This window comes from Vibrio sp. 2CM40D (assembly GCF_023161825.1).
Taxonomy (GTDB): domain Bacteria; phylum Pseudomonadota; class Gammaproteobacteria; order Enterobacterales; family Vibrionaceae; genus Vibrio; species Vibrio alginolyticus.
Window position 1 is genome coordinate 266,788 of sequence record NZ_JALNTL010000002.1, and the last position, 115,343, is coordinate 382,130.

106 protein-coding genes and 1 pseudogene (1 of these 107 running past the window's edge) are annotated in these 115,343 nt (G+C 44.6%); 45 read left to right on the forward strand and 62 right to left on the reverse strand.

Annotation, left to right across the window (positions count from 1 at the left end):
• Positions 1–390 (forward strand): annotated as a pseudogene (locus MTF70_RS04595) (hypothetical protein); the annotation flags it as partial.
• Positions 391–394: 4 nt separating this feature from the next.
• Positions 395–2,041, forward strand: a complete 1,647-nt coding sequence (locus MTF70_RS04600) for a BatD family protein (RefSeq protein ID WP_025768551.1) — start codon at positions 395–397, stop codon at positions 2,039–2,041.
• A gap of 129 nt (positions 2,042–2,170) precedes the next feature.
• Here the strand turns inward: MTF70_RS04600 and MTF70_RS04605 are convergent, their stop codons facing one another.
• The 5 genes from MTF70_RS04605 to MTF70_RS04625 all read right to left on the reverse strand — a co-directional run bounded on the left by MTF70_RS04605 (position 2,171) and on the right by MTF70_RS04625 (position 8,173).
• Positions 2,171–4,294, reverse strand: coding sequence for a GGDEF domain-containing protein (locus MTF70_RS04605; RefSeq protein ID WP_025768552.1), 2,124 nt, complete (start codon positions 4,292–4,294; stop codon positions 2,171–2,173).
• 328 nt (positions 4,295–4,622) lie between these two features.
• Positions 4,623–5,372, reverse strand: coding sequence for a phosphate ABC transporter ATP-binding protein PstB (gene pstB, locus MTF70_RS04610; RefSeq protein WP_005375156.1), 750 nt, complete (start codon positions 5,370–5,372; stop codon positions 4,623–4,625).
• Positions 5,373–5,432: 60 nt separating this feature from the next.
• Positions 5,433–6,296 carry a phosphate ABC transporter permease PstA gene (pstA, locus tag MTF70_RS04615; protein ID WP_205461265.1) on the reverse strand — a complete coding sequence of 288 codons (864 nt, stop codon included), beginning with the start codon at positions 6,294–6,296 and terminating at the stop codon, positions 5,433–5,435.
• A gap of 22 nt (positions 6,297–6,318) precedes the next feature.
• Complete coding sequence (gene pstC / locus MTF70_RS04620) at positions 6,319–7,251, reverse strand: phosphate ABC transporter permease subunit PstC (RefSeq protein ID WP_005375154.1); 933 nt, start codon at positions 7,249–7,251, stop codon at positions 6,319–6,321.
• Positions 7,252–7,351: 100 nt separating this feature from the next.
• Positions 7,352–8,173 carry a phosphate ABC transporter substrate-binding protein gene (locus tag MTF70_RS04625; protein ID WP_005375153.1) on the reverse strand — a complete coding sequence of 274 codons (822 nt, stop codon included), beginning with the start codon at positions 8,171–8,173 and terminating at the stop codon, positions 7,352–7,354.
• A gap of 330 nt (positions 8,174–8,503) precedes the next feature.
• Between MTF70_RS04625 and MTF70_RS04630 the strand changes: the two genes are divergently transcribed.
• Entirely contained in the window at positions 8,504–10,147 is a 1,644-nt protein-coding gene (locus MTF70_RS04630) for a methyl-accepting chemotaxis protein (protein WP_017635422.1), read from the forward strand.
• 101 nt (positions 10,148–10,248) lie between these two features.
• Here the strand turns inward: MTF70_RS04630 and MTF70_RS04635 are convergent, their stop codons facing one another.
• From MTF70_RS04635 to MTF70_RS04660, 6 genes are all read right to left on the reverse strand, one after another.
• Positions 10,249–10,821: a DUF1566 domain-containing protein gene (locus MTF70_RS04635; RefSeq protein WP_017820503.1), complete on the reverse strand. Its 573-nt coding sequence runs from the start codon at positions 10,819–10,821 to the stop codon at positions 10,249–10,251.
• A gap of 1 nt (position 10,822) precedes the next feature.
• Positions 10,823–12,256, reverse strand: coding sequence for a DUF1566 domain-containing protein (locus MTF70_RS04640; protein ID WP_205461263.1), 1,434 nt, complete (start codon positions 12,254–12,256; stop codon positions 10,823–10,825).
• 25 nt (positions 12,257–12,281) lie between these two features.
• A complete protein-coding gene (locus MTF70_RS04645) occupies positions 12,282–14,534 on the reverse strand; it encodes a proprotein convertase P-domain-containing protein (RefSeq protein ID WP_025768556.1) in 2,253 nt (750 codons plus the stop codon).
• 9 nt (positions 14,535–14,543) lie between these two features.
• Positions 14,544–16,685 carry a TonB-dependent hemoglobin/transferrin/lactoferrin family receptor gene (locus MTF70_RS04650; RefSeq protein WP_053307913.1) on the reverse strand — a complete coding sequence of 714 codons (2,142 nt, stop codon included), beginning with the start codon at positions 16,683–16,685 and terminating at the stop codon, positions 14,544–14,546.
• Positions 16,686–18,683, reverse strand: coding sequence for a prolyl oligopeptidase family serine peptidase (locus tag MTF70_RS04655; protein WP_053307914.1), 1,998 nt, complete (start codon positions 18,681–18,683; stop codon positions 16,686–16,688).
• Between the two features lie 324 nt (positions 18,684–19,007).
• Positions 19,008–20,351, reverse strand: a complete 1,344-nt coding sequence (locus MTF70_RS04660; RefSeq protein WP_031778885.1) for a DEAD/DEAH box helicase — start codon at positions 20,349–20,351, stop codon at positions 19,008–19,010.
• Positions 20,352–20,901: 550 nt separating this feature from the next.
• Between MTF70_RS04660 and MTF70_RS04665 the strand changes: the two genes are divergently transcribed.
• A complete protein-coding gene (locus MTF70_RS04665; RefSeq protein WP_005375145.1) occupies positions 20,902–21,156 on the forward strand; it encodes an Lpp/OprI family alanine-zipper lipoprotein in 255 nt (84 codons plus the stop codon).
• A gap of 26 nt (positions 21,157–21,182) precedes the next feature.
• Here the strand turns inward: MTF70_RS04665 and MTF70_RS04670 are convergent, their stop codons facing one another.
• Genes MTF70_RS04670 through MTF70_RS04685 form a run of 4 tightly spaced genes read right to left on the reverse strand, consistent with a single transcriptional unit; the run spans position 21,183 to position 25,294 of the window.
• Complete coding sequence (locus MTF70_RS04670) at positions 21,183–22,109, reverse strand: L,D-transpeptidase family protein (protein ID WP_025768560.1); 927 nt, start codon at positions 22,107–22,109, stop codon at positions 21,183–21,185.
• A 6-nt stretch (positions 22,110–22,115) separates the two neighbouring features.
• A complete protein-coding gene (gene phrB, locus MTF70_RS04675; protein WP_053307915.1) occupies positions 22,116–23,531 on the reverse strand; it encodes a deoxyribodipyrimidine photo-lyase in 1,416 nt (471 codons plus the stop codon).
• A gap of 22 nt (positions 23,532–23,553) precedes the next feature.
• Positions 23,554–24,354: a MerR family transcriptional regulator gene (locus MTF70_RS04680; protein WP_205461261.1), complete on the reverse strand. Its 801-nt coding sequence runs from the start codon at positions 24,352–24,354 to the stop codon at positions 23,554–23,556.
• The gene (locus tag MTF70_RS04685) at positions 24,344–25,294 is read right to left on the reverse strand and encodes a DUF1722 domain-containing protein (protein WP_005375141.1); all 951 of its coding nucleotides are present in this window, start codon (positions 25,292–25,294) and stop codon (positions 24,344–24,346) included. Before MTF70_RS04685 ends, MTF70_RS04680 begins: the two co-directional genes overlap by 11 nt.
• A gap of 398 nt (positions 25,295–25,692) precedes the next feature.
• Between MTF70_RS04685 and deoD the strand changes: the two genes are divergently transcribed.
• From deoD to MTF70_RS04730, 9 genes are all read left to right on the forward strand, one after another.
• Positions 25,693–26,403 (forward strand): purine-nucleoside phosphorylase, encoded by a 711-nt coding sequence (gene deoD, locus MTF70_RS04690; RefSeq protein WP_005375140.1) that lies wholly within the window; start codon positions 25,693–25,695, stop codon positions 26,401–26,403.
• 70 nt (positions 26,404–26,473) lie between these two features.
• On the forward strand, positions 26,474–27,943 hold the full coding sequence (locus MTF70_RS04695; RefSeq protein WP_005383936.1) for a hypothetical protein: 1,470 nt from the start codon (positions 26,474–26,476) through the stop codon (positions 27,941–27,943).
• A 166-nt stretch (positions 27,944–28,109) separates the two neighbouring features.
• Positions 28,110–29,594 (forward strand): hypothetical protein, encoded by a 1,485-nt coding sequence (locus MTF70_RS04700; protein ID WP_149191630.1) that lies wholly within the window; start codon positions 28,110–28,112, stop codon positions 29,592–29,594.
• Positions 29,578–31,161 carry a GGDEF domain-containing protein gene (locus MTF70_RS04705; RefSeq protein WP_005375136.1) on the forward strand — a complete coding sequence of 528 codons (1,584 nt, stop codon included), beginning with the start codon at positions 29,578–29,580 and terminating at the stop codon, positions 31,159–31,161. The genes MTF70_RS04700 and MTF70_RS04705 overlap by 17 nt, the downstream gene beginning before the upstream one ends.
• A 244-nt stretch (positions 31,162–31,405) precedes the next feature.
• Positions 31,406–31,786 carry a DUF3302 domain-containing protein gene (locus MTF70_RS04710; protein WP_042521635.1) on the forward strand — a complete coding sequence of 127 codons (381 nt, stop codon included), beginning with the start codon at positions 31,406–31,408 and terminating at the stop codon, positions 31,784–31,786.
• Positions 31,786–32,916, forward strand: coding sequence for an HlyD family secretion protein (locus MTF70_RS04715; RefSeq protein WP_005375134.1), 1,131 nt, complete (start codon positions 31,786–31,788; stop codon positions 32,914–32,916). Before MTF70_RS04710 ends, MTF70_RS04715 begins: the two co-directional genes overlap by 1 nt.
• 335 nt (positions 32,917–33,251) lie before the next feature.
• Complete coding sequence (locus MTF70_RS04720; RefSeq protein ID WP_005375133.1) at positions 33,252–33,800, forward strand: ECF-type riboflavin transporter substrate-binding protein; 549 nt, start codon at positions 33,252–33,254, stop codon at positions 33,798–33,800.
• A gap of 6 nt (positions 33,801–33,806) precedes the next feature.
• Complete coding sequence (locus MTF70_RS04725; RefSeq protein ID WP_042521637.1) at positions 33,807–35,546, forward strand: DUF3744 domain-containing protein; 1,740 nt, start codon at positions 33,807–33,809, stop codon at positions 35,544–35,546.
• A complete protein-coding gene (locus MTF70_RS04730) occupies positions 35,543–36,382 on the forward strand; it encodes an energy-coupling factor transporter transmembrane component T (RefSeq protein WP_042521639.1) in 840 nt (279 codons plus the stop codon). Before MTF70_RS04725 ends, MTF70_RS04730 begins: the two co-directional genes overlap by 4 nt.
• Before the next feature lie 122 nt (positions 36,383–36,504).
• Here MTF70_RS04730 and MTF70_RS04735 read toward each other — a convergent pair whose 3' ends face one another.
• The 4 genes from MTF70_RS04735 to napG all read right to left on the reverse strand — a co-directional run bounded on the left by MTF70_RS04735 (position 36,505) and on the right by napG (position 39,998).
• Positions 36,505–36,786 carry a YrhK family protein gene (locus tag MTF70_RS04735; protein WP_025768568.1) on the reverse strand — a complete coding sequence of 94 codons (282 nt, stop codon included), beginning with the start codon at positions 36,784–36,786 and terminating at the stop codon, positions 36,505–36,507.
• A gap of 206 nt (positions 36,787–36,992) precedes the next feature.
• The gene (locus MTF70_RS04740) at positions 36,993–38,174 is read right to left on the reverse strand and encodes an MFS transporter (protein ID WP_005375129.1); all 1,182 of its coding nucleotides are present in this window, start codon (positions 38,172–38,174) and stop codon (positions 36,993–36,995) included.
• A 199-nt stretch (positions 38,175–38,373) separates the two neighbouring features.
• Positions 38,374–39,228, reverse strand: coding sequence for a quinol dehydrogenase ferredoxin subunit NapH (gene napH / locus MTF70_RS04745; RefSeq protein ID WP_047104522.1), 855 nt, complete (start codon positions 39,226–39,228; stop codon positions 38,374–38,376).
• The gene (napG, locus tag MTF70_RS04750) at positions 39,228–39,998 is read right to left on the reverse strand and encodes a ferredoxin-type protein NapG (protein WP_042521643.1); all 771 of its coding nucleotides are present in this window, start codon (positions 39,996–39,998) and stop codon (positions 39,228–39,230) included. The genes napH and napG overlap by 1 nt, the downstream gene beginning before the upstream one ends.
• Before the next feature lie 395 nt (positions 39,999–40,393).
• Here napG and MTF70_RS04755 point away from each other — a divergent pair, with 395 nt between their 5' ends.
• Positions 40,394–40,894 (forward strand): GNAT family N-acetyltransferase, encoded by a 501-nt coding sequence (locus MTF70_RS04755; RefSeq protein WP_017820512.1) that lies wholly within the window; start codon positions 40,394–40,396, stop codon positions 40,892–40,894.
• Positions 40,895–40,940: 46 nt separating this feature from the next.
• On the opposite strand, the gene MTF70_RS04760 is transcribed toward MTF70_RS04755, so the two are convergent.
• Together MTF70_RS04760 and MTF70_RS04765 are read right to left on the reverse strand one after the other, a co-directional pair.
• On the reverse strand, positions 40,941–41,918 hold the full coding sequence (locus tag MTF70_RS04760; protein ID WP_155396143.1) for a phosphotransferase: 978 nt from the start codon (positions 41,916–41,918) through the stop codon (positions 40,941–40,943).
• Positions 41,915–42,190, reverse strand: coding sequence for a GNAT family N-acetyltransferase (locus MTF70_RS04765; protein ID WP_017635482.1), 276 nt, complete (start codon positions 42,188–42,190; stop codon positions 41,915–41,917). The genes MTF70_RS04760 and MTF70_RS04765 overlap by 4 nt, the downstream gene beginning before the upstream one ends.
• A gap of 136 nt (positions 42,191–42,326) precedes the next feature.
• Between MTF70_RS04765 and MTF70_RS04770 the strand changes: the two genes are divergently transcribed.
• Complete coding sequence (locus MTF70_RS04770) at positions 42,327–43,064, forward strand: flagellar brake protein (protein ID WP_005375123.1); 738 nt, start codon at positions 42,327–42,329, stop codon at positions 43,062–43,064.
• 124 nt (positions 43,065–43,188) lie between these two features.
• Here MTF70_RS04770 and MTF70_RS04775 read toward each other — a convergent pair whose 3' ends face one another.
• The 3 genes from MTF70_RS04775 to MTF70_RS04785 all read right to left on the reverse strand — a co-directional run bounded on the left by MTF70_RS04775 (position 43,189) and on the right by MTF70_RS04785 (position 48,848).
• Positions 43,189–44,169, reverse strand: a complete 981-nt coding sequence (locus tag MTF70_RS04775) for a porin (RefSeq protein WP_042521647.1) — start codon at positions 44,167–44,169, stop codon at positions 43,189–43,191.
• Between the two features lie 396 nt (positions 44,170–44,565).
• A complete protein-coding gene (locus MTF70_RS04780; protein WP_042521649.1) occupies positions 44,566–46,194 on the reverse strand; it encodes a methyl-accepting chemotaxis protein in 1,629 nt (542 codons plus the stop codon).
• Positions 46,195–46,487: 293 nt separating this feature from the next.
• Positions 46,488–48,848, reverse strand: coding sequence for an ATP-binding protein (locus tag MTF70_RS04785; RefSeq protein ID WP_005375118.1), 2,361 nt, complete (start codon positions 48,846–48,848; stop codon positions 46,488–46,490).
• Between the two features lie 186 nt (positions 48,849–49,034).
• Here MTF70_RS04785 and MTF70_RS04790 point away from each other — a divergent pair, with 186 nt between their 5' ends.
• Entirely contained in the window at positions 49,035–49,532 is a 498-nt protein-coding gene (locus tag MTF70_RS04790) for a hypothetical protein (RefSeq protein ID WP_017635485.1), read from the forward strand.
• An 85-nt stretch (positions 49,533–49,617) separates the two neighbouring features.
• Positions 49,618–51,249, forward strand: coding sequence for an ABC transporter ATP-binding protein (locus MTF70_RS04795; protein WP_205461260.1), 1,632 nt, complete (start codon positions 49,618–49,620; stop codon positions 51,247–51,249).
• Positions 51,250–51,491: 242 nt separating this feature from the next.
• Here MTF70_RS04795 and MTF70_RS04800 read toward each other — a convergent pair whose 3' ends face one another.
• Both MTF70_RS04800 and MTF70_RS04805 read right to left on the reverse strand, forming a co-directional pair.
• Positions 51,492–53,525 (reverse strand): prolyl oligopeptidase family serine peptidase, encoded by a 2,034-nt coding sequence (locus MTF70_RS04800; protein ID WP_115386801.1) that lies wholly within the window; start codon positions 53,523–53,525, stop codon positions 51,492–51,494.
• A 120-nt stretch (positions 53,526–53,645) separates the two neighbouring features.
• Positions 53,646–54,545, reverse strand: a complete 900-nt coding sequence (locus MTF70_RS04805) for a LysR family transcriptional regulator (protein WP_005375112.1) — start codon at positions 54,543–54,545, stop codon at positions 53,646–53,648.
• A 162-nt stretch (positions 54,546–54,707) separates the two neighbouring features.
• Here MTF70_RS04805 and MTF70_RS04810 point away from each other — a divergent pair, with 162 nt between their 5' ends.
• Positions 54,708–56,399, forward strand: a complete 1,692-nt coding sequence (locus MTF70_RS04810; protein WP_005375111.1) for an L-lactate permease — start codon at positions 54,708–54,710, stop codon at positions 56,397–56,399.
• A 315-nt stretch (positions 56,400–56,714) separates the two neighbouring features.
• The gene (gene lldD / locus MTF70_RS04815) at positions 56,715–57,854 is read left to right on the forward strand and encodes an FMN-dependent L-lactate dehydrogenase LldD (protein WP_158155471.1); all 1,140 of its coding nucleotides are present in this window, start codon (positions 56,715–56,717) and stop codon (positions 57,852–57,854) included.
• Positions 57,855–57,944: 90 nt separating this feature from the next.
• Here the strand turns inward: lldD and MTF70_RS04820 are convergent, their stop codons facing one another.
• On the reverse strand, positions 57,945–58,292 hold the full coding sequence (locus MTF70_RS04820) for a helix-turn-helix transcriptional regulator (RefSeq protein ID WP_005375109.1): 348 nt from the start codon (positions 58,290–58,292) through the stop codon (positions 57,945–57,947).
• Between the two features lie 301 nt (positions 58,293–58,593).
• On the opposite strand from MTF70_RS04820, the gene MTF70_RS04825 reads away from it, so the two are divergent.
• Positions 58,594–59,697 (forward strand): mechanosensitive ion channel family protein, encoded by a 1,104-nt coding sequence (locus MTF70_RS04825; RefSeq protein ID WP_025768576.1) that lies wholly within the window; start codon positions 58,594–58,596, stop codon positions 59,695–59,697.
• A 72-nt stretch (positions 59,698–59,769) separates the two neighbouring features.
• Here the strand turns inward: MTF70_RS04825 and MTF70_RS04830 are convergent, their stop codons facing one another.
• From MTF70_RS04830 to MTF70_RS04880, 11 genes are all read right to left on the reverse strand, one after another.
• Positions 59,770–60,489: a carbonic anhydrase gene (locus tag MTF70_RS04830; RefSeq protein ID WP_042521660.1), complete on the reverse strand. Its 720-nt coding sequence runs from the start codon at positions 60,487–60,489 to the stop codon at positions 59,770–59,772.
• Between the two features lie 141 nt (positions 60,490–60,630).
• Positions 60,631–61,599, reverse strand: a complete 969-nt coding sequence (locus MTF70_RS04835; RefSeq protein WP_158173227.1) for a spore coat protein U domain-containing protein — start codon at positions 61,597–61,599, stop codon at positions 60,631–60,633.
• Complete coding sequence (locus tag MTF70_RS04840; RefSeq protein ID WP_205461374.1) at positions 61,596–64,004, reverse strand: fimbria/pilus outer membrane usher protein; 2,409 nt, start codon at positions 64,002–64,004, stop codon at positions 61,596–61,598. Before MTF70_RS04840 ends, MTF70_RS04835 begins: the two co-directional genes overlap by 4 nt.
• A 17-nt stretch (positions 64,005–64,021) precedes the next feature.
• Positions 64,022–64,777, reverse strand: a complete 756-nt coding sequence (locus MTF70_RS04845) for a molecular chaperone (protein WP_025768578.1) — start codon at positions 64,775–64,777, stop codon at positions 64,022–64,024.
• A gap of 20 nt (positions 64,778–64,797) precedes the next feature.
• Positions 64,798–65,295: a spore coat U domain-containing protein gene (locus MTF70_RS04850; RefSeq protein ID WP_033906710.1), complete on the reverse strand. Its 498-nt coding sequence runs from the start codon at positions 65,293–65,295 to the stop codon at positions 64,798–64,800.
• A gap of 39 nt (positions 65,296–65,334) precedes the next feature.
• Complete coding sequence (locus tag MTF70_RS04855) at positions 65,335–65,880, reverse strand: spore coat U domain-containing protein (protein WP_005375099.1); 546 nt, start codon at positions 65,878–65,880, stop codon at positions 65,335–65,337.
• 388 nt (positions 65,881–66,268) lie between these two features.
• Positions 66,269–67,300 carry an L-threonine 3-dehydrogenase gene (gene tdh / locus MTF70_RS04860; RefSeq protein ID WP_005383983.1) on the reverse strand — a complete coding sequence of 344 codons (1,032 nt, stop codon included), beginning with the start codon at positions 67,298–67,300 and terminating at the stop codon, positions 66,269–66,271.
• A 44-nt stretch (positions 67,301–67,344) separates the two neighbouring features.
• Positions 67,345–68,538 (reverse strand): glycine C-acetyltransferase, encoded by a 1,194-nt coding sequence (locus MTF70_RS04865; RefSeq protein ID WP_005375095.1) that lies wholly within the window; start codon positions 68,536–68,538, stop codon positions 67,345–67,347.
• A 212-nt stretch (positions 68,539–68,750) separates the two neighbouring features.
• Positions 68,751–71,081: an EAL domain-containing protein gene (locus MTF70_RS04870; protein WP_064354925.1), complete on the reverse strand. Its 2,331-nt coding sequence runs from the start codon at positions 71,079–71,081 to the stop codon at positions 68,751–68,753.
• Positions 71,078–72,010, reverse strand: coding sequence for a transporter substrate-binding domain-containing protein (locus MTF70_RS04875; RefSeq protein WP_005375093.1), 933 nt, complete (start codon positions 72,008–72,010; stop codon positions 71,078–71,080). The genes MTF70_RS04870 and MTF70_RS04875 overlap by 4 nt, the downstream gene beginning before the upstream one ends.
• Positions 72,011–72,072: 62 nt before the next feature.
• Positions 72,073–73,482, reverse strand: coding sequence for an aminotransferase class V-fold PLP-dependent enzyme (locus MTF70_RS04880; RefSeq protein WP_054865815.1), 1,410 nt, complete (start codon positions 73,480–73,482; stop codon positions 72,073–72,075).
• A 619-nt stretch (positions 73,483–74,101) separates the two neighbouring features.
• On the opposite strand from MTF70_RS04880, the gene MTF70_RS04885 reads away from it, so the two are divergent.
• Positions 74,102–74,539, forward strand: a complete 438-nt coding sequence (locus MTF70_RS04885) for a superoxide dismutase family protein (protein ID WP_226975304.1) — start codon at positions 74,102–74,104, stop codon at positions 74,537–74,539.
• Positions 74,540–74,566: 27 nt separating this feature from the next.
• Here the strand turns inward: MTF70_RS04885 and MTF70_RS04890 are convergent, their stop codons facing one another.
• The 4 genes from MTF70_RS04890 to MTF70_RS04905 form a co-directional block, all read right to left on the reverse strand.
• Entirely contained in the window at positions 74,567–75,940 is a 1,374-nt protein-coding gene (locus MTF70_RS04890) for a HAMP domain-containing sensor histidine kinase (protein WP_025768583.1), read from the reverse strand.
• A gap of 116 nt (positions 75,941–76,056) precedes the next feature.
• Complete coding sequence (locus tag MTF70_RS04895) at positions 76,057–76,788, reverse strand: response regulator transcription factor (RefSeq protein ID WP_025768584.1); 732 nt, start codon at positions 76,786–76,788, stop codon at positions 76,057–76,059.
• A 146-nt stretch (positions 76,789–76,934) separates the two neighbouring features.
• Positions 76,935–77,630 (reverse strand): spondin domain-containing protein, encoded by a 696-nt coding sequence (locus MTF70_RS04900; RefSeq protein WP_205461258.1) that lies wholly within the window; start codon positions 77,628–77,630, stop codon positions 76,935–76,937.
• 9 nt (positions 77,631–77,639) lie between these two features.
• Positions 77,640–78,323, reverse strand: coding sequence for a spondin domain-containing protein (locus tag MTF70_RS04905; protein ID WP_005384002.1), 684 nt, complete (start codon positions 78,321–78,323; stop codon positions 77,640–77,642).
• A 288-nt stretch (positions 78,324–78,611) separates the two neighbouring features.
• Between MTF70_RS04905 and MTF70_RS04910 the strand changes: the two genes are divergently transcribed.
• The 3 genes from MTF70_RS04910 to MTF70_RS04920 all read left to right on the forward strand — a co-directional run bounded on the left by MTF70_RS04910 (position 78,612) and on the right by MTF70_RS04920 (position 80,506).
• Positions 78,612–79,085, forward strand: a complete 474-nt coding sequence (locus tag MTF70_RS04910) for a hypothetical protein (RefSeq protein ID WP_205461256.1) — start codon at positions 78,612–78,614, stop codon at positions 79,083–79,085.
• 77 nt (positions 79,086–79,162) lie between these two features.
• Positions 79,163–80,092: a LysR family transcriptional regulator gene (locus MTF70_RS04915; RefSeq protein WP_025768587.1), complete on the forward strand. Its 930-nt coding sequence runs from the start codon at positions 79,163–79,165 to the stop codon at positions 80,090–80,092.
• Between the two features lie 30 nt (positions 80,093–80,122).
• Positions 80,123–80,506, forward strand: a complete 384-nt coding sequence (locus MTF70_RS04920) for a VOC family protein (RefSeq protein ID WP_025768588.1) — start codon at positions 80,123–80,125, stop codon at positions 80,504–80,506.
• 51 nt (positions 80,507–80,557) lie between these two features.
• Here MTF70_RS04920 and MTF70_RS04925 read toward each other — a convergent pair whose 3' ends face one another.
• The 6 genes from MTF70_RS04925 to MTF70_RS04950 form a co-directional block, all read right to left on the reverse strand.
• The gene (locus MTF70_RS04925) at positions 80,558–81,997 is read right to left on the reverse strand and encodes a PepSY domain-containing protein (protein WP_025768589.1); all 1,440 of its coding nucleotides are present in this window, start codon (positions 81,995–81,997) and stop codon (positions 80,558–80,560) included.
• Positions 81,998–82,412: 415 nt separating this feature from the next.
• Positions 82,413–82,772 carry a hypothetical protein gene (locus tag MTF70_RS04930; protein WP_080276971.1) on the reverse strand — a complete coding sequence of 120 codons (360 nt, stop codon included), beginning with the start codon at positions 82,770–82,772 and terminating at the stop codon, positions 82,413–82,415.
• A gap of 218 nt (positions 82,773–82,990) precedes the next feature.
• Positions 82,991–83,380 (reverse strand): cytochrome b562, encoded by a 390-nt coding sequence (locus tag MTF70_RS04935; RefSeq protein ID WP_021035869.1) that lies wholly within the window; start codon positions 83,378–83,380, stop codon positions 82,991–82,993.
• Between the two features lie 156 nt (positions 83,381–83,536).
• Entirely contained in the window at positions 83,537–84,289 is a 753-nt protein-coding gene (locus tag MTF70_RS04940; RefSeq protein WP_042521750.1) for a phosphatase, read from the reverse strand.
• A gap of 83 nt (positions 84,290–84,372) precedes the next feature.
• A complete protein-coding gene (locus MTF70_RS04945; RefSeq protein ID WP_025768591.1) occupies positions 84,373–84,819 on the reverse strand; it encodes an SRPBCC domain-containing protein in 447 nt (148 codons plus the stop codon).
• Positions 84,820–84,918: 99 nt separating this feature from the next.
• Complete coding sequence (locus MTF70_RS04950) at positions 84,919–85,842, reverse strand: DMT family transporter (RefSeq protein WP_248393860.1); 924 nt, start codon at positions 85,840–85,842, stop codon at positions 84,919–84,921.
• Between the two features lie 128 nt (positions 85,843–85,970).
• Here MTF70_RS04950 and MTF70_RS04955 point away from each other — a divergent pair, with 128 nt between their 5' ends.
• Together MTF70_RS04955 and MTF70_RS04960 are read left to right on the forward strand one after the other, a co-directional pair.
• Positions 85,971–86,864, forward strand: coding sequence for a LysR substrate-binding domain-containing protein (locus MTF70_RS04955; protein WP_005384012.1), 894 nt, complete (start codon positions 85,971–85,973; stop codon positions 86,862–86,864).
• 73 nt (positions 86,865–86,937) lie between these two features.
• On the forward strand, positions 86,938–87,996 hold the full coding sequence (locus MTF70_RS04960; RefSeq protein ID WP_025768593.1) for a serine protease: 1,059 nt from the start codon (positions 86,938–86,940) through the stop codon (positions 87,994–87,996).
• 16 nt (positions 87,997–88,012) lie between these two features.
• Here the strand turns inward: MTF70_RS04960 and fliJ are convergent, their stop codons facing one another.
• From fliJ to MTF70_RS05000, 8 genes are read right to left on the reverse strand one after another with little or no spacing between them, the layout of a single operon-like run.
• Complete coding sequence (gene fliJ / locus MTF70_RS04965; protein WP_017820533.1) at positions 88,013–88,453, reverse strand: flagellar export protein FliJ; 441 nt, start codon at positions 88,451–88,453, stop codon at positions 88,013–88,015.
• 24 nt (positions 88,454–88,477) lie between these two features.
• Positions 88,478–89,824, reverse strand: coding sequence for a flagellar protein export ATPase FliI (gene fliI / locus MTF70_RS04970; RefSeq protein ID WP_005375057.1), 1,347 nt, complete (start codon positions 89,822–89,824; stop codon positions 88,478–88,480).
• On the reverse strand, positions 89,817–90,572 hold the full coding sequence (gene fliH, locus MTF70_RS04975; protein ID WP_005375050.1) for a flagellar assembly protein FliH: 756 nt from the start codon (positions 90,570–90,572) through the stop codon (positions 89,817–89,819). The genes fliI and fliH overlap by 8 nt, the downstream gene beginning before the upstream one ends.
• A gap of 4 nt (positions 90,573–90,576) precedes the next feature.
• On the reverse strand, positions 90,577–91,590 hold the full coding sequence (locus MTF70_RS04980) for a flagellar motor switch protein FliG (RefSeq protein WP_005375048.1): 1,014 nt from the start codon (positions 91,588–91,590) through the stop codon (positions 90,577–90,579).
• Complete coding sequence (gene fliF / locus MTF70_RS04985) at positions 91,559–93,310, reverse strand: flagellar basal-body MS-ring/collar protein FliF (RefSeq protein ID WP_005384024.1); 1,752 nt, start codon at positions 93,308–93,310, stop codon at positions 91,559–91,561. Before fliF ends, MTF70_RS04980 begins: the two co-directional genes overlap by 32 nt.
• A gap of 3 nt (positions 93,311–93,313) precedes the next feature.
• Positions 93,314–93,670 (reverse strand): flagellar hook-basal body complex protein FliE, encoded by a 357-nt coding sequence (gene fliE, locus MTF70_RS04990; protein ID WP_005375045.1) that lies wholly within the window; start codon positions 93,668–93,670, stop codon positions 93,314–93,316.
• A gap of 15 nt (positions 93,671–93,685) precedes the next feature.
• Positions 93,686–95,017, reverse strand: a complete 1,332-nt coding sequence (locus tag MTF70_RS04995) for a sigma-54 dependent transcriptional regulator (RefSeq protein WP_017820535.1) — start codon at positions 95,015–95,017, stop codon at positions 93,686–93,688.
• Positions 95,017–96,036, reverse strand: coding sequence for an OmpA family protein (locus tag MTF70_RS05000; protein WP_205461254.1), 1,020 nt, complete (start codon positions 96,034–96,036; stop codon positions 95,017–95,019). The genes MTF70_RS04995 and MTF70_RS05000 overlap by 1 nt, the downstream gene beginning before the upstream one ends.
• Positions 96,037–96,415: 379 nt before the next feature.
• On the opposite strand from MTF70_RS05000, the gene MTF70_RS05005 reads away from it, so the two are divergent.
• From MTF70_RS05005 to lafA, 9 genes are all read left to right on the forward strand, one after another.
• Positions 96,416–97,234, forward strand: a complete 819-nt coding sequence (locus tag MTF70_RS05005) for a flagellar motor switch protein FliM (protein WP_005375039.1) — start codon at positions 96,416–96,418, stop codon at positions 97,232–97,234.
• Positions 97,231–97,602, forward strand: coding sequence for a flagellar motor switch protein FliN (gene fliN, locus MTF70_RS05010; protein WP_005375038.1), 372 nt, complete (start codon positions 97,231–97,233; stop codon positions 97,600–97,602). Before MTF70_RS05005 ends, fliN begins: the two co-directional genes overlap by 4 nt.
• 18 nt (positions 97,603–97,620) lie before the next feature.
• Positions 97,621–98,379: a flagellar type III secretion system pore protein FliP gene (gene fliP / locus MTF70_RS05015; RefSeq protein WP_005375037.1), complete on the forward strand. Its 759-nt coding sequence runs from the start codon at positions 97,621–97,623 to the stop codon at positions 98,377–98,379.
• 12 nt (positions 98,380–98,391) lie between these two features.
• Positions 98,392–98,661, forward strand: coding sequence for a flagellar biosynthesis protein FliQ (gene fliQ, locus MTF70_RS05020; RefSeq protein ID WP_005375036.1), 270 nt, complete (start codon positions 98,392–98,394; stop codon positions 98,659–98,661).
• Positions 98,661–99,437, forward strand: coding sequence for a flagellar biosynthetic protein FliR (gene fliR / locus MTF70_RS05025; RefSeq protein WP_005375027.1), 777 nt, complete (start codon positions 98,661–98,663; stop codon positions 99,435–99,437). Before fliQ ends, fliR begins: the two co-directional genes overlap by 1 nt.
• Positions 99,434–100,561: a flagellar biosynthesis protein FlhB gene (flhB, locus tag MTF70_RS05030; protein ID WP_005375025.1), complete on the forward strand. Its 1,128-nt coding sequence runs from the start codon at positions 99,434–99,436 to the stop codon at positions 100,559–100,561. Before fliR ends, flhB begins: the two co-directional genes overlap by 4 nt.
• A gap of 31 nt (positions 100,562–100,592) precedes the next feature.
• Positions 100,593–102,683 (forward strand): flagellar biosynthesis protein FlhA, encoded by a 2,091-nt coding sequence (gene flhA / locus MTF70_RS05035; protein WP_005386867.1) that lies wholly within the window; start codon positions 100,593–100,595, stop codon positions 102,681–102,683.
• Between the two features lie 19 nt (positions 102,684–102,702).
• Positions 102,703–103,473 (forward strand): EAL domain-containing protein, encoded by a 771-nt coding sequence (locus MTF70_RS05040; RefSeq protein ID WP_017633491.1) that lies wholly within the window; start codon positions 102,703–102,705, stop codon positions 103,471–103,473.
• A 301-nt stretch (positions 103,474–103,774) separates the two neighbouring features.
• Positions 103,775–104,626, forward strand: coding sequence for a lateral flagellin LafA (lafA, locus tag MTF70_RS05045; protein WP_005375019.1), 852 nt, complete (start codon positions 103,775–103,777; stop codon positions 104,624–104,626).
• 70 nt (positions 104,627–104,696) lie between these two features.
• Here the strand turns inward: lafA and MTF70_RS05050 are convergent, their stop codons facing one another.
• Positions 104,697–104,984, reverse strand: coding sequence for a hypothetical protein (locus tag MTF70_RS05050; protein ID WP_025768597.1), 288 nt, complete (start codon positions 104,982–104,984; stop codon positions 104,697–104,699).
• A gap of 416 nt (positions 104,985–105,400) precedes the next feature.
• Between MTF70_RS05050 and fliD the strand changes: the two genes are divergently transcribed.
• The 9 genes from fliD to MTF70_RS05095 all read left to right on the forward strand — a co-directional run bounded on the left by fliD (position 105,401) and on the right by MTF70_RS05095 (position 112,032).
• A complete protein-coding gene (fliD, locus tag MTF70_RS05055) occupies positions 105,401–106,747 on the forward strand; it encodes a flagellar filament capping protein FliD (RefSeq protein WP_005375015.1) in 1,347 nt (448 codons plus the stop codon).
• Between the two features lie 32 nt (positions 106,748–106,779).
• Positions 106,780–107,166 (forward strand): flagellar export chaperone FliS, encoded by a 387-nt coding sequence (fliS, locus tag MTF70_RS05060; protein WP_005375014.1) that lies wholly within the window; start codon positions 106,780–106,782, stop codon positions 107,164–107,166.
• Positions 107,150–107,470, forward strand: a complete 321-nt coding sequence (locus MTF70_RS05065; RefSeq protein ID WP_005375013.1) for a hypothetical protein — start codon at positions 107,150–107,152, stop codon at positions 107,468–107,470. Before fliS ends, MTF70_RS05065 begins: the two co-directional genes overlap by 17 nt.
• Positions 107,467–108,540, forward strand: a complete 1,074-nt coding sequence (locus MTF70_RS05070; protein ID WP_025768599.1) for a flagellar hook-length control protein FliK — start codon at positions 107,467–107,469, stop codon at positions 108,538–108,540. The genes MTF70_RS05065 and MTF70_RS05070 overlap by 4 nt, the downstream gene beginning before the upstream one ends.
• Before the next feature lie 22 nt (positions 108,541–108,562).
• On the forward strand, positions 108,563–109,063 hold the full coding sequence (locus MTF70_RS05075) for a flagellar basal body-associated FliL family protein (protein ID WP_005375011.1): 501 nt from the start codon (positions 108,563–108,565) through the stop codon (positions 109,061–109,063).
• A 12-nt stretch (positions 109,064–109,075) separates the two neighbouring features.
• A complete protein-coding gene (locus MTF70_RS05080) occupies positions 109,076–109,804 on the forward strand; it encodes a FliA/WhiG family RNA polymerase sigma factor (protein WP_005375008.1) in 729 nt (242 codons plus the stop codon).
• A 10-nt stretch (positions 109,805–109,814) separates the two neighbouring features.
• Positions 109,815–110,672, forward strand: coding sequence for a flagellar motor stator protein MotA (gene motA, locus MTF70_RS05085; RefSeq protein WP_005375006.1), 858 nt, complete (start codon positions 109,815–109,817; stop codon positions 110,670–110,672).
• On the forward strand, positions 110,672–111,667 hold the full coding sequence (locus tag MTF70_RS05090) for a flagellar motor protein MotB (protein ID WP_005375003.1): 996 nt from the start codon (positions 110,672–110,674) through the stop codon (positions 111,665–111,667). The genes motA and MTF70_RS05090 overlap by 1 nt, the downstream gene beginning before the upstream one ends.
• Before the next feature lie 77 nt (positions 111,668–111,744).
• Positions 111,745–112,032 carry a hypothetical protein gene (locus MTF70_RS05095; protein WP_005375002.1) on the forward strand — a complete coding sequence of 96 codons (288 nt, stop codon included), beginning with the start codon at positions 111,745–111,747 and terminating at the stop codon, positions 112,030–112,032.
• Here the strand turns inward: MTF70_RS05095 and MTF70_RS05100 are convergent.
• From MTF70_RS05100 to MTF70_RS05115, 4 genes are all read right to left on the reverse strand, one after another.
• Positions 112,029–112,247 (reverse strand): DUF6500 family protein, encoded by a 219-nt coding sequence (locus MTF70_RS05100; RefSeq protein WP_017634431.1) that lies wholly within the window; start codon positions 112,245–112,247, stop codon positions 112,029–112,031. The genes MTF70_RS05095 and MTF70_RS05100 overlap by 4 nt on opposite strands.
• A 10-nt stretch (positions 112,248–112,257) precedes the next feature.
• Positions 112,258–112,635: a PH domain-containing protein gene (locus tag MTF70_RS05105; RefSeq protein ID WP_005386881.1), complete on the reverse strand. Its 378-nt coding sequence runs from the start codon at positions 112,633–112,635 to the stop codon at positions 112,258–112,260.
• Between the two features lie 112 nt (positions 112,636–112,747).
• Entirely contained in the window at positions 112,748–112,963 is a 216-nt protein-coding gene (locus tag MTF70_RS05110; RefSeq protein WP_005374999.1) for a TIGR02450 family Trp-rich protein, read from the reverse strand.
• A gap of 138 nt (positions 112,964–113,101) precedes the next feature.
• Positions 113,102–113,575, reverse strand: coding sequence for an HPP family protein (locus MTF70_RS05115; protein WP_005374998.1), 474 nt, complete (start codon positions 113,573–113,575; stop codon positions 113,102–113,104).
• A gap of 98 nt (positions 113,576–113,673) precedes the next feature.
• Between MTF70_RS05115 and MTF70_RS05120 the strand changes: the two genes are divergently transcribed.
• The gene (locus tag MTF70_RS05120) at positions 113,674–114,219 is read left to right on the forward strand and encodes a TetR/AcrR family transcriptional regulator (protein WP_025768600.1); all 546 of its coding nucleotides are present in this window, start codon (positions 113,674–113,676) and stop codon (positions 114,217–114,219) included.
• 84 nt (positions 114,220–114,303) lie between these two features.
• Here MTF70_RS05120 and MTF70_RS05125 read toward each other — a convergent pair whose 3' ends face one another.
• Positions 114,304–115,343, reverse strand: the 3' end of a protein-coding gene (locus MTF70_RS05125) for a formate C-acetyltransferase/glycerol dehydratase family glycyl radical enzyme (protein WP_205461252.1). The gene runs 1,399 nt beyond the window's last position; the window shows 1,040 of its 2,439 coding nt (coding positions 1,400–2,439); its start codon lies beyond the right edge, outside the window; it ends in the stop codon at positions 114,304–114,306.

Consider the following 115,343-nt stretch of genomic DNA (forward strand, 5'->3'; position numbering starts at 1 on the left):
CAACAGCAACAGCAACAGCAACAGCAACAGCAACAGCAACAGCAACAGCAACAGCAACAGCAACAGCAACAGCAACAGCAACAAAAGTCTCAAAACGAAGGGAAAGAAGCGCAAGGACAACAGTCACAAAATCAGCAAGATTCTGAAAATAAAAAAGAAAAACAAAAAACGGAACAACATCAACCGCAACGAGATGACAAGCAAGTGAAGGATCAAGGTGAACCAATACAGGCTAAAGCGCATCCCGAAAAAATGCATCAGGATGATCCTGAGTTCCGTCGACTAGAAGCAGTAGAAAGTGCTCGCGACCCAAGCTTTTTGATCCGTGCGCAAATGCAACTTCAAGCGCAACAAAAACAACCTCCACAACAATCTCAAAAGGAGTGGTAAGCCTGTGATGAACAAAGGCGTAAAACTGGTCTTTATTTTTGTGGCCAGCCTAATATCCAGTTTCTCGGTGATGGCACAGACACTTCAAGCTAGTGTGAATAAAACACAAGTAGCCAAGAATGAAGTGATTAACCTCAGAATCATTTCAGATACTGAGCTCAGCTCAGACTCAATCGACTTCAGTGTTCTAGAGAAAGACTTCTTCTTGGGTCAACCTCGTTATGGCCGCTCTAGCAATAACATTAACGGAAGAAAATCAGTGCGTACCGAATGGAGTATCTCAATTGCACCAATGAAAGAAGGTGTTCTGACTATTCCAAGTTTTTCCGCTGATGGCATGAAAACGGAGCCGATCAAACTACGTGTCAACGCGAGCCAAACAGACCCCAATCTTGATGATCTATTTAGCTTCAATATTACGGTCGACAACAGTACGCTCTACCCTCAGCAATCTGCAACATTACGTATACAACTTCTAATTAAAGCGGACACTCGACGCCTAGATAACCCGCAAATAGTACCTCCACAGATTGAAGGCATGAAGCTTGAGGCACTGGGTGGCTTACAACAAAGACAGAAGATCTTAAATGGGTTAGAAGTAGCGGTCATAGAGCAGTCGTTTCGCTTAACGGCCAATCAACCAGGCACTTATACCTTGATAGGTCCTAAACTGACCGGTTCTTATATTTATGGCGACAGCTTGACGGGCTCAACCAAAATAATGCCTATCAACACCAAAGCGGAACGCATGCCAATCACGGTCAAACCGATTCCGAGCGAATTTAAAGGTGAATGGCTTCCTGCTTCAGCGTTAGAAATGACACAGAGCTGGCAAGACGATCAAGGTAATCTATTGTCGACTAACGCGATCAACACAGTAAAACAAGGCTCTTCACTCACTCGAACCATTCAAGTTAAGGCTCGCGGTACACAAGCCGAATATCTGCCACGAGTCAATATTAGTTACCCGAGTTCACTGCGCGTGTATCCCGAACAACCTAAGTTCGATAGCGCGAGAGATGGCACCGTTACCATGACGGTGAAGCAAGTCATTATTCCTACAGAGGCCGGGAAATATACCTTACCAGGATACGACTTGAACTGGTGGGACAGTCAAAATGATGAAGCGAAGAAAACAACGTTACCAGAGCTAACATTAGACGTAGAGAAAAATGACACTGGGCTAATCACGTTGCCGGAATCGCCTCTTTCAGCGCCTTTAGTGTCAGCCCCTAGTCCTGAATCAAGCGGCGATGTAAACAGTCTCTGGCGAACATTAACCTTTGTTTTCCTAGGGCTTTGGATAATGACATTGGGAATCGCTACTTGGGCATGGAAAAAGCGGTCAATAACAGCGAGTGGAACGGTTTCAAATACTGAACAACCACTTTGCATCGACGCGCTAAAAAAAGTCATCGAAGAGGGCGATGCTGCGAAAATTGAACGCTCTGTAAATGAGTATTTAACCACTCATCAAGACAGGTTAAACCCTGGTGACGTACAAGCAATTAAGCAAGAGCTTAATGCCATGAATCAAGCGTATTTTAGTGCTAACCAACAACCTTGGAGCCCTGATTCGCTGCTAGCGAAAATTCAAAACCTTGGCAAAGCAAACGTAACGAAAACCGACCACCAACTCGAAAAGCTATAAATAACTAGATAACAATGGCAGCTCTCATGAGCTGCCCATTCTCTTATGCGGTCAAATTTGCTTTAGCGGTTTTATCTAGAGCACCAACCGCCGCCCCCTTCCCTATCAAGTTGCTCTTATGAACATCACTCACTCAACAAACACTTGGGGCTCGTATTCGTATCGCCTTACACAATTTCGCCCATGATTCTTCGCTTGATAGAGTGCCTTATCCGACAACTGATATAAATGGTCGAAATTAAAGTCTTTACCTTTCGCTTTATAACAGGAGTAACCGACTGAAACGGTAAGTAACTCCCCTTCTGGGTTATGTCGATGCTTTATCCCCTCGCCCTCGATGCACTGACGAATGCACTCTGCTCTCAGTCGAACCTCCTCTTGCTCAGAACCAATCATGAGCAATGCAAACTCTTCACCTCCGATACGGCAAAAAACTTCATCTTCACCTTTGGTATGATGATCCAAGATATAGCCAATTCGCATCAATGCGATATCGCCTTCGAGATGACCATAGTGATTATTGAATAAGCCAAAATGGTCAATATCAATCAGGATCAGGCCAAACGACATGTCGTCTTCACACTCTAGGGCACAATATTTTTGCATCACATGTTCTAACATGCGGCGATTACCAAGACGCGTCAAAGGATCGAGCTTAGAAAGTACCTCAAGCTGTCGATTGGCTTCCTCCAACTCTTTTGTTCGGTTCTGAACCTCCAGCTCTAAGTTTTCGTTTAATTCGCGAATCGCCTCTTGAGCTTGAGTACGTTGCAATACTTCAGCTAAGCTGGACGCGAACATACGAATCACTTCACGTAACTGAGAAGTTAACGGCGCACGTGTCAGCAAATTATCAACAGCGATAAAGGCGATAGGACCACTGCTATTTGAAGTCAATACCGTCATCGCAGCCCAACCAAAGCCAACAATATTACAGTCATGATAAATAGGCACTGATTCTTCAAATGCGACTTCGTTTGGCATTGAGCGAGCCAGATTTATAAGAGAGAAATCTTGGGTTTCGCCAAAGAAGTAAGATTCATCCACCACGTTACCTTGAATATCGGTACCCCACGTTCCTTGCATGTAAGAGCAATTTTCATCAGTTAAAAACACCGCCATTCGATCAATACCAAGATTTTTAATGGCGAAAGTGACGGCCGATTTGCATACTCCACTGACAGTAGTGCAACGTGATAACTCAACCATGCTTGAATGCAACATGCGTACGTTTTGTTCTTGGCGCTTACGAATGTAAATTTGAGAGAAGAGTGAACCAAACGAGTCCAACATCTGTTTTTGATATGCCGTTATCGGCTTACGATGAATAAAGTTATCTAGCGCGAACCACCCAAACGGTTCATTGCCATCGCGTAAAATCAACATCGCATTCCAGCCCTGCCCGATGACCTTGCCTGCTGTGTATATTGGCGCGTCTTCTACAATCACTAAGTTGCTCTCAAGGCTAGATAACGCGGTGATATACTCCTCGCTAAGTTGATGTAAATCGTATTGTGTGTGAAATTCATCAATCGTAATTCCTGACTCATCCGTGCCGTATGTACCACTGAAGCTGCGCTTTTTCATATCGAGAAGCATCAGTGTAGAGCGATCAAACCCAAGTCGTTCACGTAACGCTTCGACGGCTTTGTAGTACAAGTCCTTTAAAGAATCAGGATTAGAGATTTCGAGTGCAACTTGCTGAACTAACTTCATATTTTCGATAAAGCGCTCGCGTTGGCTAATCTCATCAACATATTGCGCTTCACGAATATCTCTGTGCCTGATCTCTTTCGAGGCATTTTTTTCGGCACGAATACATTGCCAACGCGCCGCTGCGAGCTGCATTGCGTCGTAACTTTCTTCATAGATATTATGTGCTGTGCGAGCATGTACAGATTGAATCAGTAAGTAGGTACGTTTGATAGGCGTGTTGTCGAGCATCATGATGTAACTATCACCGCCTAAATCTCGGGTGTGATTCCAGTTACAAGTGTTGATCGCCAGAGGTATGATGCTTTCAGAGGTATCAAACTGACTTGCCCACTCCCAGAATGTCTCAGGATAGTTTTGGGTTGGGTAAAGCTCTCCGCGAGAGAAGCTCATCGAATGACGAGGGTTAATTGAAGGATCTTCAAAAATAGCGAGGGCTTGAGGGGAGAACAGACTCTCTAAATGATCAAAGATTGCCTCCGCTAGCAACCGATGGTCCCTCGTTGAAGACACTTTTCTTGTAAAACTTCTTAAACTCACCCTACCAACCTAATCTACTTTTTTATCCTCGATAAAAAACTACTTAGGCCATGATATGCAATCAATACGTTCAAATTTGAGCTGTTAAGTCATTCGCAAAATTATCAGATTTAGTGTTACATTCGAGAGCTCTTCAGCACTTTTAAAGCCATGTTTCACATAAGTTACATACTTTATAAACTGGGGAGGAAAGTTATGCTTATTTACAAGATTTTTTGTGTTGGTAGGCGTTATAAGCCCACGACTTAAAAAGAAAAAGGCCCCTCATCAAGAGGGGCAAAGTTACCATCGCTTATAGTTATTTAGTGATGCTTGTAAATACGGTGGATTAACCGAAATCACCATTTACGTAGCCTTGAGTACGGTCGTCTTGAGGGTTGCTAAAGATCACTTGCGTATCGTTGTGCTCAACCAGTTCACCCATTAGAAAAAACGCAGTGCGGTCAGAGATACGACGCGCCTGTTGCATTGAGTGAGTCACGATAACGATGGTGTAGTTCTTCTTTAGCTCTTCCATCAACTCTTCGATTTTGTGTGTCGCAATTGGGTCAAGTGCCGACGTTGGCTCATCCATCAGAATCACATCAGGCTCCATCGCGATTGTACGTGCAATACATAAACGTTGCTGCTGACCACCAGAAAGACCGAATGCGTGTGATTTAAGGCGATCTTTCACCTCATCCCAAAGTGCAGCACCGCGCAGCGAACGCTCTACCACTTCATCAATTGTCTTTTTGTCTTTGATACCTTGAGCACGTAAGCCGTAAGCCACGTTCTCGTAAATGCTCATCGGGAATGGGTTTGGCTTTTGGAATACCATGCCGACTTTGATGCGAAGGTCAGCAACATCAATGTTGCCGTAAATATCTTCGCCGTCCATCGCCAATTTACCTGTAATTTTCACGCCTTCGATTAGGTCATTCATTCGGTTCAAACAGCGTAGAAGCGTTGATTTTCCGCAACCTGACGGGCCGATAAGTGCCGTCACTTGGCGAACTGGAATTGGTAAGTTGATCGATTTCAGTGCTTGGTTGTCACCGTAGAATAGGTCTAGGTTTTCAATATCAAATTTGTTCATTGTCTTAATCTCTTAATTCTTGAATTCGTGTCTTTTAACGTGCGTTCTTAATTAGTGTTGTTAGTAAGTTGCGGTGTTAAAACGTCTAGCAATCAGTTTCGTTACCATGTTGATCAAGAGAACAACTACGATAAGCACTGTTGCCGTACCGTAAGCCTGATTCCATTCTTCAACGGTAAACAGTTCGGTAGTCAGTTTGTATAGGTGAACGGTTAGCGTACGACCTGAATCCAATAAAGAATCCGGAATACGTGCAACCATACCTGCTGTCAGGAATACTGGAGCAGACTCACCAATGACACGACCAATACTTAGAATGACCGAGGTTAAGATACCTGGCATTGCGCTCGGAAGAATCAAACGCCAGATAGTGTAAATCTTAGAAGCACCGAGGCCATAAGAGCCTTCACGGTACGTTTGTGGTACTGCCATCAGCGCTTCTTCCGTTGTACGGATGATAACTGGCAGGATTAGGATACTTAGCGTCAATGCACCCGACAGAATCGAGAAGCCAAGGCCAAGAATCGCCACGAAGAAAGTCATACCAAACAGGCCGAAAATGATCGACGGGATACCCGCCAATGACTCGGTACAGAATCGGATGATTTTCACCAAACGACTGCCCACTTTCGCGTATTCGGTCAAGTAGATTGCCGTCATGATACCGAGTGGCGCTGCCACTGCGATAGAAGCGATAACCATGTAAATGGTCGCCACAATCATTGGGAAGATACCGTGCTCTTCACCTGTGCGCGTATAGTTATCAGTAATGAAGTTCCAATCTACGTGTTGTAGACCGTTTGATAGGATGTACCAGATAATCCAGAACAAGAAACCTACCGTTAGTGCTGCCGAGAACCAGACAAATGCGTTAAAGACATTATCTTTGAACTGGCGTGCTTTTTTTAGTTTTGCGCGATCCATAATAGTCACCTTTAACGAGCGATTACTTCGCTTTTTCTCGGTTTAGGTACAGTAGTACAGCGTTCAACGACATGATGAAGACCAGAAGTACTACACCTGTAGCGTAAAGTGCGTTCGCGTGAACACCACTTGCGTAAGACATTTCAATAGCGATGTTTGCAGTTAGTGTACGAGCCGAATCCAAGATGCCTTCTGGCATTGCCGGCGCGTTACCCATAACCATAATGATCGCCATGGTCTCACCTAATGCACGACCGATACCCAGAATCACACCTGTCATGATGCCTGAGCGAGCCGCTGGAACGAGCAATTTAAAGATGGTGTAGATTTTCGATGCGCCCAGTGCCAAAGAACCTTCTTTATAAGTACGAGGGACAGCGCGGATAGACGTTTCAGATACCGTAATTACTGTTGGTAGAATCATCACACCAAGAACAATAATACCGGCCAAGATAGTGTTACCTGCAGGTACATCAAATACCTTCTGAATCAATGGAACGATAATAACCAGACCGAAGAAACCGTAGACCACTGAAGGAATACCGGCTAGCAGCTCAACCGCTGGACGGATAATGTCTGCTAATCGCTTTGGTGCGATTTCAGCGATAAAAATGGCGGTCAGAACACCAATTGGAACCCCAACAATGACAGCACCAGCCGTCGATACGATAGATGCCACAATCATGGTGGCGACACCGTAAAGCGCAGGTGGTAACCAGTTTTGTCCTAAGACAATGCCCGATACGCCTGCTTCTTGGAATGCCGGAATACTCTCTCGAACGATGAAGTATGCAATAACGGCCAATGAAACAATGCCGATTACGGCACTCGTTAGGAACAAGCCGTGGAAGATGCGCTCTTTCCAGTCTACACGACGCTTCTCGCGTAGGCCTGACTTGCTGATAGCTCTAGCGTCAGTATTCATAAGCTTTTCACTATTTGTTGCGATGGTCATTTAAAAATCTCACGGTTCTGGGCAATGCCGTTGAACACAATGGATAGAAAAGGCTCAGCCCGAAACGTTGGGCTGAGCAAACTTTAGAGTCCCGATGGGATTAGTTAACTGAGATGTAACCTTTTTGGTCAACTAGCGCTTGCGCTTCGTCAGTTAGCATCCAGTCTAGGAATTTTTGCGTTTCTGTTGATGGCTTGCCTTCTTTGTAAAGAACAAGGAATGGACGCGCTACTTTGTAAGAACCGTTTTTAACGTTAGCTACCGTTGCATCAACGCCGTCGATTGCTAGCGCATTAACAGTGTTGTCTACAGTACCAAGAGAAATGTAGCCGATTGCGTATGGGTTAGATGCAACCATTGTTTTCAGTGCGCCGTTACCGTTTGCAACTTGAGCACGTTGAGAGATAGCTGATACCTTCTTACCAGAAATCTTCATTTTTAGAGACATGATGTCTTCAAATGCGCCACGAGTACCAGAAGCTGTGTCACGAGTAATGGCTACGATTGGCTTGTCTGCACCACCGACTTCTTTCCAGTTTGATACTTCGCCTTTGTAGATTGCAGTCACTTGCTCAGCTGTTAGACCTGGCAGTTTGTTTTGTGGGTTAACAACCACTGCGATACCATCACGAGCAACCACTTCTTCGATTAGTGTTGATTCTTTTTCAGAGTCTTTTAGATTACGAGAAGACATACCAAGGTCTGCTGAACCATTTTTCGCTGCTTTTACACCAGCTGAAGAACCAGGACCTTGAACTTCGATAAATACGTTAGGGTTCTTCTTCATGTACGTTTCAGAGAAAACTTCCATCAGTGGAGTTACGCTGCTAGAACCCACTGCAGAGATAGTTTCTTTAGCAGAAACAGGAGTCACTGCCATTGCGCCTAGAAGTGCGATTGCACCGATTACTGTCTTTTTCATCACAATTTCCTTAAGTGGCTTTATTGCCGTTGTGTTTCACTTGAACGGTGCTCACTTTAGAATTTGAATATGACAGTTGTGTTTCACTTAGTTGAACCCTCTATGACACGTTGTCATTTCTAACTATTAATTCCGCGACTTATCCCTCTCTCAATTTGAACGTAACGTTTTTATAAGTTGCCTCATGTTCAAGATGATAACCCCATCGATTTTGGTACATTTCATAACAATTAGATATGAGTAACTCATTGATTTAGCGAATGTAACAATTAAAATCGAAATGCTTATTTATAAAAAAGATAATAATCAAACCTATAGAGGGTCAATCTCATGCGTCAATTTCTTAGTACGCTTTCTATTAAACTTCAGGTTTTTCTGCCTGTTCTATTCACAGTTATATTACTCATCATTGGACTAAGTGTCGGAATCGGTAAACTCGATCAAGCATTCAATAAGGTTTCGGCTTCCACCCATAAGCTAATCATTCACAAAGAGGAACTTAGCGGCATCGTAGACAACACTTACGCCATGCGCATCAAAGCCATTTATAGTCTATTTAGAGCCGAAGATGTTCAGTCTCTCAACCAAGAGCTTTCTGAGCGACAAAACAAAAATCGCGATTTTCTTAACTCCATCGACAATCTCCCTGGCGTTCAAAATGAAGTCAATGCTATGCGTAAGGCCATGAATCACTATGTTGATTTCACTCGCGTTACCATGACACCTCTGCTCACCACTAAACACTCTTCTGATTACACCACCTCTGATTTCAATCAAAAGTACGAATCTACAATGGCTGAGTATCGATTAGCTGGCGAAGCGATGATCAACGCCATCGACAAACTATCTAAACAATTGAATCAAATCGTCACCGATGAAGTCGAAACGAATGGCGAACAACATTCAACCACGCTAACTTACAGCGCCGTCTCGCTTGCGGTGATCTTGAGTGCCGCTTCACTTATTAGTTGGGTACTCGCCAGCTACATCGTTGCGCCGATTCGTAACCTTCAAGTAACGATGCAGGAAGTCGCGAAGGGAAACCTACTAGTTAAGGCCGAAGCCATCGGGAAAAACGAAGTGTCTCAGCTGGCTCGAGATGTAAACCAGACCATAGAAAAACTGCGTGAAACTGTAAGCGCATTGGTTCGCATTAGTGAAGATGTGGCATCAGCATCAACCGAGTTAGCAACTGTTATGACTCAAAGCAGCGTCAACTCGGATCAAGAAAAGCAAGAAGTTGAGCAAGTAGCCTCGGCGATCAATCAGCTAGAGTCGACCGCAGCTGAAGTATCGACCAATGCACAAGAAGCCGATAGTGCATCAAATCAAGCACGTACGTTAACCTCACAAAGTATAAGCATGTTTGGGGAAAGCACTCGCGCAAGTGAAAAGATGGCGGAACAACTTAACGAAGCCGCTGCCGTCGTAACTTCGCTAAAAGATCAATCAGAACACATTGGTCGCGTGATCGAAGTGATTGAAGGTATTTCTGAGCAAACGAATCTACTTGCACTGAATGCAGCGATTGAAGCTGCACGAGCGGGCGAAAGTGGCAGAGGCTTTGCGGTAGTGGCCGATGAAGTACGTATGCTGGCAGCGCGAACTCAGGAGTCCACCAAAGAGATCCAAACCATTATAGAAGAGCTACAGCAACAATCTGGTCACGCAAATGAAAGTATGCATTTCAGCTTAGCCATGTTGTCAGACAACCAAGCTCTGACACAAGAAGTTAGCCAATCACTTGCTAATATCAGTAATGCTATCGCCGATCTGAACTCAATCAACACTCAAGTTGCGACCGCATCAGAAGAGCAGAAGCAGGTCACGGCTGATATCAACAACAACTTAACGAACATCTATGAACTAGTGAGCCAGAACGTCACTGGCATTACGCAATCCGCTGCTGCCGCTCAAGAGCTTTCTGGCTTAGCAGAAAACCAAAAACATCAGCTTAAGCAGTTCCAAGTTTAAATTCTCTGCTCAACACGATAAGTTCCAAAGGTTAGAAAAGAAAAAGCTCCGCACTGGCGGAGCTTAATAACATCTGGATTCGTGAAAATCCAACGGGGTGATTACTCCTCGTCAGTAACCAGCAGAACAGAGGAAATGTTCGTTGACTCTAGTGGGTTCCAGTTGTAAACCTCACCATTAAATGAATCAAACACCATAACGTTTGAGCCATCACCGTTTGGTGTGTTACTCCAGATGTAACCAGCATAGTCACCCACCTCTAGCGTGTAGCCACTTGCGAATGCAGTGCCGTTCATCGCAGGGCTATGGCAAGCACGTTCTGTCAACGCGACTAACTCCTTAATGTTTGGTATGCGCCAATTCTTTTTGCCAGCGAAGTCATATAAAGCATGATTACCTGATTCATTGCGGATTTGCTCAGCGGTTGATAGCGCTAACTGCCATGACATCTTAGTCGCAGCGCCATCACAAGCTTCGTTTGCCGTATTCCACGTTGAACCAACAGGACAACGCATCCATGTTAGACCTGTTTTCAGGTCAGTTACGGTACCGCTCTCAGAATATGTATAACGCGTGTTAGGTGCCGTTTTAGCAAAGTCAGTAGAACACTCTTGTGCAGCCATTACAGTTTGAGAAGCCAAAGCAAGAGATAGTACAGTTATTAATTTCTTCATCTTATTGGCCCTTTACTGCTACTAGACGGATTGGGAATTGGAATGACGTGCCTGTGTCACGCTCTACTTTGTCAGAATAAATTTCAACAAAGCTTACGTGGCCACGGTCAGCGCCCTTCGCTGCAATCACTGCAAATTGAAGTGCACCTTCGTAGTTAGCAGGAGAGTAATTATTAAATGTGAAATCACTTAGCCAAATAGCACCTGAATTAACGTCTGGGCTGCCTTTACCCTGTTGAGGGAAGTAAGCTGTCGTCATACCATAGACATTGCCGTCGGCGTCTTTCTCTGTCTCACCTAAGTCTAGAACATCGTAGAACTCTTGGTATGTTGGTAGGCGCCAGTCACTAATGCCACATAGTGATTGCTTGTTTATATGTTCAACATATTGGCTTGTTGAACAGATGCCATCAGCAGCATCCACACAACCAACGACTTCAAGATCTTCGTAATACGGCTTAAATGTTTCAGACTCAAACGCAAATAGGCGATCTTTAAATTGAACCGAGCTCGCATCCGCACTCTTGTTTTCCCAAACAAGACCAGTACGTTCGTCCATAGTACAAGCCCACTCAGTCGCATCTGCAGCTAAAGCTGCACCTTGTGAATCTAGCTTAACGAACTTAAAGCCAGCGCCTGTCGACGTTTGCTTGTCCTCTTTGTCGAAGCCGTATTCCGCATCTTGACCAGGGTAAGACGCTTGAACCTCTGCTACGTCTGCTGCTCCTTCAGCAAAATAAAGAACGGCGCCCGTATCGTTACTACCAACCGTTTGTTCAGCAACCGCTACAATTTCTTCAGCAAATGCACTTACTTCCGCTTCAGACAGAAGATCAGAGGCCAATGATTTACCCTGGAAGCTAAGGCTTTGAGCAAGCAGCGCTACGCCTTGGGTCATTTGTTGTGGCTGCATCGCAGCTAATAGCACAACCGTGTTTTGCTCTAGCTTGTCTAGCTCGCTAGCTTCTGCGTTAGACATCACCGTACCAGAAAGAGAAACGCCGGCATCGGCGAGTTGCGCTTTCACAATCTCTTCAGCTTGAGCAACGGTTTTACCGTCAATTACAAGACCCGCGAGCAACGTTGTTACACCATTGACCGTGTTACCCGTTGCTAAATTTTGACCCGGAGCCGCAAGACGCAACGTTTGGTTTGAACCTTGATCAACTTGAGCAAGAATGGTGCTGGTTAGTACGTTTTTGTCGCTTGAAGTCAGGCTAAATTTACCGGCATTATCCGTTTTAGCACTCGGTTCAGTGGAATCACAAACGTAGTTTTGGTTTAAATCGATACATACTGGCGTATCAAGAAGTGTACCTGCAGAAACGATGGTGCCAGCTACATCATAGGTCGGTGCCGACGTGTCACCACCAGAACCTCCGCCACAGCCAGCAAGGGCTAGTGACATAGCAACGAAAGAATATTGAAACTTCATAGATTTTATCTTCTTTTGATTTTAATTAACGAGAGCGAATCACTCTCACCATTGAAAGCAGGAAAAGTCCTAACAAGGTCCAAGGCGAACCACTGCCACCTGAACCACCGCCACTGCTTTCTTTAGTGGTATCAGCACTACACTGATACTGAGCAAAGTGACTCACACCCCACTCTTTCAACACCCCAGAGTTCCCTGACACGCGGTCAGACACTTCGAGACGCCAAGTACCCCAACTCGGTTGACCGACAAGTGCTTGTAACTCCTCGTCATACTGAGCGGTGAAGTAACCTTTAAATCCTTTGGTATTGCTTGATTGATGGCTAAGTAGCACGACCGATTTGCCTTGTGGAGACACTAGCGTCACTTGCAGATCTTGCAGTGAGTCATGTTCGATGTTCAGGTAAACCGCAAACGAATCATCAATCGTGCGTGACTTGTCCGATAGCGTCTGAGAGAACAGTCTGTCGCCCTGTTCCGGCAAAGCGGAGTTCACTGGTTGAGGCTGGATATCGAGCTCTGGCGTACCATTAACCAGCACCACCTTTTCACTCCACTGGTGAGTCTTTAGGCCTTCAGCAAATTGATAATCCAATGAAATAGAGGAATCGAATTGCGTGCCACATGTTAGACCGCTTGGTAACGCCACCTTCATTGAGGTCAAGTCAGAAAGCGTTTCATCAAAGTCGAAAACAGATGCGTTGTTTAGCTTCCATTGCCCTTTGATGCTCGCTTCACGGCCAGTTTGGCTCAGGCTCAAACCAACGTCTTGACCTTGTGCGATGTATCGAGCGTCATAGCGAACACGAAGAGGCGCTTTAAGTAAGTTGTGTCTGTTGAAGCTGTCCGTCAGGAATTGGGCGTAGTCTTTATTTGGGAACAAGGTGTTTGCGGCAAACACGGTCGACTCCGCCAGATCATGCATTTTCACGCCACGACCAATGCCGTACATGCCTTCAAGAACAATGGCGTCAAACTCGCGGAACACCCTATCGGTATCATCACCGTATCGTTCAACCGATGCTTTAAGCGCTTGAAACAGCGGCGTTGACCATAGCTCGTCACCTAGTTCACCGCCCACACTGACGTGCGCTGGGTACTCTGAGCTCTCGAAGTAACGTGCTCTTTGGTTCCATAAGCTACGAGTTGTTTTGCGTGTTCCGAACACACCGTCCCAGTTGAACACCGTATCTAACTCGAATTCTTGACCACGACGCGAAGCATCCAAATATTGAATGCGGTAGCTCGCGCTGCCCGCCCAGTAATCAGCAAAACCCTCTGCGATAGCACCAGTGTGACCGTACGCCCAATCCGGTACGATTTGGTAATGAATGCCATGCCCAAGCTCGTGTATCACGACATCAGCATCGACTGCATCCGGAGAAACACCACCGACACCTAGCATGAGTGCTTTCGGACCGTAATAGTAAGTAGAGTTATCTTTTGATAAACCGCGAGCGTCAAAACGAAGCGGTTCGTCAAACAAGTCGTAAGGCAGGCTTGTCAGATATTGGATCGAGCTATCAAGATGATAAAAAGCCATCAACTGTGGGAACGCATTGTCACCAAACTCGGTGCTTTGCATCTCATCAACACTGTCAAATGCTTGAACCCCTTCTGCGCTGAGAAAGTCCAACGTATCGAGTACAGGCGCTTCACCAGGTGTTGGGGCTGCAAATAAGCCCGTCGCATCCACTTGCTTCAATCTTGGGTTAGACAAATAGAACTTACCGCCGGACTGTAAAACCTCAATCGACTTGGTGACGTACTCGATCGGCTGAGGGTAATCAGACAGTGCTGACCACGTCGATTCTGGTGCCGCTTGCTGTTGCATGGTGCGAAGATCTGGGTTGAATAAAGAAACCTCAACATTAACCAGACTTCCAGAGCTCAAAGCAGGTGGCTCTTGTGCTTGCAGTTGGCGAGGCGATTCCAATTCCATTGCAACCGTTGGTTTACCGTTGCGAATGATCGTATCTTCAAGGCTCTTAAACACTCGCACAACGTGATGATTTTTATCGGTTGTTACTACTAGGGTGCGCTGTGCTTGATATTCACCGTTTACCCAAACATCAAAATTGTAATGCTCACCAAGCTGAGACTGGGTTTTGTAACGGAACTTAAACTCGCCCGCTTCTGAGTAGTGGCTATCTAGATAAGTTTTCGCTTGCGCTTCATTGGTCACCACAGAATCCGTTGAGGGATAATCCCACTCTGCAGCCTGTGCCGCAGGGGTACAAGCAATAAGCAGTGAAAACGCCAATGGTTTTAGCTTCATGATTTCGTCCTAGAATTCGTATTTTGCATTTAGCGTGAAGTAGCGCCCAGGCTCAGTTGAGTAACGCTTACTTTCCTCAGCGATACCCGCTACGTCTTGGTATCGGATGTACTCTTTGTCGAACAAGTTGACGATGTTTGCGCTAACACGAAGGTCTTTGGAAACGTAGTAAGTTGCGCCAATATCAAACGTATTCCACGCACTTGTCTGCGCGCAATCTGTCGCTAGACCAAGCGTGGTCTGGCATTTAGGAACGCGATCCATGGCCGCGGCCCAGTTCCAAGCCACGTAAGCATTGAAGTCTTGGTTGACGTATTTCAGTTGAGCGTTACCTTCGAATGGCGTAATGCTTCGAACGTATTCACCTTCCGCGTCTTTGCCATCTACGTAGCCAAACTTGGTGCTGATGTTCCATCGCTTAGTGATCGCGTAACCTGCAGAAAGCTCTGCACCATACGTCTCGACACCATCGAGGTTTTGGTATTGTTTAATGTAATTACCATTGCTTGAGTCAAAGCCCGTGGTCACAACGTCGATGAAGTTTTCAAACTTGTTGTAGAACAAAGACGCATAGATATACGCACGACCGTTATCGAACTTGTTACCGATTTCAAATGAGTCGGAAGTTTCAGCTTCTAGATCCATGTTTGGTGCAATGACAAACGGCGTGAGCGGCACAAAGTCGTGGCTTACGAAGCCATACGCTTTATCGTATTCCGGAGCACGGTAACCATGGTTATAAGATACATAAGCAATGTTGTTGGCAAATACCTCACGAGAAACCGACAAACTTGGAGATACCTCTGAGCTATCCATGTCTTTTAATGGGAAGCCGCCCACTTCAGCCGCACCGTCTGGCGTGAGACGGTGCGCATCAAATCGTAGGCCACCTGTGATGGTCCATTTATCCAGTTCCACCATGTCTCGAACATACAAGCCAATGTTATAAGCACGAGCAGGAGCGAAAGGTTGTTTGGTCGAAGGTGTTACTCCGTTCCAATCAATCTTGGAGTCGCTATCTGTGCGTTCGTAATAGTCTGTAGAAAGCTCAACACCGTAAGCCAATTGGTGCTCAGCATTTGCTGCATAAATCGTATTAGTGAAATCGCCACGGAAGCCAATTGTTTCGTCAATGAAGGTTTTGTGTTCCAGCTCGCGACGCTTGGTGATCAAACCATTGTGATCCACTTGGCGCATTAAACGGTTGGTGTCCTCCACCACTTCGGTGTGACGCCAGTAAACTTTGGTATCCAACTCTTCGAACCAAGTTGGATTAATCGGAGTCACCTCTGCACCAATATAAGCGCTGTACTCTTCTGTGGTTTCATCCTCAGCAAAGTCTTCAATATGCCAAATTCCATCAGGTTGAATGGACGGTGAACCCTCCAAACGCTCTTGGTTCTGGGTGTAGAGTTCAGCTTTCGCTTTCAACATCACCTCTTCATTGAAAAAGTGGTTGATCGTATAAGCACCGCTGTAACCATCGAGGTCGCGGTTATACAACTCTTCATCAAAGTTACGTGTTTCTTGTCCTTGCCAGTATGAAACGTTAAACAAACTCTCTGTATCACCGGAACGAAAAGCTAGATTACTCGTGCCTTTGTACTTGTTGCTGATATCGGTGTAAGTACCGGAAACATCGGTGTAGAAGTCTTTGTCTTTTAAGAAATCACCCGGCTGACTGGATTCTAAAATCACCACACCGCCGATCGCGCCAGAGCCATGCACCGAAGAACTTGCCCCTTTAATGATTTGCAGCGATTCAAAATTGGATAAATCAAAAGTATCTCGCCCAACGGCATCATTAATGTCATTCGCACCGAAGCCATCCGCAGAACGAATGCCATCACGAACGATCATAATGCGGTTACCCGTCATACCACGGATGGTAATGTTTTGCGGACGTCCTGCACCGCCCGTCACGCTTACACCAGGTTCGTTACGCAGCACGTCATATAGCTCGGTCTCGCCTCTTTCTTCGATTTGCTCGTTTGTGATAACCGCGACACTACCTGCCACTTTTGACAATGGCTGATCGATTTTATTGGCGGTTACCACCACCTCTTCCATTGAGAAAACCTTAGATTCGGCGTGCACTTGACTGGCAGCAAGTACCGAAAGTACTGCCGCTGACACTGGGGTAAGCTTCATTTACTGCTCCGCTTTAGATGTTTTAATGAGTGATAGTAGAAATGCGTATTCTTTTGCTTGTTGTTCTTGCGCTTGTCGTGGGTCCATTTGGTGGCCCGAATTAAAATCAGTTTGCAACAAGTACGGCCCGTTGCGCTCACTTAACGCTGAAACTTTAGCGAGATACTTAGCGCCTTCCCAATATGGCACGCGCTGATCGATTAAACCGACTTGAACAAACATGGGTGGGTAAGCGTCTTTATGGATATTGAGAATCGGATCGTACGCCTTCATTAACGCCAATTGTTCAGGTTTGGTTGGGTTACCCCATTCGCCATACTGCTGTGTGGTAAGCGGAAGTGAGGTATCCGACATACTTGCAACCACATCAACAAAAGGCACTTTAAGTACGACACCTGAAAACAATTTAGGATCTTGATTAACCGCTCCGGCCACCAACGTGCCACCAGCACTAGAACCGATGGCGAAAACCTCTCTATTGCCACGTTCGAATGTTTGCAGCGCCTTCGCGGCCGCGACAAAATCACCAATAGAATTGGCTTTTCGCACACCACGGCCTTGCTCGTGCCATTCATCGCCAAAGTACCCACCGCCACGGACATGGGCGATAGCGTAAATCACACCTTGGTCGAGTAAACTGATAACCTGAGGCATAAAGTACGGTTTCATCGTAAAACCATACGCGCCGTAACCGTAAATCATCACAGGAGATTGTGGGTGCAATTTGTCTTTGCGATACGCCAAAGAGACAGGGACAGAAACGCCGTCGTGCTTAATAAAAATACGTTGGGATACATAACGCTGACTATCAAAGTCTTGGTAAGCATCTTGAGAGTACAAGGATTTATTCAGCGTTTTTACATCGAACTCTTCCCACTGAGGAGGCGTAGTCATCGACATGCTTCGGATACGAATTTTGTTTGATTCAAAATCGCCCAATGTGCTTAGCCAAGCGACATTACCATCGTGTTCCAATGGCAGTATCACTTTTTCCTGACCTTGGTAAGAATACACCGTCAAAGTCGACACATTGTTTGGCTTGCTAAGTGCCACAACTCCTGCATCATAAAGGTAGAACTGTTCAAGCGGCTCATGAGGATTGGTAAAGCGTTGCCATGTTGCGCCAAGCGGTGCGAGTTCGGCTTGGTAAAGGGCGAACTTTCCTTCCAGGTTGCTTTTAAGATAAATGTAACCTTTCGCCACATCCGCGTAATATTCCACACCCACTTCAGGCTTTCGCAATGAATCTGAGACAGTGCCCGTTTCTAGATCGACAAGCTTCTGCTCTGTTGTTGACTCGTTGTTGCTTTGTAGCACAGCATAACGGCTATCTGCCGCACGATAGAAAGAAAGTAACCAATCTGACTTGGGTTCATTCCATAGGACTGTTTTTGCCAAAGATTCAGTGGAGATACGTAAGATCTGATGAGGTCGCTGAGTGCGCTTTTCTTTTGCAACGAGGAATGCCACTTTCCCGTTAGGTGACAACAATACGCCACTATCGACGTGCGTCGCCAGTTCCGTAGATTGGCCGGAGAGTAAATCAACAACCACAGCACGATATTGTTCGCTGCCGTCGATATCTTCCGTGAAAAGTAATGTGTCACCATTCACTTGCCATTGACCAAGTTGGTAGTACTGATGCGCAGATTGTCGTTCATCGAAATCGAACACCACGTTTTCTGGTGCATGTTGACTCGCACGGGATAATAGTAAGTAACGACCATCGCGACGCGTTAGCGTCCACTCTCTTCCACTCATGATCGACCATGGCTTATCACCTTTGTCTGCCACCATGGTATCCCACTGCGTGAGTAGGTTTTTTGTCAACGTCTGATAACTTTTTTGGTGCTGTTCAGTTTTGTGGTTTTGTTCTGTTAGGTAGGTAAGAACTCGCTCATCTTTACGAGCATCATCTCGAAGCCAGTTGAAATCATCAGCAGCAAAGCCAGAACTAGAGGTAATTATGAGCCCTAAAAAAACATGAGTAAATTTCATATAGAGAGCGAATTCATTTATAGGATTAATACAATGGCGCGTATTCTGCCCTTAAATAAAAATGAGATCAATTATCATTTTCATAATCATGTGAGATTTTTATCTAGTGTGTGAGGAAAAACGTTTGCTTTGACCGAGGTAATAAAACTTAATAACTTTCTAAATTAGCGTTCTATGCTGTTTATATACAACCAGACAAATATAAAAGCTGACAAACGAGTGAGTATGGAAAAACGCTATTTCACCTAGCGACAGACATAAAAAATCCGAGTGCGAACACTCGGATTTTTAAGAACTAAAATCCGTGGGAAACTACAGCAGCTTTTACTCTTCAGAGCTCGGTGCCGCTGGTTTTTTCTTAGGGATGAAGACATCATCACCCACAGATACGTTTTTGTAGAAGCTCTTGTCACGCTTAGCTGGTTTTTTCGCCGATTTTTTCGCTTGAGGGCGAGCTTTCTTTGCGGTCGCTTTCTTATTGCGGAAATCTGGTTTAGGTGGCTTAAGGCCTTTAAACTTACCTTTCAAATCTTCAAACACTGAAAACTCAAGATCTTGTTGTAGGTATGCTTCTACACGTTTAAAGCTATCCCAGTCTTTTGGACCAACAAGAGAGATTGCATCCCCTTTGTTTCCAGCACGACCAGTACGACCAACTCGGTGTACGTATTCTTCGGTATGCTTTGGCATATCGAAGTTGATGACGTGTGTCACAGTTGCAATATCCAAACCGCGGGAAGCAACATCAGTCGTTACAAGGATCTTAAATACTGCGCGCTCAAACTGACTCATAATGGTGTTACGTTGAGTCTGGTTCAAGTTACCACTTAGTGCTACAGCCTTCAGTTTCTTTTCGTTCAGCTTTTCTGTTAGTCGCTCAGTATCATCACGCGTTGCCGTAAAGATAATAACTTGACGGTATTCAGCCTCAGAAAGAACACGATCTAAAATTGCCTCTTTATGATCTAGGTGATCACACAAGTAAAATTTTTGCGTGATATCTTTATGTTCTTCGTTAGAAACGCCGATAGCAATTCGCTTTGGCGCATTGAGCATTTCAGCCGCGATTTCATTGACGTCTGCATGATCTAATGTCGCAGAGAACATCAACGTTTGACGACGACGATGCTTGGCTGCTTTATGAATGCGACGAAGCTCTGGTGCAAAGCCCAAATCCAACATACGGTCTGCTTCGTCCAGAATTAGCGTTTCCAAACCATCCAGATAAAGCGAACGGTGCTCTAAGTGATCAGCCAAACGTCCTGGTGTCGCCACGATAAATTTCGGGTAACGACGCAGAGCTTTTACCTGATCGTTAAAGTTCTCACCACCCAAAATCAGTGCTGCTTCATAAGATAGGCCAGCTAGCATAGAACGAAGCTCACCATATACTTGTTTCGCTAGCTCACGAGTAGGAGCAAGGATTACCGCGCGAGGGTCTTTCGCAGAAAACGATTTTGTCTTTAAAGACTTATGAAGCATTGGCAATACAAACGCCAAAGTCTTGCCCGAACCTGTTTTCGAAGATGCCAATAGATCCTTGCCTGCAATCGCAACAGGAATCGCCTGCTGCTGAATGTCAGTCGCTTTTTTAAAATCGTAGTGTTTTAGGTTCTTCAACAATCGGTTGTCTAGGCCTAGATCTTTAAATTGCAAAGTATTCTCCAATAAATCAGTCAGCGTCTGAGCGCTCTGTAGTGTCGTTTCCGCTCTAACGCAGCAAAAAAATAAAGCTCGGTATAATACCGCAAATCATAGGAGTATAGATAGAGATCACACAAACTAATTCCCTGTGGTAACGGTAAAACATCATTTGTGGCTCAGTTCAGAGTAAAGACTAGCCTTTTTGATGAGCAGCTGGACAGGAAGTTTAGAGAAAAGCCGTTCAAATATGCCTTCTATCCATCAACAAAACGACTTAAATAGCAGTTATTTGGGCCAATAAACTTTCATTTGTGTCAATATCGTCTAAATTATTGATATCAGGAACGTGGCAAATACACCTGCTATGAAAACTGTTGTGAGAACGAAATAAAGGATAGGTAGTTAAACTTTGTTAAGTTCAGGTAAAAGTTGACGTCAGGTACTCCATGAAATTCTTGGGTTTTTTTGACTTTTGCTACATCATGTACTGATAAAATGTAACCACATTTAACCTCGCTACTGTATAAAATAATAGTTAGTGGCGAGACTTTCACTATAAGCAAGGAGTTCTTATATGAACAAAACGTTGATCGCAGCTGCAGCAACTTCAGTACTTCTACTAGCCGGTTGTGCTTCTTCTGATGACGCAGCTACAGCAAATGCAGCAAAATTAGACGAACTAAGCAACCAAGTTAGCCAACTAAGCCAAGACGTACAAGCTCTTCAATCTGACGTTCAAAAATCAGGCGCAGCAGCAATGGCTGCTCAAGAAGAAGCTGAGCGTGCTAACGAGCGTATCGATAACATCGCTCAGTCTTACACTAAGTAAGATTTAATACCGCGTCTTAACGCCCGTTAAGGCGCGGTTATTTCGATAGGAACCCCATTCTGTGCAGCGATTGCTGCTTTAGCCTTCACGTTTTTCATACCGAATTCATCCAACCACCACTTTAACTCTTTCGGCACTTTCAGTTCATCTTTCTCGCCATTACTACGAGTCAAAGGCTCATGTGCTTCTAAGAACACACTTCTGTCAGGCTCAAGTGTCATTTTGATAGGCTGGTTAATGATGTTAACGTCTTCGCCGTTACGAACCTTGTCAAATAACCACTCAATGTCACTTGGGTCCATACGAATACAACCCGCGCTGACTCGCATACCAATCCCAAAGTCCTTGTTGGTACCATGAATTAGGTATTCGCCATTCCCGTAAGCTAAACGCAATGCAAACATACCAAGTGGATTATCAGGCCCCGCAGGAACAACGGCTGGTAGGTCAATGCCCTTTGCTTTGTACTCGGCACGAATAGAGGCTGGAGGAGTCCATGTAGGGTTCGGTCGTTTTTGGCTGATACGCGTTGTCATTACTGGGGTATCGCGCCCTATTCGGCCAATTCCGACAGGAAATACATGGACAATATCCTCTCCTTTCGGAAAGTAATATAAGCGCAGCTCGGCTAGATTAATAACGATACCTTTATAAGGTACGTCTGGGAGGATTAGCTGTGTCGGAATAGTAAGAACATGCCCCTCTTCTGGTAAGAAGGGATCCACGCCTTTGTTTGCGGCCATTAAACCTAGCATACCCACATCGTAGAGCTTAGCGATATTTGCCATGGTTTCGCCTTCTTGAACGACGTGGTTTTCAAGGCGACCAATTAAACGGCTTCCATCCTCTGGTAATTCGTACATCTTAGCGAATGATAGACCACTCACTAAAGATAACGACACAGATAGCAGGGTACGTTTTGCGAAACTCATTGATCGCTTTTTGCTAAGCATTTCACTCTATTCCTTGGCACTTTTAAAGAGCTGTAAGGTTATCTCTCTTTCTGTCTTGTGATCAACCATCGGCTTGTGATATTCCAGTAAAGAAAAGCCCTCCCAAGTCCAAGGTTTATGGATGTATTTGTTCGGTACACTTTTGATTTCTGGTACCCAGTGGCGCACAAATTCACCATTAACATCGAACTTTTCGCCTTGGCTTATCGGGTTGAAAATACGAAAGTATGGCTGCCCGTCACAGCCCGTAGAGGCAGACCATTGCCAGCCACCATTGTTCGCTGCAAAATCGCCGTCCACCAGCTTACTCATGAAGTACGCTTCTCCCCATCGCCAATCAATATGTAAGTCCTTGGTAAGAAAGCTCGCGACAATCATACGTAATCGGTTGTGCATCCAGCCTGTTTGATTGAGCTGACGCATTGCTGCATCAACGATTGGGTATCCTGTTGTTCCTGTCTTCCATCGCTCAAAGGCTTTCTCATCATAGGACCACTGGATTTTATCCTCCCAATCGATAAATCCTTTGCCTTTGACGAGTTTTGGTTCGAAAACCAATAGGTGCTGATAAAACTCACGCCAAATGATCTCACTTAACCAAGTTGCTTTCCCTTCTGTAAGGTCATTTTGTTGATTTTCAGCATACAAACGAGCAATACACTGCCTTGGTGATAGCGCGCCAATCGCAAGGTATGGAGACAGTTGGCTAGTGCCATCAAAAGCTGGAAAGTCTCGCTCGCTTTGATACGCGTCACTGCGCTCCCGTGCAAATTCCCTAAGCTGCTTCAAAATATCATTAGTCGAAGCCAGCCAGTCTTCACTGGATTCTCGAGGATAACTAAATGTGAAGCTTGAATTAAATCGAGCCGACTCTAATTGTTCGAGTACCTTTTTATTGAGTGGCGCTTGCTCGTGAGGTTTTACTACCGTCGGCATATGGAACTGCGTTAACCAAGCACGCTTGAATGGCGTAAATACCTTAAAATATTCGCCTTGCTTATTAAGAACCGTCGTTGGCGCGTGCACACATTTGTCATGAAACAGTTCAAATTCGATATCGTGAGAAGCTAACGCTTCACTTACTTGTGTATCGAGCTCTCGTTCGTTCACCTCATAGTGAATGTTTGCCATGACAGACGTGGCTTCAAGTGTTTCCGCCCACCCACTAATCACATCTGTACAATCGGAAAACGACGGCACCTCTTTGTACAAAAAAGGAATATTAAGGCTTTCAAGCTCCTCGTTAAGACAGGCTAAGCGACGAGCAATGAGGTCTGCCTGCATCGGCGCCATGTGATGCTCCCGCCACTGCTCTGGCGTCGCGATAAAGCAAGCGACGACAGGCTGACCTGAATCCAATGCCGCTTTGAGTGCCGTGTGGTCTAACGTACGCAAGTCACGTCGAAACCATACTAAAATCATGGTAGCTCCTATCTTTTGTCTACTAAGTTAGGTGTAATTTCTCTATCACTTCAGAGCACCCCATCCGATCACCTAACTGTGCGTGAAGCATTTTGATGGACGCTACTTGTTTAGCAGCTAGTGCTTTATTGGAGAAAAGGTAGATAAACGAACCATTTTCAATGACCTCATGATCTAGTAGACCAGAAACATCATCAACCTTATCGATCAAAGTCGTGTGATACCCTTGTTCACAAAGCTTCGCTGCTTGAATCCAACTCTCAGATTCTCTGTTTTGTTCAAAACTAATGAGCAGACACTTTCCTTTGGAAGCGGCTTTGTTTTCAGAATCGATTACAAGGGCAAGTCGAGTGATCAAACAAGTCTGAAATAACCCCACCGGCAAGGATCGCAACGATCCTTTTACCATATCTAGCGCATCAAATACTGGGCTAATAAACTGATCAATAACGAGTTTTAGTGGGTACTCTTTAAGAACAGAGGCAAGTAAACTCTCTGCTTTTCCTCGATTCAGGGTAGACAGCGCAAGCAGCATGTTTTCAACTTCTTCGAGTGTGTGAACCTCGTTTTTGACTTCGACATCGGCGCTTTTTCCTAGCAGCCCCTTCACTTTACCAATCGAAATCCCCTTCGCGAGCCAGCTCTGGACTTCGCGAATCGTATCGAGATCTTGCTGGCGATAAAGTCTGTGTCCTTTTTCAGTTCGCTGAGGTTGGATCAAGTTGTATCTTCGTTGCCAAGCTCTCAGCGTAACTGGTTTTACACCCGTGATTTCTGCGACATCTCGGATCGCGTATAGTTTTTCTTCTGAACTACAAACCATAGCGTAATCTCATCTCCTGCGGATACGGTTCTAAAAACTTCTGTTTTGCTAAATACTCGTCTGGGTAAGTATTTAAGTAATGCTTAATCAATGTAAGTGGTGCTAGCAGAGGCAGCATTCCGATACGGTAGTCGTGAATCACTGTCGCTAACTCTTCTTTTTCTTCTTTAGTTAGTGAGCGTTTGAAGTACCCTTGTAAATGCATCAACACATTTGTGTTGTTTTTGCGGCTAGCCCGATTCGTTAACGCCTTCATAAGTCCTAAACGATACTCTTGGTAAAAGTCTTCAATTTCATAATTAGCGACATCGGCAACTAAGCGGCCAAGGGAGCGGTATGACTCTGGGTGGTGTGCCATTAACGTCAGTTTGTAGCGCGAATGAAAGTCGATGATTTTGCCACGAGTAGGCTCACCATCCATCGAGTCGTAAAAGTCATTTAGACAAAATACTCGAGTAATAAAGTTTTCTTTCAATACAGGGTCGTTAAGTCTGCCATCCTCTTCAACAGGCAACCAAGGCATTTTTTGCATCAATGTTTGTGTATACAAGCCAACACCTTCTTTCGCAGCACTGTTCTTGCTGTAAACCTTGACTCGCTCCATGCCACAAGTTGGTGACTTGGCACAAACGATGTAACCACAAAGCTGCTCGCTTTGAAGTTCATCTACTTTATTGGCCGAGTAAGTGAGCATATTGTCGGTATGATCATTTTCTGGATTTTTGGTTTCAACCAATGCAACACGCTCTTCATTAGAAACAAGACGAATTGTTGGACGGGGTACTGGCATACCTACGCCGACTTCAGGGCATACCGAAACAAAGTCAAAATACGGGCTGAGCTCTTTAGTCACAAAGTTGCTCACCTTATGACCAGAGTCAAAACGCACTCGTTCACCCAAAACACACGAACTGATACCTACTTTGATTGAAGATTCCATGATGACGCATCCCTATACAAAAAGTTTTGTTGTATAACTTATAACAAGCCTTTCCAGATTGTACAAGAAAATAAGTTGTACAATTTAATCGTTTTACTTCACTCGAAAGTATTTCGATCAACCAGCTTTCAGAAAAAAGTTTGGCCCAAAAACAAAGAATTTGTGCGCGCAATCGACAAACTGCTCAAAAGCAAATCGATTGCTCTTTTGGTTTCAACAGATTTAGTTATCAATAGGAGTTGCAGTTTCTAAATGCGTGGTTTTTGTGACTAAGCTCTCAAGGGGCTACTGTACGTCCCGATATTATTGCCTCAACGAAAACGAACAAGTTCAACAGAATTGGTAATAGCGTTCTATAATAGAGGCGTTTTATCAAAACAAAACTTTGGAGAGCACTTATGGCAACCCCACACATTAACGCACAACCAGGTGATTTCGCTGAAACAGTTCTAATGCCAGGCGACCCGTTGCGCGCTAAATACATCGCTGAAACGTTCCTAGAAGATGTGAAACAAGTTTGTGACGTTCGCAACATGTTCGGCTTTACTGGCACTTACAAAGGCAAAAAAGTTTCTGTAATGGGCCACGGCATGGGTATCCCGTCTTGCTGTATCTACGTACACGAGCTAATCGCTGAATACGGCGTGAAAAACGTTATCCGTGTAGGTAGCTGTGGTGCAGTACGTGACGACGTGAAACTAATGGACGTTGTTATCGGTATGGGTGCTTCTACAGACTCTAAAGTTAACCGTATCCGTTTCAACAACCACGATTTCGCAGCAATCGCTGATTACGGTCTTCTAGAAGAAGCAGTTAACCAAGCGCGCGCTCAGGAAGTGCCTGTAAAAGTAGGTAACGTATTCTCTGCAGACCTGTTCTACACACCAGAAGCAGACATCTTCGAGAAGATGGAAAAACTAGGCATCCTAGGTGTAGACATGGAAGCGGCTGGTATCTACGGCGTAGCAGCTGACCTAGGCGCGAAAGCACTGACTATCCTGACAGTTTCTGACCACATCATCCGTGGTGAAAAACTAAGCTCAGAAGAGCGTCAGAAGTCGTTCAACGACATGATGAAAGTTGCACTAGAAACTGCAATCAACATCTAAGAACAAATAGTAAGTAATAATTTGCAGCCAGAGTTATGCTGGCTGCCCGAATTATCCCGAGGGGGCGATTGTGTCTAACGGCGAACTGCCAAAAGACGCAGATGGGTTACAACTCAACTTTTGTAAAACATTGGCGTGTGACAACTTTGGATTGAGTGATGCAAAGCGTTACGTTCTGCAACATGCGAACCCTAAGCGTCCGGCGATGGTATGCCGTGAATGTGGAGCTTTCCCCCCCTTACTTAATAATCGCGATGTCGTGAACGAACTTCATCGCCTGCGGCACGTCCACAGTGACGGGTTGCCTGCTTGCCGTAATGATGATTGCGACAACTTTGGACTTTCTGTCCACACTCACAAACACCTCTATCACGCTTTCGGTTACAGTGGCGATCGCCAACGTTACCGCTGTAAAGTGTGTCAAAGTACCTTTGTCGACAAGTGGTCTGGTGCCAACAAGAAGCTTCAATTTCAAGAGAACTTGATGGGCTTGTTGTTTACGGGATATTCCGTACGAGAAATCTGCCGTAAGCTTAGTATTAACCCAAAAACCTTTTACGACCATGTTGACCATATAGCTAGCCGCTGCCGCCGTAAGCTGGCAACCATTGATGCGCGCTGGGTAAACCACGCAACGCATTATGAATTGGCCTCAAACTATATTGCATTGCAACCGAACAGCAATAATGGTGTGTATTGGATTGTTTCTGGCGAAGCGCATTCTGGCTATATTCTTTGCCAGCACGTCAATTATTCCGCTGATGAAGAGCCAATCGCAACGCTCGATCATAATCCTTACGATGAGGTGTCTCGTTTTGTTTCCCAGGAGTACGTAGCGGAAGCAAGTGAGCCGCTTGCGGAACCTTCTCATCACCTCAGAGAGCGAATTGACCAAAAATACCAAACAATTTTGGCTCGCGGTAACGTAGAAGACCCTCTTGGTAATCTATCTGTATTTCATTACCCTTCAAAAGGGGCATTAGTCCGTCCACCATACACCTCATATGCACACTATTTGCACGTACTTGATATGTGCTGCCCAAACAAACGTGTATCTCTATACATGCCTCAAGATCCCCTACTACGTTCGGCTGCACTGAGCGTTTGTTTACCTCGCATTAAAGAGAAAAGTGTCGACTTGATGTACGTAGAAGAGGACGCTAGTTGGGACATGAGTACTCCCTTTGGCAAAGTCGATATCGCCTATATGAGTTGGTGGCGCGATCGTTGGGCAATCTCTAGTCAAAACGAAAACCACAAAGGCATTTGCTACCTCGCTGGCGATCAAAATGAGCCTGAAAAATGGTTTAACGTTGCGACAACTCGTCATGTGAAGTTTTATCAAAACCGCTTTCAGATCCTTTTCGAAAGCTTCATTAACGAGCCACGTCGCAAATTACGACCTGCTGGTATTTTACCTCTTTTAGATATATTCAGAGCTTGGCATAATTTGTGCTATCAGGATAAACAAGGTCTTACCGCTGCACAAAGGTTAGAAGTCTCTGATGCACCTTTGACAATCAAACAGCTCCTATCGTAGCTATTCTATTGGTAATTTAGATGTAGTAATTAGGGGTTGTAACGGTATACATTACGGCCCCTGATCGTTTACCAAAACGTTATCCGCATCGCTTTGGTAAAGAAACATGCATCTAACCACTTAATATTAGGTGTGATTTCCAGTTCGATAGTCATGGATGTGAACGTTGGATAAAAACCAAATTCAGCTAGAAGATGATCTCACTAAGCTTAAAGGCCAAATAAAATCGGCCCCTAAACATACCTTTAATATTGCGCAGCAATATCGTATCCGCGCGGAACAAATTTTATTTGTGGACGGAGAGATCAAAGCCTTACTCATCATGGCGCAATGCTGTTGGTGCCTAATGGATTACCGACAAGGCTTAAAACTCGTCAAAGACGCTTACAGCAAACAAACACAGCTTGAAACCGACGATAATCTCCCGGAAATTCTCCATCTTTTTGCACTCCAATATTGGGGCCAAGCAAAGTATTATTCCGCGCAACAATATTGGATTAATGCGCTCGAACAATCTGCTCTTGTTGATGATGTTGAAATTCAAATCGAATCTCTAATTGGGCTTGGTAATGTATGGCGCATCACTAATGAACACCAACTTGCCGCTTCAACTCATGAGTTAGCCGTTAAAGTGGCAAACAATGTTCGTATTGCTTGGTTAGAAGGCAAAGCGCGCATCCTATTAGCTTGGGACTATTACTTACTAAATAAGTTTGTCGAGATGCTTACGGTACTGGATGGAGCAACCGAAGTATTAAAAGATCATGATGACAGTACGTGGCAAGCCGAGATCTGGGACTTTAAAGGGTTAGCACTGCTTGGACTAGAACGCCTTGATGCGGCCGAAGAAGCCACCCAAAAAGCCCACCAGCTCGCCATTGAGCATGACCTCGTTTGGATGAAAGCACACTCTTTTATTAGCCGAGCAAGACTTGAGCTTTTGCGCCAAAATACAGACAGCGCTGCCAAGTTGCTACTTGCAGCAGAAGAGTCTGCACTCAGTTTCGACCACGGTGAGCTACTCAGCCAAATTTGCTTCCAACAATCACGAGTCGCTGAAGAACAAGGAGACTTTGAGTCTGCGTTTAACGCGTTCAAGAAATACCGTAAGCACGCACTCAAAATGCTCAAAGAACAAACTCACCGAATCAGCATGGATAAAGCAAGAGGCTCTAAACGCCAACTAGAGCAGCGAGCACGTAAGCTGATCAATCATATTCGCTCTCAACACGAATACGACCCTGAAAAACAGTTCTCTAATGTCGTTTCTGAGACCTACTGGTGGGAACAGTTAGTTTTGTTTAAAACGGAGCTCAAACGCTCTAACCACGCCATCATTATGATTCAGCATTCAAACCCCGAAGTTCTCGATGTTTGTACCGAGCTCGTTCATGCATTGACAACCTCCAGCGACCTCATCTCGAGAATTTCCAGTAACAGGCTAGCAATGTTAATTGCAGAAAAAGGTCAAGCAGCAGAAGAGGTCTACCGCACTGTCCAAGCGATGTTAGACATCTATCCATGGAAGCGACGCGGAATCAAAGGCCCTAAACCGATACTGTATTTGCAAGATATCCTGACCTTCCCATTCACGTTAGAACAGCTCGAAGAAAGTTATATTGAGGTAATGAAGAATGGAACAACTGCTTAGCAAGGTGACTGACGCAGGTATCGATCCTTCTTCCGTTTCAGGTGAAGAAGCGATTACGCTATGGGAACACATAGGGTTACATATTGCGTCAACAAACCGAGAGAAAGCGCATTGCTATATCATTAGCGCCGAGTATCGAAGAGAGATCAAACAGCTCAACGACAGCATTAGTGAATTGAAACAAGCGCTTGAGTTGCTTGTTTTACCAGAGGATGTAGAAGATATTCTTTCTGTGAAAGCAAGCTTGAGTGAGCGTTTAGTTGAAGTAGGTGACTACAATGCGGCATTAACCGAGTATGTTGCTTCAACCAATATCGCCGTCGAGTACGGCTATATTGATGAGTACGTATTGGCCATTATTGGAATGGGTAATTTGTGCGATGCCTATGGGGATCACCAACGTGCATTACGTTATTATCAAAAAATAGATGCTATCGATCACGCTATTGGCAGTCGATCCCTACGCCTTCGTTACAAGCTGTACATGCTTGCCTGTTATATCAGCTTGAACCGTACCGCAGACGCCAAAGAGCTATTGAGTGAATGTGAAGAACTGAGCATTCTCGTCAGTGATAAAAACCTCGCCGCACAAATTCACCTCTACCGAGCCAAATTACATCGTCTGCAAGAAGACTACCCCAGTGCGTTGCTGGCTATTTCGAATGTTCAGTATACAACGGGTAGTGCCACGACATACTGGTTATCTACGATGGTCAAAATTGAGACTGCGTATTGTCTAAACGGTGTAGGGCACACCTCTTTAGCTAATTTAACGTTGGACTCCATCAGTAAAAGGATTCAAAAGCAGCTATCTCCTATCGTTACTCAGCATTTTTATAACGCGATGAGTCAAGTTTACGCCTCTCAAGGGTTGTATCAAGAAGCATTAAATTGTGAAAAAAAAGCGCATAGAATCGAATCTGATCTTGTAAAACATATTCCGATCGGTGAGTTAGGGTCTGCTCAACTACGCCGACTTTCACGCTTTGAGTTACAACTCAAACTCATTTTGTCAGAGCTAGAAAACAAAGAACTAAAAGAAACCACCAAGCAGCATAAAAATACTGTTGCTCAGCTACAGCAGGACGTCTTTACCGATCCACTTACGTCTTTACACAACAGACGCTGGTTAGAAGTTAAACTAAAAGATCTACTTCTGCACGATACTGCATTTGCATTGATGGTCATCGATATCGATCACTTCAAATCCATCAATGACGAACTAAGCCACTTGGTGGGCGACAAAGCGATCAAAAGTGTGTCACAGGAACTGGCGTCCTACTTCAGATTTAAAGGCGCATCGTGCGTACGATTTGGTGGTGAAGAGTTCCTCGTGATCCTTGAGAATACCCAACTGGAACGCGCAGAAATGCATGCCGAGAATTATCGTGAACGGATTTATCAATATGGTTGGGACGATATTCTTGGTGAGCGGGGGCTGACCGTATCCATAGGGATTACCTTGCATCGAGAAGGCGAGAATACTCAGCGAACTTTTTATCGTGCAGACAAAGCTCTTTATCGCGCCAAAGCCAATGGCAGAAACCAAGTCTGTACCGAACTTTAAACCATGCCCCGGTTGACACCTGGGGCTTTAGTATACTTTTTACTTATCCTTCCTATATCACTTCACTGCTTGTTTAAATAAGTACTCAGCAACACCTTAACTGCCAATAAACATCAGTGGATACTTACATCGCATAAACATAATTCCTACATAAAAACCGCTTGATTCATCTGTAGTTAAGACAAATACTTAAATTGTTAATTTACGTAGATTTTCCATTTCGCAATACGCACAGGTAGGTAAGATGTTTCTAGACTATTTTGCACTTGGGTTACTCATCTTCGTTGCTTTAGTGATCTTTTACGGAATCATTGTCATCCATGATATTCCATATGAAATCGCCAAAGAGAGAGAGCACCCGCACCAAGACGCAATTCACTACGCTGGCTGGGTCAGCCTTTTCACTTTGCATGCGCTGTGGCCATTTTTATGGATCTGGGCAACATTATGGCGCAAGGAACGCGGCTGGGGTTTTAAACAACTAGAACAAGAAACACACGACATTCATCACCGCCTTGAAGAACTCATCGATGAAGTCAACGAACTCAAAAACGAAGTATCGATGTTGAAACAACAAAATATTCAGCAAAAGCCTTTGCCTGAACAAAGTAAAGAGGACGAATAATGGACTTATTGCTGATTCTGACTTACGCCGCTCTTTGTATTGCCATTTTTAAAATTTTCAATATTCCTCTAAACAAATGGACCGTTCCAACCGCCGTACTTGGCGGCGTAGTGTTAGTGGGCACACTCGTGCTGCTTATGAACTACAACCACCCATTTACTCAATTGGGTAACCAAGTGTTCCCGACTACGCCTATCGTCTCTGGCGTGCGTGGCCGCGTGGTGGAAGTGCCAGTCCAGGCCAACCAACCGCTCAAAACGGGCGATATTCTTTTCAAAATCGATCCTGTGCCTTTTGAAGCAGAAGTTGCTCGCCTGGAAGCGAAAGTCAAAGAAGCAAGCCAAGGTGCGTTGGGCTTAGAGTCTGATCTAAGAGAGGCAGAAGCTGCTGTATTGAAAGCGCAAGCGGACAGAGATAAAGCACAAAGGGAATTTAGCCGATATCAAAGGGGCTTTGATCGTGGCGCGTTTACTGAACAAGATTTGGATACTCGACGCCAAGCGTATAAAGCGGCAGAAGCCATGTTAGACGTTGCGATTTTGCAACAAGAACAAGCGCAAATCGCTCTGGACTCTGAAATCGGAGGCGAAAATACCCAAGTCGCGCAACTTCTTGCCGAGCTGCGTAAAGCAGAGTTTAACCTAGAGCAAACCGTCGTTCGTGCGCCAACCGATGGTTACGTTACGCAATTGGCTTTACGTCCTGGAGTGATGGCTGTGCCGTTGCCACTTGCCCCGGCAATGACCTTCGTACATACCGAAGACATTACGTACACCGCGGCATTCAGACAGAACTCATTACAACGCTTGAAGCCAGGCTTTGAAGCAGAATTTATGTTCCGCGCAATTCCGGGCAAAGTGTTCCGTGGCGAAGTCATTGACGTGATTCCAGCCATTGGTGAAAGCCAAATTCAAGCGCGAGGCGCTCTGCTTGGGACTGATGCCTTGCGCACGAGCGGACGTGTTTTTGCGAAGCTGAAAATTACCGACGACTTGAGTGGATACCACCTACCAATGGGTACTGCGGTTGAAGTTGCAGTTTATTCAGACAGCTTTACTCACGTATCAGTGATGCGCAAAGTGCTTATTCGTATGAAGAGCTGGCAGAACTATTTATACCTCGACCATTAATGAACATATAGCGCATTCATTTATTGGTAAAAATAACATCAAACCGTGTAATCAGGGGCTGACGATCAGCCCCTGATTCATTCTAGCCATCCAGATAGATAGCATTCCCACTTTTATTAATATTCTGTATAATGCGCGCCTTATTTTTAATGCTTGCTAAAACCAAAGCCAGTCAAAGGGATGCGTGAATCAAATCACACATTTCCTGAAGAAAAATAGAGCAAACAATAAGCAGCTTGGTTGTTTTGAATATATGTTACACAATCAAATAACTAACGCTTTCCAACAATATAAATGAACGTTCTTTAAAATCGACTATTGAACTGAGGTTATCTATGAATCTTTCCGCTAAAACTGTTGTGGTTATTGCAATCGGTGCTGCTCTTTACGGTATCGGCGGCTTACCTATGTTTGGCATCCCTGTGTTTGCAAACACAACGCTAAAACCAGCAATGGCAGTATTAGCATTGTTCTCAGTACTATTTGGACCACTTGTTGGCTTCTTGGTTGGTTTTATTGGTCACTGGGTTACTGACCTATTTGCAGGTTGGGGCGTATGGCTCACTTGGGTACTTGGTTCAGGTATTGTTGGTTTGATTATCGGTCTATTCCCTTCTCTAACGCGCTACCGTTTGGAGAAAGGTGATTTCAATATGAAAGACTTCGCGTTATTCGTAGTACTTGCGCTATTAGGCAACGTATTTGGTTACGGTTGCTCTGCATTCCTCGACACGATTTTATACGCAGAACCGTTCACTAAAGTGTTTACCCAGCTTTCTATTATCGCGATCGGTAACACCATTCTTATTGCTATTGTTGGCTTCTTCATTCTTAAGTCTGTCGCTAAACGTAACAAGCAAAGCCGTAACTTAACAGAGGCTTAATGTCGAATGACAATCGAATTTTCTAACTTCTCTTTTAGATATGAGTCGCTGGACAAACCGACGCTAAAAAATATCAATCTAAGGATAGAGAAAGGAGAGAAAATCGTCATTATCGGTCCAAGTGGTAGTGGTAAATCTACCCTTGGGCAATGTCTTAACGGACTGATCCCACACGCAATCAAAGGGGAAACCAGTGGAACATTGACCATCAATGGTCAAGACACCGCCCCTTTCGACATGCACCAATACACTGAGCAAGTTGGCACCGTACTGCAAGATACGGACAGCCAATTTGTCGGTTTGAGCATTGGCGAAGACATTGCATTTGCGCTGGAGAACCAGCTAACTTCAAATATCGACATGTACCCATTGGTCAAAGCCACGGCCAAAATGGTCGACTTGGAACAGATGCTAAAACGCTCACCCCACGATTTATCTGGCGGGCAGAAACAGCGTGTTTCTTTGGCGGGCATTCTCGTCGATGATGTCGATATCCTTTTGTTTGATGAACCACTAGCTGCGCTTGACCCTAAAACGGGTAAAAAAACCATCGAGATCATCGATGATCTACACCGCGAAACGGGCAAAACCATCGTAATCATTGAACATCGTCTTGAAGACGTTCTGCATTGCTCAGTTGACCGTATTATCTTGATGGAAAGTGGCAAAATCATTGCCGATACAACGCCAGATGAAATTTTAGCGTCGCCTTTGCTAGAAGATTACGGCATCCGCGAACCGCTTTATATTTCAGCACTGAAAGAAGCAGGCTGCGCGATTGAGGGCGATGCAAAACCTTCTAGCTTAACTACCTTACCGTTGGAGCAATATAAATCGGCAGTACAAGCATGGTTTGATGGTTCAACAGCACAACCGCCCAAAACGCCAGCCGAGACTTTGCTTGAAGTCCGTGGCCTCACCTATTCTTACGACGGTGAGAAAAACGCGTTAGAAGACGTGAGTTTTGACATCAAGCGTGGCGAGTTTGTCTCTGTACTTGGCAAAAATGGCTCGGGTAAATCGACCATCACCAAACTGATTATGGGCGTTATTGAAGCGGATAGCGGCTCAATGAGTATGAATGGTCAAGATCTTAACGAACTGACCATCTTCGAGCGCAGCCAGAAAGTGGGCGTGGTGATGCAAAACCCGAATCACATGATTTCCCATCACATGATTTTCGACGAAGTGGCCTTCGGCCTCCGTAATCGTGGCGTTGAAGAGAAACAAATCGAAGCTAAAGTACTTGAAGTCCTTGAGCTGTGCGGTTTGAGCAAATACCGCCACTGGCCAATCGAAGCATTGAGCTACGGCCAGAAAAAGCGCGTAACCATTGCGTCAATTTTGGTATTGGAACCAGAGCTTCTGATCCTTGATGAACCGACGGCAGGTCAGGACTATCGAAACTACACGTCTATGCTGAGTTTCATCGAAAAGCTCAATCGCGAGTTGGGCGTAACCGTGATGATCATCTCTCATGACATGCATTTAGTGCTGGAATACACCACGCGCTCTATCGTGATTGCAGACAGTAAATTAGTCGCGGATGCGCCAATGACGCAGGTATTCAGCAGTCCAGAGCTACTAGACCAAGCAAACCTCACCACAACAAGTCTGTTTGAGTTGGCTACGAAAGTTGGCATCGAAGACACCAATGGCTTTATGCAGCACTTTATCAATGTAGAAAAAGCGCACCGCCAACAAAAAAGCGACGACGTAAACCAACTAGAGAAAGCGGTGGCATGAAAGACAATAAGATGAAGTTTGGTATCAACTACATCGATACCCAATCACCACTTCATAAGTTGAATGGCATTACTAAGTTCTTGCTTTTCATTGCTTGGGTAACGGTGGTGTTGACCACATTTGACTTGCGAATCATCGCACTGTTGATCGTGCTTGGTTTAGGCTTACTGAAAATGACCAAAGTGCCCTTTCATGTCTACAAACCGCTGTCATTCGGTACAGGCACGGTATTACTGATCAATGCCCTGTTTATGTTCGCGTTAGCACCGCAACAAGGTACTGAATTCATGGGCTCATCAACGGTTTTACTCTCGTTACCCGGTAATTACTCGCTCACTCAAGAGACGTTGTTTTACCTAGTAACAGTGACGTTGAAATACTTCAGCATGTTTCCAATCGCGTTGGTGTTTGTATTTACCACTCACCCGACGGAGTTTTCAGCCAGCTTGAACCGCTTGGGTGTACCTTACAAAATCGCCTATGCCGTAAGCTTAACGCTGCGCTACTTGCCGGAAGTGAAAAAGGACTTTGTTAACATCATGCACGCGCAACAAGCACGCGGAGTAGAACTGAGCAAGAAGGCTCCGTTGTTCAATCGTATGAAGAACGTCGCGAAGATTCTTGGACCTCTGATTTTCTCTAGTTTAGACAGAGCCGATCAAATCTCAAACGCGATGACGCTACGTGGTTTTGGCCGCCACTCCTCTCGCACTTGGTACAGCTTAAAACCACTGACCAAAGCCGATATGATCTGCATGGCTGGGATTGCGGTGATAGTGATTGCTGCGATCAGCAAGCGTGTGATGGACACACAACTGTTCTGGTATCCGTTTTAAATTCTGAAGCTTCAAACTGAACATAACGTGGTTAGTGTTGTGACCACGTTATCTTCCGTCTTTCCCCTCGATAACTCGCCTGTTGGCTTCTTGCTTGCAAGTATTCAAAAGAAGCGGTAATTTCAGCGGCTCGCTGATGTGCCAGAAAGTTGCTTATTCAAACGACCAACATGAACTAAACTCATCAGTTTTATCAGGGGCTTAATAATCAACTGCGCACTGCCTACAATGAAAAGCCAAGTACCACTTTCAATCAACGAATCATTCAAAAAGAAAAAGCTACCAATTAAAAACCAAATAGCAATGAGTAGGTCGTTTGCAGCACCTAACGCCTCATAGCGGCGCTGAATAACGATGTGACGGCTTCCTAGATCTAAATCCAACTCTCTGCCATGTATCTGCACTGTATAGCTCCCCTCTTATTGTTTCGCGTCAGTTATGCCCAAGTTATTTCGAAATACTTAGTTCTAAACCCTAACGGACGTGGCATGCATTGACAACCATTGGAGGGATTATCTATTTGCAATAAAAAGAAAAGGGCGCATAAGCACCCTTTTTAGCGAGTCTAATTACAGGTATTCGCTTTAATGATTAGATAGTGAGTACCAACTTAACTCCACTTCAACAAGCGAGTTTCGTTGCCTTCTTCCGGCTTCGCTGGAATATTGAGTGACAACAGCAAGCTCACTGCTGCCATACCAGCGCCGATGTAAAATACGCTAGCAGGTGAAACCAGCCAAATCACACCAAACGTAACAGGTATTACAACCGCCGCAATATGGTTAATCGTAAACGCAACGCCCGCGGTCGACGCCATATCTGCTGGGTCGGCAATTTTCTGGAAGTAGGTTTTAATCGCAAGCGCTAACGCGAAAAATAGATGATCGACAACATACAATGCTGCCGCCCACTCAGCCGTTTGCACCAAACCGTACCCGACAAACACGAAGATCAAACCGACGTATTCAAACATCAACGCTTTGCGCTCACCTACAACGCCGATAAAACGGCCTATTCGCTTCGCAAACAAGAAGTTAAAGACATAGTTAATCAGGAACAGCAACGTAATATCTGCGGCGGAGTAACCAAACTTTTCTACCATCAAGAAACCAGCGAACACCGTAAAAATTTGACGGCGTGCTCCACTCATAAACGTAAGCGCATAGTATAACCAGTAACGTTTACGCAGGATGAGCTTCTTGTTCTGAGGCACTTTTGTCTTAAATTGTGGGAAGGCAAATGCCATCACCAAAATGAGCACAAAACCTAAACCACCAGCCATTAAATAGACCGTTTTAAAATCAAGTTTGAGCTGTTCGAGCGAAACCCAAATGGCGCCGTAGGTAAACAGAGAAGCCAAAGCTCCAACAGAAATAAACTTACCCAGCATTTCTGGCGCTTCTTCTTTAGATAGCCATTGTAAAGACAAAGACTGCTTGAGTGTTTCAAAGTAATGGAAGCCGGTGGACATTAACAAGGTTGTAAAAAGTAGACCGTACAAAGTGGGAAAATAACCTGTTAATGCCGTACCAAGCGTAAGCATCGCCAAAGATACGAGCATAAAGCGTTGCTCTCGGATAAACAGCAATACAAACACGGCGGTAAAGGCCAAAAAACCCGGAATTTCGCGCACACTTTGCAATAGGCCTATGTCGGCACCATCAAAGTTTGCTTTCTCTATAACAAAGTTGTTCAACAACGCCATCCAGGTAGAAAAAGCAATGGGCACGATAATGGAAATTAACAGGAGGAAATTTTGCGGCGTTCTCCAGCCGTGCGATGAGGTAGTCATGATGTTTCCTTTAAATATGAAGGCATCATCATAGCTTTAAATGTAACAAATTCGCAATATCATTATTATTTTCAACCCAGAGCAAGCTGATATGGCTGAGGAATATTGTTATGAAGATAAACATCGCACTCAATTCCTTGGCTAAGCGCGATGTTCAAGTATCAAAAGAACTAAAGCATGAGTAAATGTGCTCAGTGGCTTAATCAATGACTTTTACTGATAGGCGATTTTTAAATTCAAACACATGTTCTGGACACACATCCAAACAACGGCCACAGCTAATGCAGTTTTGATCCATAACTCGACGATCTCCCTCTTTCAAAGGCTGCCGAAGCACTTCTGGTTCTGGGCAAACGTAAAAGCAATCCATGCATTTGGTGCAATCTTCGCGCCGAACAGCAGTAACGCGCAACAGGCTTTTTCGGCCTATCACGCCATAGGTAGCCCCCAGTGGACATAAGTGCCCACACCACCCATGCTCAACCAAGAGTAAATCCAACACAAACACTAGGGCGATTAGCACCCAACCTGCGCCCATACCAAACACCAACCCGCGATGCAGTGCCGCAACTGGATCTAACCATGTCCAAAGAATCGCGCCAGATAGCGCACTGCCCAACATCAAAACAGGGATCAGCCAATAACGAATCATGGGAGACCAACGATAGCTCGCTTTAATGTTGAACTTTCGACGCAACCACGCCGCCAAGTCTGTCACGATGTTCAACGGGCACACCCAAGCACAAAATGCGCGCGGCGCCAAAATCGCGTAAAACACCACGACAATCACTACGCCTAACAACGCATTAAACTCCGGAACATGCCCTGTCGCCAAAGCTTGAAGCACGATTAACGGGTCACTTAACGGCACGGTATCGAGCAACATACTTGATGACAGATTACCAGTTAGAATTCCCAGCGTCGGCCCAGCCATAAATAGCGCAATGATGGTGAACTGACATAGCCGACGTAAAATCAAAAACCGATGCGCGCGCCACCAACCAAGCTTTTCAAGCGCTTCTTTGCCAGCATTTTGAGCTAAATTCTTTGCCATTACTTACCTCCTTTTAGCGATTCAAGCGCACCTTCCGGCACAGGCGTCTCACTAGGGAGGATATTTTCGAGTGGTTTGTCGAGCTCTTTCCAACCAAAATTGTAGTGGCTGCCCACTTTGCCTTTCGCCAAATCCGTCGGGACGACTTTAATAGCAGCGACATCCAACACGCACGCTTGTTCACACTTACCACATCCGGTACACACTTCGGAATTCACTGTAGGGATAAGTTTGGCGTGATAGCCAGTTCGATCGTTGTGAACCATCTCTAACGTGATGGCTTCATCAATCAGCGGACAAACGCGATAACAAACGTCGCATCGTAACCCTTGCCAGTTAAGGCAAGTTTCATGGTCAATAAGAACCGCTGTACCCATTCGAGCATCATCAATATCGGTTAGTTTCGGATCCAGCGCCCCACTCGGACAAGCGACAACACAAGGAGTGTCTTCGCACATTTCGCAGGGAATATCGCGTGCAGTAAAGTAAGGTGAGCCAGTCGCGACGGGTGAAAGTAATGTCGCAAGTTTCAAGGTATCGTAAGGACATGCCTGAACACACAAGCCACATCGAATACAAGCTGATTCGAAATCGCCTTCCGGCAGTGCACCAGGCGGACGAATAGGCACACCTTTGGTTTCTCGAGCTTGGCTTTGTAGCGATTGTAAGCCCAATACACACGCAGCTGCGCCAACACCAGCCGCAGTTCGAGCTGTATCACGCAAAAATCGGCGCCGACTTTGCGATATTTTAGACTGAGAGGATTTCATGCTATTTCCTCAACAAAACTCCCTTATCAAGTTAAGCATAAATAGCCCTAAACGTGTCGTTTCCCTATACCTCATAGGAGGTAACCCCATCCTCTATTGATTCAAGTCAACTGACGCACAGTGCCGTCGTCACAGTTTGACTAAATGCGTTTATTTACTGCGACATGAAATTCACCACGATACTCTGCAGTACGCGCCATTCTCAGTACAATAATTCAACACCTTTGCAATCTACTCGCTCAATTCGATGATAAATCACTACTAAAAATTCAAAAAATGACATCATAACAAGCTAATTTAAAAGGCATTTATCCATTAAACATAAAAAAACACTATCCAAATAAGAAAACTGTGGTTAGATTAAAAATTAAAACTAAAAAGCGAAGGAGAGAGGCATGGAAATTATCGTACGTCCAACGACCGTCGAAGACGCAGCGGCACTCGTAGAAATCTATTCACAACCAAAAGCACAACGTGAAACCCTGCAACTCCCAAAGCCTTCGCTCGCGATGTGGGTGGAAAGATTGTCAAACATACCTGATGGTGTTTATAGCTATGTCGCTGAAATTGATGGTAAAGTCGTCGGAAATATTGGCTTTCACCACTCTCTACGTCCAAGAACGATGCACACGGCATCGTTTGGCATCGGAGTACATGATAGTTTCCATGGACTCGGTATTGGTAGCAAATTGATAGAAACAGTCACTGAACTAGCAGATAACTGGTTAAATGTGAGAAGAATTCAGATAGAGGTCAATGCCGATAACGACGCCGCCATTGGGCTTTATAAAAAGCATGGATTTCAAATTGAAGGTGAAGCGATTGACGGTTCCTTCCGTGATGGTGAATTCATCAATACCTATTACATGGCGCGCATCAGACCAGGCCAAAGATAAAACAAAGCCTCCTACTAATTGGAGGCTTTTCTTTTTAAACTTCGACTCACTTTCGTAAGTAAGCCAACGCTCTGCGAGTCAATGCTTCTGTGTAGGGATTGATCTTCCAGTGGTCGGAACTCCAACCTTTCACAAATCGCTGAAAGTCTGCCCAAGCCACAGCAAACAAAGGACGCCATTCACGCTCGACTTCATTAGGGTCAAGATTCGGTTGATAGACCATTAGCGAGTATTGCAACTGAGCAAAATACGTATCCAAAACCCAAACTTCCATCTCTGCACAACGTTCTGGCTTAACGGCGCTACTCATAAACAGTGCCACATCTTTCATTGCACACCCACATCCAACGTATTGAAAGTCAACCGCAGCAACGCTTGATTCTTCTTCATCAAAACAGAAGTTCGCCAATTTGGCATCACCATGTACTAGTGTTTTAAACTTAGCTTGCGAGAGCGTTTGATCAATCAATTGAGCCGCATTTTGTAGCTCAGTGTCTTGCAATGCTTCAAGCTCGTCGGGTCTGGTTGCTAAGTGCCAGTATGTTCCGGTATGCCACAACTTATCCGAACGAACATCGATGTATCGCGCATGAAAGTTCGCCAACCAAGTGAGGCAGGCTTGTAGATGCTCTAGCTGTGCATCTGTGATGACTTTTGGAAAGCCCACCTCGGCGAGATCTTCCATCACAATGAGCCATTCATTCTCCGATTGGAACGTTTTTAGACCTTGTGGTACTCGGCAGCGAGTATCCACCCCTCCGGAAAAATACTCATACCAATTCACTTCCACCTGATAAGAATGCAACTTTCTTTGATGAGAACGGTCCGTATTCCAGCCTCTAGGATGCTCTGAAGGCTTAGGGAGTTTTACATGCTTAATGATCACCGAACCAGTAGAATAAGTAACTCGGACTAACTCCCCATAGCCTCCCCATAGCGATTGTATGACTTCTACAGAGCGGTAATTACCGAGATTGAGTTCCTGGCCAATAGTTTGGTAGCGTTGGTGGTTGTTACTCATCATGCGAGCAGATGTGACCACGTTTGGTTCTTCTCCATATAGTGAATAACATATGGGCAAACTGGTTTGATTTGATAACCGAGTGACTCAATTTCTGGCAACACCGCTTCCATCATCACTTTTCCGTACCCCTTACCTCGCAGTGCTTCAGGAACAACCGTTGATGTAATGTGCATGACATTACCCTTAAGCTGATAAATCACCTTGGCTTTATAACCCTGCTCTAAATCAACCCAGAATGTACTATTCGTGGTCTCATGAGTTACTTTATGCATATCTTGCTCTCTAATTTTTGTTACAGATTGATTGAATCAAACTATATCACTGAATAAAATCGATACCATGCGAGAGTGCTGCTTCGCCTCACGCGATTACCTTCTTACATCAGGTACGACAATTATAATGAGAAATATGAGCCCAATTGCCAGAGACGGCAAGCTACCTCTGCAAAGCAAGAAGGCACCAGAACGTCAGGCAAGTACATTAAATAGCACCGATGCAATGGCAATGGTCGAACATGGCAGTGAAGTGAGCTTAAACGTCACCACCCCCGTTGGTACAAAGTTTATTACAACCAGCACATTTGTTGGCTGTCACTCAAATAATACTGCATTGATAGAGGTTCCGAACATCTCCGATGAAGACTTGAAGTTCTATTTTCAAGAAGGCTTTTGGATCAATGTAAAAGCCTACTCTCATCGAGGTGAAGGGGCCGTTATCCCATTTCGGGCCCAATTACAGCATCGACTAGGCGATCCGTACCCAATTTTGGTGCTAGACCTACCCAACACTATGCAGGTCTTTCAGCTTCGCAAAGAAGTGCGTTACGAAGTAAATTTGAGAGCGCGCGTTTGTTTAGAAGCCTATCGAACTGAATGCGAAATAAGAGATTTATCTCGTAGTGGCTGTCGTTTTGTAACATCACCAATGAGCCGGCCACTTCAGGTTGGTGACCACGTTTCATTGGATCTAACGATGCCCGGAGAGAGTCGTATGCTAGCGCCATTGCGAGGTCGTATTTGTAATTTACAAAAATCAACGCACTATGCTCGCTACGGAATGGAGTTTGATGAGGTTGGTAAAAACAACGCTAAAAACCTCCTCAGTCACCTCAAATTTGATGGTACTAAGCTCACACTAAAAAGATAGATTTGATAACCCCTATCGCTTATCAAGAAGCTTTGAAGTGCTAGAAAACAAGAAACCCCTTACTTTTCAGTAAGGGGTTTTTATTTACTAAGAATAAGGCAGTATCTTAGATAAGAGTCATGACTTAGAAGTCGTAACGTAGACCTAGCGCTAGCTCATCTTTTTCATCAGCGCCTTCGTTATCCATTAGATCGAAGTTGTATGATGCGTAGCCACGGAAGTTAGGCTTGAAGTAGTAAGTTACATCAACAGCTAGGTTTTCTACAGTATCTGCGTCTTCTAGTTCACCTTTGTTGAACGTAGAAGTGAATACAGTTTGACCCATAGTGTAAGCAGCGGCTAGTTCGTAGCCTTTGTAATCAAAAGTCTTACCTGCAACATCCATATCCGCGCCAGTGTAGTTACCAGCGAAGTAGAAGTCACCTACAGAGTATGCAGCTACCAGCATGAACTCATCGCTGTCGTTTTGATCTGCGTAACCAGCACCTAGTTCAAAACCAGTGTTAGCAAACGCGTAAACACCAGATAGAGAGAAGCCATCTTCCTCGTTGTCTGTAAAGCCTTGTGCATCTGTTGTGCGATCAGCAAAACGGTAGCTAGCGCGTACAGCTAGTTGCTCGAATTGGCCTTTGTAAGACAGCATGTTATCTGTACGGTCAGAAACAGGCAGTTTAAGTGCTGCTGTGTTACCGTGGTAAGCCATAATATCAGTAAAGTCAGTAAGAACCACTAGTGCGCCGTCGTTTTTACCGTAAGTTACTTCACCGTATTTGCCACCCAGCCCCGCATAAGCGTAACGAGTTTCAAGACTGTCTGTCTCACCAACTTTGTTACCTTTAGAATCAAATACATCATAAGTTTCAGTTACAAACTCACCTTCCCAAAAACCAACGCCGTATAGGTTTTCATTGATTTCCTGTTTGCCTAGGAAGTTAAGACGGATGCGAGTACGGTCTTCTGCCTTACCATCCATCATAGAAAGACGCGCTTCAGCGCGGCCGCCCATCTCAAGAGAAGTGCCATCTTGGTTGTATAGTTCTGAAGCGACAACTTGAGATCCTGATGCCATTAGCGCCACTGCTACAGCTAAAGTTTTTAATTTCATTGTTATTTTCCATATCATTGTTTTATATGTGTTTTCTCACCAGAAAAACAGGACTTTTCTGTACCAACGAGAAAACTGGCGGCATAGTAGCAGCTATTATTTTTCACGCAACGTGTTGAATAAACAGCGCTTATAGAAGAAAACACCACTTAAAATGGCGATATGAATACCTCTCAACCATCAAGTTATCGGTTGAGTTAAAAAAAATGTTCGCGTCAAAAAAAAATTGACGAAAAAAATGTAAAAACAATATCACAAAACGTGACATCGCCCGCAAAAAATCTTGTTAACTAACTGTTTTAGATAGACTTATTGATAATAAATCCGATTATTACAAACAAAAAAATCCCTGAGCATTCACTCAGGGATTTAGAGATTTGATAAGTAGATGATGAATTAAAGCTTAAAGAAACTTAATTGCTCTTTCTGCTTCTCTGCAAGTAATGAAAGCTCAGTACTCGCACTTGCACTCTGGCTGATGCCCGCTACATTTTGGTTTACAAGCTCCGACATGTTAACCACGTTGCGATTGATATCTTGAGTAACTTGAGACTGCTCTTCGGCTGCGGTTGCTACTTGCGTGTTTGAATCGTTGATGTTGGCGACCGACTCGGTAATTCCAACCAACGCTTCATTCGCTTGTTGCGTCAGCTCGTTGTTGCGGCTAAGCATATCAAGGCTGACTTGCATACTGTCATTCGCCAGCCCAGACTGCGCTTGAAGCTCTTCAATGATCGTTTGGATCTCTTGTGTCGAGTCTTGAGTACGCGCCGCTAGCATGCGTACTTCATCAGCTACTACCGCAAAACCACGACCAGATTCACCAGCTCGCGCCGCTTCAATCGCAGCATTCAATGCTAGCAAGTTGGTCTGCTCAGATACGCCGCGAATCACTTCAATAACATCGTTGATCTGTACAGATTGCTCTTTTAGACGCAAAACAACTTGCGCTGCATCGTTCAATGCTTGAGACATTTGCGCACTTGCTTCCGCACTTTCTTGGAAGATAGCCAAACCTGATTGAGCAAGTCCATCAGCTTCACGCGCAGTTGCGTCAGCAGAGGTCGCGTTATCACTCACATTATTCGCAGTGCTTGCAAGCTCGTTAACCGCAGATGCAACTTGCTCGATCTCCGCCAACTCTTGTTGAGCGTTCGCTTCCGCTTGCGTCATTACCGCAGCCAATTCGGTCGATGCAGATGCAACTTCCTCACTAATACGGGTTAACTGGTCCACAGTGTTGTATAACTGCTCTGCGGTTTGGTTTACATCTTTGCTCAGCTTAGAGATCTCATTGTCCCCATCGACATCTGCACGTACTGATAGATTACCCATTGCTAACTGACGCATCACTTCTTGCAGCTTTTGGATTGGTGTAACAATCATGCCAGATAGGAACCAAGCGCCTATCAATGAGAAAGCAAATACCGCTAAAACCGTCAACATAGCGTTATTTTGCACACGTTCATTTTGCTGATGACTTCTGATAGTAGATTGTTCAGCTTGCTCGTTTACATGCTTTGATAGCGTGTTAATTTGTTGGACCATTTCTCGGCCAACATTGCGATACTCTTTGACAAATGCACGGTACTCGCTATCCGATTTCAAACCTTGATCGTATTGGTTGAAGAAATCAACTGAGCGCTCTGAATATCGCACATAGGATTCAATTGCTTGGCGAACTTTAACGGCATCGTCACGGAATAGGTTTCGGGCTTCAATTGCGCTTAAATCGGCATCAACTTGCTTTAAGCCTTCTTTCAATTCGGTTAGAAAATTCTCACGACGAGAAGCATCGTAAATAGCGTAAACCGCGCTTATGCGCAGAGGGTAAATTTGGTCGTCAATACTCGCCAATGTGTCTTTGTGAAAAACCAAAGATTCTTGGTTGGAAGCAATAACATCTTGCTCTGCTTGAAGATTGTTTTTAGTAATCCAAAGAGCAATAAACAAAACAATCGCGGTAAATAATACCGGAACCAAAATTTGCGTTCGTACTGACAAATTTTTCAGTGATAACTGCATGACAGGGCCTCAGTTGTATGCGTGATGTCTATATCCAAACAAACTCGAGCAGTGCCTATAACAACGTTACTTTTCGGCAGTTTGAATATCTATGCTTCCTTGCGACGGGATAAATCCCAGACGAATAAACAAGTGGCGAATATTAGAGGTCGATCACACTTTTGTCTAGTACAAAAACTCTCCATTTTCAATCTGTTATTGACAATATCCCGACAGTGGCGTCGGGATATTGTCGTTATGATAAATTATGATCACTTATGATGAGATACATTCACATTTAGGACGGTTTCAGCCTATTTTCTCAACGAATTGAGCTTAGCTTGAGCAAGGCCAAAAATGGTATCGATTGGATAAGAACCTTCATCAGTTGGCTCACCAGCAACTTTCCCCGTAAACAATTCGATAGCTTCAGTAACATGGTCAATCGCCCAAATATTAAACTCGCCTTTTTCGACTGCTTTCACGATGTCGGAACGAAGCATTAGATTGTGAACATTAGAGCGCGGAATAATGACCCCCTGCCCGTCATGACGACCTTTAATTACACACACATCATAAAATCCTTCGATCTTTTCGTTTACGCCACCAATAGGCTGAGCTTGACCAAATTGATTCATCGACCCTGTTATCGCAATGTCTTGTCGATTTGGTTGCTTTGAAAAAGCAGACACAACCGCACATAACTCAGCCATGCTGGCACTATCACCATCAACACCACCGTAAGATTGCTCAAAGGTAATGGTTGTCGTTAATGGCACTCGTGCCGTTTTACCAAATACGGAAGATAAGTAGGCAGACAAAATCATTACGCCCTTAGAGTGAATACTGCCTCCCAAATCCACGCTTCGCTCGATATCGATAACATCCCCATCACCGTAACACGTCGTCGCTGTGATGCGATTCGGTGCACCAAACATGTAGTCACTAGTGCTCAATACCGAAAGTGCGTTCACTTGGCCTACGGCTTCTCCTTCGGTGCGAATCAGCGTTGTGCCGTTAATAAAGGTTTCCATTACGTTATCGCGTAATCGGCTTACTCGCATTTCTTGGTTATTGAGCGCCTCTTCAACATGCCCAATACGGATCATGTTAGAGTTAGCTTGACGAGCCACGTAGTTCGACTCTCGAAGCAAGTTGGCGATATTAGCCGAATGTAGAGATAGCTTGGATTGGTCGCCAGACAAACGTGAGCTGTATTCGATGATTCGAGCAATGGCTTTGCGATCGCAATGCAGCATATTATTGTCATGCACCACGCTAGAGATAAAGCGCGCGTAATGCAGCTCAGACTCCGGCGTACGTTTCATTTCGTCTTCGAAATCTGCCGTCACGCGGAACAACTCGCTGAACTCTGGATCGTAATGTTGGAGTAATTGGTAAGTTCGGTAATCACCAAATAAGATAATTTTGATATCAAGCGGAATCGGTTCAGGATCGAGTGATACCGCCCCCGTCAATGTGACTTCTTTTTCTAGAGACGTAAAACTCAATTGACGAGCACGCAATGCGCGCTTCAAACCATCCCAAACGTAAGGCTGTTCAAGTACTTTCTGAGCATCCATTAATAGAACGCCGCCATTCGCCTTATGCAAGCTCCCTGCACGAATCAGCGAGAAGTCGGTAAACACCGTTCCCTTGAAAGTGGCAGTCTCAATCGACCCGAAGAGTGAATGATAGTTGGGATTTTCTTCAACAACGATAGGAAATTCGCTGCTTTTACGGCTTACCAAGACGTTCACTTTATAACGACGTGGCAATTTTTTATCCAAGGATGCCGTCGCAATTTCGCCTTGCTCGCCACTTTGGTCAAGGAAGATATCTGCGTTTTCAACAATATCTTTTTGCAGCTCAGTTAAGTAGGTTTTGATTTCGGAATATTGCGCGTAATCCACTTTGAGTTTTTTGATGAAGTGAGTAATCACATCAAGCGTCACTTCATCATTGAGCTTTTTGATTTTATCGCTGTATGTCTCTTCCCACTCCGTAAGCTCACGAACCATCGAGCGCAATCGCACTTCGAGTTCATCAATAGCATCGCTGAATTGCTCTTGTTCTTTTTTGCTTAGTACATCAAAAGACTCTTCCGTATGAAGCTCATCACCGTTCATGGCGACAAACTGATAATCCCCCTGCGTAGTCAGTGTTAGGCTGATGCCCTTTTCTTTTGCCTCTCGACTAATACGATCCAGCTCGTTTTGTTGCTTAGCTGCCAATTGATTTTTTAATCGCTCAGCGCGGCTAAAGTACATTTCATTGTCGAATGCTAGGGGTAAAGCATTCAATAATTTGCCCATTAAAGCTTCAATATCAACACGTAGCTTATTTCCGATACCACAAGGCAACTTTAATACCTTTGGTGTACGGGTATCCTCAAAGTTCGCAACGTAACACCAATCAAACAGGGCTGCTGCATCGTGCTGGTGACGATTCAGATAGCGCAAGATCATGGTGCGTTTACCTAGCCCATTCTGACCAATGGCGTAGATGTTATACCCTTTCTCTTTGATGGACATCGCAAACTCGACCGCTTTTTGCGCGCGCTCTTGGCCCACGATTTCATCAATTGGAGGTAACTCCTTGGTCGACTTACATGGCATATTCTCTAGATCTGCTACAGAATATAGCTGCTTAGCTTCCAATCTTAGTATTGCCATATCCACTTCCTTTTTTCTTATTTTCGTTATTTGAGTGTAGAGATTATTTGCTTAATTTTAAGTGATTTACCTTCCACCCTAGATTGATTGGACATTTTATGAACACATAAGTGATATTAACACGCACTTGCAATTGATAATCAATTTCATTTAATATCTAAACAAATCAAATGTGTGGAGATGGATATGAATATTGAGCAATGCTGGATGCGCTACTTAAAAGCGGAGCAACTGATGGAACAAGGCCATTGGCCAGAAGCTCATCGTTTATATGACGACGTGCTCAACAATCTACCCAACCACATTCATTTAGCGCTAGAAAATGCACAAACTAAACCTTGCCAGTTTGTATGTCTCATTACGGGGCTTAGAGATGCCAGCGTGACGCAATCAGAGATTCTCAACAAACTCGGCTTACAACATGATGCGTTCTCAATACTCAATCAAACTTACGCGCTATTTCAATTTTTGCAGCTAGAGAGCCATGAACTGATTGAGCGCGTAGGTCACCTACTTGGTCAACAGAGCGAAGACTTGTTAGCTCACATGGCGGCATTTTGCTCTGCCCAACGTAATGCTCAATGGATGATAGAACTCGAGCACGTAACGCGCGCGCATGAGCAGTTCTTACATTTGCAAGCAATGAGTTCGGCAAAAGCTTCGCCTTCTCACCTGTATAATTAATCTAAAGCTCAAGCATTGAGGCCAGCTAGGTTTGTACTGTCCATTGCTTGAGTATCATTTGCTTTATCAACCACAAGGATCTGTGATGTCTTCTAAAACCATTCTTTCGGTGAACAACCTATCAGTCAGCTTTACGACAAACGATGGGATCGTCGATGCAGTAAAGAATGTTAGCTTCGATTTAAAAGCAGGCGAGACGCTGTCCATCGTTGGCGAATCTGGCTCTGGCAAGTCAGTATCAACCAATGCACTGATGAAACTACTGCCAGACAACGCTATTTTTCATGAAAGCTCATCCATCATGTTTGAGGGTAGCTCCATCTTGGATAAAACAGAGCGTGAAATGCAAAGTATTCGCGGTGATCGCATTGGCATGATTTTTCAAGAGCCGATGACCTCACTAAACCCGTACATGCGGGTGGGTATCCAAGTCGCTGAGGCCATCATGTGTCACCGCCCGGTCGACAGACGAACAGCAAAAGCAAAGGTGTTAGAGCTGTTTGAATTGGTTCATATGCCAAACCCAGAAAAAGCGTACAACAAGTACCCACACGAATTTTCTGGTGGTCAATTGCAACGCATCATGATTGCGATGGCACTGATTAACGAGCCCGATATTTTGATCGCCGACGAACCTACAACAGCGTTGGATGTCACGGTTCAAGCAGAAGTGTTGCACCTGATTAAAGAAATTCAGACTCAGATGGGCATGGCAATCCTATTTATTACTCATGACTTAGGCGTCGTAAAACACTTTGCAGACCGTGTCATTGTGATGTGTAAAGGAGAAGTCGTCGAAGAAGGCGAAACGCAAACACTCTTCGAGGACCCAAAGCACGAATACACACGTATGCTAATCAACTCGATTCCTAAAGGCAGTAAGGAGCCTATTAGCGAAAGTGCTACACAGCTTTTAAAGGCCGACGATATACGAGTCAAATTCTTGGTAAAGTCGCATTTTATTGCGAGCAAGAATGAGTACTTCGAAGCGGTAAAAGGCATTTCTCTTGAGCTTAAACAAGGAGAGACCCTCGGGATCGTTGGGGAGTCCGGTTCAGGTAAGTCTACACTCGGCCGAGCTTTGATAGGTCTACTGCCCTCAACTGGCAAAATAGAATATAAAGGCCAAGATATGGCCTTGCTGACAAACAAAGAACGTTTTGAGCTGAAAAAAGACGTTCAGATGGTATTCCAAGACCCTTATGGTTCGCTTTCTCCTCGTATGACTATCGGCGAGATCATCACAGAAGGATTAACTGTCCACCAACCAATGTTGAGTAAAAAAGAACGTATGCAGAAAGCACGCGACGTGCTCCGTGAGGTCCGCTTAGATCCCGCGTCCATCAACCGTTATCCGCACGAGTTTTCAGGAGGCCAGCGTCAGCGTATTGCTATCGCGCGAGCACTGATCCTTGAACCTTCGTTTATTCTGCTTGATGAGCCAACCTCTGCATTAGACCGCTCGGTGCAACTGACAGTGATTGACCTTCTGAAAGATTTGCAGAAAAAACACAATATTGGCTACTTGTTTATTAGCCACGATCTATCAGTAGTTAAAGCACTCTCTGATCGTGTTCTAGTCATGCAAAAGGGCGAGGTCATGGAACAAGGTACGGCCGAAAAGATTTTCCAAAACCCTAAAAATGACTACACGAAAAAACTGATAGATGCCTCATTTGATCTTGAAAACAGTGAAAATCAGCACAATGCGGCTTAGGTTCATCACAGTTTCATATTCATAAACTAGGATTAAGAAAAGGTGATAAATTCATCTTGTCTTAAGAATGGCGTAGCTGCCTTTCGGTTTGGCCGCCGAGACTGGTTGGTTCAAGGGTCAGACTTAGTCAACCTGCCTCAAATACTGGCAAACAGTATGAATTGAGTTCCCCCAACCATGAAAAATGCCGCGACACTGTCGCGGCATTTTTTTATTCTCAGAAGTTTCTAACAACTAGGGCATTAAATCGACTCAATACCCATATTATGTAACGTAAATGCATACACGTCTGTGGTGAGGTCAATTTGCTTACTCAGCGGCATTCCTGCACCATGACCGGCATTAACATCAATGCGTATCAATACTGGATTAGCGCCTTGCTGTTTGTCTTGCAGCTCCGCAATAAATTTGTACGAATGTGCTGGCACAACTCGGTCGTCGTGATCAGCAGTTGTCACCAAGGTAGCAGGATATTGCACGCCTTCTTTTACATTGTGAACAGGAGAGTAACCAAGCAAGTATTGGAACATCGCTTCACTTTGCTCCGACGTGCCATAGTCATACTTCCAGCCTTCTCCAGAAGTAAACGTGTGATAACGCAGCATATCAAGCACGCCAACCGCAGGCAGCGCGACTTTGAATAGTTCAGGGCGTTGCGTCATACACGCTCCAACTAACAAACCACCATTAGAACCACCGCGAATCGCTAGGCGATCCGAGCTAGTGTAGTCGTTTTCAATCAGGTATTCCGCCGCCGCAATAAAGTCATCAAACACGTTTTGCTTTTGCTGCTGAGTGCCTGCGTTGTGCCAGGCTTTACCGTATTCACCGCCGCCTCGCATGTTGGCGACAGCGTATATACCCCCCAACTCTAGCCAGTTGGCTACATTGCCAGAAAACATTGGAGTAAGGCTGATGTTAAAACCGCCGTAACCATACAACATGGTTGGTGCTCTACCATCAAGTGCAATGCCCTTCTTGTATGAGATGATCATCGGAACTTGCGTGCCGTCTTTTGAGGTGTAAAACACCTGTTTTGATTCATACTCATTACGATCGAACGGTGCCTTTGATTCCTGAAACAGTGTCGATTCACCAGATTCGACATCAAATGAGAAAATCGTCGGAGGCGTCACGTAGTTAGTGAATGTGTAATAAAGTGTGGTTTCTTCTTTTTTACCCGCCAGACCATAAGCCGTGCCTTCTCCCGGCAATTGTACATCTCGAATCCACTCACCTTGGTAGTTAAACTGCTGCACTTTAGAAAGCACATCTACCATATAAGTCGCAAACAGATAACCGCCACCTTTGCTGATTTCTAACGGCTGTTCTTGTTCAGCAATCACGTCAGCCCATTGTTCTGTCTGAGTGTTGTAGCTGACAACTTTGCCATTCGGCGCGTCTAGGTTGGTGTAAAGCAGCAAGGTTGCGTCTTGGCTATCAATTAAGTAGGTGTCTCCTTGCGTTGTCTCGCGCAGCGTCACAATTGCCTGTAACTCAGACTGTAAATCAATATAAAACAGACGATTACCCGATGTAGATTCTGCGCCAGAGATAATGAGGAAGCGATCATCTGTCGTCGTCGTACCAGACACATAACGATGAACTTGCGTATCCAACTCACCGAAAATCACTTTATCTTCAGATTGAGGTGTACCAAGTTCATGATAATAAAGCTTGTGATGCTCAGTTCGAGCAGACAACTCGCTGCCTTGCGGCTTATCGTAGCTTGAGTAATAGAAGCCTTTGCTGCCCAGCCAAGAAATCGACGTAAACTTCGCATCAACAATCTCAGGCTCTAGCTGTTCTTTGGTTTCCGTATCAATGACAAAGATCTTACGCCAATCACTGCCCCCTTCCGAGATGGAATACGCGACCAAACGGTAGTCTTTAGAGAAGCTGACTTCGCCAAGAGAGGTCGTGCCCTCTTCGGAGAAAGTATTTGGATCAAGGAAAACCTCGGCTTCTCCCTCGCCTTTACGTCGATACAATACGCTTTGGTTTTGCAAACCGTCGTTTTTGTAGAAGTAGGTGTAGTCACCACGAACAAATGGCTGGGAATATTTTTCGTAGTTTTGACTCTTCGCCACTAAGTCACGGATTTGTTGGCGGTACGGTATCTGACCAAGGAAATCGAAGGTGACCGAATTTTGACCCGAAACCCATTGAGCGGTTTCTTCACTGCGATCATCTTCTAACCAGCGATAAGGGTCGGTAATGTCGTGACCAAAATAAGTGTCCACGACAGAATCTTTACGTGTTTTTGGGTAATGCATAACGTCCGTGTTACTCCGTTGTTTTTATTAAGTTGTTTATCTTCAATCGTTTTATTGCGGTGATTACCTTAGAGCACCCTATTTTGATTTCAACGACATTGTTTTAAATCTATGAAGAACCTAGAAATAATGAGATATCGTTAAGTATCGGTCACGAATGTGCTCAATAAGCAGCTTCACTTTGTTCGGTGGTTGACGAGTAAACGGATACACCGCGTAGATACCCAACTTTTTACCTACTAATTCAGGAAAAATATCCACCAGTTGACCATTACGAATATCGTGATACACCAAACAGCGCGGGACGTAAGCAATACCATGGCCGCCCAGAGCGGCTTTACGTAATGCGGTCGCGTTATCAGTAGAAAAGCAGCCCGATACTTTGACGATGTAATTGCCATCTTCTCCTTTAAACTCCCAATCCGTTGCACCTGTGGTTTGGTAAGCGTATTGCAGACAATTGTGCGTGGTGAGATCAATCGGCTCGATCGGTTTCCCATTTTTCGCAATATAAGAAGGTGACGCGCATACCACCCATTGGGAATCGAGAATATGTCGTGCGATCAAACTAGAGTCGGCTAAGTAGCCAGTTCGAATGACTAAATCGTAACCATCAGCCACTAAATCGACAAAGCGATTATCCAATGACATGTCCACGGTCAGACCCGGATGAAGGTTACAAAATTCGGCAACAGCATCAGCAAGTATCAAATCTCCAGAGATACACGGCACGGACATTTTTATATGACCGCTCACATTCTCTCCAAAGCCTGCAACAGCATCCATAGCCTCCTGAGTGGCCTGCTTCACATTTTTAGCACTGTGGAGTAACACCTTACCTGCCTCGGTCAAGGTTAATTTGCGCGTTGTTCGATATAATAGCTGAGCCCCTATTTCTTCCTCCAACCTCGCCATTCTTTTGCTAACTACCGAATTTGTAAGGTTATTTGCCTCTGCAACCTTACTAAAGCTGCCAAGTTCGATTACTTGAGAAAATAGGATTAAGTCGTCTGCTCTCATACCATTATGTCACTTTTGGAATTAATTATTTTCATTATTTCCCTATATCAACAAAAAATAAAGGAGTAAATTCACGCCAAATTAACAAAACCATTACAACAAAAAGTCACCTCTACAGCGGATTGACACCGTTCGAGAAGTCAGCGTACGAAGGATGTACAAATGAGTGAAACCCTACTTGCCCTAGTGGCATTTTCGCCAATTGTTGTTGCCGCCATCTTATTGGTTGGTCTCAACTGGCCTGCTAAAAAAGCCATGCCTGTTGCGTTCGGTCTAACCGTCGCTATCGCACTAATGTTTTGGGATATGTCAGCCAATCGCGTACTGGCCTCCGTATTCCAAGGACTGGGCATTACTGTCTCTGTTCTATGGATCGTGTTTGGTGCCATCTTCTTGCTCAACACTTTAAAACACACTGGAGCGATCACCACAATCCGTAATGGATTTACCGATATTTCGGCTGACCGCCGTGTACAAGCCATCATCATTGCTTGGTGCTTTGGCTCGTTCATTGAAGGCGCATCTGGGTTCGGTACCCCGGCAGCAATCGCTGCACCACTACTGGTTGCAATCGGCTTTCCTGCGCTAGCCGCTGTCCTTATGGGCATGATGATTCAGTCAACGCCTGTTTCATTCGGCGCGGTAGGCACGCCTATCATCGTAGGTGTAAACAAAGGTTTAGACACCCATAACATCAGTGAGTCGTTGGCCGCACAAGGTGCAACGTGGGAAATGTACCTGCAAGATATCACAGCGCACGTTGCTGTCATTCACGCAGTCGTAGGTACGATGATCCCAGTATTAATGGCGATGATGTTAACACGTTTCTTCGGCAAGAACAGAAGCTGGAGTGAAGGTCTGGATATTCTACCATTTGCACTATTCGCTGGTGTCTCTTTTACCGTTCCATACGCGTTAACCGGTGTTTTCTTAGGTGCAGAGTTCCCTTCACTTATCGGTGGTTTGGTTGGTCTGTCTATCGTTGTTACCGCAGCGAAAAAAGGCTTCTTAGTACCAAAGACTAAGTGGGATTTCGAAAGCGAAGACAAGTGGCCTGCAGAGTGGTTAGGCTCGCTAAAAGTCGATCTAAACGACAATCCGGGCAAGCCAATGAGCATCGTAAAAGCTTGGGTTCCATATGTAATGCTGGCAGTTATTCTCGTCGCAAGCCGCGTAAGCCCTGAGCTGAAAGGCTTTGTACAAAGCGTAAGTTTGTCGTTCAGCAACATTCTTGGTGAGACTGGCGTTAGCGCTGCGATTCAGCCGTTATACCTTCCTGGTGGCATTCTGGTGTTTGTCGCACTACTTGCTGCAATGTTACAAAGCGGTAGTGTAAAGCCATTGCGTGAAGCGTTTGGCGAGTCAAGCAAAACACTGATTGGGGCGGGTTTTGTCTTGGTATTTACCATTCCGATGGTTCGTATCTTTATCAACTCAGGCATCAACGGTGCTGACCTAGCAAGTATGCCCGTCACAACCGCAAACTTCGCCTCTGACCTTGTTGGTTCTGCGTTCCCAGCGCTGAGTGCCACCGTTGGTGCACTGGGTGCGTTCATCGCTGGCTCAAACACGGTATCAAATATGATGTTCAGCCAGTTCCAATTCGAAGTGGCACAAACGTTGTCTATTTCGAGTGTGATTGTTGTATCACTCCAGGCCGTCGGTGCTGCCGCAGGTAACATGATTGCGATTCACAACGTTGTTGCCGCATCAGCCACGGTAGGCTTGCTTGGTCGAGAAGGCGCAACATTGCGTAAAACGATTATCCCTACGTTCTACTACATTGTAATGACAGGCATTATTGGATTGGTTCTGATTTATGGCTTCCAAATGACAGATGTCTTAATGAAGTAACGCGAAACGCAGGGTTTACAGCCCTGCCTAATTTGACACAGCTGTCTGCACTACTACCCCGACATGTTGATTTAGCTTGCTACATCAATTCCCCCGACAGCTGTGTCATCCTTTCCAGTTTGCATAACTGATTGAGTGATTTAATAAAATTTTTCAACCAATTATGTAAATGGGTTACCAACATCATCGGTTCAAACGTAAGTGAACCATAGGTAACTATACTCATTTTGATGTCTTCACTGCTTTGCGATGAAGACTCAACGAAAGAGCAAATTGCTCCACAACTTTGCTTAGAATAACCGCTAGGACACCATTATGATTATCTCAGCTTCTACTGACTACCGCGCTGCCGCGAAAGCCAAGCTTCCCCCGTTTCTATTCCATTATATTGATGGCGGCTCTTACGACGAACGCACGCTGAAGCGTAATACTGACGATTTAGGTGATGTCGCTCTTCGCCAACGCGTCCTACGCGATATGACAGATTTGAGCCTCGAAACCGAGATCTTCGGTGAGAAACTGGCAATGCCAATCGCGCTAGCTCCTGTTGGTCTAACTGGTATGTACGCGCGCCGAGGCGAGGTGCAAGCAGCAAAAGCAGCCGAGAAAAAAGGCATCCCATTTACTATGTCAACTGTTTCGGTTTGTCCGATTGAAGAAGTCGCACCTTCAATTGAACGTCCAATGTGGTTCCAGCTTTACGTGCTTAAAGATCGTGGCTTTATGAAAAACGTACTTGAGCGTGCAAAAGCAGCAGGCGTAACAACGCTGGTGTTTACCGTTGATATGCCAGTTCCTGGCGCACGTTACCGTGACATGCACTCAGGTATGAGTGGCCCTAACGCGGCCATGCGTCGTGTATTCCAGGCGATGCGCCACCCAAGCTGGGCGCTGGATGTGGGTCTACTTGGTAAACCGCACGACTTAGGTAACATCTCAACTTATCGTGGCGAACCAACAAAGCTAGAAGATTACATCGGCTGGTTAGGCGCAAACTTCGATCCTTCTATCTCCTGGAAAGATCTTGAGTGGATTCGTGATTTTTGGGATGGTCCAATGGTTATCAAAGGCATTCTAGATGAAGAAGACGCGAAAGATGCGGTACGTTTCGGCGCAGATGGCATTGTGGTATCTAACCATGGTGGCCGTCAGTTAGATGGCGTACTTTCAAGTGCTAAAGCACTACCAAGCATTGCGGATGCGGTAAAAGGTGATCTTAAGATCTTCGTAGACTCTGGTATTCGTACTGGTCTTGATGTCGTTCGTATGCTCGCACTTGGTGCAGACTGTACGCTTCTTGGCCGTTCATTTGTGTACGCATTGGCAGCACAAGGCGGAGCAGGCGTTGAAAATCTACTGGATCTGTACGATAAAGAAATGCGTGTAGCAATGACGCTGACTGGAGCTAAGTCTATCGCGGATCTTTCACGCGATTCGCTAGTGAAAATCCCATAATCTTTGCGAGCGAGCAAAACAGAAACGAAAAAACGAGCCAACAGTGGCTCGTTTTTTATTGCTCTTCAACCCGATAATTTGACGAGCAAGCTAGCTAACTTGGTGAACGTACTCGATCACGACTTGGTTTCCGTCGATAAACACGTTACTGATATCACCATCCACCGTCACACGATTTTGTAAATAAACGGTACCAGATGCAGATAGATCACGCTCCGTCAAAGACGGAATCACCTGACCAGGACGTACATGTAGCTGCTCGCATAGCTGTTTTACAAAACCTAGCGTCAGTGGAGAATTACCACGTAACAAGCCAGAAAACTCGTGTAGACTCAAACCAAGGCGCTTAGCCATTTCCATTTGAGTGATGTGCATTTTGGCTTTTTGTGACATCCAGATGTCGTAGAGCGCGTTTCGATCCAGCTCTGTAAATTCCATATCTGCCTCCGCTAATTCAAGAGCCAATACACTCTCACACTTACTTAAGATAAATGTTAGCGATAAGTCAGAGAAGTTATAATTGATCGTCCAAATATCAACCCTCAATCATTGGTAGCGTACCTCTGAACATGCATGAGGCGGTCGCTCAACAGAACATTGAGGTGACTCTCTTGTCATCGGAAGGAAAAGTCCATCTCGGACGGTTTAGACATAAGTAAATGATTTAAAGGAAATCACTGGGGTGAAGGAGTAATATCTGCTACCTTTCCTTCCATGGTTCACTAGAAATAAGTTACATATGCCACAGTGGTTTACCGAATTACAAAGCTACATTGAAACGTCTCATCAAAATTGGAGTGGAAGCGTCCTTTTCATTACGCTCGCTAGCTTTATAGCTTGGATAACTTGGCGGCTGATCCGCTCTCGCCTCGCTGCGCTCGTAGAGAAAACGCCCTTCCACTGGGATGACATGTTGCTTGATGCGCTAAAAGCGCCAGTCAGTACACTCATTTGGTGTTGGCCAGCAACCGTCTCTATCGGCATCATATTAGAGAGCGAGCTCAACGATAAAATAAACTGGTTAAGTACGCTGAAACTGATTTTAATCATCAGCATCTTCGTATGGACCGTTATGCGGCTCATTACCAATGTTGAAGAGCATGTTCTCGAACAAAAGAACCGAGATGAAACAACAGTACAAGCGATAGCTAAGGTCGCGCGCCTGTTCTTTATTACCGTCGGAATTCTAACCGTAATGCAGGCATTTGGTCTGTCACTATCGGGCCTACTTACCTTCGGTGGTGTTGGTGGTTTGATCGTCGGTTTAGCGGCGAAGGATTTGCTGTCTAACTTTTTTGGAGGTCTTATGATCTACTTCGATCGTCCATTTAAAGTTGGCGATTGGATCCGTTCTCCAGACCGACAAATAGAGGGAACGGTAGAACGCATTGGCTGGCGTATGACCATTATCCGAACTTTCGATAAGCGTCCACTGTATGTGCCAAACTCAGTGTTTAGCAGCATTGTCGTAGAAAACCCATCTCGCATGCTGAACCGACGTATCTACGAAAAAATTGGACTTCGTTACGACGATGCTGAAAAAATGCCGCAAATTATCACCGCGGTAAAAGAAATGCTGAAAAATCACAAAGACATTGATGCACGCCAAACACTTATCGTCAACTTCGATACATTCGGTCCATCATCATTGCACTTCTTTATCTATACCTTTACTAAAACCGTGAATTGGGTGAGATACCATGAGGTTAAGCAGGACATACTGCTTAAGGTAATCAACATCATTAAAGAACACGATGCAGATATCGCGTTCCCTACTCAGACGCTTAAGCTTGATCCTATACAAATGGTAAAAGCGGAAGAGCAAGAAGATCACGGCTTCTAGTTTTCACCAATACCCAAATAACCAAGCCCGCTATGTTTAAGCGGGCTTTTTATTTTTCTTCGCATGAAGTGGTTATTGTTGCGTTAACACCATACGTGCATTCAGCGGTTGGATTGGGCGATTGTTTTTCCCCATTACTTCCGAAAAAGATTTTATCTGCTCAGGAGAAATAGTTTGTGCTTCTTTCATCACGAACCAACGTACACCTTCAGAGCATGGCGGTGTCGTTAGTGAGCCGTTAAAGCGGTAGTAGTCTTTATCACTTGGGATAAGGGCATCAGCATCAAATGGAACCTTGATGGTAACATCTTGATCTTTAGTTGGAATGTTAGCTAGCATCTTAGCTAGATCTGGGTTCGCGTCACCCAGTTTAAAGAACACCGCGACAACAGCTAGATGACCTACTTTGTCGGCATGCACAAAGTGTGCTTCTAGAGGGTATTCTTTACCGTCCACATGGTTTTCAGATGGCGTATGGAAGTGGAACTGTTTCAACGTAAACTCTTTACCATCAATGGTGAGTGTGTTTTTACCTTCTAAACCAGTCTGTAAAGTGTGACCGTTGTTCAGCAGTGAAATTGCCTTACCTTCGTAGTCGAAATTCAATTTTTCTAGCTTCGCTTCGGTCGCCGATTCAATGTTGATTGGGCTCTGGTTTTGACCTTTTGCGCACTCAGATGCAAACTCACCCCAATGAGCTGGCCCATGGTTTCCCTCGTAGCCCCAGCTTGCTGCATAAGCTGTTCCTGTAAATACCAGTGCCAAACCTAATGTTGTTAGTGACTTCTTCATCATTTTCCTTATTTCTGAAAGTTAAATTCCGTGAGAATAAAGCCATACTAATCTCACAAAATTAAGCAGTGACAGAGTGAAAACTATGATTACAAAAAATTTTTGGAATAGAAGCCTCTAATGATGTAATTGACATGATGCTCAAAATTGAACGTCAACGATTATTGAATCGGTGTAAGTACCTGCAGGAGGGGTCGTTTGGCTGGTTAGTATCTGCGCGCGATAATTATAATTCTGTGGAGTGATACCATCCGGAATGGAGCCGCCAGTATCGACGTCACCGTGTTCACGACGTTCAGAACTGGTGCCTCCCCAGCGCTCCATCGTTGATGACTTATAGATTTCATACTCCAAATAGTGACCACTAGAAATCATTCGCCGCTGACCGCCGGACGCATTTAGGCCGTCATTCAAGCCAATGGAGAAGGAACTATTCTTGGTACAAGTTAACGATATAACCTGACTGACTGGTTCAAAACCGGCCACTAATGGGGACGAACCAAAGTCAATATCTGGCGCCGTGATCATACAATCAGGGGTCACTTCTAACTCAACCGTAATCACGCTTTGAGCGCTGCCATTGGCGCGGCCAATGCATACCCCTAGAACCCCGATACCCTTACAGTAATCCCAAATCCAGGATACGGTGATTTGGTCTTTATAAGTCCCAGCGGAAAGATTACTACCCACTCCCGTCCGAGCATAAAGCGGAAACTCAGCTTGAGTGCCAAACAACCCGAGTAAATCGAGTAACCCGATTTCAAAAAAATTGTAAGTTTGGCCGAATACATACTCTTGTGAAAGACCTGGATCGCCAAAAATCTGATAGCTGAGCTCCGAACTCGGATCATCCTCATTTAATAGCAAACCATTATTTATACTGTTAAACGTTGCTGATACGTAGTCGCCACTTAACAAAGACACAAGTGTAGAAAAGTCACACGTAATCCCCGCATGAGGCTGAGCTGAGCTTTGCTGCTGAGAGCTTGAAACAGTAAACGAAGAAACATTGCCAAACAAGATTAAAGGTGTTGCCGCCGTGAGCTGACAAGCCATTGTCGAGCACGAGAAAAAGAGAAGTAGGCTAGCAAACCAGCTGCGCAAAATCATAGTGCGGTCTCTTCTTCGGCTTTGATACAAACCTGCTCAGGCAATGTTTGTATTTTTTGACTGTCACGCTGATACAACCCCTCAATAAACACTTTACATGGCGACTGTCCTTGAGGATAAAACTGAATATAGCGGCCTAGGTCAACGCCTTCAAAGTACGTAAAACCATCCCAACCAATTTGGCTTGTTAAGCCCGTTTCTGAGCGGCCATATGTACCAATCGGAAGGAACAAATGATTTTCGTCTACCACCGTCATGCTCAGTGCAATTTGTAGCTCTATTGGGAACTCTAACAGGTAGCCGTAGCCCGAATGTATCGAAGCAAACTGCTCTGTCTCAGAAAACGCAGCATTGGCTGGTAAATTAAGTGGATCGATTTCATATTTGGCGGTGTAATACGCCGTAGCCCAAGGAACAAGTAAGTAACCTTCATCGTCTGTCACTCCGACAATTTGATTCTCATATTTAACCGGAATACCTTCAAAACCACTGGTGCTCACTACCGCAAAGCTGTCATACACTTCATTCGCTGGGAATATTTCTCCATCCAACGTAGAGACTGAACCTGCCATTTCCGCAAAATAATCATAGTCGCCACTGGTGCCATTTAACCCCGCTCTGAACTGCGCCCATGACGCACGGTAGGTCAAATCGGCCTGTTTACGGTTTTCTGGGTCCTCGTTAATATCATGCGCTAAATTGACGCCCCACCCACCTCGTATTGGCGCAAGGCGGCTGTAACCCACTCGCCCTCTAACATCGCCATCATCCTCTCTTTTCAGCGTTAACCCCGAACTTCCCCCCAAAGAACTGAAAGGTAGAGAGAATTGCGCCAGCGTAACACTCTGACCACCAATACTATGGTTGTAAGAAAGGGACATATTGATATTAAAAGGCAGAGCGTAGCTATAAGTAAGATTTAGGGTACGTGAATCTGAGTCGGATTGTTGAATATCAAAGTACCCACCAGAAAGTGAGCCCCAATCTCCCAAACGGACTCCCATATTGATTTGTGATAGATGGCGCGACGCGAGTGAAGCGTCCTTGCCTTCATCGAGCATTTCGTAATTTGGTAAATGAGATAAGGTATAAAAGTCGGCTTGTTCTACTTGAGTTCGAGCAGCGAAGCTAAACAACCGAGACTGATAACTATAACCTAGCGCATATGAGGTAGATTGATCCTGAAAATTACTCACACGAAACGAGGCATCCACCGTACCCAAGTTGAAAGCATTGGTGACAAAGCCCAGCCCCGCAACGATCAGGTCGTCTTTTGCTTCGGCTTGAGCTTCTAATGTTAACCAGTCAGTCATGCCATGACGCAGAGCGGTAACCACGCCACCGTCTCCATAGTCGTTAGATGCATTACCGAAATTTTCTCTGATCGCACCAATACTCGCACTGTAAGATGTAAATCCGGTCTTCAGTAGATCGGAAGAGAGAAAAAATGGGCTGGTCATGACCGTTTGCTTACCTTGAGCATCCGTTGCAATTACCGTTGCTTCCCCAGCACCAGAGAGCATTGGAATATCGTTAATAATGAAAGGACCGGGCCCAACATTCATTGAGTCAGTTTTAAAGCCATTGATAAACAAATCTAACGTAGTGGGCGCTGTGACCTCACCGTAAAATGCAGGTAACGGCGTCGTCACGACATCCGGACGCATAGAGAAATCATGCGACAACTGAATACCCGCCAGTCTTACTGGTTGGCTCCAAGATAAAGGGCGAACAATATAGTCCCCTACCTCCATACGAATTCGCTTCTCTTGATTGACGTACTCGTAACTCGTATCAAAACGAGTGTACTGGCTGCTTTGCTGGGACTGAACATCGCGATGAAAGTTAGATTTAAATATCCCGGTAGTAGAAAAAACGCCAAACTCAGAAAAGGCTCTGACTTCATGATTTATAGAAACCTCCTTTTGTCGGCTTTCGTTCTCGTACACACCAAATACGTTGTAGTTAAGCAGGCCACCACGCCCAAACTGAGCCGGGGAAAATCGCCCCATATCCTGCGCTGATAAGCTCTGCATCGGTAACCAATTAGGCGGTACGTCAATTGTAAGTTGCAATGACGATTGCAAGTAACGCACGTTAACTCCTGGGATAGACGTAACCTCAAGTCTCTCTTCAGTTCCAGGCAACGACTTGGCGGTAACCCCAACTGAAATGAGGTCCTCCCGGAGCAAAAAGAACTGATCGCCAACTCGCTCAACTTTCGCAACAAGCCCGGTTGCTCTTTGATTGATCACCAACTCCAGATTGAGGCTAATATTCTCAAACTTTTCTAATGAGAAATTTTCAGGACTCGGTAGCTCAGAGAAGTGGTTTGCTGAATTTGCACAAAGACCAATACTGCTCCACGTTACGCTAAGTAATACCAACCAAAAGAAAGCATTCATTGTATTAAATCTATTCATTATTGCTTCAATGGTATTTGGTAACGTTTACCTCCAATATTCGCGCTCAAACTCAAGGGTCTGACATTACTATGGGGAATAGACCAAACCTTATACTGTTCAGGAAGAATATAGCCAGCTAGTCCATCGGAAATAACGACAGGATCTTTATTTGGTAGATTCAACTGTAAATTCACTAAGCGAACATGGTGTTTTCCTGAATTTTTAATGTGAACAAAACGCTGATTATTTTTCTTAATAAACTGTGCCTGTAAATCACCCCATAATTCACTGTCACGGTTTGGTTTTTGAGTATCAGTCAGCCCTTTCCCGTAAATAAACAAAGGTATCGAGTAACGCATTCGGACTTTTACAGCGAGTTCATTTTCCGTCAATTCTGTTTGAGGGTTTTGAGTTGGCGGTAATTCATCTATGATCACTCGGTATGCATACTCCTTACCCGCAGAGGCCTCATCTTGGTTGATGATGCGGATTAACTGCTTTTCACCTGGTTCAATTTTGACAAACGGAGGGGTTGCAATTAACTGGCTTTGACTTGAATAACTATCTTCTCCTTCGTTTTGTTCCCACTTAAAAATTCTCACCTGTAAATAAGAATCAACACTGCCTTTATTTACCATCCAAAGTGATGTTGCATTACTCTCCTCTGATATTTTGGGGTAAATCGGCCAAATTAATAATGAGTTAGCATTGGCATTTGAGAAAAAAACAAAAAGGAAGGTTATTAATAATAGTTTTTTGAGTATGAATTCCATTTCACCCCTCCAAAGTTCACTTACCACTCTAATGTCAGCGTAAGCGTATCCATATAAATTCCAGCCATTTCATTCCCATTTATTGTCGCCTTTGCCCAGATAGGAAACTGAATATTATCTGGGTCTTGGTCGGTATCGACGGAATATTGCGTGTCAATATCAAGCACCTGCGTATAATTTAGATCCTGAAACAAAAAGTAATCTACCGTTGTCGCTTCTTCACTGTGCTTTAGCTTACGTACACCGTCCGATGCATTCATCCCGCCATTTACGGAAACATTCATCGTAATACCCGGAGTACAACTTAATGTGAGTGATGAACTGTAAGTGATGCTGCCTTGTACTTCCGTCGCGTAAACTGAAGAATGCTCACCAAAATCTAACGTGCCTATTTGCCCGGCTTGGGTTGCGCTTTCTTCTTGTACTACGCCGTTAATCAAACAACCTGTATCTACGGTGGCAGACACCTGAAAAGTTTGTGTCGCATCAGCCAGCACAGTTAAAGAGCACAAACTCATCGCGACAAGTGAAAAGCCCCTAACAACCAGCGTCACGTTTTACCAGCTTAGCGTCACACTGATGGTATCGGAGTATGTACCGGCAATGCTGCTCGTACCGTAAGCTTTCGCAAAAAGCTCAATAGTTTGCGATGTTGCACTAGTAAATTCAGACAGAGCTACCGTCCCGCCTTGTATAATTTGTGTGCTTCGGTCTGAGTCGGTAAACAACGTATAATCAATAAATTGCGCGCCATTTGACATCGCATAGGTACCAACGGTCGCACTTGCATCATACAATCCGGTGCCCAATGTAAACGTCGGTGTCACACCGTTACTACAAAGCACTTCAATACCCGTCGCACTACCACCATTTACCACACCATCTTGTTCACTGAAGATTGCAGGCACGTCTCCAAAGGCGAGTGAGCCAAAGCCAACGCCAGAAGCTGCATCTACCGCATTATTTCCATTAATCACACAACCTTGTACAAGGTTAATTGAAACATCAATCGTACCGCTCACTGACGCTCCACTCGCTTGCCAACTAAATGAGGTTAAGAGCAGAGGCATCATCAGATAAAATCTTTTCATATAAAGCTCCATTTTTACATTCCACTGTATATCGGTAACCTTTTTATTAGTTATAGCTCAATTATGACAAACCAAATGCATATAAAATGTAAAACAATAAAAAGAAGCAGGATAAGGATAAAGACGAACAGCAAATAAAAATATTAAACTTAAAAGTGACGATTTTTAAGCATGTAATGCTAAATAATAACCACCAAAAACAAATGGTTATTATATTGTTCCAAATATAGAATCGACAATGAGTTAGAAGGTAGGGTGAAGTTGAGTGGAAAAAATCTAAAAAAGTAGCAGAACGATACGAGAAGTTTAGAAAAGATTGGCGACCATTTCTTCCCGAAACAAAAATCTTCATGAAACAAAAATGCGCCCCAAAAAGGAGCGCATTTCTTACTTGAATAAGTTATTCCCAATCAAGAATAACTTTGCCTGACATACCGCTGCGCATTACATCGAAGCCTTCTTGGAAGTCATCAATCTTGTAGTGGTGCGTGATGATTGGCGATAGATCCAGACCAGATTGGATCAGTGAAGCCATCTTGTACCAAGTTTCGAACATTTCGCGACCGTAGATACCTTTGATCACCAAGCCTTTGAAGATAACTTGGTTCCAGTCGATACCCATGTCTGACGGTGGAATACCTAGTAGTGCAATGCGACCACCGTGGTTCATTGTGGTTAGCATTGAGTTGAATGCTGCTGGGTTACCAGACATTTCTAGACCAACGTCGAAGCCTTCTGTCATGCCTAGCTCAGCCATTACGTCTTCTAGCTTCTCTTCAGCCACGTTTACTGCGCGTGTTACACCCATCTTACGAGCAAGTTCTAGACGGTATTCGTTCACGTCTGTGATCACTACGTGGCGAGCACCAACGTGCTTTGCTACTGCCGCTGCCATGATACCGATTGGGCCAGCACCTGTGATAAGCACGTCTTCGCCTACTAGGTCGAAAGAAAGTGCTGTGTGTACTGCGTTACCAAACGGGTCAAAGATAGACGCTAGATCGTCAGAGATGCCTTCAGGGATCTTGAACGCATTGAACGCTGGGATCACTAGGTATTCTGCGAATGCACCTTCGCGGTTAACGCCCACACCAATCGTGTTACGACATAGGTGAGTACGGCCGCCACGACAGTTACGACAATGACCACACGTGATGTGACCTTCGCCAGATACGCGGTCACCGATTTCAAAGCCACGAACTTCCTGACCAATCGCAACCACTTCACCCACGTATTCGTGACCGACAACCATAGGCACTGGAATTGTCTTTTGTGACCATTCGTCCCAGTTGTAGATGTGTACGTCTGTACCACAGATAGCGGTTTTCTTAATTTTGATCAGAATGTCGTTATGGCCAACTTCAGGTTTATCAACCTCAGTCATCCAGATGCCTTCTTCAGGCTTTAGCTTTGATAATGCTTTAATTTTCATAATGTAACCTTAATTAAAGGCCCTATTGTCTAAGGCCTAGAATCTTAAATAAGACCCATGTCCTTACCAACTTGGATGAACGCGTCGATTGCACGGTCTAGTTGCTCGCGAGAGTGCGCCGCAGACATTTGAGTACGGATACGTGCTTGACCTTTTGGTACTACAGGGAATGAGAAGCCGATTACGTAGATGCCTTTCTCCAGCGCACGCTCTGCAAATTCTGCTGCTACTTTTGCGTCGCCAAGCATGATTGGGATGATTGCGTGGTCAGCACCACCCATTGTGAAACCAGCGTCTTCCATACGAGTACGGAAGTGTGCTGCGTTTTCCCATAGACGATCACGTAGGTCACCGCTCTCTTCTAGTAGATCTAGAACGCGGATAGAAGCGCTTACGATTGCTGGTGCAACAGAGTTAGAGAATAGGTATGGACGAGAACGCTGACGTAGCCAGTCAATCACTTCCGCTTTACCAGATGTGTAACCGCCTGAAGCGCCGCCCATTGCTTTGCCTAGCGTACCAGTGATGATGTCGATACGGTCAACCACGTTGTGGTGCTCGTGCGTACCTGCACCTGTTTTGCCCATGAAGCCAACAGCGTGAGAGTCATCAACCATAGTCAACGCGCCGTACTTCTCTGCTAGGTCACAGATAGCCGGAAGGTTTGCTACTACGCCGTCCATTGAGAACACACCGTCCGTTACGATAAGAATGTGGCGAGCACCTGCTTCTTTCGCAGCGATCAGTTGTTGTTCTAGCTCTTCCATGTTGTTGTTTGAGTAGCGGAAACGCATTGCTTTACATAGACGAACACCGTCAATGATTGACGCGTGGTTTAAAGCGTCAGAGATGATTGCGTCTTCTTTGCCTAGAATAGTTTCAAATAGGCCCGCGTTTGCGTCGAAACATGATGTGTAAAGAATCGTATCTTCTTTACCTAGGAACTTAGAAAGCTTCTGCTCAAGCTCTTTGTGGATGTCTTGCGTACCACAGATAAAACGTACTGAAGCCATACCAAAGCCGTGCTCGTCCATGCCTGCTTTACCCGCTTCGATAAGTGCCGGGTGGTTAGCAAGACCAAGGTAGTTGTTCGCACAGAAGTTTAGTACTTCTTCACCAGTAGAGATTTTAACAGCCGCTTGCTGTTGAGACGTAATGACACGCTCTGATTTGTAAAGGCCTTCCGCCTTTACTTCTTCGATTTGCTGCTGAATCTGTTGGTAGAATGCAGAAGACATTTGAAATTCCTTCCTAGTTATTTTGGCGAGTATTTACTCGTTTAGAATTAGGCTTAGCCTTTATGTGACGGGCGTCACGGGCTATCACTCATCAATTAATTGTAGTGTAATTCAAGGAAGGAGGAAGGATTATACCTTAAGGTGGAAAAGCATTAATGAATCCTAGGCACAAATTCAATTAATGCTTTTCTATGAGGTTGTTATAAAAGGAATTATAGCCAGGTAGGCTTAGCCAAAAGTGCTTCAAAGTCCTTAGCAGGTAATGGTCGGCTATAGTGGAAACCTTGTCCGAACTCACAGTTTAGGTTTTTCAGGTAATCCACATGACGCTGTTCTTCGATGCCTTCTGCGACGATCTTAAGATCCAGCGCTTTCGCCATTGCTATGATTACGTTGACAAGCTCGCGGTCTGAGTCGTTCTCGAACATATTTTGCATAAAGCTACGATCAATTTTTAAGCGGTCGAACGGAAACTTCTGCAAGTAACTCAGCGCAGAATAACCAGTACCAAAATCATCAATAGTAAGTTTGGTGCCTAACGCTCGTAAGTTATTAAGCATGTCTAATAGCTCAGAATCGTGATTGAAGAGGAGACTTTCTGTCACTTCAATATCGAACTTATCTGACGGAAGACCAGACTCCTCAAGGCTGTGTTTAATAAACGTAAGTAAGCGCTCGCAGTACCTAAATTGAACACTAGAAAAGTTTACAGAAACAAACAACGGAGTCAGACTCTGCCATTGTGCCGCTTGTCGACACGCTTGTTGAATAGCAAACTCACCAATTTGATGAATTAAACCATTTTTCTCTGCAATAGAGATAAACTCTTCAGGGTTTACGAATCCGTACTTGTCATCATTCCAACGCATTAGCGCTTCTGCCCCTACGATTTTACCACTACTCAGCTCAATAATTGGCTGATAATACAGCTCTAACAACTGATTGGAGATCGCACTTCTCAGACGATTTTCCAGATCTAAGTAGCGTTGCAAGTCTTGGTTCATATTATGGTTATAAAAACAAAAGCCATCACGCCCATCTTGTTTCGCCCGATACATTGCCATATCAGCACATGCAAGGAGCTGCTCAGCGTTGTCTCCGTCATCCGGGAACACAGACATTCCAACGCTGCTACTCAAGAAGAATTCATGGTTGTTCCAAACAAACGGATCGTTAAACGCCGAAAGCACACTTGAAGCAACTCGCTTTGCAGTGTCATTATCAGGCAAGTCTGGGATGACGAGTAAAAACTCATCCCCACCAATTCTCGCCAATAAGTCTGTTTTTCTTGCGACTTGATACAGTCGCTGAGCACTGAGTTTAAGGATTTCATCCCCAACAAAGTGTCCCATTGAATCGTTAATCTGCTTAAAGTGGTCTAAGTCGATGAACATCACCAAAACTTTAGACCCACTACGCGATGCCCTAATTAACTCCAAAGCCAATCGCTCGGAACCATAACTACGATTAGGTAAATTGGTTAATGTGTCATATTTAGCTTGGAAGGCGAGTTCTTTTTCAGACGCTTTTCGACGTTCAATTTCGTTCGTTAATTTTTTATTCTGTTTAGAAAGAATATCTTTACGCTTTTTTTCTTCCTCAAGCTTAATTTTCAATTCAATCCTATTATTGTTCGTGATGAATGCATAACATAAAGCAATGACGATCATAACGGCGAGAATACTCAAACCAATAATAAAGAGCCGTGATGTAAATATATCTCGTTCACTCAAAGGCTCGAACCACGCCATCAATTTGAAGTGATGTTTATCCACAGGCACTTCAAAGTAAATTTTTCCGTCTATAGCCTCAGAAACGAAATAGTTCTCATCCTTATTGTGAGAAGGTGTTTTATTTATGGTATCCCATACAACCATTTCCACGTCTTTTATTTTTAGCACCATTCGGCTATAACTATCTTCATGTTCTTGGTTAGTAAGTTGGTCAATAACAATATTCTTATTAAGATCGGCAATTAAAAAGGCAACAGGCTTTCCGGAGAACTTAACTTGCTTAATGACTTGAATGCGAACGTCATCATTGTATCGCGTCGCACAAACCTCTTCGGGATGCCCGTGTTGAGTCATTAAGGTTTGTATGTCCATTTTGTGCTCGGCAAGGTTTTCAGATCCAGTGGTGACAATGGTGACTCCATCACTGCCTACCAGCGTGAGCTTCTTATAGATTTGGCTGCTATTAATTAGCTTACTGTCTATCTTCTCATCGAAGCGACGCTTTAAATTAATTAAACTTGCACCTAACCCATACTCCATTGACATGCCAGAAGCTAAATTACCAAAGAATGTTTGTATTGTTTTATCTGTAGCTAGATTATCAACATCTTCACTCGCTATGGTAAATAAATTATCGAGTGTGCTTGCATAACTTTTTACTTTTAAATCTAGTTCTCTGTATTGAGATTCTTTTAACTTATTTTGACCTACGCTAGTCACAGTAATAAGCATAGCTAAGTAAATTGAAACTAATATTGCGCTTATTGTAATAAATCTTTTACTGGAAAATTTTTTAACGGCCTTATTCATCGGACTTTCTTTTTATCTTCTATAAAGTAATCGTTATAAAAGTAGTAAATAGATGGATAGTATTTTTTTACTAGTTTTTCGTATGAACCGTCTTTTTTTATCGAGTCTAAATAACGATCAAATGCTTTGCGTAATTCAGGGGAATTTTTACGGAATGCAACAGCCATTTTTTGATTTTCAGATATAGGGCCAATGACTTTTATTTCACCCGGCCATTTTTCGAGGGCAATTAGCGTATCCGCAACATCTAATAATGTGCTTTCCGCATCATTTTTCATTATCGCTGGAACCATCTCATTAAGGAGACGCGCCCCATCAGGTAATATAACTTTTGCACCTGTGTCATATAAGTCATAAAGGTTAGGATCCAAGCAAGAATGTTCTAAAGCTAACACTTCGCGACCATCGATCAGCTGCTTGACGTTTTTAACATCTTCATCGACCGACCCACTTGGTTTAATCGGGCTCAGACTAGAGTCGGATCTGGAAACCAACCATACACCTGAAGGAAAATAATCTTGTGAAAAATCGACAACCTCAGAGCGCCAATCAAGAATAGTAACGCCATTTGCGATCAAATCGCCTTCAATTGGAACACTTTCTCCGACAACAGCCTGCTTGTTGTGATATTGCACATTTTGCCCTGTCAACTTACCAACCACGTCGCTCCACTGTGCTGGAACATACTGGTACTGAACACCTAACGACTTGGCAAAACCTTTTATTATCTCTACATCCAAGCCAGTCAAAGTTTCCACTTCACCTTGTTCAATATAGGAGACAAAGTTAGCGTACGGGACACCAATGTGACGCAGTACACCGCGTTCACGGATTTGTTGTAAATCGTCTGACCAAGCGGCAGACGACGCAACAGAGGTAACCATGAGCGCCACCGTCGCTAAAGTTCTTTTGAATGTTATGACTGACATAATAATATCCTTACCTTTCACAAAGCGCCCAATAATGGGCGCTTGAGTGATAAACAACGATGTTAGAACGACGAGTAATACAAATTCGTCATCGCCACTACGAGCCCTTCCACATCTTGTTCGTCATGGAACAAATGCGTAGAGATACGCAGCGCGTAAGTATCAAAGTCATCATCCTTATGCAGCTTAAAGCTAGTCGTACGGATGATGTAACCATACTCTTCACGTAAACGATCTCGGAATTCCGTCAATATCTCTTCATTAGTTACATCGGAGAACGGGTTAACCGTCGTTAAGCCACTGGTTAAGCCTTCCACGTTTGGTGAATACATTTTGGCTTGTGGTAAGTACTCTTGAAGCAAGGTTTTACATAAACTACCAAGGCTTACAACTCGCTCTTCGATATGGTCTCGACCAATCTCATCCCACATTTTGCAACTATCAACTAGTGCTTGTTTCGCAGGATAGTTATCGTTACCAATGTATTGCATTTGCAGCTGTTTACCCAGGTAATCAGCATGAGAAAGTGAGGAGTTGATCAACCATAACGGGTTCTCTCGGTCGCTCCAATACTCATTCAAACGGTTACCGTTATCACGAACATACAGAATACCTGTCGCGCCCGGACCACACTGCCACTTATGACCAGATCCTGCATAGAAATCACAATCCATATCGTGGAAATCAAGGTCAAACATACCGACCGTATGCGCGCCATCAACAAGAGTAGGCACGCCATACTCTTTTGCTAAAGCACAAATGGCTTTGGCTGGTAGCGCGGTTCCTGTTTTGTATGTGATATGAGAGAAAACAATTAGGCGAACGTTTTGATTCGCATCAAGCGCGTCTTGGAACGCTTGAATGTAATCTTGCTCAGAAACGTTTTCAGTACCAGTAAATACTGGTAGTTGAATTTCTACCACATCCACACCAAAACGATGTTTCGCTACGTTCATAGGTGATGTTGCAGCAATATGTTCATGGTGTGTCGTTAGAATCACATCACCTGGTTCAAAGTGTAAGCCATTAATGATCGAGCATAAGCCATCAGTAGTGTTGCGGCTGAGAATGATCTCTTCTGGGTTAGCACCAAAACCTGGTGCGACGTCTTTAACCATCTCTGAAACATAAGGCCAAGAGCCAAATTTGCCTTTCATATCCCAAGGATATTTAGCCACCAGCTTGTTGTTATGCTCGTAATCTTCAAGAACATGTTTTGGCATTGAACCTGTTGTACCAATGTTCATGTAAGTGGTTCGTTTGTCCAAAACGAACTGTCTTCGCACTTTACGCCAGAAGCGCTTATCGTGTTTTCTACCTAGCCCGCGGCTGCTCCAATCAATTTTCTGTTCTCGTGCTTGAGCTACGCCTGAGAAAGCGGAAGCACTCACACCAGCAACAACAGCTCCTGTTGCGCCTTTCAGAAAATTACGGCGGCTGCTATTAGTCTGAATAGATTCCTTGTCTTTCATCTTTTTCAATCCTTGTCGGAAATTAGCCATATTATTAATTTTAAGTGCGTAACTATCTGTTACTAAAACATTATTACCCATTACAATCAGAGTTTAATTTTTTCCTCTGCCATTAAGTGACTTTAGTTCCAATTTTTTATCTTATTTGATGATATAAGCAACAGTTTGACCACAAATCTATAAACAACAATGTTCACATTAATATATTCGTTAATTTGACTATTCTTTATTGCGGACAATTCCACCAAATTCTTTATAAAACAATTATGAGCTTTGTTATAAAGTCATTAAAAATTTAACTTTGCGTTAATTTAAAAATATTCAGGCTATTTTAAGATTGGCGTCTATTCTTTTTATATCTTAACGATCTCAATATGTTAAGACTAAATAAGAGAAAGCTGATTTCGGATCGAGATATCAGTTTAAGACCATAAAGTGATACACATCACTCTATGACATAAACTCACCGCTCAACAGACATAAGTAAAACAGGTTTTCACTAATATGTGCTTGAGCGTACACGCTAAAAGAAGGAGGTCCCATGTTAAAAGGATTGCTATGCATTTCAGTTGCATCCGCTCTTGTCGCCGCCCCTAACGCGCTAGCAAAAACGGTAGAAATGACTGCTCTCAACACCAATGAGAGCGCGGGTACCATTGAGATTTCACAAAGTGATTATGGCGTTGTTTTTACGCCTCAATTATCAGGTTTGTCAGCAGGTGTGCACGGTTTCCATGTTCACACTAATCCATCTTGCGATAGCATAGAAAAGGATGACAAAACCGTATTAGGCGGCGCAGCAGGTGGCCATTATGATCCTAACAACACAGGGAAGCATGGCTATCCTTGGACCAATGACAATCATTTAGGCGACTTGCCTCCTCTCTATGTGGACATGGACGGCAATGCCAATCAGCCCGTTGTCGCGCCTCGCCTAAAATTATCGGATTTAAAAGGTCGAGCGTTAATGATCCATGCAGGTGGTGACAATCACTCCGATCACCCAAGTAAGCTAGGTGGTGGCGGCGCTCGCGTCGTATGTGGTGTTATTGAATAAACATTAACTTATGTCTCACACTTCTCTTTAGATTGCGAGAAGTGTGAACTTCTGTTGATACTGAGAGGAGGTTGCATTGGTCTCAAGGTAGCTGTGGTGAAGCATTAAGATCGATTGGACAATCTTCGTCCCGATCCCCAAAGAACCGCCCTCCGCTTCTTCCTCGATGTGATTGACGAAGGTAAAGTGGATACGCGACTTATCTTCACTCAAATGCGCTCGGCAATGCACTTCTGAACCGATTGGGCTGTGGCGCAATGCATTTTCAAGCAGGTTCAATACCAATCGCTCCAATAGCCCCTCGTCACCCACGGTTTGGATTTCGCTATCGATATCCACTTTCAACACCACTTCTTTACGAGAAAACTGGCTCTGCATCGTTTCGGCACATTCTGCCATCAACGCGCCAAGATCTACGGGGCGGTACTCGTAGTTTGGCATTGGAGCTTCTTTGCGCGCGGCGTCTAACAGAGAATGCAATTGAGTTGAGAGCTTCTCACAATTTCGGAAAGCGACGTCGATCAAAAGATCGGATTCCGGATGTTGCAAACGCCACGTTTCCAAATAGCCCAGCACGCTCGATAACGGCGTTTTTAAATCATGACTAAGCTGCAACAAGCTTTGACGACGATGAGACGATTGATACTCCAACTGTAAAAACTGCTGCTGAATGTGCTTCGCCATCATCTGATAAGAGTGCGCAATCGGCACAAGCTCTGGCACTTGGTGAGTAAAATCAGGTTGCAGGCGGAAATCATGTTCAGCTTGCTGTTGAAGTTGCTTGGTCACACGTTCAATCGGATTCAATAGACTACGTTTGACCAGCACATAAGCCCCGAGGGCAAAGCCTAAAATGGACACTAAGACCAATCCTGCCAGCGCGATGTAAGGGGTATCGACTTGAGCATTGGCAATGGCGTCATGTCGGGTACTGCCAATCACCACGTAGAGATAACCGACCGTAGAGCCTAATTCCTCTATCGCTGCGACAGAAAAGACTTTGTGTTCACCACGATTACGTGGGTCTTCACCCAAAATAGGAAAAGGCTGGTCATTTAAGAATTGCTTAATGGGATTGAGATCCACCTTACCCATGATCTCCGCCCCTTCTGGTGCTGCATGGGTGGTGATATTGCCTTGGCTATCGAGGAAGTAGATTTCAAAATCAGGGCCGATCAGCATGAGCGTGTGAAAGATCGACTTAAGTGCTTTAGGGTTGTAATCCGTCCCGATCATCAGCGGATTATCGTCACGCATATGGCTAGCTAGCTCTTTATGGAGGCTTTGCTTAGTGCGTAACTCAATGGTTTCTTTTTGCCAATTGTAAGTTAGTGCAATCACCACCGCCGCGAGGCAGAACCACAAGCTAGTAAATACTACCAAGCGAGATTTGAAGCTCATCCTATCGCCTCCTTAAACAGCGAAGTTTTTGAAACACCCGTGATGATTGAAAAATGACGGTGAAAACAACTGCCGACTTACTGTCTTGGCTTGATGTTTTGACTTACTTTCTTGCATTAGTGTCTTGGCTGAAACTTATATCCAACACCCCAAACGGTTTGAATGAAGTGATGATCAGAGTCAGACAACGACAATTTGCTGCGTAAACGGTTTATGGTGCTACACACCGTGTGGTGATAACCAGAATGACTGGTGTTCCAAACGTGATCGAGCAATTCATCTTTACTGTAGACTCTGCCCGGACGAGTCGCGAGAAACTGCAGCAAAGTAAACTCTGTCGCGGTAAGAGTGACGTCTTTATCGTTTAGGGATACTTGGTGCAACTCCGGAATGATTCTCAGCGGACCAAAATCCATCGCGTCGTCGAGAACTTCATTTGCTACTTTGGCTTCTGCGGTTTGGCTGACTCTGCGCAGCACGTTTCGCACTCGTGCTTGGAATTCTAATACGCTAAATGGCTTAGTGATGTAGTCATCAACGCCCGCTTCTAAACCGTCAACCTTGTCCATTTCACCGTCTCTGGCTGTCAGCATGAGCACTGGGCTCCAATCTTGTTGCTGACGCAAATAATGGCAAATGTCTAGACCATCACCATCTGGTAAACCTCGGTCAAGGATCAATAAATCAAAGGATTGTTGCTGGTATTGCGTTTTAGCATCGGCGACATTTGTGGCTCGCGATACTTGGTGTCCTTGAAACTTGAGATGCATCTGAACCAGTTCTGCCAAATCATCGTCATCTTCCACCAACAAGATGTTCGCGACTAAATTGATTGCCTGTTGTTCCATGGTCCTTTCCTTGCCTTCGAGTATCCTCACTTTGCACATGACCGGAACAAATTAGAAATTCTTTCAAAAAAGGTTCCGATGACGCCATGAGGGATAAAGCGCTCGGCTACAAGCGCTTTGGAAAGGAGACGTCATCGGAGCCTGTGTTACTCGACTCGAGTGATGGTGACTTTCGCACCTGGGTTCAAGAAACGATGGTTCGCAGAAAGCGCTGAGTTTGCTAATCCGTCATCTTGGCTAACTACCCCCGCATGGAATGCAACAACATCACTGCTGTCATTACGAGCGGCATTGAAGCCCTCACCACCACCTGCTGGGCCCGGGATGGTTGCGGCAAGTTCATCATTCAGTTTCGTGCCAGAATCCCAAACGTTCATGCTCATTTCGTAGCTTTCACCCACTGCGAGCGATTTGAGCGATAGCCCCGTTTCGCCAACAAAGGCATCATTGGTATTCACAAACATAGACGCCACAGACAAGTAACCGTAACGACTAGGGTCAACCGTGATGGTGACTTCGTCCGATGCACCCGGCAACACCAATCCATTACCCGAAATGCCTTGGTAAACACTGTCATTGCTGTTCATCAACTCAATCAGCTCAGCGTTACTACCGCCTTCGGCAAGGTGCTCAAGTTCAACAGATGCGGCTTGTCCAATTTCAAACAGTTGGTAGTCACCATTGTGAGTGAGTACCGCGAGCGGAGACATAGGTTGATTCGCAGTCAAGTTCGAAACGTTGACGGTGTAGCGGTAGGATTTCACTACATCATTATCATCATCGCTTGGACAACCGGCGAGCAAGCCGACTGAAGCCGCTACTAGTAAGATTCTGTATTTCATACATCCCCCTTACTTCACAACGATTGTGATGGTTGCAACTGGGTTTAACCAACGATGGCTGCTGCTGTCTAAGTCACTGATGCCACCGGTTGGATCGCTATCACCAAGGTTACCCGGATGCACGTGGACTTTGTCGTTAGTTACCGTTGCTTCAACGCCTGTGCCGCCAGTACCAAAGGTAATGAAAGGTGGGTTTGGCATGCTAGACGCAAGTTCATCGTTCGCTTCTGTACCGGCATCGTAACTTCTTAGCGTTGCTCGGTATGTACCCGCTTCCGTTGGAATCTTCCAACTATCCAGACCGACGAAACCGTCATTGGTTGGCAGCAACATCGCGCTCAGAGAAAGATAACCGTGGTCGCCACTATCCAAGGTGAAGGTGGTTGCAACACCTGGATTCAAAATGCCACCAGCAGGGTTCTCAACCACCGCACCACCAGCGTTACCAATCACACTAGCAAGCCCAGAGATATCACCACCTTCTGCCATTGCTTCTAGTTCTGGCGTTGCTGCTTGACCCGTTCTGAACATTTGAAGATCAGAACCATGTGCAGCGACAATAAGTGGCGTAAAGTAGATGCCTTTGGTTGCGTTTGTCACGGTGATTTCCAATTCTGCCGCATTCACTGATGCAGAGCCTAGTGCCATAGCGACTGAAGTCATGACGAGTCCGAGTTGGGTACGTTTTTTCATTGTGATTCCATCCTTTAATGAGGGTTGAACTACCCAAGCCCATGTGTACGGCTTTACTTCTTTGTTCGTGACTTGAGTAGGTTAAGCATTACGTTTCGAACGTTTTGCGTTCTTGCCTCTAAGAATGACGAGCAAATCTATCAGCAACTTCATCGAATTCTCATAAAATTCTCACAAGTTCTGTTCGAATTCTGTCAGCAGAACTTTTTTACTCTTAATCAGGTATTTACACTTCGCGCTTTCCCCTCCTACAATGCGGTATTCTCTGTTTAAATCACGATTCTCAGCATGATTCATAACGTTCTGTCTGCCTACTATGGCGAAATCTACGGCATCGCTTTTTTCAACCACTACTTGAGCCATTACGCCCAAAGTGAACAACAAACGCTGTGGCAAACCTTGATTGAAGTGGAAGAACTCACCGCAGAAAAGCTCAAACCTGTACTGCTGACAAATGGCATGGATATCGAAAGTCGATACCAAGAGATGCTAGATAAAGGCTTGGCAGATGCAACCAAGTGGATTGGTTTACCATGGCAAGAGTTGGTGGCGAATCTTTTGAAGTGGGTGGAACCTTATGAGGTTAAGTATCGAGAGTGGCATGAAGAAGTGAAAGATTCACAGCAGTATTCAACCGCTGAGCAAGAAGCTATCGAGTTAATTGCAGACCACGAAACGGCCATTTATCACTGTTGGCAGCAATACCATACTGGTGAATCTGGCTTGCCTGCACTCAATGCATTTTTGGCAAAATATCGTTAAAGCGAGACGGTGACACTTGAACCTCGTGAAACCGTACCAGACAATATCGTTATTCCGCTGCGCAGAACTGAACAATTATGGTTAATCCAAAACTCATTGCCCTACTTCCTGACCTTGCTTCGTTTATCTTAGTGGTAAACGAAGGCAGTTTTACCGCTGCAGCCAAACAACTCGGCGTGACGCCATCGGCTTTAAGTAAGTTGATCACACGATTAGAGCAAGCCCTCTCGGTGAAACTGTTTGAGCGCACAACTCGTAAGTTGATTATTACTCAAGCTGGGCAAAAGGTTTATGACCAAAGCATCGCAATGGTGAATGCCGCGCAGCAAGCCGTTGAGCTATCTGCGGAAGATCATACTGAGCCAACAGGCGCACTCACAGTGGCAGCCCCTGAAGCATTTCTTAATTCGGTGCTTCAACCGTTTGTATTGCCATTCCTAGAACGTTATCCAAATATTCAGCTTAAGCTGCGTGCAGCAGATGGTGAGATCGACCTTTTCCGCCAAGGAATTGATGTCGCATTCAAGCTCACCGACAAACCCGATGAGAATCTGGTACTCAAAGAGATCAGCAAGACCAATCTCGTTTTATGTGCCTCTCCAGATTACCTCACCAAACACGGTATGCCTGAGCATCCCACTGAACTTGAGAAGCACGATTGTATTTACCTTGCCGAGAACGACAAAGACAACATCTGGTCATTCTTTAAAGAAGAAGCGTTCCACTCCATTGCCGTAAGTGGACGCTACGCCGTCAACCACTCCCAAATGCGCTTGAACGGGGTTAAGTCTGGCTTAGGAATTGGGATCTTCCATGACTTTGTGATCAAAGACGCGTTAGAGCAAGGAGAAGTGGTGGAAGTATTGCCGGATTGGATGATCAAGAGTAATTACCACGGCGCTATCGCGATGCAGTATGCGCAAACCAAATACATGCCTGCTCGTCTGCGCGTGTTTATCGACTTCGTTAAGGAGCATTTAGTCTCCGAGGACACTAACCATGCTTGAGGATACGAGCCATGTTTGAAGAGGCTAACCATGTTTAAGGCTATTCATCACGTCGCGATCATTTGCAGCGATTACCCAAGGTCAAAACGCTTTTACACTGAAGTGTTGGGTTTGAAAGTCATTGCCGAGAACTATCGCGAAGCCAGAGACTCCTACAAGCTTGACCTCGCTTTACCTGACGGCAGCCAAGTGGAACTGTTTAGCTTTCCGGGCGCACCAGAGAGACCTAGCTTTCCTGAAGCACAAGGGCTACGACATCTCGCGTTTTTGGTAGATGATGTTGAACAGGTGAAAGCCTACCTAGAATCGAATGACGTTGAAGTTGAGCCAATTCGTATTGACGAATTCACAGGCAAAGCCTTTACCTTCTTCCAAGACCCAGATGGCTTGCCGCTGGAGATTTACCAGAAATAAAAAGAGCCAGCACTTCGCTGGCTCTTTTACTATTTCATTCTTTGTCTGTTACTAATTCAACGCCGTTTTCAGCTTCTCAACGCGGTTGAACAACAGCCAATCCAGTGCGAGAACCGTAACAATTGCCAAACCGCCCATCGGAAATGCCAGACACAATATAACCAACGTTACTAAGCCTAGCTTCCAAATACCGTCTTGCTGAAACTTAGGTGGTGCGCCCAATGCGGCACTGCGACTTGGTCTACGAATCCACCACATCACCACGCCTGTGACTGAGATTAAGATGAACGCTAAACAGAACACCACGTTGAGCACTTTGTTAAGCACACTGACATCACCTTGGTGCAATGACACACCTGCCGCCATGAACTTGGCAAACAAACTGTAATCTTGCCACGTGACGTCCACCAACAAGCGACCGGAATATTGGTCAAAGTGGCTGGTGCGATCTTGTCTTGGGTCGGAAATATCGCCGCCCATAGAGTTAGCTGCAACGGTGTAAACGCCTGTCTCAGAGCGTGGCAAAAACAGCTTATAGCCAGTGAAGCCCATCATTTCAGCCTTGAGGATGATATCATCAATGGAGAGCGCATCATGACTGCCTGCGTATGCCATCTCTTCCTTCATATTGGCATGATCATGAGCGGGCTTATCTTTCGATTCCGGCACAGCAGCAAGCTCTAAGTTCCATGGCATCTCTTCTGAAGCACCGTGGTTGAGATCTTTGTGTGTCAGTGTGGATTCCGGTTTCTCACCCCATGTGTAATAGGTTGGGAAGGTATTCCAAGCTTGCACCATTTTCGCACCCCAGATCCCTGCCCAAGATAAACCTGAAATCAAAAAGAACAACAGAACAATCGACAGCACACCACCTAAATTCGCATGCAGGTCACGCATCAAAATTCGAGGGCCATTGTTAAGGCGAATTTTCAAAAAGCCGGCGCGGCTTGCGTTGTCTCTAGGTAACCAAAGGTATAAACCAGACACCAACAGCAAAATCCCCAAACTTGCGGCGATTTCAATTAAACGGTCGCCTAGGTCGCCGATGATCAAGGTGCCGTGAATGCTGTTCATCAGTTCATAGATGCTATCACCACGGTTAATGGTGCCTTGTACGTCTCCTGTGTAAGGATTTACTGCAACAATCAGAGAGCTGCCTTCTTGGTTTTGAATCGAGAATCGGTTGGCAATATCGGCCGTTTTGGCAGGTACAAATTGGGTGACATTAAAATCGGGATACGCCTGCTTTACGGTTTCTAATTGTGCAGAGACAGGAACCATTTGCTCTTGTGGTGAAACCTGTAATGTCGCTTCGTATCGAGCCAGTTCGATTTCATCATCAAACAACATCACCAACCCCGTTAGGGAAAGCATCAGCATAAATGGAATGACGAACAAACCTGCGTAAAAGTGCCATCGCCACGTCATAAAGTAGATGGATTTTGCGCGTGAGGCTTCCTTGAGTTGAGGCTTTGCCGAGTTTCTCAACATGTGTATTTTCCTTTTTTCATTGTTGAACACCCAAATTCAGCCAAACGCATCCTGCACATACACATTCGTATGCGGCGTTATTTGACTTAGATTTGGGAGTACCACTGCTCGAAGTGGCAGTGTTGCTGACTATATACCCAAGTGACTTCAAGATGCTGGATTCAGAGCGTTGTCATTGATTCGAGTGCAAAGAAAACAACGCTGTGTAATAGACCACTCTTTCCAAGTCGTTTGAAGCAGCAATCGGAGCAATGACACGCTCCCGAAGGGCGAGTTGCCTTGGCTTGTATACTTTGTTGTCGATATCTTGATCTAGACCCACTAGACCTTTAAATCGCCGCCGCGTCTACAAACCAAGTCATTCTCGCTGAACCAAGCATCTCGAGGTTACTTGGGTATCGTGTAATTGTTTTCGTTATGAGAAAAGGGAAACCGGCGGCGCTCTAGGAACTGGTGTTTCAAATCGCACACTTAGAGCCAAATAAGCGTAGCTGTCAGAAGTCACCAAGCTCTGTCTTGAAAGTATCGGTGTCGTTGGAAGTGTATCGTGATGAAAAGTCGAGAAGTGGCTAAACGGACAAGGCTTACCTTTGTGGCTAACCGAATTGTCGCCCTCTTCTATTTGAACCAATTCAAAACCGTTAAGCGTACATAGCGTCGCCCACACGCCCATGCTGTTACCATGAGCATTGATAACAGGCATCAGCGTCACTAGCACCCAACTGAGAGCACTAGCAAATAACATTGAGCGGTAAAAAGGAATTAATCTACGCATAACGGTGACTTAACAAATTTCACACAGCGTAACCAATTCTGAGTGGTAGCTCAAAAACAGGATCAATAAGTGCTTGCTACCTCACAGGTTTTCTTGAATGCATCGATTGACAGGCGCAAAAAAGCCCGCCGAAATGGCAGGCTGATAATGTGTTCATTCATTACTTAGAAATAACGCGTAACCCACTGCCACGAGCAAATGCTCCGCTCAGTAGATAATTAGCCGAACAACTTGCTCCAAATGCTTGGATTGCGCTTGTCGTGGTACTCTTCACGAAGACTATCGATTTCACGCAGTTGAGCTTTTGCTTCTTGTAGCTTGCCCGCATCAAGATCCGCTTCAATCTTATCTAGCGTTACCGTCAGTTTGTTAAAGCCTTCTAAGTAAGTATCAAACTTCTCTGGTGGGTAATTACCACGCTTAGATTGTTCAACAATCGCTTGCAAGCTATCAATCGCAGATTTCATGGTTTCGACATCAGATGCTTCTGCCGCCTGTTTGAATTCCATCTTCATCTGTTTCATGTTTTGTTTTAAATCAACCGCTTCTGCCATTGCGTATGTTGAGCCAAACGCAATCGCACACCCTAGGACTAAAGGACGTAACATTTTTCACTTCTCCATTTATAGTGCCGAATTCTGTGTCGGCTTTATTCACCCAAATAACCTACGCCATAAAAGGCGAAAAACTAGCTTATTTGAGTATTTCCGGGTCGCAGTGTAAAGCAATCTGGCGTCAGGTGCATACCTTAAATGTAATCAAGTTTATGCGTTGAGAATGCTGTCATATTCTGCAATTGGTTTACGGCCTCTCAAAGCTAAGAAAGACAAAAACTGCTGAGCGGTGCGAGTAATCACTTTCTTGCTATCAATACCCACTTTGTCCATTAACTCTCCAACCAACTCCAGATTACCAACATCGTGACAGAAGTGCGCGTCACTGCCCGTGGTGAAGAAAACACCGAGATCTTTCCCGATTTGTGCAATCTCGTGGCAACGGTCTACGCTGCCTACTCGGCTGTTACCTTTCAGCGTGGTGTTATTAATTTCAATCGCGACATTGTGCTCTTTCGCGCACGCTAAAACGGTCTGAAAATCAAAGTCGAAATTTGGATTACCAAGATGACCGAGCGCATCAATACGACCACTCTGAATGACATTAACAAGTGCTTCCGTGTGAGTTTGCTTGTTTGCTGGACGAAAAACGGGTTCATGAAAACTCGCGATCACCCAATCTAAGTTGCGGTCCACACTCAGTGGAATATCAATGTCGCCTTCGGTATTCATAATGTTAGATTCAACGCCGCGAATAATCGCAACGCCTTCAAGAAAACGAGGCAGAATTTTCTGGTTAGAGAAGAACCAGTAATGAGGCGCACCCGGCATTAATTCTGCGTGATCGGTCGTGCAGAACATATCCAGCCCGTTCTCTTTTGCCAACTTTGCATTTTCAATCAAGGTACTGTACGCGTGACCACTGGCGTACGTATGTGTATGGGTATCAACTTTAAATTCCATCATCCACTCTCTTAGGTGCGCTATCTTGCGTGCTATTGTATACCTTCAGGCAACGCATCGTCAGCTCAAGATAAGCAAGAACCCTAAACTTGCTCTTCACTAATGGCTTTTATCAAGGGTAAAGCTTTTTCCCATCCGTGATTAAACATGGAAACAAAGTCATTGTGAGTATGAATGGTAACATTGAGTAGTAAACGATCGTTGTTGGTATCGATCTGGTAGATCTCTCGCGATCCGATCCACCTAGATGCTAGGTCAGCATCGAGTTGTTGACGATTATCCGGATTAAAAATGGCAACATGATGAAATTCAAGTTTTTGAAGCGGTAGCACCGTATCTATGATCGCCCTTGTCCCGCCCATATCTGGATCAAAAAAAGTGATGCCACCTCCTTCTTCCCAAGCTCCTTCAAATTGAGACTGCGGTGAAAAGGCTTGTGCCCAACGTTTATACAACTCAACATCGGTTAGCACTTCCCACACTCGTTGCGGTGTCGCCGAAATTTCGACGTAATAATTTAGCGTAAGCATGATTTCTCTCCCTGAACCTTTCTTGACGCTAGCCCATACTCAAGAAAAATCAAACCACACGACCAATTTATCTACCTGCCCCCTTCATTTTCCGACAGACTAAGAAGTTCTCGCTTGTAAACCACCACTGCGATGCGCCGTAAAACGAACCCAACATGTGTTCAGTATGATTGCGAGCACTATTAAACTCATCCCAACAATTTGACTTTGACTCATTCGGTCTTCAAAAAACAGGCTCTGCCAAACCGCAGTGAACAATAAGTTAGTAAAAATGAGTGGCGCAAGTTGAGAGCCACTGCTTGCCAGTTTATATGCTTTGGAGCGAAAAACTTGGGTGTTAATGATCATCAGAGACATCATACCGATCCACAGCGTATTTGAAGAAATCTCAGGCGCCATAACACTCATATTAAGTAACACGTCGAAGTCGTTAAACAAAGTTAGCGGCAACAGAAATACGGCAGCAAAACCAAACGCCCAAAAGTTGATTTCTAGCGGCGACATATTTGTTTTACTCACTTTATATAACGTAAGCTGAGAACCAGAATTGAAGAGTCCACCAGCCAAGCCGAGCAATAAATCCGCTCGCCATGTGATCTCACTTCCACCGCCCGCCAACATAACCACACCAGTGAACGCCATTGCTAAAGCCGCCAATGTTGAAACACGAATGCGCCCCCTCATGAACAGCTTTTCAACCAAGGGAATAAATAATGGGCCAGTAGCAAACAAAACGACCCCCTCAACGAGCGTTAACGTTTGTAATGACGCGATAAAGCAAAGTTGTGACAAACCGATACAAAGAGCACGCAATAAAATAGGCTTTAGCGTGCCCGCTTTAGGAAAGGTAAGGTTTTTCGCACGAAGTAAGATAAGCAAGATAAGCGCAGGCACCAAAAAACGTAAGAAGCTAAATAGTGTGACGGAAAGTTCGCCTGACAACTGCTTTGCTAACAGTCCAGTAACAGATAAGCTTAACGTAGACATCAACATGAAAAGGATAGATTTATTTACAGCATTCATTCAATACTCCTTAATATATGGAGCATTTTAAAAGACATCACTTATCGTAAATAGCGAGTAATATTAACCATTGATGTAAGAAAAACTTACAGTTTAACTTATCTATCACCAGCTACGGTTTTTAAATTATGCGGAAACTAGTCCCCTTAAAGTCCATCTACGCATTTGTTGCAGTAGCTGAGTCTGGCAGCATGACAGAAGCAGCACAGATATTAAGTGTGAGCCACTCAGCCGTAAGTCAGGCAATTAAATCGCTGGAGAGTCAAGTCAACAAGCCTCTATTTGATCGCATAGGCAGACAAGTTCAACTCAACGCGGACGGTAAAAAGTATTACAGGAAGGTGGCACCCGCTTTAGAGCAAATTGTCGATGCAACGGAAGCACTCATCCAAGATCAGAACTTGCAGCGTGTTACGCTCAATATGGTGAATTCATTGGCTCTTCACTGGTGGATTCCTCGAATGTCAGATTTACAAGGGTTTGCTCCTCAATTAGACGTTCGTTTATCAAACCTGTCTGGCAGATTCAATTTAGAACAAGAAGGTATCGACGCGGCCTTGGTGCATGGAAATCCCGAAGAATGGCAGGATTACTACTGCGAAAAGCTCAGTGAAGATGAACTGGTTTTGGTGTGCAGTCCTGAATTGATAGCGAAGACCAAGGACTCAAACATCACTCAACTCTTAAAGCAGTATCCCATCATTGAAGTTACTAACGAACGAAGAAAAAATGACTGGAACGTGTGGCTGGACGCGACGAGTATCCAGCGACCTAAAAATAAAAAACCAATCACTTTTAACATGTCGATACAAGCCGTCCAGGCCACAACTCGTCGTTTGGGGTTATTGGTCACTCATCGCTTGTTTGTGAAGGATGACATCAAATATGGTCAGCTAATCGAGCTGGGTGAACCCGTCATTAATCCTCATCAACAGCTTTACTTTGTATGCCCGCCACACAAGCTAAAGCTTGAATCGTTTCATCTGTTGCGATCTTGGCTACAACAATCATTCAACTATTAGAAACTTTTGTTAAGCACATTCACTGAAAAACTAGTATAAAGTTAGAAGAGCACTTTTCATCCAAGGATGGTTTATGAAGCAGTATCAAATATGGCTAAGCGCACTCTGTTTTGCAGTATCTTTGAGTACGACCGCTGAAGTAGAAAATGATAACCGCCTTTCAGAACAAGGGATCTCCACGGCAATTATTGGGGGTCAGCAGGCTACCCAAAACCAACTTCCTTTTTTTGCACGTCTTATTCTACATAAAACTGGCGCTAATCAGTTTGCCAATATTTGTGGGGGAACCATTGTAAACGACCGCTTCATTTTAACTGCGGCTCACTGCGTAGAACCAAGCGTTTTTACTGACGGCTGGACAATCAACGACCTACGAGTGTTAGTCAAAAACCCTACGATGAATGACGTGTTTGTTGAAGAATTCAAAGATGTTCGCTCTATCACGATTCATCCTGATTATGTGCCTAGCGATTTATGGATTAATGACATCGCTGTCCTTGAATTGACTAGACCTATCACCGATAACGTCCAATCCATCACTTTACCGCAAGACTTTGGAGACTACAGCAGCAAGTCAGTTTATCAGATATTCGGTTTAGGTCAGACCTCAACCAATGATGAAAGCCCCCCTAACTATTTACGCTGGGCAGAAGTAAAACCCCTTACCGACACCCAATGCGCTTCGTTGGTAACAGGGTTTAACGCTCAGGAAAGTTTATGTGCGAATGGATTTCCTGAACGAAGCTACACTGGTATCTGTCGTGGTGACTCAGGCGGTCCTCTCACCTATCAAGACAATAATGGCATGTATCAGCAAATTGGCATTGTGAGCTACGGTTCTTCAGTTTGCGAATCCGCTGCGATTCCAAGTGTGTTTACCGAGATTTTGAACTATGCAACATGGATTGAGACCCAAACCAGCTCAGGTGTAAAAACCAGTTATAACGCCCTCTTAGCAAGTTCGGAAGATTATCATAGCGAAGGGGACTCTGGCTTTGAGCCTGTCGATACCAACACATCTGGCTTTGGTAACAACGGCAGCAGTGGCGGCGGTGCTCTCGGATCAGGGTTGATCATGCTTGGAGGCTGGTTTGGTTGGCTAAGACACCGCAGAAATTATTCGCGCTCCTAGTAGCGTCAACAAGACATCATAATATCTTACGCTTAACGCGAGAGTTAATGATGTCTTCAATCATCTTTTGCTCTTTTTTCGCTTTTTCATAGTTCTGCTTAGTACGCCAACGATCAAGCACTTTTTCTAACCCTTGAACGCGTGCGTGCTTGTGTTCTAGCGTTTTCTGTACAGATGCACATTCCGCTTGCATAACGGCTTGCTCTTGCTCGTGGTGACGAAGCATTCTTTGTAGCATTTGGTCAACACGATTAAAGTTCATCAAAGCCGCGCTCGTCAGCGTCGGGCCGGTTCGGGTTGATTGTCCAGCGTGGCCTTTCAACGCCGACAACTGTTCCAATTGCATTGAAAGATGGGAGTGACGCTGACGCATGGCATCAAGTTGTTGACCCACACGGTCACGCTGTTTTTCTTCCATTTGCTGTAACTTGCCTACGGCTTTTAACTTGGATTTCATTTCAGCCTTGTCACTCCCATTTGATTAAGCACTTTGAAAAAGCTGCGCGAGCTCGGTCAAACTGGTTGGGTAATCTACAGACTCGTTGGCAGCTTGTTGTAGATATGCACGCAAATTTGGATACATAGCAACAGATTGATCTAACTCAGGATCTTGTCCTGGTTGATAACCCCCTAATGGCAGTAACTCTTTAACCTGAAGGTAGTTGGAGTACATTTGACGGAAGTTATTCGCAATCGTGCTGTGTGCGTCCTGCGTACAAGTATTCATACAACGGCTAATAGACGCGTTGATATCTATCGCGGGATAATGCCCTTGCTCAGCCAGTTGACGCGATAAAACGACATGCCCATCTAAGATGGCGCGCGCGGAATCCACGACAGGATCTTGTTGGTCGTCCCCTTCTGCCAATACGGTGTAAATTGCCGTTAAGCTACCATGTTGATTTTCACTGTTACCCGCTCGCTCTAAGAGTTGAGGTAACACGCTGAAGACTGAGGGCGGATAACCACGAGAAGCTGGAGGCTCACCGAGCGAAAGAGCGATTTCGCGCTGTGCCATGGCGTATCGGGTTAGAGAGTCCATCAGAAGTAGAACGTCTTTGCCTTGGTCTCGGAAATACTCTGAAACGCGATGACAAAGTAATGTCGCTCTTAACCTCATTAGCGGGGATTCATCAGCAGGAGCCGCGATAATGATCGCTTTCTTGCGCGCTTCTGGGGTTAAGTTTCTCTCGATGAACTCACGTACTTCTCTGCCTCGCTCACCGATAAGCCCGACCACAATTACATCGGCCTCCGTGTTTTTGGTGATCATCCCCATTAACACACTTTTACCGACGCCACTGCCAGCCATCAAACCAATACGTTGGCCTTTGCCTACCGTCAATAGTCCATTAATCGCTCGCACGCCTACGTTGAGTGGTGTATCAACTGGGCGTCGCTTCAGTGGGTTAATCGGTTTTGGTTCAAGTGAAACTCGATCTCCCCCCTTAAGCGGTGCCCCGTCATCTAACGGCTCACCTAAACCATTCAGTACGCGTCCTAACCACTGAGAGCTTAGCTGCACGGTACTGTCACCATCAAGAGGGATGACTTTTGCACCTGCAAACAGACCACCTAAACGGCGGATAGGCATGAGGTAAGCAATAGTGTGTTCAAAGCCCACAACTTGCGCTTCGATCATATCGCCTTCCGCGGTTTCTACGAGACAACGCTGCTCAAGCTTAAACCGACACCCTACGGCTTGTAACATTAAGCCGTTTACTTTTATCAACCGCCCTGTTACGCGGGCTACAGGGATTGAATCAAGCGAAGCCAAGGCTTCGCTCAAACGCTCACTTAATAGTTCATGGCTTAGGGTATTACTCATGCTCAGACTCTACCTGTGGAATACTGACTTCATCCAAAAGGTGTTGCTTTACATTGTCCATACAGGCTTCCAAACGAGAGTCGCAGCTCGCATCCGCTTCTGCGTCATCAGTCACTAACTGACAGCCACCAATAGGAAGCTCCGTATTAGGGACCAGTTTCCAAGATTGCGGCAAATCAGCATTGATGTGAGTAATGCGCTCTAAATCTTGCGGATTTAAATGCACAGTTACTGTTTCCGCTTTACCAGGCATGGCAGACAATGTCTCGTCCACCAAAGCTAGGATCTGCTGAGGCATTAAAGTGAGCTCGGCACGAATCACTTGCTGAGCTACCTTTTGTACCAGTTCACAAATCATATGGCGTTGTTGCTGTTCTTTTTCATCTTGCCAACGAGAAAGGGCGTGAAAAAGTTCATTGACAGGCTTCGCCGCCTCCAAAAAGCCTTGCTTTCCAGACTGCTCACCGGAAACAAAGCCTTTTTGGAAACCTTCTTTTTGGCCTTCCAACAGACCTTGTTGCTTGCCCTGTTCGATACCTTGGCGTAAGCCTTCCTCATGTCCTTGTTGCAAACCTTGTTGAAAACCTTCTTCAAGTTGCTGTTGGATATCTATTTGAGGTTCTTGCCAGCCTTGGTTATCTAGCCCGAATTCGTCTTCGATAGTCTTAGGTTGCGCTAAAGGCGGAAAACGGTGTAAACGATACCCGCTCGGAGGCAATCGCATAGTACTTGATTTTGTCTCTAGCATGACCTTACTCCACCGTTGGCTCTTCATAGAGAAGCAGCTGAACTTCACCAGATTCATCCAGCTCACGTACCATTTGCATGATGTCTTGACGTGCTTTTTGAACTCGACTTAACGCAACAGCGCCGCGTGCGTCCATATCATCTTCTAGCGCTTTCACCATACGTTGCGGCATTGAACGCTTAATAGCTTGCTGTAAGGTAATATCGGAACCTTTTAGCGCGACTGCCCACAACTCTAGCGGGATTTGCTGCACCAACATGTCCATGGTTTCTTCGCGTTGTCGGCCAAGAACCATAAAGTCGAACATGTTTTCTTCGATTGCATTAACAACATCTTCATCATGCAACTTCAGCATTTCCATCAATGAACCACGGTCACCTTCAAAGCGGTTAATGATATCTGCAGCTTGCTTAACACCTGATAACGGCGTGCTTTGACTTGCGGATACTTTTTCGATGCAACGCTCAACGAGTTCATGCAAATCAACAGCAACTTGATGATCGATATCTTGCAATTGAGCAATACGGAACAAGATTTCGTCATGGTAATCTTGTGGCAAGTGCTTCAATACCGCTGAAGAGCTGTCTGCTGGCAAATACGCTAGAAAAATTGCTTGCATTTGTGGGTGCTCGTTCACAATGAAACGAGCGAGAGTTTCTGCTTCCACCCACTGTAAGCGCTGCATATTGTTGCGAATTTCATCGCCATATAAGGTATTCAATAACCCTTTTGCCAAATCGTTACCCAATGCTTTACGCAATGTATTAGATAGGTATTCCTTCGAGGCTCCTCGAATACCGCTGTGCTCACGAAAATCTTCAAAGAAAGTTTGAATAACACCACGAGCAGAATCGCTCTTAATGCCATTTAACTTCGCCATTGCACGAGTCACACGCTGGGTTTCATCACGGCTAAAGTGTTGCAAAACCTTCGCTGCGGCATCCTCGCCCATGCCTAATAGCACGAGCGCGGTTTGTTCAACATAACTAAGCGTCTGCTTTGATAGAACTGTGTTCATTGATGTTTACCCATTGTTTCAGTATTTCGGCTACGCGCTCTGGCTCTTCATTAGCAATAAGCTGTAGGTGTTTCAATTGAATTTCTAATGGCGAACCTGCTGGTGGTAGCATGTCGCTGTTTACATCTAAACCTGAAGAGGCTGAGATGCCTTTTTCAGATAGGCGGCGATCAAGTACTTCTTCATGCTCGCGTTCTTCACGCGTTTGCAAGTTTTCGTAGTCAGGTTCTTCCTGAGGCTCAGCAAAATTTAGCTCAGGCACAGGTTTATCAACGCCAGTTAGGTGCATGATTAATGGACGCAGTACGAAGAAGATCATCGCCAAGCCTAACAAGCCACCAATAACGTAGCGTATTGGCTGCTGTACTGTAGGGTCTTGCCACCACGGCAGTGCAGGAGGAGCATCAATTTCGATTGGGGTGAAGTTGAAACTCATTAAACTTAAGCTGTCACCTCGTGTGGCAGAGATACCAACAGCATCCATGATCATGTTTGAGATTTGCTCTTTATCGGCTTCACTCCACGCCACACCATCTGGCGAAGCTTTGGAGTTCAACAGAACCGAGACACTAAGCTTTTCTATTTGGCCTTGTTGGTATTGAGTACGACGAACACTACTACCTACAGCATATTGACGATTCACTTCAGATCGCGCATTCGTGTTTTGGCTATCGTTCGTTTCCACTTCACCAGATCCTGTCACTGGCGGTTGGTTACTTAGAGAACCAGGAACACCCAACGCAATTTGATCAACCGAGTTGTTATGAATGGTGTGCTCATTACGCACAACCGGTGCGTTATCCAAAATTTCTTGTGTTTCTTCAACTTGGCTAAAGTCCAGATCGGCAGCGACTTGTACTCGGAAGTTACTCGGCCCCACAATCGGCGTAAGCATATCTGCTGCGCGTTGGATGATCTGTTTTTCAACACTCTTCTGGTATTCAAGATATTTCGCATTTACTTTACCAGCTTCCGCAGAAGCGACATCCGCACTAAGAAGACGGCCATACTGGTCAATGACAGAAACAAATTCTGGCTTCATTGCCGTGACACTGCCGACCACTAGGTTAATGATCGCTTCAACTTGTTCAGGCTTTAAGTCTTCACCAGGTTTGAGCTCAAGCATGACAGATGCTGAAGGATTCTCACTGTTTTGGCGGACGAATAGAGTTTGACGAGGTATTGCTAAATGAACACGCGCGTTCGCTACTGAGTTCAAAGACATGATAGTACGTACTAACTCACCTTCTAAACCATGACGATAACGCGCTGTTTCCATAAATTGGCTCGTACCAAGAGAGCTATCTTCCTTGAGCGAATCCAAACCTGTCGGCAGCTTAGCTTTAACACCTTTTGATGCAAGCAACATGCGCACCTTCGCAACCTCACCTTCTGGTACAAGAACTTGTCCATTTTGCTCTTGCATGCGGTAGCTTACGCCTTCGCTTTCTAATACCGACACAATTTCGCCGATATCAAAACGCTCTTGCTGGCTATAGAGCGGACGAAAGCTCTGCGAGGAACTCCATAGTGCAACCACAATAATCGCTGCAACAATCGCAGCTAACACCGCAGATAGCACTAAGTTTCTCTGACTGCTAGACCAGATTTGCTTCAGCTTCGTTGTCACATCGTCCATGCCGTTGGCAGTAGAAAATGTCTGTGCTGTGCCGGTAGCCATAGCTGTGTTTCCGGCGACTTGGGGGGTTAGTTCTGACATGAATTACACCGGCATCTTCATAATATCTTCAAATGAGGTCACGACTTTGTTGCGCACTTGCATCAAAGCATTAAAGGACAAGCTGGCTTTTTGGCTCGCGACCATTGCACCAACTAGGTCATCACTTTTTCCTGTTTCTACGGCCGTCATTTTTTGACTAGCCACTGATTGATGTTGATTCACTGTATCCAACACATTTGTCATCGCTTGTGAGAACGATAAAGGTGCGTTTAGTGATTGTTGATCTAAAGGATTTGCACTCACGATAAACTCTGGCGGCTGCACTTGTGCCTGCATCGCCTGCATTTTTGACAACATAAGTTGCTCTGCCGAGACCGCATGAGTAGGTTGACTTGCCATCTATTTTTTCTCCTATTAGGCAGCCGAGCCTAGTGCCGACTGTAAATCAATACCATGTTCTCGCATTGCTGCGAGCTTGTAGCGTAGCGCTCGAGTAGAGACTCCAAGCGCGTTTGCGGTTTTCGTTCGGTTTCCACCAAACTGACGTAACTTTTCCAAAATAAACTGATATTCAGCTTGCTTCTTCGCTTCTACATGACCAAAACTTGCAGTTGGCTCTGCTGTAGGAACTGACGCGACAAGCTCAATAGGCAGCATCAGGTCATGGGCTGTAATGTAATCACCATGACGCATGACCAAAGCGCGTTGAATGACATTTTCCAACTCACGAATATTGCCCGGCCAGTGATACTGACTCAGCGCACTAATCGCATCTTGGGATAGGTGACAGCGGCTGCTATCTTGATACTTTTCAATAAAGAATTGGCTAATTGGTAGAATGTCCTCTTTTCTTTCACGCAAAGGCGGCCAGTGCAGAGGCAGCACATCTAATCGATAATAAAGATCTTCACGGAACGTGCCTTTTTGAACTTCCTCACGTAAGTCTTTGTTGGTTGCCGCAATAACACGAATATCGAGCTGAACGGCTTTATGGCTACCAACACGTTCTACTTCACGCTCTTGAAGGACGCGTAACAATTTCGCTTGAACCGCAGGTGACATTTCACCAATCTCGTCAAGCAGAATCGTCCCGCCATTTGCTTCTTCAAACTTACCGCTTTGAGAATTTGTCGCTCCGGTGAACGCGCCTTTTACATGACCGAATAGCACAGCCTCTAACATTGACTCTGGAATGGCGGCGCAGTTAACCGCCACAAATGGACCATTGATACGCGGAGAGTGCTCATGCACATATCGCGCCAGCACTTCTTTACCCGTTCCCGATTCACCTGTAATAAGCACACTCGCGTTAGTACATGCTGCACGATGCGCCAATTGCAGAACTTGTTTGCTTCTCCAAGACTCCGCAACAATGTTGGCCATTGGCTTACCTAACGCTTCAACACGTTTAAGCAGATTAACCAACTGATTAGATTCAAATGGGCGTAATAGATAATCAGTAGCGCCCGCTTTCATCGTTTCAGCAGCCAAGATGCCTTGTTCTTGATCGACAATCGCAATAACAACACCCGAATTTCGCTGCTTTTGGTGACACGCGACAAACTCACGAACACACATATCCGGCAGCGTAGAGCTCACTAAAGTGATTTCTGCTCGCTCTTCAAGCAAAGCGCCTCGACCAGTACGAGTGTGTTTCGCGGTGTAACCTGCATTTTGCAACACATCCAATACTGGTTGAGCAAGAGCTTCATTTGGCTCAACCAACAAAATTTTCGTTTTCGTCATCATTGAACCTTAACTTTCGTTTGTTGATTTTGTGATTGTAGAGCTGGGTGGTGTTTCGTAGCCGTATACTCGTTGTCCCTCACTAAACGCAGGGTGACACGTCGGTTTTTTGCTTGGCCATTAACCGAGTTATTGCTGGCAATTGGGTAACGTGAACCATGAGCTCGTGTTTCGATCATCGACTCGTCGACCCCAAGCTCAATCAAAGCATTGGTGACTTGCTCTGCTCGAGTACGTGACACAGAAAGGTTCGTTAAACTTGAACCAACGTTATCGGTGTGACCGTCGATGAGGATTTTGGTCACTCGATCATCCACAGATACATAGCTATACAGCGCTTCTAGTGTTACTTTCTGTCCACGACTTAACGTCTTCTGACCAAACTCAAATGAGAGCGCCATATCCCTTGCCTCTGAAAAAGACAATTTAGGCAATCGCGCGCGACACGCATTAAATGATTTCAATGCGTTTTGAATTTGAAGAGTAGGAATCACAATCTCTGAAACAGAGGAAGCATTACTTCCTTTAAGTGACAGCGTCACCCAACTACCCGAAGCAATTGAATCCATGAATTCTTCAGCGCCTTTATTAAAGATGAAACGCTGAGACGGCTTAGTAAATTCAAGGGAGTCAAACTCTTTTCTATAAAGCTCATCACTCCAAGGAGCATTTTGAGTTGTTAAAGCAATCGTTTTCCATTTATTGTTTTCATATTCTATGTCGGAAATAAAATAGAATTTATTATTAGGTTCCGCTAGGAAATAAAACTTCCCATAGTCATTATTTGATTGCAACAAGTTGCATTTGAATTTATTTCCCTCATATGTCCATTTAGAGAGGTCCATAGGGATTGTTAAGACTTCTTCTGAATATGACACTTTTGAAAGAATAAAACTGATAACAATAATTGTGTTACAAATTATCAAACGGACATAATTCATGTATATCTTACATTCCCATGACTTAAACCGTTTAATTAAATATGCCACCAAGCCGAGAGAACTGGCATAGCTAATCATTTTAATTACCTATTCTGAATATTAAAATTGGTTACAAAACGCTCAAGAGAGCACGCTTAGCCTCCAGTGGAAGCTTTAAGCATAAAAAACAGTATCTTATAATTTATTTATTTGAAGTTGTTGTTACGCCACAAAGGCAATTTAAAAAATCTATAACAACTAAACCGCTCAACATTGTTATTTTATTTATTAAGCGATTTATAAAGAAAACTAACTCTTTTTAAATTTCATTAAAAGATTATGACTATATGAACAAAGCAACATGTGAACTAAAGTCACAATCTTAGAGTTTGGAGCTAAAAGATCATTAAAATTTCTGTGTAGACTACACGCCATTAAGTTAAAACACTTTCGATTGTTAACGCACGGTAAAATATAAATGGAAAATAGAGTTAGCGAGCCTATTTCTGATAGTCAACTACTTGATGTAGAATTATTAGGCAAACCTATTCATATCATTCGTGAGAAGCTCGATAATTTAATTTCAGAATCTTGCTCAAACCTTACGACTGAATTACAAAATTGGCTCAGCACAGGAAAAGTGGAAGCTAGCTTAACCTCAGTAGACTTGCACCGCTTTACATCGGTTGAGATGGACAAAGAGCAAACGTCGACCTATCAACATCAGGAAGGCGGCATGGTATTCATCCATGGTAACCCTCACACGCTCATAAAGTTGGCTGATAGATTTTATGGTGCAAGTGCAGAGCGCTCAGCCGCTACTCTGACGGCCAGTGACTTACGTTTACAAGAGCGCATCAGTCGAATCATCATCGGTTGGCTTGCTCCTGGTGAAATGTGGGACACGGGTGAGTATGAGACCCCTAGAGGTATTGGCATTAACGTTCAATTAAACATTGCGTTTGACGATCATCAAGGCTCAATTCATCTCAAGCTAGATGGTCATCTTATTCAAACGCTAATCGAGCAGCTTGAACTGCAGCCTGATACCGATTTGTTTCAACCTTTCTGTCGTTCTTTAGAGACGACCCCCGTTCGACTGAACGTTGTTCTAAGTAAAAAGAAGATGCCTTTAAGTGATGTGGTTGGCTTACAACCCAACGATATTTTACCTATTGAGCTTCTTAACACGGTTCCAGTAAGCATTGGCAACCAATCTCTATTTACAGGTCGTATTGCCGAGCAAGACGGCCAACTTGTTTTGATCTTTAACCCTGATAAGGAACCGCAGCGATGAGCGAAGCGCTAGAAACTAATGCATTCGACGCAGAAGAACTGAACTTTGATGATTTTCAATTAGAAGACTTTGAAGCCGAAGATACGCTCCAACAAGAACCAGCCACTGCGGAACGTGACCTTAGCTTTTTCAAAAGCATTCCTGTCACAGTCACGCTGGAAGTTGCGAGTAAGGAGATCCCACTTGGGGACTTAATGAAAGCGGGTGAAGGCACGGTTATCGAGTTGGAAAAGCTCAATGGCGAGCCTTTAGACGTGAAAGTAAACGGTTCTCTTATGGGCCACGCTGAAGTTGTCGTTGTCAATGATAAGTATGGACTTCGTCTGATCGATGTACATGACTCTGCATTGAGTGGCGTTGGTCAATAATCTTAGGTAGGCATCACAATGAAAAATCTGAGCGCTTGGCACCGTTGGTTACCTCTTTTGGTATTGGTGTCACTTTTGTTTGCTTTCCCAACAATGGCGGCTGACAACGGCTTAACTATCTTGTCCGTTTCTGATGGCGACACACAACAAGAATACAGCGTTAAACTGCAAATTCTGTTGTTGATGACGGCGCTCAGTTTTCTTCCAGCATTTATTTTGATGGCGACGAGCTTTACTCGAATTGTCGTTGTCCTTGCGATTTTGCGCCAAGCTCTTGGTCTTCAACAAAGCCCACCTAATAGAGTGTTGGTCGGGATCGCTCTCGCATTGACGTTGCTGATTATGCGCCCTGTCTGGAGCGATATTTATGAAAATGCGTTTCAGCCATACGACAACGGCGAAATCACGCTAATACAGGCTTTTTCTGTTGCAGAGAAACCAGTGAGAGAGTTCATGCTGGCACAGACGCACCAAAGCTCTCTTGAACAAATGTTACGTATTGCCAATGAGCCTCTCGACCAAAACGTTGAGGATATTTCATTTGCCGTCGTCTTGCCTGCATTTGTCATTAGTGAACTAAAAACCGCCTTCCAAATTGGTTTTATGCTTTTCATCCCGTTTTTGGTCATCGACTTGGTTGTCGCCAGTGTCCTGATGGCAATGGGTATGATGATGCTATCACCTTTAATTGTCTCACTTCCCTTTAAGTTGGTGGTATTTGTACTCGTGGATGGTTGGGCAATGACAGTTGGCACCTTATCTGCCAGCTTCGGTTAACTAGGAGCAGTTATGACCCCAGAACTAACCGTAACGTTATTTTCCGATGCAGTATGGCTGATCATTTTGATGGTTGCCGTATTGGTTGTTCCAGGCTTAATTGTCGGTTTGTGTATCGCCGTATTTCAGGCTGCCACACAAATCAACGAGCAAACACTCAGCTTTTTGCCACGTTTGCTCGTTACCTTATTAATGGTGATTTTTGCAGGTCACTGGATGCTCCGTAAGATCATGGAACTGTTTGATTTCTTGTTCCACAACATACCAGGGATGATTGGCTAATGGCCATCACATTTGCAGAGCTCTCGGCGATACTCGGTCAACTCTGGTGGCCGTTTTTTCGTGTGGGAGCCGTATTTATTTCAATGCCTTTCTTTGGTGATGCAATTATTCCTGTTTGGGTTCGTACTTTACTGGCCCTCTCGATCGTTGTCATTACTGGACCGTTAATGCCACCAATGCCACAAGTCGAATTATTCTCTATGACTTCCCTGTTCCTTGCTTTTGAGCAAGCTATTTGGGGGGTAATGTTTGGGTTAATTTTGCACATGCTCTTTAACGTTTTCACCATGCTTGGTCAGGTGATTTCTCTGCAAATGGGCTTAGGTATGGCGATGATGAATGATCCTATTAACGGGCTTTCTGTCGCCATTTTGGGACGCATATTTCTGATTTTCTCAACCTTGTTGTTTCTTGCGCTAGAAGGACACTTACTCGTCATAGATATCGTGATTCAAAGCTTTGTTGTTTGGCCAGTCGGATCTGGTATCACATCGCTTTCTCTGCAAGGTGTTGTCAATATTTTCGGTTGGATGTTTGCCTCTTCACTAGCTTTGGCTTTACCCGCTATTGTTTCCATGCTTCTAGCCAACATCAGTTTTGGTGTAATGAACCGAGCCGCACCATCACTTAATGTCTATGCGTTAGGTTTTCCTATGACGATGCTGCTGGGTCTATTCAGCGTATTAATCTCAGTTTCTGGTGTTCCTGGTCGCTACACGGCGCTCGTTCACGACACCATTAGACACTTGAGTAACTTTATGTTGGGGGGAGCATGAGCGATCAATCTTCTCAAGACAAAACTGAAAAAGCCTCACCGCAGAAGGTAAAGAAAGCCCGCCAGGAAGGACAAATTCCTCGCGCGAAAGAGTTTACTACTGCGGTGATATTTCTAGCGGTGGCGCTCTACTTTTACTCTCAGCTTAATAGTATTTGGGAAAGCATGTCGGGTATCTTTCGCTACAACATGATGCTGACGCGAGCCGACCTAGAAAATCCTAAACAACTTGTCGAGCAATTGGGACAAAGTTTAGCGGTCATCATAGACATGCTATTACCATTGTTTACCGTCATTATTATCGTGACCTGTGGTAGTAGCCTTGTGCTAGGCGGCTGGATGTTCCGTCCCGCGAACGTGATGCCAAAGCTGAGCAAAATTAATCCTTTGAGCGGGATAAAGCGCATTTTTTCGACCCGCTCAGTGGTTGAGCTCTTAAAGTCAACGTTCAAAGTAGCCGTGATATTCGGCATCTTATATGGCTATTTAGACAACCACTTACAGCCATTACTTGGCATGCAAAATCTCCCGCTCAGCCAAGGTTTTTCTCTAGTAATGTCAATTCTGTTTGAAGGCTTACTCTTAATGGGCTTCGCCTTGTTGTTATTTGGGGTTATCGACATTCCTTATCAGCGTTGGGAACACCTAAAAGAACTCCGCATGACGAAACAAGAATTGAAAGAGGAATTTAAAAATAATGAAGGTCGTCCGGAAGTAAAGCAACGTATTCGTCAAATACAGCAACAGTTTGCGCGCCGTAAGATCGATAAAATGGTGCCGACGGCTGACGTGATCATCACTAACCCAACGCACTATGCAGTCGCACTGAAATACGAGCCTTCACTTTCTGACGCGCCCTTTGTCGTCGCAAAAGGTGTAGACGAAACCGCTATGCACATTCAACGTATCGCCCGAGAAAACAAAGTGGAAATCATTAACTCCCCGCCACTTACCCGTTCGATTTATCACACGACGGCGATTGAACAAGCAATCCCAAGCCAACTGTACATCGCAGTGGCACATATTCTTACTTACGTTTTGCAATTGAAAGCCTTTCGTAAAGGTGAGGGAAAAGAGCCAATTCCTTTACCTCATTTTTCGATTCCAAAACATTTGCAGCACTGATTAACCCGCGTTTATCCAAGGACACGAAAGTATGCTTAACCGGTTAAAACAACTTCAAACATCAACCAAAGGCTACGTTGGCATTCCAATCGTCTTGCTAATGATATTAGCAATGGTGATTCTTCCTTTGCCTCCTCTGCTACTGGATGCGCTGTTTACCTTTAATATCGTCTTAGCAATCCTAGTATTGCTGGTCAGCACAACCGCAAAGCGACCATTAGATTTCTCTGTTTTTCCAACTATTTTGCTGGTCGCAACATTATTACGTCTCACATTGAACGTGGCTTCTACGCGAATTGTACTCCTAGAAGGACATAATGGTGGTGACGCAGCGGGTAAGGTCATTCAAGCATTCGGTGAAGTCGTCATTGGCGGTAACTACGTCGTTGGTATGGTGGTGTTTGTCATCTTGATGATCATCAACTTCGTCGTAATCACCAAAGGTGGTGAACGTATTTCTGAGGTTTCAGCCCGCTTTACGTTGGATGCTTTACCAGGCAAACAAATGGCAATTGATGCCGACTTAAACGCTGGCCTTATCGATCAGGAAACGGCTCGCTTACGCCGTAAAGAAGTCGCCAACGAAGCCGATTTTCATGGTTCGATGGATGGTGCATCAAAGTTTGTGCGTGGCGATGCCATCGCAGGTTTGTTGATTCTGTTTATCAATATCATTGGTGGTATTAGTATTGGTGTCTTCGAGCATGGACTCGCTGCGTCTGACGCCTTTAAAACTTATGCCCTACTCACAATCGGTGATGGTCTAGTTGCTCAAATTCCTTCACTACTATTGGCAACGGCTGCCGCGATTATCGTTACGCGAATTAATGATAGCGATAATGGCATGTCGGAAACCATGCAAAAGCAATTACTGGCAACTCCTGCAACGCTATTTACTGTCGCAGGTATTATGGCGGTAATCGGTATGGTACCGGGTATGCCACACCTAGCCTTTTTTGCGTTTTCTGGCGCATTAGCGTTCGCAGGGTGGCGTCAAACCAAGAAGCCAGTGCAAGACTCCCAGATTGAAGAGGTCGAAGCACTTTCACAAGCGATGCAAGACGATGATACACCGCTGACATGGGATGATATTCCTCACGTCCAAACATTATCACTTGCGCTTGGTTACCGACTCGTCCATCTAGTCAACAAAGAACAAGGGGCACCTTTATCACAACGAATTCGCGGTGTGCGTCGAAACCTTTCTGAACAAGTTGGCTTTTTATTACCTGAAGTTCGTATTCGTGACAATCTGAGCCTCAAGCCAAACCAATACACAATTTCTCTAAATGGCGAAGTCATTGAGCAAGGTTTTATTGAACCAGAGCGTTTAATGGCGATAGCGGTTGGCGAAACTTACGGTGAGGTAGATGGCATTTTGGGTAGCGATCCTGCTTATCAGTTGCCAGCTGTGTGGATTGAGCATCAAGATAAAGCAAAAGCACTTAATATGGGTTACCAAGTTGTCGATGATGGCACTGTTATTGCCACTCATATTAGTAAAATCATGAAGACAAACCTTGCAGAATTGTTTACGCACGACGATGTGGAAGCAATAACCCAGCGTTTGACACAACAAGCCCCGAAACTAGCAGAAGCATTAGCAGCAGCACTTAATCCAGCACAGCAGCTGAAAGTATATCGCCAGCTTTTATTGGACCAAGTGCCACTAAAAGATATTCGCACGATTGCCAACACAATGTTGGAATCCGCGGAAAATACAAAGGACCCGATCCTACTTGCATCTGATGTACGCTGTGCACTAAAGCGTACGCTTGTTAACTTAATTGCAGGACAAAAGAACGAATTAAATGTCTACGCACTGTCTGATGAGTTAGAACAAATGCTACTAACTTCACTGCAACAAGCACAATCTTCTGGTACGGTAACACTAGATAGCTTCCCAATTGAGCCAAACATTCTTGGTCAGTTCCAACAAAACTTGCCATTGATTAGACAACAGCTTAAACAACAGGGGCTACCTCCGATCCTTCTCGTTATGCCACAGCTGCGCCCTCTTCTAGCGCGTTACGCTCGCACATTTACACAAGGGCTGGCAGTATTGTCTTACAACGAAATCCCAGAAAACAAACAAATCAATGTGGTAGGAAACCTTGGTTAATCTTATTTCAACACATGCGATGTACGAACATTTGGTTGGTCTCGCAGTACAACACATCGTCACGGATGACGATCAATTAGTCTTTGATGCTTTAAAACACAATGATGTCCAACACGCATGCCAAGCAATTAGGGAAGCTCAATCAGGAGAAGTAGAATTCCAACACCTGACGTTGAGATTTGGTATGCGTGGAGAACAAAGTGTCTATCAATTCAAACTCTCTGAACAAATGCAGTACTGCCTGGATTTGTTCAGTCTTTACCTTGCACTAAGACAAACACAATTTCAGTTAGAAGCCTTTCATCACGACTTGATTAGTAATGTTGTCGTGCCGATTCGCGTGGATGCATTACTTTGGGAGCCTGGGGTTTATTTTCTCGAACAGACGATTCAATTCCACTCTTCTGCTTTTCAACATGTGATTCCTTCTCTTCAAGCTGATGAAACGTTATGTGATAGTGATAAAGTCGCCACACTCACCAAAAAGTTAAAAGAGAATGCATATTCACTTTGGTTTGAAGTCGCGACATCGCAAGTGAACTTCGAGCGCGTCGCAGACTTTAGTCCCGATATGATCAAATTGTCAGTCACACTAGAGGATAAAGAAGAAAGACACGCTTTCCTACCTATTGCTAAGTTCTTAAGAAAGCATAAATATACTTGGGTTGCCGGACGTGTAGCGAGTCAAACGGAACTTAACCGCTATCGTTTATTGGGTGCCAGTTATTATTTTGGTTATTTCAGCGATATCCCAACCTCTCTCTCCTTTCAGTCTTTTGATGAGGAATAGTTGAAACTCAACCATTTATATTTAAAACAGCACGATTTATTCGTGCTGTTTTTTTATTTATAACGGATAACCACAAGATCATTGGGCAATAGTTTCTTTAACTTAACTAAAAAATTTAGGCTTATATGATGATTTTCCCGGTTTTCATGGAATACAAATCACTAAAAATCATCAATTTTTATCTTTTTTAGAAATTTTTTAATTTTCAAATTAATCATTAAAGCCGACCGACCGCCTCTAGTTAGTGACAAGGGAATATCCCGAGGCCTGAAAGATATAGTGACTAACTAAGGAGACTAAGATGGCTTTATCAATGCACACTAACTACGCTTCGCTTGTAACTCAAAACACAATGAACACAACAAGCGGACTTCTAAACACAGCAATGGAACGTCTAAGCACAGGCTACCGTGTGAACTCAGCTGCTGATGACGCTGCTGGTCTTCAAATTGCTAACCGTCTAGAAGCGCAAACACGCGGCATGTCAGTAGCAATGCGTAACGCACAAGACGGCATCTCTATGATGCAAACTGCTGAAGGTGCGATGGATGAAATGACAAACATCGTTTACCGTATGAACGACCTTGCTACACAATCGTTGAACGGTTCAAACAGTGCAACAGACCGTGCGTCTCTTAACAAAGAGTTCACACAGCTTACTGCAGAACTAAACAACATCGTAGACAACACTAAGTTCGGTGGTCAAAACCTTCTTAAAGGCGGCGGCTTCGGTGCAGGTGACGTAACATTCCAAATCGGTGCATCTTCTGCTGAAACATTGACTGTAAGCGCAAGCGCAGGTATCGGTGAAATCACTACTATTCTTGCTGATGCAGCAATTACAGATGGTATCGATGACGCGACTAAAGCAAAAGCAGCACTAGACAAAATCAGCGGCGCTGACGGTCTAGTAGAAAAAATTGGTAGCTCTCGTGCAGACTTCGGTGCGAACATCAACCGTCTTGAGCACACTATGGCTAACCTTGGTAACATGGTAGAAAACGTTACAGCATCTAAAGGTCGTATCATGGATACAGACTTTGCAGTAGAGTCTTCAAACATGACTAAGAACCAAATGTTGATGCAAGCAGGTACAACTGTTCTGTCTCAAACTAACCAGCTTCCAAGCATGGCAATGTCACTACTACGCTAATTACTTAGTTAATAGTGCGCTTAATTTAAATCGTCTTAATTATAAAGCCTTCCTATGGAAGGCTTTATTTTTATCTACGAATATAAATAGAGCTCGTATTATCTTTGTGAGGTTCAGGCACTCTGAATCCGAACTTCAACATAATATTGAATAAAACCTTATTAAACAGTTCTAATTCTATCGTCTCTAATTTACTTCCTATTTTACTATCTCTAAGCTCAGGAAAATTGAACTTAGCTTCCTTTAAGATACTAGCTATCTCATCAGAATTGATGCTCTGTTTACTTAATAGTTTTTTGTTAATGAACTCTTCATATGCACGAGCACATTTCATCAATCGTAACGCAAATTCATTCATAACTGACATTCTTTGAAACGTAAAAAATTTAATTTTTAGTGAGAACACTTGCACATCGCACTATCAAAAATAATATCAGAACGCAATTAATGCACTCTGTAAGAATTATCTGAATCAAGCTGAAGTAAAGGCTGAATATAACGTCTAATTAAAACATCTCTCCTAATTAGAACCGTCAATACAATTAAATATTTTCTTTGTTTAGGTCGCCTTTTCTTATAAGGAAATTACTTTTTCCATGGAGGAAGGCGGAACAAACAAGGTGGAAACACCACTTCCTCCCAAGAAAATAAAATAGATCTAAACCTTTGTTTTAATTGAATTTAATATACGGCACGCATCTTGCCACTGATAATTAAACTAAGGCGTAGCATTCAAAGTATTCAAGCCAATAAGAGATGAGAGGAGCACACCTCATGAGTTCTTTAGACCCAGTAAAAATGGCAACCCAATTCGCACAATTGGACACAAACCCATTCAAAAACCGTTACCAAGCGCAAGCTAATGTGTACCAGTCACAACTGTCAGCTTTTAATAAAGTTGAAAGCGCACTACGTGATTTTCGTACTGCAATGAAAGAGATGAATAACAGCACAAACAGCATCATCAAAAACAGTGCGACACTCTCTCAAGAAGGTAACTTTACTGCAAACGCGGATGCTAAAGCGCTAACGGGTAACTATCAGATTTTTGTAGAAAAAGTGGCAACGGCGCATCAAGTATCTACAGGAATGCCTGCAGACCTTGAGGCGACGACAGAAGTACCAACAACTGGATCTTTAGAATTCACCATCAACGGTGAAACAATGACTCTAGACTTGTCCTCCGTTGATGTTAATGGTGACGGCACTGCAACGATCAGTGATTTAGCCAGTGCGATTAACAATCACACGGATAACCCTGGCGTTAACGCCACTCTAGTTCGCTCGAATGGTCAAACACACTTTATGCTATCGAGTACTGAGACTGGTGTCGAAAATAAGATCAACGTATCTGCATCGGGTACTGGCCAAGCGTGGTTTGAAGACGCCTTCACCAACCTCAAGCAAATCAACGCTCCGCAAGATGCGGTTATGTGGCTAGGTGCAAAAGACTCAGGCCTGAAACTAACCAACGCAAGTAATACTTTTGAAGGTGTCATCGACGGTGTTGACATTACCGTATCTAAACCGCAAGCCGCGGGAGATTCGCCAATCGGTTTAAAAATTGGAGCTGATAGCGAAGGCACTAAAGAGCAACTAGATAAGTTTGTGGAAACCTACAATGCCCTTGTTTCGACTATCGATCAGTACACCCAAATTGGCGGTGAAGATCAGAAACGCGGCGTGCTCGCTAGCGACTCGACATTGCGTTCTATTGAGAGTCAGTTAACGGGGTTAATCCGAGGTGAACACAATGGTATGCGCCTAAGCGAAATCGGCGTGAGCCTAGACCGCAACGGTAAAATGAAAGTTGATCAAGAAAAGTTCAAAGAAGCTCAACAAACAAATAGCGCAGGCTTAGAGGCGTTGTTTAATGGGGATGACGCTTTGCTAGATTCTCTTGACGCGATGGTAGAGCCTTTCTTGAAGTTCTCATCAGGTACCTTCAGCACGCGTAAAGACGCAATACAGTCAAGCTTAGACCGAATCAAAGATAAACAAACCAATTTAGAGCGTAAGTACGAAATGTCGTACAACCGCTATCTCAAACAATTCACTCAAATGAATTCAATTATGACCCAAATGAACCAAACCATGTCCATGTTTAATGCTCAAAAATAAGACATTTGGTTCCAAATTTAGGAGAAATATTCATGCTTATGGATTCTGGTTACGATTCGTACCAACAAGTCGATCTCGACGCTCAAGCGGCAGCAGCAAATCCACACCAATTAGTCATCATGTTAATCGATGGCCTACTCGATGAAGTTGAACGTATTCGCGGCCACCTAGCCGCAAATCGTTTGGCTGAGAAAGGGAATGGAATCAACAAATGCATGAACATCTTGATTGGACTAACAAGTGCTTTAGATGATGAAAACGGCGGTGAAATTGCGGAAAACCTACGCCAGCTGTATGACTTCTGCCAAGTCGAACTTTATTACGCTAGCGTGCAAAACGATGCAAATCGCTTGGTTAACGTTGAGCGTGTAATGGGTAACATTCGTGAAGGTTGGATGAATTTTGGACAACAAGCATAAAGTATCGCCAGAGCGATTCCGTCATTTATCTCAGCTCATCCAGTTCGCCGCAAAAACGGCCGATTGGCATGCGCTCAAGCGGTACGACTTGCAGTTGCGAGAGCTTTTGATCAGTCACAAGCCTTTTTTGAAAGATCCTAAGCTTGCACCTGAAATCCAGCGAGCGAAAACAGTGCACGCTAATGCCTTCGCAGTATTAGAGAAGTCGACCAACGAGTTGAAAAAAGAGATGAACATGGTCAATGACCATCAAGAACGCGCTATGGCCTATCAATTAGCAATGACCATGGAGCTAACTCAATGATCATACCTTCTTCAACTCAGCACTCGGGTAATTCGCCAGCTAACAATGAGGGTCACATCAAGCAAGCGAACTCGGTACACGGCTTTTCTCATGGTTTTAGATCAGGGAACAAGCAGAATGGTGAGCAAGACTTTAACTCTGCGTCAGCAGTACCGAGTTTTCACCTTACGGCCTCTACTTTGAACAGCGCAAACAAAGTACAAAGTCATGGTTTTGATACTGATGACCGCTCAGCTTCAGATCCGGATGCCAACTTGACCAGTACACTAGGGTTAACAGAATCGACTGATCTTGCAGCGCAAGCTCAAGCTTTAACCCAGGGTATGATTACCATGGCAGAGAAGCAGGCTGAGAAACTAGGAAAAGCGTCATCTTTAATGACTGCGAGCGAAGTTAAGTCTGTTACTCAAGATTCGTCTAACGCTATGTTAAACACATCATCAAAACAAGATGTGAAGCAAAGTCTGCCGACTTCATCGAGTTCGCGTTTGCCTATCTCCGGTGCTGAGTTTCAAACTCTTTTGAATCAACCTGTTCAAGGGCAACCAACCGCCTCTCTACTTCAAGCACAAGCTCCTACAACACAACCTGCACATTCACCGGTTGCGACGAGTCATGTTCAAGCTCAAGGCTCTGAGTGGGCAGCGGTGCGTGTTGATACCACTGCAGGAAAGTGGGGGGAGCAAATGATGCAAGTATTACATGATCGCGTGACGCTCCAAGCTCAACAAAATGTACAAGAAGCAAAAATCCGCCTAGACCCACCAGACTTAGGGAAATTGGATTTACTTGTACGTGTTGAAGGTGACCGATTGAGTGTCCACATCAACGCCAATGCCGCAGCAACACGAGAAGCTTTAATGCAAGTTTCGGAACGATTGCGTACTGAGTTACAAGAGCAAAACTTCGTTCATGTCGATGTCAATGTTGGCTCTGATCAAAACCAAGGTCGAAATGACCCACATGCAAACGAAGAAGACGCCAATATTTTCGCCGCACGAGAATCTGGTGCATTCCAAACCACGACAACAACTAACTATTCAGAACACTGGCTAAGCACTCAAGCTTAGTGAATCTTCGAGGAAAAAGGTTATGACCAAACAACAAATGATCGCCCTGTTTATCGCCATGATCATCACCAGTGCCCTCGTTTCGGCCGTCACAATTATGGGCGGAATCTGGTACTTAAACAAACACGCTCAAGAGTCACCTGACTCTGGTTCACTGATCGAAGACTCTCCACTGTCTTTTTTGGTCACAGAACAACCGACAAGTAAAGGTCCTAGCTTCCATCCTTTGGACAAAGTCGTTTTGACCGTTAAAGGCAAGAAACAGACTCACTTTGTGATGCTAGAACTGGCAATTGAGACACGCCGTCCAGAGCGTATCAAAGAGATCGATGAATACATGCCTATGGTACAAAACTCTCTATTAAAACTGTTTAGCGACAAAACGTTTGATCAGTTACAGCAAGCGGGTGCCATCGATATTCTGCAAGACGAAGTGAAGCAAACGCTTCTACTCGCTTTTGCTAAAACAGACATCGTCCGAGAAATCGACGATGTTTTGTTGACTAAATATGTTGTGCAATAACGGAGCACAACCATGTTAGACATGAATGTACAAGACACTTACACCACAGAAGAGGAAGTGACAACACCGTCACGACCAATTGATGAAAACGCATTGCTACAACGTCATCAGGTCATGGTAAAACGCGTAGTTAACCAGCTGCGCGTTCATGCCACTTCTCACTGTAGTATTGAAGATATGCAGCAGATAGGCCTTATCGCTCTAGTCGAGGCTGGACGCCGATATGGCGATGTTGACGATCCTCACTTTCCTGCTTTCGCCGTTTGTCGAGTTCGGGGAGCTATTTTAGACGAATTACGCCGACTAGATTGGCGTTCACGTAAGACTCGTCAACAAGCCCACGAGCTCAACGACGTGACTCGAGATCTCACTCGAACGTTAGGTCGAATGCCAACGGATGCCGAAATCATCCAGGCTTTAGGGACGAATGAGCAAGATTATTACAACCGCCAAAATGCCGCTCTCGCAGGCGAGATGCAAAGCCTTGACCAACTGATGGAGAGCAGCGGTGATAGCTACATTGGCGGACAATACGATGGCATGGAACATGAACATATTCGTCGTAGTTTAGACAGTGCTTTGGGTAAGTTACCTAAGCGCGATCAACTGCTCCTGACTCTGTTCTATCAACATGAACTCAACTTACACGAAATAGCTCTGGTATTGGATCTGACACCACCTCGTATATGTCAGCTTCACAAACAAGCGCTGAAACAACTCAACCAATTAATGTCCTCTTAGGAGTCACAAGATGCAAAAGTTTTTTGGAGTGCTCACTATCCTGGTGTGCGTCTTCGGTGGATATATGTGGGCCGGTGGTAGCTTAGGTGCTATCTGGCAGCCAGCCGAATTCCTTATCATTATTGGCGCCGCTGCTGGTTCTTTGATCATCGGTAATCCGCCTCATGTACTAAAAGAAATGCGTCGACAAGTGCCAGCGACCATTAAAGGTCCAACAGAAGAGCATGAGTACTACATGGAATTAATGGCACTACTCAACAACTTGCTAGAGACAGCGAGAAACCGCGGATACAAGTTTCTGGATTCTCATATTGAGGCTCCGGAGCAAAGCTCTATGTTCCTCGCTTACCCGACGATCGCAGAAGATCATCGCCTAATTTCTTTCATTACTGACAATTTACGTTTAATGGCAATGGGACAGATGTCGCCTCATGAATTAGAGGGACTGCTAGAGCAAGAAATCGAAGCAATACAGAACGAAATGCTTTTACCTTCACGCTCACTACAGCGTACAGCAGAAGCACTACCTGGCTTCGGTATTCTTGCAGCAGTTGGTGGCATTATTATCACCATGCAAGCTATTGATGGCTCAATCGCTATGATTGGGTATCACGTTGCGGCAGCTCTCGTTGGTACATTCATTGGTATTTTCGGTTGTTACTGTGGCTTAGATCCACTAAGTAACGCCATGGCTCAGCGAGTAAAACGTAATATGACTGCTTTTGAGTGCGTTCGTGCAACCTTGGTTGCCTACGTAGCGAAAAAGCCGACATTGCTCGCCATTGACGCTGGTCGTAAACATATTCAGCTAGACATCAAACCAACATTCAACCAAATGGAGAAGTGGTTAGCTGAACAGGAGGGATAATGCAAAAACAAGAGCATGTAGTGTTCAAACGTGCCAAAGTATACAGCCATGATGAGTCGTCTCATGGCGGCGCGTGGAAAGTCGCGTTTGCTGACTTCATGATCGCCCTAATGGCGCTGTTTCTTGTACTTTGGGTTATGCAGGTGGTAGACAAAGAAGAGCGTAAAGCGATTGTTGCCCACTTGCATAGTTCAAGCGTATTCGACAAGAGTTACGGCAACCCATTTGATACGTCACAAAGTATTTCTCCTATCGACTTGGCACAGGACTCTTCTGTGCCAAGTAAACACAACTCCAACCATGTGGTAAGCTCTTACTTCAAAGGTGATGGGGATGGACCAGAAATTGATTCTTTGATTCCTGGTAACTTCGATACTCAAGAGCAACTTGCCGCACTAGCAAAAGTAATTGAGCAAATGACTGCCCAAATTAATGCGCAGGGAAATGTAAACGTCACGGTGACACCACAAGGTTTGCGTATCGTCCTTCAAGATGATTACAAACAGCATATGTTCAGCCGTGGTGGTGCAGAACTTACTCCTTTTTTTGAAGATTTACTGCTCGCACTAGCACCTGTATTTCATCGTGTTAACAACCCTCTGATCATCAGCGGACACACAGATGCAATTCCATTTAAAAAGCGTTTTGGTCGTCAATCTAACTGGGCGTTATCAGCCTCTCGAGCAGACGTAGCAAGAAATACGTTAGTTGAAGGCGGTATGCCGGACGATAGAGTAATGCAGGTAACGGGTATGTCAGATAGAGCGCTGCTTAATCCTGATGAGCCAGATTCTAGCGAAAACCGTCGTATTGAGCTGTTTGTTTTAACGACTCCTGCCGCTAAAGTGCTTGAGACCCTTTTTGGCAACCACCAAGAAAGTGAACTGCAAAAAGCGAAAGATAAGGCTGAATTTAACCAACCAGTCATTCGTCAAGAAGTCATCAATTACTCCGGCGATACCGCCACCAGCGAAGTAAAAATTCAAGAATTATAATCTTAAAAGGTCACCACTCTGATGGTGACCTCTCTAACCAAAGCCTCTGTTACTGTGACTTTTTAGTTGAGTTCTATATGCACATAACATCATCCGAAAAAAGAAAAAGCGACTTACTGAAGAAAGCCTTTTTATGGCTCATTGTCTTCGATTACCTTTTATTGGCGTTTTTCTTAACTCAGCTATCAAGTATGACACTAAACAGCGGAACCATGATCAGCTTGTTACTTGTTGTTTATAACGTCTTACTTGTTTCGCTATGTTTTCAACGAACCAACAAGCAGGACTCTTACATTATCTACCCTGTTTTGTCCGCAACGTTATTAGCATTTGTCTGCTTTCTTTACTTCTTTTTTTTAATTTAGCTCCCCGACTCGACCATTGATTTTATTTTTACTGCTTTTTCGAAGTGGTCGAGCTGATGAGTCTGAATCCACCACGTAGCCGCTTCCATCAACAGCTCTGGGTCGTCATTTTTATTAGCGAAAAACGCATAAAATGAGAGACCAACCAATTCACCTTTACTCGCGATCTTTTTGTCACAGACCTCTATAATTTTGTCTCTCAGCGAAGCTCTCATTTCTAATCCCTTAACCTAGTACATACTCACTAACCATACGGTTGAAAGAAATCAAATCAAACGAGCCTTTAATTTCAAAACGCACTCTTCCCACCTCACTCATGAAGAACTCGATTTCACAATCCAAATCAAAAGTACCAGAGGTCTCGATAGAAAATGCATTGATCTTACTGTAAGGCAAAGAAGTGTAATCCACTTTTGAGCCGGTAATCCCTTGCACATTTGCCGCTATCACTCGCTTGTTCGTAAACACCACTTGGTCACGAACTGTTTTAAAAGCAGCGAAAATAGTCTCACCATCAATCAAGAACTTAAGGAAGTCTTCTCTGGCATTAGAAACGTCAATCGGCTTAAGCTTAAATACAGAGGAATTGTCGAAATCAATCATAATTAATCCTTTGAGTGGGCGTTAGAACGAATTATCAACGTATCAGATAGCACCACTTTTGCCTACTCGCAACGCACGTTTCTGCTTGATTCGCCCAACAACGAAGCGTCACTCACTTCCACCCTTGCATCCATTGCTCAGAGTCTTTTAGGTCTTGCCAGTTCATCTCTCGGTCGCGTTTACTCATGACTGCCTCGATGACACATCTCACAACGTTACCATCTTCATCTAGTTCCATTTCCGTCACGACAAAATGCTTCTCTTTGTTTTTAGGTGAAATTGCCGTCCATTTACTGTGCAATAGTTTCTTAGGGTGGATTCTGTTCATCGCATTGTACCAATTTAACTACCATGTTGATGTATACGACTGAATACCAAGAGAGAATCAGATTTTGTTTTTGCAAACCGACAAAAGATAAAACCGCAAAAGAGATCACTCCCTTTCGCGGCTCTAACTACAATCCGACTAGGTCTTCTGACCATTCAGTCGAGGGTTTAAGTACTGACTTTGTAGCAACTGTAACCCTTTACCGACCAGAACAATCACTACCGCGCCAATCAGGACAGGCGTGAAGAGAAAACTCCATCCCTGCCCAGACGCCATGATCAAAATTGGATTTGCCCCCGCAGGTGGATGAGTGGTCTTCGTAATCAGCATCGCAGACACACCTAGCCCCGTCGCAATCGCGAGCGTGACCGGCGTGACGTCAACATACTGGCTAAACGCAATACCGATAGATGCCGTAATGAAGTGACCAATGATCACGTTTTTTGGTTGAGCGAGAGGGCTGCTAGGCACCCCAAACACCAGTACTGCGGTAGCACCAAATGGTGCCATCAGGAGTACAACCTCAGTCAGTGATACCTCAGCGTAGGACAATACGCCAATAGCCAACGTAGCGCCAAGCCCGGCAACCAACGATAAAATTAAATTATTCATAAACACCTCAAAGTAGACCGAATTGTCTACAAAATAAAATAGACAAATCTGTCTACCTTTGTCAATATGTGTTTATGGAACTTTTTGAGGACGTAGTTATGAACAAAAAGAAACAGTTATTGATCGACACAGCTTTGTCACTGTTTTATAAACAAGGCATCAACTCTATTGGCATCAATGAAGTCCTCAATGTTTCCGGCGTGGCTAAACGCACGCTATATAACCATTTTGAGAGCAAAGAAGCGCTTATCATCGCCGCATTAGAACAACGCCACCAAGTATTTATGGAATGGTTGGAGGAAAAGCTTTCTTCAGCACAAACGTGCGCGGAGGTGATCGATCAGTTATTTACAGCACTCAACGGCTGGTTTCATGGCTCTGAAGAAAAGTTGGGCGAGTTTCGCGGTTGCTTTTTCATCAATACGTCCGCGGAATTCAGTGACGACAGTGGCGAGATCGCAACGTATTGCCGCTACCATAAGCAGCAAGTCAGAGAGCTAATTCATCACTATCTCAAATCAGACAACGCTGCATTACTCGATGCCATTTGCATCATGAAAGAGGGCGCGATCACTACCGCTTACATGACGAAAGAGTACGACAACATCACGAAGAAATGCGTGACCATTTTGCACAAGCTTTAATGCGTTCAGGTATAGTCATTTGCGGATTAAGTATGCAAACCAAAGGCACCAATCGGTGCCTTTCGTTTTAGTTAGTGAGTGTACTTACAGCTCGTGCTCGGTACGAGCAATGATATCGTCTTGAGCATCTGGTGATATCGCGGTGAAGAAGGCTGAGTAGCCTGCAACTCGCACAACCAGATCACGATATTGTTCAGGGTTCTTCTTCGCTGCTAGCAAGGTCTCGCGAGAGACGATGTTGTACTGAACATGCCAGCCTTTGTGGTGGTTGAAGAAGGTGCGAATCAACATAGAAAGCTTGAGCTTGTCCCCTTCAGACTCAACTGCTGCCGGGCTTAACTTCTGGTTAAGCAGCACGCCACCAAGGATCTTATTCGCTTGAATCTTACCAACCGAGTTGTACACTGCCGTTGGACCTAAACGGTCTGAGCCAGATGACGGGCTTGCACCTTCTGCCAATGGCGTTTTCGCTTTACGACCATCTGGCGTTGCCATGGTTGAAGCACCGAATGGGACGTTTGCCGAGATACTTGATGTACCTGCGTAGTAACCGCCGCCAATTGGACCACGCCCATGACGCGTATTAACGAACTGCTCTAGCTCATCAATGTACACTTGGTAAGCGTCTGCCAATAGTTGGTCTACCGCGTCATCATCGTTACCGTATTTTGGTGCAAAGTTGATAAGACGTTGGCGAAGCTGTTCGTTCTCCATGCCATCGAAATCTTCTGCCAATGCTTTTGCTAGCTGTTGTTGTGAGATAAGGGGCTGAGTGATTTGCGCATCATCGAAAACAAGGTGCTTGATGGCAGCTAGGCTGTTACCCAAGTTCGCGATACCGACTTGCAAACCAGATACCCAATCGTATTTCGCGCCACCTTCTTTCACGGTTTTACCGCGAGCCAAACAGTCATCCACCAGCGTTGAACAGAAAATGTCTTGAGCTTGCTGTTCAAGTACGCTGTCGACTACAGTATCAATCTCAATCGATTTACGGGTGTAGTAGCGGATTTGCTCTGCCCAAGAAGCGGTCACTTGCTCAAAGTTCTCAAAGTTGCCTTTTGCTAATGACTTATCGTGTGGCAAGAAAGCTTTACCCGTTGTTGCATCCACACCTTCGTTCA

Coding starts and splice junctions, on each gene's coding strand:
- MTF70_RS05090 (WP_005375003.1), top strand. CDS start 110,672: ATGCAAAAACAAGAGCATGTAGTGTTCAAACGTGCCAAAGTATACAGC.
- MTF70_RS04635 (WP_017820503.1), bottom strand. CDS start 10,821: ATGAAGAAATTAATAACTGTACTATCTCTTGCTTTGGCTTCTCAAACT.
- MTF70_RS04760 (WP_155396143.1), bottom strand. CDS start 41,918: ATGATGAGTAACAACCACCAACGCTACCAAACTATTGGCCAGGAACTC.
- fliR (WP_005375027.1), top strand. CDS start 98,661: ATGGCCATCACATTTGCAGAGCTCTCGGCGATACTCGGTCAACTCTGG.
- MTF70_RS04845 (WP_025768578.1), bottom strand. CDS start 64,777: ATGGAATTCATACTCAAAAAACTATTATTAATAACCTTCCTTTTTGTT.
- MTF70_RS04825 (WP_025768576.1), top strand. CDS start 58,594: ATGCCACAGTGGTTTACCGAATTACAAAGCTACATTGAAACGTCTCAT.
- phrB (WP_053307915.1), bottom strand. CDS start 23,531: ATGATTTTAGTATGGTTTCGACGTGACTTGCGTACGTTAGACCACACG.
- MTF70_RS05100 (WP_017634431.1), bottom strand. CDS start 112,247: ATGAGAGCTTCGCTGAGAGACAAAATTATAGAGGTCTGTGACAAAAAG.
- MTF70_RS04775 (WP_042521647.1), bottom strand. CDS start 44,169: ATGAAATTAAAAACTTTAGCTGTAGCAGTGGCGCTAATGGCATCAGGA.
- MTF70_RS05110 (WP_005374999.1), bottom strand. CDS start 112,963: ATGAACAGAATCCACCCTAAGAAACTATTGCACAGTAAATGGACGGCA.
- MTF70_RS04785 (WP_005375118.1), bottom strand. CDS start 48,848: ATGGCAATACTAAGATTGGAAGCTAAGCAGCTATATTCTGTAGCAGAT.
- flhB (WP_005375025.1), top strand. CDS start 99,434: ATGAGCGATCAATCTTCTCAAGACAAAACTGAAAAAGCCTCACCGCAG.
- MTF70_RS04940 (WP_042521750.1), bottom strand. CDS start 84,289: ATGGAATTTAAAGTTGATACCCATACACATACGTACGCCAGTGGTCAC.
- MTF70_RS04810 (WP_005375111.1), top strand. CDS start 54,708: ATGAGTGAAACCCTACTTGCCCTAGTGGCATTTTCGCCAATTGTTGTT.
- fliQ (WP_005375036.1), top strand. CDS start 98,392: ATGACCCCAGAACTAACCGTAACGTTATTTTCCGATGCAGTATGGCTG.
- MTF70_RS04895 (WP_025768584.1), bottom strand. CDS start 76,788: ATGGAACAACAGGCAATCAATTTAGTCGCGAACATCTTGTTGGTGGAA.
- MTF70_RS04920 (WP_025768588.1), top strand. CDS start 80,123: ATGTTTAAGGCTATTCATCACGTCGCGATCATTTGCAGCGATTACCCA.
- MTF70_RS04685 (WP_005375141.1), bottom strand. CDS start 25,294: ATGGAATCTTCAATCAAAGTAGGTATCAGTTCGTGTGTTTTGGGTGAA.
- MTF70_RS04655 (WP_053307914.1), bottom strand. CDS start 18,683: ATGAAATTTACTCATGTTTTTTTAGGGCTCATAATTACCTCTAGTTCT.
- MTF70_RS04870 (WP_064354925.1), bottom strand. CDS start 71,081: ATGAATAAGGCCGTTAAAAAATTTTCCAGTAAAAGATTTATTACAATA.
- MTF70_RS04630 (WP_017635422.1), top strand. CDS start 8,504: ATGCGTCAATTTCTTAGTACGCTTTCTATTAAACTTCAGGTTTTTCTG.
- MTF70_RS04820 (WP_005375109.1), bottom strand. CDS start 58,292: ATGGAATTTACAGAGCTGGATCGAAACGCGCTCTACGACATCTGGATG.
- MTF70_RS04980 (WP_005375048.1), bottom strand. CDS start 91,590: ATGAACACAGTTCTATCAAAGCAGACGCTTAGTTATGTTGAACAAACC.
- MTF70_RS05005 (WP_005375039.1), top strand. CDS start 96,416: ATGGAAAATAGAGTTAGCGAGCCTATTTCTGATAGTCAACTACTTGAT.
- MTF70_RS04720 (WP_005375133.1), top strand. CDS start 33,252: ATGAATCTTTCCGCTAAAACTGTTGTGGTTATTGCAATCGGTGCTGCT.
- MTF70_RS04865 (WP_005375095.1), bottom strand. CDS start 68,538: ATGTCTTCTGCATTCTACCAACAGATTCAGCAGCAAATCGAAGAAGTA.
- MTF70_RS04625 (WP_005375153.1), bottom strand. CDS start 8,173: ATGAAAAAGACAGTAATCGGTGCAATCGCACTTCTAGGCGCAATGGCA.
- lldD (WP_158155471.1), top strand. CDS start 56,715: ATGATTATCTCAGCTTCTACTGACTACCGCGCTGCCGCGAAAGCCAAG.
- MTF70_RS04945 (WP_025768591.1), bottom strand. CDS start 84,819: ATGCTTACGCTAAATTATTACGTCGAAATTTCGGCGACACCGCAACGA.
- MTF70_RS04780 (WP_042521649.1), bottom strand. CDS start 46,194: ATGCAGTTATCACTGAAAAATTTGTCAGTACGAACGCAAATTTTGGTT.
- MTF70_RS04935 (WP_021035869.1), bottom strand. CDS start 83,380: ATGTTACGTCCTTTAGTCCTAGGGTGTGCGATTGCGTTTGGCTCAACA.
- MTF70_RS04715 (WP_005375134.1), top strand. CDS start 31,786: ATGGACTTATTGCTGATTCTGACTTACGCCGCTCTTTGTATTGCCATT.
- fliD (WP_005375015.1), top strand. CDS start 105,401: ATGAGTTCTTTAGACCCAGTAAAAATGGCAACCCAATTCGCACAATTG.
- flhA (WP_005386867.1), top strand. CDS start 100,593: ATGCTTAACCGGTTAAAACAACTTCAAACATCAACCAAAGGCTACGTT.
- MTF70_RS04680 (WP_205461261.1), bottom strand. CDS start 24,354: ATGGTTTGTAGTTCAGAAGAAAAACTATACGCGATCCGAGATGTCGCA.
- MTF70_RS04880 (WP_054865815.1), bottom strand. CDS start 73,482: ATGAAAGACAAGGAATCTATTCAGACTAATAGCAGCCGCCGTAATTTT.
- MTF70_RS04850 (WP_033906710.1), bottom strand. CDS start 65,295: ATGAGTTTGTGCTCTTTAACTGTGCTGGCTGATGCGACACAAACTTTT.
- MTF70_RS04640 (WP_205461263.1), bottom strand. CDS start 12,256: ATGAAGTTTCAATATTCTTTCGTTGCTATGTCACTAGCCCTTGCTGGC.
- pstA (WP_205461265.1), bottom strand. CDS start 6,296: ATGGATCGCGCAAAACTAAAAAAAGCACGCCAGTTCAAAGATAATGTC.
- MTF70_RS04915 (WP_025768587.1), top strand. CDS start 79,163: ATGGTTAATCCAAAACTCATTGCCCTACTTCCTGACCTTGCTTCGTTT.
- MTF70_RS04670 (WP_025768560.1), bottom strand. CDS start 22,109: ATGCTTAGCAAAAAGCGATCAATGAGTTTCGCAAAACGTACCCTGCTA.
- deoD (WP_005375140.1), top strand. CDS start 25,693: ATGGCAACCCCACACATTAACGCACAACCAGGTGATTTCGCTGAAACA.
- MTF70_RS04645 (WP_025768556.1), bottom strand. CDS start 14,534: ATGAAGCTAAAACCATTGGCGTTTTCACTGCTTATTGCTTGTACCCCT.
- MTF70_RS04925 (WP_025768589.1), bottom strand. CDS start 81,997: ATGTTGAGAAACTCGGCAAAGCCTCAACTCAAGGAAGCCTCACGCGCA.
- MTF70_RS05000 (WP_205461254.1), bottom strand. CDS start 96,036: ATGATTAGCTATGCCAGTTCTCTCGGCTTGGTGGCATATTTAATTAAA.
- napG (WP_042521643.1), bottom strand. CDS start 39,998: ATGAAATCCTCTCAGTCTAAAATATCGCAAAGTCGGCGCCGATTTTTG.
- MTF70_RS05120 (WP_025768600.1), top strand. CDS start 113,674: ATGAACAAAAAGAAACAGTTATTGATCGACACAGCTTTGTCACTGTTT.
- tdh (WP_005383983.1), bottom strand. CDS start 67,300: ATGAAAATTAAAGCATTATCAAAGCTAAAGCCTGAAGAAGGCATCTGG.
- pstB (WP_005375156.1), bottom strand. CDS start 5,372: ATGAACAAATTTGATATTGAAAACCTAGACCTATTCTACGGTGACAAC.
- fliH (WP_005375050.1), bottom strand. CDS start 90,572: ATGCTAGAGACAAAATCAAGTACTATGCGATTGCCTCCGAGCGGGTAT.
- MTF70_RS04855 (WP_005375099.1), bottom strand. CDS start 65,880: ATGGAGCTTTATATGAAAAGATTTTATCTGATGATGCCTCTGCTCTTA.
- fliP (WP_005375037.1), top strand. CDS start 97,621: ATGAAAAATCTGAGCGCTTGGCACCGTTGGTTACCTCTTTTGGTATTG.
- MTF70_RS04805 (WP_005375112.1), bottom strand. CDS start 54,545: ATGAGAGCAGACGACTTAATCCTATTTTCTCAAGTAATCGAACTTGGC.
- MTF70_RS04705 (WP_005375136.1), top strand. CDS start 29,578: ATGGAACAACTGCTTAGCAAGGTGACTGACGCAGGTATCGATCCTTCT.
- MTF70_RS04885 (WP_226975304.1), top strand. CDS start 74,102: ATGACTGCTCTCAACACCAATGAGAGCGCGGGTACCATTGAGATTTCA.
- MTF70_RS04835 (WP_158173227.1), bottom strand. CDS start 61,599: ATGATTTTGCGCAGCTGGTTTGCTAGCCTACTTCTCTTTTTCTCGTGC.
- fliE (WP_005375045.1), bottom strand. CDS start 93,670: ATGGCAAGTCAACCTACTCATGCGGTCTCGGCAGAGCAACTTATGTTG.
- MTF70_RS04795 (WP_205461260.1), top strand. CDS start 49,618: ATGTCTTCTAAAACCATTCTTTCGGTGAACAACCTATCAGTCAGCTTT.
- MTF70_RS04730 (WP_042521639.1), top strand. CDS start 35,543: ATGAAAGACAATAAGATGAAGTTTGGTATCAACTACATCGATACCCAA.
- MTF70_RS04650 (WP_053307913.1), bottom strand. CDS start 16,685: ATGAAGCTTACCCCAGTGTCAGCGGCAGTACTTTCGGTACTTGCTGCC.
- MTF70_RS04955 (WP_005384012.1), top strand. CDS start 85,971: ATGCGGAAACTAGTCCCCTTAAAGTCCATCTACGCATTTGTTGCAGTA.
- MTF70_RS05050 (WP_025768597.1), bottom strand. CDS start 104,984: ATGAATGAATTTGCGTTACGATTGATGAAATGTGCTCGTGCATATGAA.
- MTF70_RS05040 (WP_017633491.1), top strand. CDS start 102,703: ATGTACGAACATTTGGTTGGTCTCGCAGTACAACACATCGTCACGGAT.
- fliS (WP_005375014.1), top strand. CDS start 106,780: ATGCTTATGGATTCTGGTTACGATTCGTACCAACAAGTCGATCTCGAC.
- MTF70_RS04830 (WP_042521660.1), bottom strand. CDS start 60,489: ATGAAGAAGTCACTAACAACATTAGGTTTGGCACTGGTATTTACAGGA.
- MTF70_RS04725 (WP_042521637.1), top strand. CDS start 33,807: ATGACAATCGAATTTTCTAACTTCTCTTTTAGATATGAGTCGCTGGAC.
- fliF (WP_005384024.1), bottom strand. CDS start 93,310: ATGTCAGAACTAACCCCCCAAGTCGCCGGAAACACAGCTATGGCTACC.
- fliN (WP_005375038.1), top strand. CDS start 97,231: ATGAGCGAAGCGCTAGAAACTAATGCATTCGACGCAGAAGAACTGAAC.
- fliI (WP_005375057.1), bottom strand. CDS start 89,824: ATGAGTAATACCCTAAGCCATGAACTATTAAGTGAGCGTTTGAGCGAA.
- MTF70_RS04995 (WP_017820535.1), bottom strand. CDS start 95,017: ATGACGAAAACGAAAATTTTGTTGGTTGAGCCAAATGAAGCTCTTGCT.
- lafA (WP_005375019.1), top strand. CDS start 103,775: ATGGCTTTATCAATGCACACTAACTACGCTTCGCTTGTAACTCAAAAC.
- MTF70_RS04765 (WP_017635482.1), bottom strand. CDS start 42,190: ATGCATAAAGTAACTCATGAGACCACGAATAGTACATTCTGGGTTGAT.
- pstC (WP_005375154.1), bottom strand. CDS start 7,251: ATGACCATCGCAACAAATAGTGAAAAGCTTATGAATACTGACGCTAGA.
- MTF70_RS05105 (WP_005386881.1), bottom strand. CDS start 112,635: ATGATTGATTTCGACAATTCCTCTGTATTTAAGCTTAAGCCGATTGAC.
- MTF70_RS04800 (WP_115386801.1), bottom strand. CDS start 53,525: ATGCATTACCCAAAAACACGTAAAGATTCTGTCGTGGACACTTATTTT.
- MTF70_RS04930 (WP_080276971.1), bottom strand. CDS start 82,772: ATGCGTAGATTAATTCCTTTTTACCGCTCAATGTTATTTGCTAGTGCT.
- MTF70_RS04740 (WP_005375129.1), bottom strand. CDS start 38,174: ATGACTACCTCATCGCACGGCTGGAGAACGCCGCAAAATTTCCTCCTG.
- MTF70_RS04755 (WP_017820512.1), top strand. CDS start 40,394: ATGGAAATTATCGTACGTCCAACGACCGTCGAAGACGCAGCGGCACTC.
- motA (WP_005375006.1), top strand. CDS start 109,815: ATGCAAAAGTTTTTTGGAGTGCTCACTATCCTGGTGTGCGTCTTCGGT.
- MTF70_RS04910 (WP_205461256.1), top strand. CDS start 78,612: ATGATTCATAACGTTCTGTCTGCCTACTATGGCGAAATCTACGGCATC.
- fliJ (WP_017820533.1), bottom strand. CDS start 88,453: ATGAAATCCAAGTTAAAAGCCGTAGGCAAGTTACAGCAAATGGAAGAA.
- MTF70_RS04905 (WP_005384002.1), bottom strand. CDS start 78,323: ATGAAAAAACGTACCCAACTCGGACTCGTCATGACTTCAGTCGCTATG.
- MTF70_RS05095 (WP_005375002.1), top strand. CDS start 111,745: ATGCACATAACATCATCCGAAAAAAGAAAAAGCGACTTACTGAAGAAA.
- MTF70_RS04900 (WP_205461258.1), bottom strand. CDS start 77,630: ATGAAATACAGAATCTTACTAGTAGCGGCTTCAGTCGGCTTGCTCGCC.
- MTF70_RS04890 (WP_025768583.1), bottom strand. CDS start 75,940: ATGAGCTTCAAATCTCGCTTGGTAGTATTTACTAGCTTGTGGTTCTGC.
- MTF70_RS04840 (WP_205461374.1), bottom strand. CDS start 64,004: ATGAATGCTTTCTTTTGGTTGGTATTACTTAGCGTAACGTGGAGCAGT.
- MTF70_RS05075 (WP_005375011.1), top strand. CDS start 108,563: ATGACCAAACAACAAATGATCGCCCTGTTTATCGCCATGATCATCACC.
- MTF70_RS04960 (WP_025768593.1), top strand. CDS start 86,938: ATGAAGCAGTATCAAATATGGCTAAGCGCACTCTGTTTTGCAGTATCT.
- MTF70_RS04710 (WP_042521635.1), top strand. CDS start 31,406: ATGTTTCTAGACTATTTTGCACTTGGGTTACTCATCTTCGTTGCTTTA.
- MTF70_RS04770 (WP_005375123.1), top strand. CDS start 42,327: ATGAGCCCAATTGCCAGAGACGGCAAGCTACCTCTGCAAAGCAAGAAG.
- napH (WP_047104522.1), bottom strand. CDS start 39,228: ATGGCAAAGAATTTAGCTCAAAATGCTGGCAAAGAAGCGCTTGAAAAG.
- MTF70_RS04950 (WP_248393860.1), bottom strand. CDS start 85,842: ATGAATGCTGTAAATAAATCTATCCTTTTCATGTTGATGTCTACGTTA.
- MTF70_RS04790 (WP_017635485.1), top strand. CDS start 49,035: ATGAATATTGAGCAATGCTGGATGCGCTACTTAAAAGCGGAGCAACTG.
- MTF70_RS05080 (WP_005375008.1), top strand. CDS start 109,076: ATGTTAGACATGAATGTACAAGACACTTACACCACAGAAGAGGAAGTG.
- MTF70_RS04875 (WP_005375093.1), bottom strand. CDS start 72,010: ATGTCAGTCATAACATTCAAAAGAACTTTAGCGACGGTGGCGCTCATG.
- MTF70_RS05115 (WP_005374998.1), bottom strand. CDS start 113,575: ATGAATAATTTAATTTTATCGTTGGTTGCCGGGCTTGGCGCTACGTTG.
- MTF70_RS04665 (WP_005375145.1), top strand. CDS start 20,902: ATGAACAAAACGTTGATCGCAGCTGCAGCAACTTCAGTACTTCTACTA.
- MTF70_RS05070 (WP_025768599.1), top strand. CDS start 107,467: ATGATCATACCTTCTTCAACTCAGCACTCGGGTAATTCGCCAGCTAAC.